The sequence below is a fragment of the Micromonospora sp. NPDC049903 genome (genome assembly GCF_044460945.1).
Taxonomy (GTDB): domain Bacteria; phylum Actinomycetota; class Actinomycetes; order Mycobacteriales; family Micromonosporaceae; genus Micromonospora.
Map to the genome: position 1 here is coordinate 1 of NZ_JBITKL010000014.1, position 114,398 is coordinate 114,398.

The following is a 114,398-nucleotide window of genomic DNA, read 5'->3' on the forward strand; positions in this document are numbered from 1 at the left end:
TCTTCGATTGTCCTCACAAACCATCGATGATCAACGCGGTGGCCGTCTTCATGCCCACGCCACGCCCAACGCCGAAGCCAAGTGACGTTGGAGTACTAGAAGAGCGTCGAACGAGAACTCCGGGCGGGAGGACCGCTAGTGACTCGTTCGGAACGCAAAACTGATCACCGTCACCCGAGTGGGTCTTCCCTGGTCAAGGCCGTGGCGGTTGACGAAGACCACACCGCGTGCGTGTGGGCACCGAGCGGATCGTGAATGATGCCGGCCTTGCGCTGGACGATGTCCCGACTGCGCCGACACCAATCTCGACAATTGGTGGGAGCTACTCGACCGCCGGGAAGGGCGCTATCGCACCGAGGTGGATACTTGACGCACGGCCCGGCCGAACAGAGCGAGCCTGTTCGACCGGACCAGACGAGCGTCATTTACGGATAGTTGGTGAAAGACCACGTCTGGTTGATTGCGTTGGCGCAGGTGTAGACGGCTGCCCTCGCGCCGGCGGCGGTGCTGGCACCGTCGACTCCAAGACACATCGAGGTATTCTTGCGGTTTTTCAAGTAGAAGAACGTGCTATCAATTGAAGTTACGAGCCAGTCTTGGTCGAAGCTGGAGGAGGGGTTGACGATGACTGCGGACGTGTTGGAGGCGGTACTAGCACCCGCGGTTCCTAGATTCCGCACTACGCCGTAATTCTGAAGGGTAACGAAGCCGGCGTCGTTCACGGGGAACCAGCCCTGGAGCGCGTTGGCGCTACCGTTCTGCTGACGGACGACGGCGTTGTTGGCGAGACTGTCGGCCTGCAGGAACTTGGAGGAATTTCTGTTCCTCACCGCATACGGAGTTGCGGCGAGTGACTTCGACTGGGACAGGACCACCGAGATCGGTATCGGAGCCCTGTCGTCGGCCTCAGCATGCGCGACGGCCGGGCTAACGGCAACCGCCAACGCCGCAGTCATCGTCGCCGAGATCACTGCCCTCATTGCCCTGTTACGCACAGCCACTCCTCCCCGTAGTCACTCGGTCGCCCCGAGTGATCGCTTGGCAGCGAGCTTGTCAGACGACCCGCCTTCATGCAATAGGTGTCAGTAGATGCCTTGAAGATGATCACGGGCTCGCTGGCAGAGTTGCCGATGCAGACGGAAGCGGCGGTGTAGCAAGAGCAGCTCGCCTGCCCAGCCAGCATGCTCGCTGCTGCAGGCCGGCACTGCCGCCGCCATTTCCGGTAGAGAAGCTCAACTAGGCCGACACCCCTGCATGTGCACTGAGCATGCGCCCACAAGGGGGTATCGCCAGCGGGAACGCTGTCCCGCTGGCGATGGCGGCACGTCCGAGTCGTTCCGCCACCGTGATAGCGTGCTTCAATGAGTTCAACACCCAAGGGTGCTGCGGCTGGGCATGTTGTTCGCGTTGCCGATTACTACGACGACAACACCCGACGCTTTCTGCGGGTTGCCGAGAGCCCGGGCAGCGACGCTATTCACCGCGGGGTATGGATGCCCGATGTCGCGGGTGTGGCGGAGGCGGCGGATACCGTCAACCGCCTAATTATCGAGCGCCTGCGCGGACACGTGCCTGCTGAAAACGCAAGATTGCTCGACCTTGGGTGCGGCGTCGGTGCGACCATGGTTCGCCTCGCCCAGCAGATCGACGGGCTGGTATCTGGCGTAACGATCAGCCGAGTGCAATCCGAGATTGCCGCGAAACGGTTCGCTCGCGAAGGACTCACCGATCGCTGCCAAGTGATCTGCGCCGACTTTGCCGAGCTACCCGCAGAGCCGCACTATGACGCAATGGTCGCCGTCGAGGCGGTCGTGCACTCACCCTCTCTGGAGAACTTAATCCCGTCTCTCGTGGACCGGCTGCGCCCTGGAGGTCGCATTATCCTGTGCGATGACTGGATGACCGACAAAGATCGCGGGCTTGCCGCTCGGGATCGTTGTCTGGATCAGTTCCGCGCCGGTTGGCGTATAGGCAGCTTGCACACCGTGGCCGAACTGGCTGCCATGTCCAAGAGCGCTGGCATGCGCATCGTGGAGGACTTGGATCTCACCTCTTACTTGCGCCTCGGCCGTCCCCGTGACCGCGCGATCAATGTGATTGTAGGTGCCACGTCCGTGGTGCCACGGGTTCAAAACCGTCTTGTCGAGATTCCGTTCTGGGCGAACATGATTGGCGGATCAGCCTTGCAATACGGGTTGTCGCGACGCTGGCTGGAGTATCGCCTGATCGTACTCGAAAAGGCATGAACAGTTCTCGGTAGTGCCTGATTTGTTAGTGGGTACTCGAGAAGGGCTATGACGTCGGTTGGTGGTAGTAAGTGCGGCGTTGTTGGGCGGGCAGCTGGTTGGCCTCGGGCCAGGCGTGGGGTCATGATGTTGATTACGGCCCAGCGGATCATGGCTCCGGAGGTGGCGGGGTCGCGTTCGTAGTCACGGGCTAGGCGGCGGTGAGCGGTGAGCCAGACGAAGGTCCGTTCGACCGGCCATCTTTTGGGAAGGAAGACGAAGCCCTTCTGGCCGACGGGTTTGACTTCGCCGAACGCCAGGAGCACATCCTCGAAACCACCGGCTGGACCGTTACGCACATCTTGCCCGGCGACGGCGATTTCGAGACCACCGCCCCGTTCGCTTACCCCGTCGGGCTCACCGCCCACGGCCATCCCGATCTGATCACTGCGCCTCTACCACCCGAGGTCGCGCACACCCTGCTCAACGACCTGGCTCAGCGTGTCTACTACAAGGCCGAACGTTTCACCCACGGCCAACGGATCAGTGACCTCATCGTCGGCTACGACGCGATCATCATCGACGGGCCACCTACCGACGACCTGCATCCCGGGACGGCAATCGCCCGCTATGGGCACGACCAGATCCGCCTTCAGCAACTGGTGTGGCCCGACAAGAAGGGCCGGTTTCCCTGGAACAGCGGGTATGACTTCGAGCCGCGAGCGCAGCCGCTGATCGCACACCTGTAACGCCCAGACCTGACCGCCGCGGTCGCCGACCCCGCCTGTTCGCACCGGCGGGTGACGCTCGCCCTCAATTAGGGGCAACCCCACCATCACCGGGCGCGGCGGAGCGAGAGTGCCGGCTCCCGGGTACCTCGCCGGGAGTCGGCCAAGGGGGCCGCTGCTCGCGCTGCCCAACCGCGCCCGGAACGCCGCACGTCGTCCACCGCGTCACCGACGTTCTCGCTTGCTCGCTGTCCCCGGCCGACGAGAATGATTCGGGGGCAGGTGCCGGTAGACCGAACGCAGTGACCTGCCGATTCGTGCGGCGAGCAGCTCAAGATCGATGTTCGGCTCTTTGCGTAGCCAGTAGGCCACCGCCTCAGAGGTGCCCGTCGGCACTGTCTCGTCGCCGTCGCTGTCGTCCCCGACGTCATCGCAGGTGCCGTCGGTCCGGTCGTTCCTGGTGGTCAGGTCCGTATCGTCAGGGCTATCGCGAGGTGATGTGGCGGGGCCTGCAGGTGTGCTGTCCGCTGTGCGATCGGTGCGGGACGCCAGGTCTTATACGGCGTCCGACGGGCAGTACCCGTCGTCTCTAGCGTACGAGGAGCGATGGCCTGCTGTGATAGCGGGCCATTTGGCTCGGATACCTGGGGCGCCGGACGGGTGACTTCTCGTCGCAGCCAGCGACGACGACGGCGGACCTCGTGGTGCGCCGTCAGCAGCCGCTCTGGTGCGAGGTCTGTGGAGATGAGTGTCGTCAGACCGTGGTAGTCGGCGGTGGCCGTGAGTTGCTGCGCGATCTCGTCGAGGTCGTAGACGTGCACAGCGATGTCGGCGGTGCTCGGGTCTACGGCCGTGCGGATCTTGCGATGGAGCACGGTGGCGATCGCGTGCTGGCGGCGTTCTCGCGAGATCGCGACGCGGGCTGCTTCCAGGGATTCGTATAGGTCGAGGCCGTCGGCTTTGGCGATCGAGCGGGCGCGGATGGTGATGGCGGGGTGGCGGAGCCAGTGGCCGATCAGCTCGTAGGCGGGTGGGGTGGGTGGGAGGTCTCCGGTGGCGCGGAGGCGGTCGCGGCGTTGGTTGCCTGCGTGCATGAGCCAGACGAGGTAGCCGAGGGCGGACATGGCGGCGTAGAAGCCACCGAGGAGATGGTCGGGGTGGACGATCCAGTTGAAGGTGACGGCTGCAGCGGCGATGACGGCGGACAGGATCCGGGATGCCAGGGCGCGTTCGCCGAGGCGACGTCGGACGTCGGCGTTGGCCATGACAACCACGCCGCCGAGTTCGAGGGCGGCGACGGCGGGAATCGCGACGAGGATCGGGATGTCGAGGGTGTGGACGCTGCCGGTGACCTGTCCGACGAGGGCGACGAGGAGTACCAGGACGTAGAAGGCCTGCCGCATGCGGGCGGTGCGGCGTACGGCGGTGGCCAGATCGGCGTCGAGCGCGTCGCGGGACATCGCGCCGGTGCTGTGACGTCTCGACGACGCGGGCCGACCGCCGAACTTCGGTGCGGTGCCACCGCCCACTGAGGCCGCCGTCGTCGCGGTCGTGTCCCCGCTACTGCCGGAGGGGGCGGTGTAGGCGCTGGCGCCGTTGCCTGCGGCGGTCTGGTTGGAGGTGCCGTGGGTGGCGTCGGATGCCGTCTCGGAGTGCCGCGTCATGAATGCCGCCCGGCGTCGCGTGGTCGAGCGTGTCCGGGGCCGGTTGCTGGGTCGGTGGTGAGCTGGTCGGCGAGGTCGAGGGTGTCCTTGCTGGGGGTGGCGTCGATGTCGTCGAGCCGGTGGATGAGGGTCTCGCGCAGGGCACGGACCTCGTCGAGGTGCCCCAGCGCGGCGTGGGCGCGCATCGCCTGTTGGTAGACGGGTTCGGCGTAGGGGGCGTGGCGGATCGCGGCCTGCAGCACGGTGACGGCTTCCGCCGGATCGCCGGTGGCGGCGGCGAGGGCGAGGTGGGCGTCGAGGGCTTGGCGGCGGATCTCCTCGCGGTGGACCTCGATCCATTCGTAGTCGAATCCGTCGGCGAGAGCACCGCCGTAGGCGTCGACCGCGGTGCGCAGCGCGGCGAGCCGGGTGTCGGGGGCGGTGGCGCGGTGCGCGACGCGCAGGGCGTCGCGCATGCGCCACAGGTCGACATCCATCAGGTCGCGGGCGAGGGCGTAGCGGCGGGCGGGATGAATGAGGTAGCTACCGGGTCCGCCGGTGCGGGTCAGGGTCTTGCGCAGGGCCGACACGTAGGTGTGCAGGCGATGCGGTGCCTTCGATCGTGGGGCGTCGGGCAGCAGGTCGTCGAGGATGGCGTCCTGGGTGGCGTCGCCGTCGTGGACCACGAGGTAGACGAGCAGTTCGAGGGCCTTGGCGCGCAGGGGGATCGTGGTGTCCATCTCGACGATGCGGGCGGTGCCGAGCGTGCGCACCGCCACGAGGCCGCCGGACTGCGTCGTGTCGGGTTGATAGCTGTGTCCCGACGGCGCTACTGCCTGCCGGCCGCTGGGGAACTCGGCACCTTCTGGTGCCGAGTAGGCGCTGCCCGCTGCGACGGTGCAGGCGTGGCCGTCGTCGGGCACAGCTTCTGCGGTGCCGTCGGCGCGCGGGCCGGGTGGCGGTTTCGGAGCGGCGGGGAGGTCGACCGACCGGGTCGACGGGGGTTGTCCCGTGTGCGTCTCGGCGAGGGTGGTGACCAGGTCGACCGTCTCGGTGGGGGTGAGCACGGTGAGCCGGCCGAGATCCGCGGGGCCGGTGGCGTGACGGCTGGTGCCGTCGGCGGTGGTGGTGCCGTCGGTGTCGACGACGAGGGTGTCGCCCTCGGGCCAACGGCCGAGCAGGACGCCGTGGATGTCGAGGCGGTTCCCTTGGGCCAGGAGCGCGGCGACGCGGGCACGTTCGTGGCGGGCCGCCGCGTCGGCGATGAGCAGCACCGGCGGCACCGGTTCCTCGTGGCCGGCGTCGGGGAGGTCGGCGACGGTGTCGACCTCGTGCTGGTAGAGCAGCCGGGTGCGGTGCAGCGCCTGCGTCTCGCAGAGGTCCAAAGCGGCGGCGAGTCCGTCGGTGACGGTCAAACGGGGACTCTCCGGCAGCACCGAGGTCTCCAGGAGGGCGGCGGCGGTCGTCGCACAGATGACCACCGTGCCGCGCCCATGGACGGCGGTGGTGGCGAGGGCGGCGGTCAGGAACCCTCGAACGGCCGCTGGTGCCCCGGGGCCGGTCAGGCCGAGGCCAGCCGGTGGCCATGCCGCCGCCACCGCGTTGTCCCGCCCGGGCACCACCGGCCCCCGCCCGCCAGCGAGATCCTCCTCGCGGATCGACTCACCGACTGTGCCGGCTGACGCTGGACGGTCGACGCCCCCCGAGGAGATGGACCGGTCGTCCGTCAGATCGGCGCTGGGGGAGTCGGTGCCGAGGATGTCGACGTCGTCTGCGGTATGCCGCCGACGTAGGCCACGTCGAATGTGGGTGACGACGGCGGGCAGCGGCGCGAGGTCGCCATCGCCTCGCCGCTGCTGGCCGGGCAGCTGTGGCCGGTAGCGGCGGCGCCGCAGGGCCCAGACCAGGGCGGCGGCTGCCGTGATCGCGGCGGCGAGGCCAAGGTCCACCCAGCTCCCGTTCCCCACCGTGATGCCCTCGCCCGTCGGGCCTGAACGGCTGCCAGGCGACGACGGGCTGATGGCGGGCGGTTCCGAGACGGACGGGGCTGGCGGGGACGGGGCCGTGGAGCCGGAGTCCACGGCGCCGTCGCCTGGTGTGTCGGCTGGTGGGCTTGGCACGGCGGTGGGTTCGCCCGGCTCGGACGGACCCGGGGCGGGCGAGTCAACGTCGGATTTGGAAGGTTGGGGAGTGGTTGGGGGGACCGCGTCTTGCGGTAGGGCCAGGGTCCAGCCGGGGTGGATCAGGTGCGGGTTGGTGAACGTACCGCCGACGATGGCGAAGTGCCTGCCGCGGTTGAGCGCCCAGATCTCAGGCCAACGGTCGGCGTCACCCAGCCGCTGCTCGGCGATCGCCGACAGCGTGTCCCCGCGCCGCACCACACAGATGTCGCCCTGCTCGGACGCCCCGCTCCAGCGGGTGGCAGCAGGCCACGCCGTCCGCGAGGCATCGGCTGCGCGGAAGCCATCGGTGGTGGCGCCGGTGAGGCTGGCCGTTCCGTCCGACGCGAGGTCGCCGTCAGTCGAGGCTCGATCGGACTGCGCCGCAGTGGCCGTGACCGCCCGCGTCGCGACCGACACCGCTCTGCCTTTGTCTTGCTGCGCCTCGGTGGTGCCCTCAGTCGGCGCTGCGTCGGGGTACGTGTCGGTGACTGGGGCGGCGTGTGCGGCGACGGGCAGGGCAGCAGACGTGACGGCGCTGGCACCCAGCACCGCCGCGGCAAGCCCCTGCACCGGACCGGGCAGACGCACCGCGAACCGCCACCGCACCCGAGCCGCGAGATGCCGACGCGCCCGGTGCGTGACGAAGGCGCTGAGCAATGCCCACAGCACCCACGCGGCGGCCTGCAAAACCATCGTGAGGAACCCGGAGGTCAGCGGCTGGTGCAGCCACGCCTGCACCTGCCCGACAGGCGGCACCGAGACAACCGGTCCAGCTACAAGATGCAGTACCACCAACGGCGCTGCCGCGACCACGACCGCCGTCACAACCGCCACCGAGAACCGTGCTCTCACCCCGCCACCTCCTTCCCGGACGCCTCATTGGCGGCCGTAGTGGTGATGGCACAGACCGTAGGAGCGAGACGGGATCGTGAGCGAAGTTCCGCTGCTGACAGCACCTCACACCACCTGACACGACCTCACACCAGCAGGTCAGCGTCGGAACGCCGCATTGGGCGGCCGAGTCGTGTGGTAGTTCGGCTGAGAGGATAGTGAAGTGATCGCGGCCAGGCGGACGGGCGCCGCTACTGAGTCAGAAGCACGCCCACGGGCATAGTTCGCCGCCCGAGAGCCAACGTGTGTCGCTGGCCATGGGCTTACCGCCTCCGCGCGCCGATGCTCACGCTCAGCCTCCGTCACGCAGTCGGCCGACGCGCGGAATGCGGCGGAAGCGCGCACATGATCTCGTGGAGAGTGGCCTGCGAAGTCCGGGTACGCAGACCTCCCATCGGCGGGCACTATGTAGTCGTGGCTCCTGACCAACTCGTAGGCTGCTTCGTTGTGGAGGTTGGCTTCCGCCAGGCGTGGCCATATCTCGGCTTCTGTGACAATCGATCGACGCCGCCGCAAGAGAGCCGCCTCTACCTGGACACCGATTGGTGTATCGAGGCCGGTTCCCGTGTTCGGGGCACCGCTGACGACGAGGCCACCTGGCTCACCGCTGCGCTCACCCTCAACGGCGCCACGATCGCAGAGGCCCATGTCGCGGACGACGGCACACTACTCATAGCGACGACTGACCGACGGTCACTCGTCGCGTCGGGACAGCCGGAGGTAGCGCCGATCGGCGAACCGTGGTGGCTCTCCGGCTCGTCCTCCAGGTAGCTGTGCCATCGCACTGCTTTCGGCACGTCTGCGCGTCGAATCATCTAACGCAGCGCCCCATCTGCGGCAGAAGCGTGCACTCACCTTGGATAGCCGCAGCGGCGTGTGGGGCGGCGGCCGGATTCGCCGATGATCTTCTGCAATGATGGCGACGTGATCATCTCTGGTTACCTGGACGGGTATGAGCCGCCATTCCTGCGGTCACCGTTGATCGATGGTTCTCAGGTGATGGCAGATGTTCTGTTCTGGCCGGCTTTCCTCTACACCGTGGGCGGATCCGCGTCGGCGCCGAACGCGTTCGGCGTCGACCTAGCTGACCTGGACGAATTCATCGACACTCTCGTCGACCCGCACAGGTGGCCGGTGTTCTCTCTGGCGCTTGCTGGACGCGGCCGCCTGCACGTCATCATGCGGAACTTCCCCGGCGAGGGCGGCGTCGACTACGTTTTGGATCCAGGTAACGGCGGCGACTCAATCCCGCTCGCGGCCATGGAAGGGCACTTTCGAGGGCCCGCGCTTGCTTGGCCAGAGCTTGTTGCCGCTGCGCACCACCCAGACCAGGTTAACACCGGGGCTGAGCGGCTGCTCTTACTGCTGCCAGTCTGCGCAGACAGCAACCGCCCGAGCACAGCCATTGACATGGTGACGGCGGCCCTGACCTCACTCGGCGCCGGCTCCCATGCGCGTCAGGTGGGAGCCGAGTTGCTCAACAGCCGCCGATACTGGACTCCAGCGTGTCAGTGGGCTACCGCCGACGGCGTACTGGTCTGTCTCGGATCGCACGCATACCGCAGCCTCGGGAGCGAGCTTTCACCAAGCGACCTGCGCCTCATCACGGAAGCATTCACTGCGCTAGGTCCCGGACGTCCGTAGCCGCGACTTTGCACTGTTCTCGGCCACGAGCGGACACCGACCTGGCGCACGGTCTGCGGCTAGATCCGGATACCTGCGAGGTACGATGCTTCAAGACGGACGGCGGTGGATTGCTACGTGTGGGTGACTCATGCTGGCGGAGCGTCAGGCAGCGCGAACCAGCGGCCTTCAACCACCTCGCGTAGGTAACCCTCTCGAACAAGTTGGGTGCAGGCCCCGACGAGGTCCTCAATGCTGTAGCCGTAGTCGGCGGCTTCGTTGAGGAACCAGCGAACTCGCCAGGCATCGAATGCTTCAACCTCGCGCCCGAGCAGCGGATCGGTGACCAGATCGACGTCGACCTCCCTGCCATCGGAACTGATCATCCGGCACCCCGCGCCGTGGACGGTGTACCCGATGCCGCTACGGGTAAAGCCCTCCTGGGGCAACTCCCGGCGCGACCGGACCGCTGCCAGAAGATCCGCGATGTCTGCGACGGGGGACAAGTCGGCGAGTAGCCGACCACGTATCTCGTGCAGGGAAGCGGCGAAGCGCAAAACAGCGTCAACCGACGAAGCATCCCGGGCCATACGCCCCAGTATGAGTGTCCTGCCCACAGGTGTGATCACTGCCGCGGCAGGGGCGTCGGACATCCGCTCATCGGCAGATCCGGACGCTACATGGGGCAGTGCTGTCATTACGTGAAGTGATCATTGGGTCTTCTGCAACCGATGTCGGGTGGCCCGGCAGGTCAGGCCGGAAACACCCTTAGATCCACAGGCCCGTCGACCGGCCTGGGCTCGGCCGTCGTCGAGTCTGTCGCCGTGTTGGATCGACGTCTACTTATCGGGTATGCGCTACGTGGGCGAAGCTGCGCTGGGCCAGGTCAGGCGTGTTTGTCCGGCGTGGTGCTGAGTGGAAGGTCGGGTGTGAGGTCGGCGGTGGTGAGTCGGCGCATGTAGCGGTCGGACAGATCGGCGGCAGCCGCATGCTCGCCCAGGTGGCTGAGGATGTCCACGGCTCGTTGGTGTAGGTCGGCGTTGTATGGGTCGACACGGATGCCGGCCTGTAGATGGGCGAGCGCCGTGCGGGGGTCGGGTGCGGTATCGGCGAGAGCGGCGTAGGCGTCGAGCACTCTGCGTCGGGCGGCCTCTCGGTGGGGTTCGAGCCAGGGCCATGTGTGTCCGGTGGCGAGGTCGCCGGTGTAGGCGGTGATGACCGCCTGCCAGGCCGTGGTGGTGCCGGTGAGGGCGGCCGACGCGTGGTCGGCGGTGGTGTGCAGGTGCCACAGGTCGACGTCGACGTGGTGGGGGTGGAGGCGGTAGCGGTCGCCGGTGCGGTCGAGAACTGTCACGCCGGTGGCGGTGCGGGCGGTGGTGCGGAGTTCGCTGAGGGTGGTGTAGAGGCGTCCGGTGAGCCGGTGTGCGGGTAGGCCGGGCCAGAGCGCTTCGGCCATGAGGTGGCTGTCGGCTCCGTCGGCGTGCACGGCGAGGAAGACCAGTGCCTGCCACGCCGCGGACCGTCGCAGGACCACTCGGGAGCCGTCGATGAGCAGCTCCGGTTCGCCCAGCACGCGTAACCGCATACCCGGCGGCGGGTTGCCGCGTCGTGGGCGGGCCTGGCGGGGTATTCGCGTTGCCGGTGTGGTGGAGGTGTCTGGGGTTGGTGGGTTGAGGTGGCCGGTGACGGTGAGCAGATCCGCTGCGGCCACCTCGTCGAGCACACACATCCGGTGTGCCGCCGTGGCGTCGGAGGTGCGGCCGTCGGCGTCGATGTGCCATGCCGGCGCGTCCGGCCACGACCCGAGCACGACAGGCGTGGCCGCGCCGGTGACGAGCGTGTCGGTAGGGGGAGCATCGAGGATCAGCACCGCCGGCAGCCGCCCACCCGATCCCCGCGCTCCTGTCGCCGGCTTCGACGGGGCCAGCAGGGTGGTGGAGTGCGCGACGGTGTCGACGATCGTCAGTCCCGACCCGGGCCGTAGCCGCTCGGCCGCGGGCCCGAGCAACATTTCGCCCGCGCGGCGGGTGATCACCACCTGCGCGTCCGGTTGTCGCATCGCGGTGAGGAGGACGCTGACCAGCAGGCCCCGCGCGGCGTCGAATGCGCCTGGTCCGACCAACCCCACTCCCGTAGGCGGCAACCCCACCGGCAGCACCGCCGCCGGTACGGATACAGGGCGGTCGGCGGTGGCGGCGGTGATGGCCGCCACGGTGGCCGGCAGAGGCGTCAGATCCGCCCCGTCGTTGTCGGCGGGGCGTGAGTGGGGGCGGTAGCCGCGGCGGCGGCGTAGCCACATCAGCCCGACCGCGACCGTCACCTGGTCGGCGACCTCGCGGGGCAGCCACCCACCGGCCACAGCGACACCGCCATCAAGCCCGGCCCGCTCACCCTCCACCGGCGTGGGAAGACCTGTGCTTCCCGTCGGTGGCACCGCGTCGACGCCGACAGCTGGTGTGGCGGGGGTGGGGATGGTGAGCGCGGCGGCGCCGGCGATCCCGGTCGCGGTGGCCTGCCACGGAGTGGGTAACGGCAGGCGACGCAGCCACCGCACGCCCGCCCACATCCGCACCGCGACGCGGACGGTGATGATGTAGGCGACGAACGCCCACAGCAGCCACGCCAGCACGACCGCCATCAGCATCAGGTTCTGGCCGGTCAGCGGGTCACGGATCCACTGCCACACCACCAGCCGCACCCCACCGCCCGGCGACGGCCACCCCACCACCATGACGAGCAGCAGCGGCGGACCGGCCAGCACCACCACGAGCACGACGAGCGACACGACCTGCCGCGGCCAACGCATCGTCACCCACCTCCTACCGGACCGCGTCCCAGCACGGCGACGGTGGCGGGGACACCCTCGTCACCGGGCGACCGCCACCGGAGCGGGGTGGATGATGCGGGTCCACAGACGACCCAGCCACCACACCCCGACCGCGACCGCGTAGATGACCGCCAAGATCCCCGTCGTGCCCGGACCCGCCAGCGCCGCGATCAGGATCGCCACCGGCGCGCCGAGGACCAGCCGCAGGACCAGCCGCGACACCAACGCCGTGACCACCCCGACCCCGATGAGCAGACCACCGAACCGGCCGCCGAAGTCGATCCACACCAACATGTGCGGCCACCGCTCCGCCGTCACCGACCACTGCAGCACCAGCATCCCCATCGTCGCCGTCACCACCGACGACACCGGGAACGCCAGGAACTGAGACCACCCACCCACCGGCGTACGCCACTGACGTACGGCGATCAGCGCGAGTACCGCCGCCACCACCACGATCGGCACGATCGGCACCACCGACCAGCGCAGGAACGGACCCAGCTCCATGCCGATGTACTGGCTGCCCACCACCGCGTACATACACGCCACGGCGACACCGAGCCAGGAGGCGGTGAGGATGCCGGTGGCGACCTGCGCCCCCGGCGACAACGGCAACCCGGTGTCGGTACGCGACGCCAACGCCGCACCCAGAACCGTGCCCACACCGAGACAGGCGAGCATCGCGAAGACGGACGCCATCGCCAGCTCGCCCCAGTTCAACGTCGCCCACTTCCCCATCGCCGCGCTGTTCCACACCGGGGTGAACAACATGTGCGACACCAACGCCAACGACGCGAACCCCGACACCGCCACCGCCGCCGCCCGCCCCACCGACGGCAACGGCTCCACCACCACCTCCGGGCCCTGGCCCGGACTACGCGCGCCGGCGTCTGCCGCCCCCTGCGCGGCCGCGAGGGGAGGATCCCGCACCAACAGCGGCGTGAGACCTGTGTCGGTGGCCAGCACCTCCGCCACCAGTCGCATCTGCGCCGTCCCACCCGCACACCACAACCCCGCCACCGTCGCCGGGCCGACCTCCGCCGCGTCCACCGCATCACGGACCAAACCGGCCGCCCGTTCCAGGACCGGACGTGCCGCCTGCGTCAACACCAGGTCGTTGACCACCACCGCCGGACCGGACGGCACCGCAACCGTCACCGCCGCATGCGCGAACAGGGCATGCTTCGCCGTCCGGACACTCGCCGTCAACGCCACCTCCTCACCGGTCCCCGCAGCGACCGGGACGGGGGAGAGGGCGGCGGTCATCGCCGCGTCGATGGCGTCACCACCGGCATCCGGGTCGGCGAGGGTGGAGAGGATCTCGAAGCCGACCGCAGTACGGCGGACCACGCTCACCTCGGCGCCGCCGCCCAGGTCACACACCACGATGACCGAACCCACCGGCAGAGGCACACCTCCGGCGAGCAGGTGCGAGGCCACCGCCACCGGCGCCTCCACCAACCGGGGCTGCGGCAACCCTGCCCGATGCGCGACGTGACGCAGCCAGGTACGACGCCGCGGCCCCCACCCCGCCGGCACCACCAACCGCACATCCTCCACCGCAGCGCCGGCGAGCCGTCGTGCCTCGTCAGCGGCACGCCGCAGCGTGACCGCCACCAGATCCGCCAGCGCTATCTCCCTACCGGCCACGCTGACTTGCTCATCCGCAGGGCGACGGGGGACAGGAACGAACCTCTGCGGCTGCGCCACCGCCGCCCGCCACGCTTGCTGCCCCGTCACAACCGACCCGTCATCGGCGACCAGCACCGCACTCGGTAGTCCTGGCTCGCCGTCGAACACCAGCGGCGACCACGACCCGTCCGGCCACGCCACCACACCCGTCGTGCTGGCGCTCCCACAATCGATCGCCAGCCGTACCTGCCCCGATCGCATACGCCATAGTCAAACATGAATGACGTCATCACGTGAGGGCGCAACTACGTACAGCGGCAGCCATCGGGTCAGGAAGTGAGCCGGGCACACCTACGCCTGTCACGGCACAACGGGGGCGACGGCAGACTGATTGATCTGCGTACCTCGGGCAGATCCCGGCACTTCTCCTGCAACGTAAGCGGAGCAGAAGCCAGAGATGTCCCCGAATCCTCCCGGACGACGAGCGGCCGCACGGTCCATCCGGACGCGCCGTCCGGCGACCAGTGCCATATGCCCACGCCTTCCAGTCTTTGGCCGTCGATACCTGGCAGATATCGACGGCCGAGGCGATCGACCCGGCGGAGGCCGGCGACGACGCCACGACTCAATCAATGCGGGACGGCGAGCGTCACTCAACCAAGGCCGTGTCGCCGGTGTCGTCGCCGACAGCCCGATCCATCACGACCAGAGGCAGAACGATCATCCGCGCGCTCGTACCTACCGCGACCCAGTAAGACGCGGCCTGAGCCGTCGACCTGGCCGAACGCCGCGAGTCACGCCACTCGAAGGCGGGTGTCTGAGGCACTGTCCGGCCCCAGCCGAGAATCGCCCGGAACGTGATGCGAAGGCACCACGCCGTGCGCCTGCCATCTCACAAGGGGCCGTCGGCGGGGGATCACCCACGCGTGGGCGGGGAACAACCTGGTCGGCCTGACCACTCACGCTCTCCCGGCGGTCTGCCGATGGCGTAGCTGTACAGCGTGGCCCGCCGGGGTTTGCTGGCCATGCCCGCTTTCGCGGGTACCTCTAACGAGCATCCAACGCTGTTAGTTACGGCAACTTCTGTCGAGAGTTCTCGACCCAAAGGGTTGGTCCGGTGGAGCTGCCCGGGCAGAGGGTGGTGGGCCGGTTTGCCGGGCAGGTTGGTCAGCGGCTGAGCCTCGGAACCCGAACCCCCATGGCGAACCTCACGGTTCGGGTTTACCGGCCGGACAACTCGCTGCTCACCAGCGCCAACATCGACACCCGGTTCGGTCTGGACTTGCCGGCGCTGACGGTCTCCGGTGAGCACCGTATCGAGATCACCACGTTCAACCGGGAGACCGGTGATCTCACGCTCTTTCTGTCGACCGAAACCGACGCAGGCGACTTCACCGTGGACGGCGCGAACAAGACGATTACCATCGCGCGGCCGGCGCAGAATGCACGGCTGACGTTCACCGCCAACGCCGGTGACCGAATCGACATGAACATCGTCGCGCTCGGACTCGAGGGCGGCGGCGCCTTCTACTACACCCTCGTCGGCCCGGACGGGCGGGTGCTGGCCAACCACTGGTGGCCGGTCCGGTTCCGGGAACAGTTGCCCACGCTGACCGCCACGGGCGTGCACACGCTGGTCCTCGACCCGGGCACGGGCGCCACCGGCACCATCGAGCTGGGCCTGAAGAACCGCACGACGCCGTTGGTGCCCAGGACTGCTGACAGGAAGGCGCTCACCGAGCCGCGACCGGTCACCCCGGTATGCGACACGGAGCCGGCGACCGCACTCGTTCCGTCGGCGCCAGCGCCCGGGCAGGCGGACGCGGCGCCGAAGCCAAAGCCTGCGGCCAGCGCCTGTCAGGTCGCCACCGGCTGGAAGCCGGACGCCCGACACCTCGACGGCGGCGATTGGGTCATCGGGGAGTGGACTCCGCCGCACCGTGATCGCGCATTGCAGTTCCCGGTCGGGATGACCGGCGTGGTCGGCAAGGTGCTCGACACCCGGGGTCAGCCGCTGGCAAAGGTCACCGTCAGCGCGGCCGGCAAGCGCGCCGTCACCGACGCTAAGGGACGCTTCGCCCTGGCCGACGTGCCCGGAGGCCATCTGTCGCTGCGCGTGGACGGCCGCACCGCGGAGGGCGAGTACGGCGTGTTCGACATCGGTGTTGAGGTCGAGCGCGGCCAGGTGCTCGTCCTGCCGCACACGATCTACCTGCCGGAGATCGACCCTGCCGACACGGTCCAGGTGCCCAGCCCAACCACGACGGAGGTCGTGCTCACCACGAAGGCGATCCCCGGCTTGGAGGTGCGCATCCCGGCCGGCACGGTGATCCGCGACGCGGACGGCAACGTTGTCCGGGAGTTGAGTCTCACCCCCGTGCCCATCGACCGGCCACCATTCCCGCTTCCGCCGACGAAGGTACCGGTCTACTTCAGCGTCCAACCCGGCGGCGGGGTGCTGTTCCCCGAGGGTGCCACGATCGTCTACCCGAACTACACCAAGGAAGCTCCGGGCACCCGGACCCAGTTCTGGAACTACGACCCGGACGGCCGCGGCTGGCACATCTACGGACACGGCACGGTCTCCCGAGACGGCAAGCGGATTGTGCCCGACAAGGACGTCAGGTTTTACCGTCTGACCGGTGCGATGACTGCTGTGCCGGGGATGAATCCCCCGCCGCGCGCCCCGGTGGCCAACGGCGTGCGGGTCGCGGATCCGGTGGACCCGGCCACAGGCCTGCTCGTCGACGAAAGCGTCGACCTGGTCATCGACGACATCCTGCCAATCGAGATCAAACGGACGTACCAGCAGGGCGACCAGGACGCCCGAGTCTTCGGCATGGGAATGAACTTCAACTACGGTATCTTCCCGTGGTCACCCGGTAGCATCGGCAACTTCGACTTTCAGACGTTCGACCTGATCCAGCCGGACGGCTCGAAGATTCACTACACGAGGACAACGCCGGGCACCGACTACGCCGGTGCTGTCTTCCGGGCCGCACCGACTTCCACAAAGTACGACGGGTCTACCGTGGCCTGGAACGGCGACGGCTGGGACGTCACGCTCCGGGACGGCACCGTGATCGTCCTCGGCGACGAGGCACCCGTCCAGGCGATCCGCGACAAGTATGGCAACACCACCACCATCACCCGGGCCACGGCCGGTCCGGGTACCGACGGCAAAGTCCGGCAGAACGGCGCCATCACCCAAATCACCTCCCCGAGCGGCCGCTGGGTGCGGTTCAGCTACGACTCTGCCAACCCGCCGCGCATCAGCGCCATCGAGGACAACATCGGGCGCCGGGTCAGCTACACGTACCACGGAACCGGCCACCTGAAGACGGTGACGAATCCAGACGGCGGGGTCACCGAGTACACCTGGGATACGGCTGGCCGAATGAAGACCGCCCGCGACCCACGCGGCACCGAGTTCATGGTCAACGAGTACGACGACCAGGGCCGGGTCGAGTCGCAGCGGGCCGCAGATGGCGGACTGACCGAGTTCGAGTACACCACCGCTGGCGGCGCCATCACCGAAACGCGGATGACCGACCCCTGCGGCCACGTGCGTCGGTTCACGTTCAACGCCCACGGTGCGGTCCTCACGGACACCCGCGCCTTCGGCACCGGCAGGGCGCAAACTGTCCGGACCGAGTACGACGACAGTGGCGTGCGTCCCGTAGCCACGGTGGACGCCCTCGACCGCCGCACCACCTACGACTACGACGACGCGGGTCAGGTCCAGGAGATCACGTACCTCGCCGGCACGCCGCAGGCCCGCTCCGAGGTGTTTGAACGAAACGGCCCGCACGGTGAGCTGACCAACTTTACTGACACGTTCGGCAACAGCACGAGCGTGGAGCTGGACGGGCGCGGCGCCACCAGGAGCGTCACCGACGCGACCAACCGCCGTACCACGTACGAGGTCAACGCAGCCGGACTGATCACCAAGGAAATCGATCCGGGGCAGCGCGAGACGACGTACGAGTACGCCGACGCGGACCCGGTGACCATCACCGATCCAGATGGGCGGAGCCTGCGGGCCGGCTTCGACGCGATTGGCCGACCGGTGTACGAGGTCGACGGCCGCGGTGCCGCCACCGAAACCGCCTGGGCGCACCACGGCAAGGCGCGTTCGGTCACCGACCCGCTCGGACACACGACTGTTTTCGAATACAACGCGAACGGCATGCTCCACATCGTGACCGACCCGCGGGGCGGCGAGACGGTCTACGACTACAACGAGATGGATCTGCTCGAGAAGATCACCGACCCACTCGGCAGGGCCGAGACCTTTGGGTACGACCGAAACGGCAACCTGACCCGGCACACCAGCCGGCGGCAAATCGTCACCGAGCACGACTATGACGAGCTGAACCGCCCCGGGCAGACTCGCGTCGGCGGGACCACGGTCGACTACACCTTCGACCTGGCCGACCGGCTACGCGGCACCACCGACTCACAGGCCGGCACGACCACGCTCGAGTACGACGACTTCGACCGGGTACGTAGCGAGATAACGCCGCAAGGCACCGTCAACTACAGCTACGGCACGACCGTGCGAGACCGCACCATGACGCTGCCAGACGGCGCCACCCGGCATGTTTACGACGCCAACGGCGCCCTCAGCGAGATCCATCGCAACGGTACGCAGGTCACCGCCATCACCCGGGACGCCGTGGGCCGGCCGGAGCGGGTAGGGGCGCCCGGCGAGGGCGTGCACCAGGTCTACAACTACAACCACGCGGGCCAAGTGAAGTCGATTACCTACCAGGCCGGAACGACCGTGCTGGGCGAGCTGGTGTACGACTACGACGCTGCCGGCCTGCCGATCCGGACCTCCGGTAGCTACTCTCGTCCAGTCCTACCCGCGCCGTTCGGGCCCGCGACCTATGACGCGGCCAACCGGATCGACACCTTGGACGACGTCGATGTCACCTACGACGCCGACGGCAACCTCACCTCCGATGGCGAGACCACGTACACGTGGAGCCCGCGTGGCGAACTATCCTCACTGAGCCGCCCGGGGTTGTCCGCCACCTTCGGATACGCCACTGACGGCCGCCGCACCGCCCGCACCATCGGCGCAGCTACCACGAACTATCTGTACGACGGGGCCAACCCGGTGCAGGAAAAGGTGGCTGGGGCGGTCACGGCGACGATGACCGGTGCCGGGTTCGACGGCTGGCACCTGCGCGAGTCGGGCGGTACGACCAAGCGGTTCCTCACCGACGGCGTGGGTAGTAGCGTGGCGTTGGTCGACGACGCCGGGGCGGGGGCGCAGTACGCGTACGACCCCTTCGGCACCACCAGTGTTACCGGTGACGACGGTGGCAACCCCTACCGCTACACCGGCCGCGAAGACGACGGCACCGGGCTCTACTACTACCGGTCCCGCTACTACAGCCCGGTTCTGCGGCGTTTCATCAGCGAAGATCCGATCGGCATCACATCGGGCGAGTCCAACCCGTACACGTACGCCCTGAACCGGCCGACCGCGCTGAACGACCCACTGGGCACCAAGCCGGCGCGTCCCGGCGGCGGGCGAAGCTGTTCGACACCGAACAGCTTCACCCCGGAGACGTTGGTGTAGATGGCCGACGGTTCGCGCAAGCGGATCGCCGACGTGCGGTTGGGTGACAGGGTGTTGGCCGGCGATCCCGAGACCGGCCAAACGGCGGCCCGCACGGTCACCGGTGTGATCACCGGGGACGGCGTCAAGCGCCTGGTGGACATCGCCGTGGACACCGACGGCGACGGCGCCGCCGACGGCACGCTCACCGCGACCGACGGCCACCCATTTTGGATGCCCGAACCGGGTGAGTGGCGTGAGGCGAAGGACCTGCGGACGGGCGACCTGCTCCAAACCGGGGCCGGCACCCACGTCCAGATCACCGCGATCCAGCACCGCACCGACGTGCAGCGGGTCCACAACCTCACCGTCGACGACCTGCACACGTACCACGTGGTGGTCGGTGGCGAGCCGGTCCTCGTCCATAACACCAACGCGCCGCGCATCTTCGCGGTGGGATGCAACGGAGACACCGAGGTCCTGCCGGTGCATGAGATCAACCGAAATCGGTACCCGGATGTGGCCGACAACTTCGAAAACGCTATCCGCAACGGGCACAGCCCGATCGTCACCCGACAGACCGGCCGGTCGAACGTCCGGGCGAACCGCAACGCTGCCCAGGCCGGCGAGCCGCGGCCGGACTCGCTTGGCCGCAACCTGTCCTGGGAGGAGTACCCGTTCGCGTCGACCCGCGAGGGGGGAGCCGGAGCGCAGCTGCGTCTCATCGACCGGACACAGAACACCTCGCACGGCCGAGATTCGCTGTGGCCGTTCCTTCGAGACAACGGCGTTGCCAATGGTGATCGTTACTATGTGCGCGTCAATTGACGAACGGGAGCGCACATGCTGATCGACCGTATCGACGAACTGGTGACGATCGTCCGTGAGCTAGGTCGTCCAGTCGCCTCGTTGCTCGTGCCGGGTATTTCCCGCCGGGAGGTGGAGCGCGCGTACGGTGCGCCCGTGCCCGAGGACGTGGCCACCTGGTTCGGCTGGTGTAACGGAGTTCGCTCCGAGCCCGGGCAGATCCAGGACACCGTGAACCTGGTGCCCGGCTACCGGCCGCTGTCGGCGGCTGAGGCCGCTGCCCTTCGGCCAGCGTATGAGGACGATCCGGTGCTTGGTACGCGGTGGATGCCGCTGCTCGGCGGACCGAGTGGTGACCTCTACGCGGCGGTGTGGTCCGGGAACGAGCGGCCCGGCATCGCCGGCGTGCTGATTGGTGAACCGACCGAGATTGAGTTTGCGGATACCGAACGGCTGGTGGACTTTTTCGTCCGCTGCTATCGGCAGGGCGCGTTCACCGTCGGAAGCGACGGACTGCTGACGATGGACACCGACCGGTACGACGCGATATACGCCGACATCGCCGGCGGCTGAGCCGGCCACACACGGGGGAGGAATGGGTATGGCAAAGGATTCTTCGTGGCGCTGGTGCGGGCGGGTCGCGGCGGCCATGCTGGTCGTCGCGCCGCTGGCGGCAGGTGGATCCGGCGCGGCCGCGGCACCGCCCGACGGCCACATCGTCGTTCCGCACGGCGCCGAGGTGGTCGAAGGGCAGTACATCGTAGCGCTGCGACCGGAGGCTGGCCGGTCGCCCGCCTCGCTGGCCGGCGCGGTGGCGCGCCGGTATGGCGGCACCGTGGTGCGGACGTACGAGGCGGCGCTGGACGGATTCGTGGTGAGAACCACCGAGGAGAGGGCGCGCCGGCTGGCCGCCGACCCGTCGGTGGCGCTGGTCGAGGCCGACACGCTGGTCTACCCGGCGGAGACCCGACCGTACCCGATCTGGAGCCTCGACCGAATCGACCAGCGCACATCGGTGCTGAACGACGAGTACATCTACCCAGACTCGGCCGGTGCCGGCGTGCACGCGTACGTCTTGGATACCGGGATCCGTACCGATCACCGTGAGTTCGGCGGTCGCGCCAGCGTGGGCTTCGACGCCATCCAGGATGGCTGGGACGGAGAGGACTGCAGCGTGAACGGGCACGGCACGCACGTGGCCGGCACCGTCGGCGGAGCGACGTACGGGCTGGCGAGCAACGTGTCGCTGGTGTCGGTTCGCGTGCTGAGCTGCGCCGGACCCGGCACGCAAAGCCAGGTCATCGCGGGCGTCGACTGGGTCACCGCCAACGCCCAGCACCCGGCGGTGGCGAACATGAGCCTCGGCGGTGGCTTCTCCACCCTGCAGAACCAGGCCGTCTCCGCCTCGGTCGCCAGCGGTGTCACGTACGTCATCGCCGCCGGCAACAAGGACGCGAACGCGTGCAACTACAGCCCCGCCTCCGAGCCGTCCGCAATCACGGTCGGTGCCAGCAACTCCTCGGACGAGCGGGCGCGCGGATGGGGCGGCACCGACCCGGGTTCCAACCACGGCACCTGCCTGGACCTGTTTGCCCCCGGCGAGAACATCCGCTCAGCCAGCCACGCCACCGCCAGCGCCTCCAGTTCCCAGCGCGGCACCTCAATGGCTGCGCCGCACGTCGCCGGCGCCGTGGCGCTACTGCTGGCGGAGGAGCCGACGCTGACCCCGACCCAGGTGGCACAGCGAGTCATTGCCGCATCGACCGTGAACACGCTGCGACTGGCGAACACCGACACCTCACCGAACCGGCTGCTGTACGTCGGACCGGAACTGTTCGGCCGGACCGGCGATGCCTGACGGCGACGGTCGGGAGCCGCACCGGCCGCACATCCCGCACCGTGGCATGCGCCGTCGGGCAGTCCTAACCGGCCTGGTCGCCGCAGGCACCGCCGCCAGCGCGGCGGCTGGCTGCCGCCGGCCTGACTCGTCGAACAACGCCGACCGGGCCACGCCGCCCGGCACCGGACGACCAGCCATCGACCGCGCCGCCCCGGTCGTCCACCCGGCCGGTGTCGTCTCACCGCCGCTGCCCGCCTGCACCATGACCGCATACGACGTGACCGCCACGAATCGTGTCGGACTCGCAGCGGCCCTGCGTGCGCTGGGCCAGCCCGTGCGCGACGCCATCGTTTCCGTCGCGGTCGGCGGCTCACTCTTTGACGACCGGTTCGGGCTGAGCCCGCCACGACTACTGACGGCCATGCCGGAGTTCCCCAGCGACGTGCTCGATCTCGACTGGTGCCACGGTGACCTGCTCGTGCAGATCACCGCCACCGACCCGACTATCGCCAAACGGGCGTCGCGCCGGTCGCTACCAGGCCTGCGGCCTCGCTGGCGGCTGGATGGCTTTCACCCGCGTAACCGGGGGCCCGGGGTGCGAAACCTGTTCGGCTTTCGGGAGGGGGCCGGCAACCCGGAGGCGTCAGACGCTCAACTGATGGACGACCTCATCTGGGTGAAGCCGGGCGACGGCGAGCCGGCCTGGTGCGTAGGCGGTACTTACCAGGTGGTGCGGCTGATCCGCCTGGCCATGTCGAGCTGGGACGTGGAGTCCACAACTGAGCAGGAAAAGGTCTTCGGTCGACGCAAGGACACGGGGGCACCGCTGGGGCAGGACACTGAGACCGCCGACCCGGACTATGCTGCCGACCCCGACGGCCGCACCATCGCACTGAACGCGCATATCCGCCGGGCGAACCCGCGCACCCCGGACGCGTTGGCGCACCAGATCCTGCGCCGTGGCTGGTCGTACCGGCGCCGTGACGACGCGGCGGGGGAACACCTAGGGCAGATCTTTGTCTGCTACCAGCGGGACGTGGAGAAGGGATTCGCCACCATCCAGCAGCGGCTGGCCGGCGAGGCGCTGGAGCGGTACCTGCTGCCGTACGGCGGCGGCTACTACTTCATCCCACCTGTCGGTGGCGAGTACCCCGGACAGGCCATGTTCACGATGTGACGCCGCACGAAAGGTCGAGTGAGCTCCTTGCATAACGCGCCGGGCCAAAGAGGTCCTAACGAAATGACGTTGGGCGCCTCCTCGGGACGTGAGGGTCGTTCTGTCTGAACGTAAGGAGGGGTGAGCAGCCGCCGTGGATCGTCTCAGACGAACTCTGGGCCGAGATCGCACCGGCTGCTGCCGCCCCGACCGCCCCGGCGTCCTCGGTCCCCGGGCCGCAAGCCCCCTCGACGATTGCAAGGTGCTGTGCGGGATCCTGTTCGTCCCCTACACCGCGATTCCCTGGGGAGTAGCTGCCCCAAGAGCTCGGGTTCGGCTCAGGAATGACCTGCTGCGCCGGTTGCGAGACTGGAATGACGCCGGTGTCTGGCAAGACTCCACGAGGTGCTGCTCGGCAGACTCCGCGCCGCCGGGCAGCTGGACATGTCCCGGGCGGTGATCGACGGCTCCCACGTCCGGGCGCTCAAGGGCGGCCCAAGACCCGAATGGCTGCCTTTCAGGGTCGCGTGGGCGGTCCAACCGCCGTCCGGTGCGGGGCCGGCGCTGACCGTGCCGCGTGGCGGCGCGCGTTCGGCCATGCCGGCGAGGCCGAACTTCGTCGACCGCGCGACACTCGACGCGATGTTGTTCGTCGGCCTCTCCGACGGAGTGGTCGCGCACGCCGTGGAGGACGTTAGGGCGCTGGTTCGAGCCACGCCCGGGTCGTTCCTTGAGACCCGGGCAGAACCGTCGTTACCGGGAAAGGTGACACATACAGGATTGTCGGTCCGAACCGCTTTGGGGAGTATGGCTACACGGACCCGAAAGTCAAATATGCGAAGATCACCGTTTTTCCTGGCTGCTGATTCGGCGTGTTACCAGTGGAGGGTGGGCATAGTCGTCCGTGAAATACTCTGTCCGTTTCGGGGAACATGACGCATTCGTATTCGCCTGCGATTTGGAAGGGTTTTTCGTCGGGTGCTACAGCGACGACGACTTTGGTGCGTTGCTTGAGGCCGAGAACTCTCAAGTCACTTTTAGACTCGTGCGGCCGATCTTGGATGCGCCGATCGAGGCGCTTAGGGGTGATATCGAGGTCCTTGTCTTGGACGCCGAAGGTCAGCCCATGGGCCGGTACGCGCTATGGGGTGCCAAACTAGTCGTCGGAGATGTGCCGGAATATCTAGTCGTCACGGCGCAAACGGGTCTGCCTCCGCATGTAGGGGCCCGCCAGTTGTGGGACAGGTTCCGCGTTTCCCGTCCGCGGCATGGTGAATGGCGCACGCTTCGGGTCGGAGACCGTGAGGCATGGCTGGAAGTGGCCGGACTTAGGTATACCGAGTCTGCTTCTGAAAGGGATTACATGGTTCCCCCACGTGGGATCGTGATGGGAGGTGATGAAGTCAAGGACGTCGCCAGCTTCTTCTGTGCGATTGGCGAGGCTTTCCGTGGCCCAGGAGGATATATCGGGCAGAGTTTTACTGAATTGGGCGAGTCTCTTGAGAATTATCTACAAGTTGCCGCAGTTCGGCTGATTTGGCGTGACATTTCTGTGGCACGGTCTTCGTTGTCTGCAGTAATGAATATTGCTGGCGGGTCAATTTCCAAATTCGATCTGATCCTTAGGGTCCTGTCGCAGAATAATGTCGACGTCGTTCCTGGATAGCGTCCATTCGGTCAACCTGATTTGCGACTTCTGGAAGTGTCGGCGTCGCTTCGTTGTGCGCTGTCGCGCGAGGCCGTCTGCTCCGGTTGATGTCATGGTTGATGTCAGCCGATCATGAAGATTCCCCATCATCGATGATTGGCGCGACGCTGGACATGCCCTAGCGGTCAGGCTTCGCAGGCGTGCGCGCGGGGCCGTAGGCCTGCAGCGCGTGCGCGCGGCCCGGCTTCGGCCGGGCCGTTCTTGATCCTGTATAGCTTTTCTTAGCCAATCGGCCGCTGCGTCGGTGCCAGGGTGGGTGGTCCCGCTGTGGCTACTTGGTCGGCTTGCGGGCGTGTCGCGGCTTTGCTGGCTCGGGTGCTGTTGCTGCGGCGTTGGCTGAGTCGATGCCGGGGTTGGCCTTGTACGTGGCGATGTCGTCGGCGAGGTCTTGGTGTGCCGTGTTGAGGTCGGCGAGTTCCTGCGCGGCGACGTTCATGCCGTGGACGTCTTTGGCCATCATGGCGTCGACGACGCGGCCAGGCTCAGCAGGTCGAGACGTCGCTTCGTGTCTTGCGGTAGCGCAGCCTGCGGGCGCGTGAGGAGCGCCGGTTCGGGTAGGCGGAACACTGGCGTGAACGAGGTGCGGTCCTTGCCGGCAAGTTACGAGACGTCCTTTACTGGCGACAAGCGAGGCTATGCCGCGTTGATCCTCGCCCAGGTTCAGTCACGCCGCCAACGCCGAGACAGCCCATACGCCGCAGCCCAGGACCCGTAGCGCTCCGGGACGTCCCGCCACGGGGCACCAACCTTCGACGCACGCCCTAGGCAGAGGGTCGCTGGTCTAGCGATGGCGGTGGGCCCGGCGACGGTCGGGTCCGCGGCAATCGTGGCTGCTCGGTGGTTCCTCGGCCGACGGGGAACTGACACGGACGTAGCGCTACGAAACCGGACCCACCAGGAAGCGCGACGCGCGTTCATCCACCGACAACTGCGGGCTGGCTGCGTGCGCAGGGTGTGGACCTGGGAAGAGCCATTTGGACTTGAACGGACCGAAAGGCTTGCGGTCGGACGAATTTTGGGCAGAGTGCTAATCGTAGAAGTGTGCGCTACAGGTGTCGGACTACGGATCAGAAGGTTAGGGGTTCGAGTCCCTTCGGGCGCACAAGATCGACAAGGCCTTGACCTGCCATAACGGCGGTCAGGGCCTTGTCTGTTTCTGTCCATGAGGGACGGTTGGCTGCTCGGTGGCTGCTCGTGCGACGAGCATCCCCTGCGTGCCGGACTGTCCGGGGACGTCCGGTCGGGTCCGTGCGAGCTTGACGATGCCGAACTTGCACCCTTCCTCAATCAATCCACGAAAGTTGATCGAATGCGTGGAGGGCGGGGTTCCGCATCTTGCCGTCGACTTGGACCGGTGCGCTTTGCCTTGTGGTGCGAGGTGGTGGGCCTGGGGGGGGCCGCCGCCACCAATGACGACGATCTCGTCGAGCCCTGGGGGCATCCGGATCCGCCGATAAGCGTACGTCGTGCGGTTGGTGATGCTCTCCGTGCCAAGGTCACGCTCGATCCGGGATCGAGTGGCATCCCAGCGCTTCCGTAACCACTCGATCCCGGATCGAGCACGACCTTGAGGCTGGCGAGCGAGTGAGCCGGCGGGACGTTGATCCGAGGCACGGACATGCCGTTGTCCGCGTGCCACGGACGGTGACTGCTCTCGAGCCAACCAACGTCCGGACGTGGCCGAGATGAGGGGGCGTTCGTTGGTGAGTCACCGTAGTGCTGCTGCGAGGTCGGCGGCGTTGTCGAACGCGGGTGCGACCCTTTCGGACTCGTCTTTCGTGAGCGTGACGGACTGGGCGCGGGCCAGCATCTCGGTCGCGGTCTTCGGATCGTGCAGCACCATCGCGAGTTCGGCGCGGTAGACCAGGACCTCCACCTGCTCGACCGGGTCGTCGTCCGCCTGCTGGCGGGCCAACGCGCTGTCGAGGATCCGAACGGCCTGTCCGACACTTCCCCGGGAATCGGCCTGCACGACAGCGTTCGCTAGGGCCTTGGCCAGCCGCCCGGCAGGCGTGGCGGCCGGCATGGGCGCGGTGGCGTCCCGGAAGACGCGGATCCAGTTGCCGCCCGGGTCGATGACGCTGAATCCGCCGATCCCGTCGGCGTTCTTTCGCGCCCTGGGCCGGGTCATCCGCGGTGTTCCGGCCACCAGTACCTTGCCGTAGGCGGCGCGCATGCCGGCGGCGAATGCCCGGTGTAGGCCCTCGATGTCCGCAGTGAGTACGAGACAGGAACCATAGGACTGCTCCGGGTCGAATCCGGCGATCTCGAAGAACTGTAGATGCAGGTCCTCCCGCTGCACCCCCACGCACGCGTTGGGCTTGCGCTGCTTGTACGTGGTGCGGAAGCCGAGAACTCCGTAGAAGGTTTCGATGTCGTCAATGGATGCGCACGGCAGCAGGGGAACGGTCCGTTCGTTGGTCATGCCTCCTTCCTAGGCGTCGGGGGGTGTCCGTCGCCCATGGAAATGGCCGATCGGCGCCTTCGGCCATCCGATCGACTGATGGCTCAGAACGCAACGCTGCCGAGCCGAACTCTCAGCGGCTGGCCAGTGGACCCCGGTGTACGCGATCGCCGTCGAGGCCACCGGCGTGCGGGTCCTGGACGAGGAGTGGGCCGAACCACGGCCAGGTAGATGCATCTCCGGCACGATGCCGCACTACGATGCCCCGCATGCGGAAGGAGACCGGAGTGATCGCGGCGGTGGCGTCGTACGTCGACATCGTCGATCCGAACCTGCCCGACCTGCGGATCGTGACCTCGTCCCGGCCGGGCCGCCCCGCCTCGGTCGAGGCCGGCTGACCTCATGAGCCCCGGTGGCACCGATGCGAGCCTGCTGGAGCTGGTGGTGGGCTTCCTCGTCGCGGTCTCGGTCATCGCGGTGATCACGACGATCCTGCGTCGCCGCAGTGGCCGCCAGGACCTGCTGGGCACCCAGGTACGCGAGATGCAGGCGCGGGCCGCCGCCGCTGCCTCCCCGAATGCGGACACCCGCCTGCGGGACGCGGCCACCGAGATCGCCGAGGCCCGCATTCACGACGCCGCCTCTCGCGCCCCTTCTGACGCCCCTTCTGGCGCGCTGACCTCTGATACGCCTGCTGCGAATGTGGCGTCAGACGCCGCACCCGGAGCGGGTTTTCCGGACGCCACGGCGGTGAACCGGTCAGCCCCGGACACCACTGCTCCACCGCCCGGGTGGCCGTCGGCACCCGCCGGGAACAGCGACGCGATGGCCGACGCGTTCACCTGGCTCCGGATCGCGGCACTCGTGGAAGCCGGGCAGCGCGAGCAGGCCATCGAGCTGCTCAGCAGCACGATGGCCATCTCGGCAGACGAGGCGGAGATGCTCGTCGACGGCCTGAACGACGTGGGCGGCGAGCAGCGCCCCGACTGACCCGCGTGTAGTCCGGTCGGCGATGCGCCAGCGCTAGAAGCAGACCCGGGACGGCCGAGTGCGCCGCCCTCACGCGAGAATCAACGGCCTCACCTCGCCGCAGAGCGATTCGTTCCACCCCAACGCCCCGGGATACCAGGCGATGGCGACCCGGGTGGCCCAGGTACTCCCCCCACTCTGACCACCTCGACATGCCGCAACCGGGCGCCCTGGCCCTGCCACGGGCGCCCCACATCGGCTCGCCCACCACCAAGGGCAAAGGAGTGCGGTACGCGACGAGGTCCGGCGATCGAAGACCCGATTCCCGCCGGAGTGGTCAGACCAGCAGACTCTCCCGCATCCGCGCGCCCAGGTTGATCCCGCCGACCACTCGGGGACCGCTCGGATCGTGTACGTCGAGCGTGTTGTTGCGGCGCATCACCTCACGGACCGAGGGCGGCAGCCGGGGCGGGTCGTCCATGGCCGCGAGGACCTGCCCGGCGGTCGAGATCAGTCGATCGGCCAGCGTTGCGGCATCGGTGTCCACCCGTACCTGGCCGTGCTCCATGCCGACGGTGGTGAGGTCGAGCACCTCGAACACGCGGGTGAGGAGCGGGTTCGGGTCGGTCACCTTGTCGAGCCGAGGTGCGTGGCTGCCGACCACCGCGACGGCGGCGGTCACCTGCGCGTACGGGTGGAGGCCGCACGGCAGCCCGACGAGGGGCCACCGCAGCGCCGGTCCGGCCTCCTTCCACAGCGGCCGGTAGTTGCGGCGGTGCACCAGGAGCCGCCGACCCGTCCGTCGGTACACGTCGTGGGCCTGGGCCTGCAGGTGCGTGTGGGCCTCGTCAGCGGCCTCGCTGACGATCCGGGCCGCCACCACCAGGCCGTCGTCGTCATTCAGCATCCGGGTGATCGCTTCGACCTGTTCCGGGAACCGGGCCTGCGAGCCCGCACCGTACCGGTGCCGCACGTCCCGCAGCAGTGCCTGCTGCCGCTCTGGATCGAGCTGGACTCGCCTGCTACCCAGCAACTGCCGGAGCCAACGCATCTCGCCTCGTTTCAGCCGCTGCGGACCGCGGCAATGCTAGTGCGTCGGATGCCCCTCGTATCGTCTGGGGTGCTGGGGACTCGCCGACCTTGACGGCGATGTGCGCATATCCGGGGTTCTGTGGGGATCGGACTCGAACGCTCCGGTGCGGTGGCGGGACCGCCACCGCACCGGAGCGATTTTCGAGTCTGGTTGCCGAGTTCGAGAGGCCGACCCGGCGCGGGCCGCGTGTCAGGTGAGGTGTCGTGCGAGCGATTCGCCTTCGACGTCGAAGGTCGGCACGACCTTCTGCATCCAGCGGGGCATCCACCAGATCCGCCGGCCGAGGATGAGCATGACGGCGGGAACGATCAGCATGCGGACCAGGAAGGCGTCGACCAGGACACCGATGGCCAGCGCGAAACCGATGGTCTTGAGGATGATGTCGTCGGTGAGGGTGAAGCCCGCGAAGACGCCGACCATGATGAGCGCTGCGGCGGCCACCACGCGGGCGCTGTGGGTGAAGCCGTCGATGACCGCCTGGCGCGCCGGGGTGCCGTGGACGTACGCCTCCCGCATGCGGGTGACCAGGAAGACCTCGTAGTCCATGGCCAGGCCGAACAGGATGCCGGTGAGCAGGATCGGCAGCAGGAACAGCACCGGCCCCTCGGTGTCGAGACCGACGAGTTCGTTGAGCCAGCCCCACTGGAAGACCGCGACGGTCGCTCCGAGGGAGACGCCCACGGAGAACAGGAAGCCGAGCGCCGCCTTGACCGGTACCCAGATCGAGCGGAACACGGCGATGAGCAGGATGAGTGCCAGCCCCACCACGACGGCGAGATAGAGCGGGAACACCTCGGTCAGTTCGTTGGAGATGTCGACGCCGACGGCGGTGACGCCGGTGACCAGGGCGCGGGCTCCGGTCTGGTCGGGCAGGTCGGAGAGCGTGGCCCGGATGTCGGCGACGAGGTCCTTGGTCGACTCGTTCGCGGGGCCGGACTGGGGGATCACCGTGAGGGTCGCGTACTGCGTCGTGCCGAGCTGCTCTGCGAAGGCCTGCTGTGCCTCCGGGGTGTCACTGGTGACGGGCGGGATCACGGCGGTGATGTTGGAGTCGTCCTCGGCGGCCAGTGCCAGCAACCGCTCGGTGGCGGTCCCGACTGCGGCGGCCGGGTCGGTGGCCTGCGCGGTGTCGATGACGACGAGCAGCGGCCCGTTGGCGCCCGCGCCGAAGTTGTCGGCGATCAGGTCGTAGGCGACCCGTACGTCGCTGCCTGCGGGCTTGGTGCCGTCGTCCGGGAGTGCGAGTTGGAGGGAGGCGACCGGGATGGAGGCGACGACGGCAGCCGCGATGCCGGCGACGAGCGCGGGCCAGCGGAGGCGGGCGAGACCTTCGATCCAACGGCGACCGAGGGTACGTGACGTGCCGGAACTCCGGCCGGTGTCGGTCTCCTCGGCGGCGGCGGCGATCTGCTTCTTCACCACGCGGGCGCCGGCGAAACCGAGCAGTGCGGGGAGCAGGGTCAGTGCGATGAGGACGGCGAGCGCGACGGTGAACGCGGCACCCAGCCCCATCTCGGTGAGGAATCCGATGCCGCAGAGGGCCAGGCCGACGAGGGCGATGATGACGGTGAGGCCGGCGAAGACCACTGCGGAGCCTGCGGTGCCGACGGCCCGGCCGATCGCTTCCTCCAGCGGGCGTCCCTGGCGGACCTCGGCCTGGTAGCGGGAGAGGATGAACAGCGCGTAGTCGATGCCGACCGCCAGCCCGAGCATGGTGCCGAGGGCGGGGGTGGTGGTGCTGAGCTCGACGAAGCCGGTGAGGGCGGCGATGGAGGCGGCACCGATTCCGACGCCCACCAGCGCGGTCAGCAGCGGCATCCCGGCCGCGACGAGTGACCCGAGGGTGAGGGCCAGCACGACGAAGGCGATGGCGATGCCGATCAGTTCGGCGATGGCGCCACCGATCTCCACACCGAGTACGTCTCCGCCCACGGTGGCGGTCAGTCCGGCCCGCTCGGCGACGTCGCGGGCGGCCTCCAGCGCCTCCCGGTCCGAGGTGGTCAGGTCGACCGCGCCGCGGGAGTAGCTGACCGAGGCGAAGCCGGTCCGCCCGTCCTCGGAGACGGCCCCTGCCTCGAACGGGTCGACGATCGACCGGACGTTCTCGCTCCTGAGCGCGGCGAGCGAGTCGGACACGGCCTGTTGGTTGGCCGGGTCTGCCAGCGTCTCGCCGTCCGGGGCCTGGAACACCACCCGCGCCGTCGCGCCGTTCGGCACGGCCTCGGGGTCCCGCTCCCTGATCAGGTCGAACGCCTGCGTCGACTCGATGCCGGACAACTCGAAGCCGTCATTCGTCTTGCCGGACAGGGTCGTCGCACCGAGCGCGACGGTGAGGAGCAGCAGCGCCCAGATTCCCGCCACGGTCCAGCGGCGTCGGAACGACCAGCGTCCGAGCCTGAACAAGTGCCATGCCATGCCGTCTCCTCCTGCGTCTCGGTGAACAGGTCCCGCGTGGCCACCTCGCACGGCTCCCGCCGACGAAGTGCGACCTCACGGCCTGTCGTGCCGCAGACGCTAGCACGAAAATATCCGACTGGATATTTTCGTGGTCGTGGTCATAGGATCGGGCAGGCGGCACACCATGCCGACCGCCGATCGCTCTGGAGGTGGGCCATGACCGACCCGGAAAAGCGGGGCAGCTCGAAGCGGGGGCCGTACGCCAAGGGGCTCGCGCGGCGGCAGCAGATCATCGACGAGGTGCTGGCGGTCTACGACCGGCTGGGATACGAGGGCACCTCGCTGCGCGCCATCGGCGAGGCGATCGGCGTGACGCATCCGGTGCTCAAGCACCACTTCGGCACCCGCGAGCAGCTCTTCATCGAGGTGCTGCGGGAACACGACCGTCGTTTCCTCGAAACCGCGTACGACGGAGACGACAGCTTCGTCGAGCTGATCCATCAGTCGACCGAGCACAGCATGCGCGTACCCGGGCTGATGTCGTTGCTGAACAGCATGGTGGCCCACGCCCTGGAGGCCGGCAACGAGCGCTCGCGCGCCCACTTCTCCGAGCGGTACGCCGACCTGCGCGAGAAGATCGCAGGACTTCTCGCCGAAGGTCAGGAGGCCGGGGTCGTACGCACGGACATCGCCCTGGACCAGGCGGCCTCACTCCTCCTGGCGGCGGCCGACGGCCTGGGCACCCAGTGGCTGCTCGACGGGAGCGCCGACATCAAGAGCGGCCTGCTGCTGCTGCAACGCCTCCTCGCGCCGCCGGACCAGCAGGTGGCACAGACCGATGGCTAGGCGACAGCAGGACTAATCGGTGGCCTCCCCACCCGGTTCCGGCCTATGTTTCAGCGAGACCGTCTTCCTGTGCCCCCTCCGAGAGGACATCACCCCGCGTGACCCCGCCCGCTCTGTAGACCTGACCCGTTCCGCGCATCGGTCGCCGACCTCGTCGTCGGCTCTCTTTCCGTGCCTTTCGTCAGGTCTTCAGAGGGATCATGTCTACGCGTCCTCTCATCGTGCCGTCCGCCATCGGTCTACCTATCCGGCTTTCGCCGCCGCCTCCCGATGGTCACTGTCAGTCCGACAACGCCTCCGCCCTCGTCATTCATGGCCTTCCCGAGCCGCTGATCGTGCGGTGGCGCCGGGGAGCGCGGCAGAGGTTCATTTGTCCGGTGCGAAGCCGTCGCCGCGGGCCCGAGCCGGGGCGGGAGATGCAGTGGCCTCGCCCCGGGCTGCATCACGCCTCGGTCCGCGCGTGGTCGCGGGTTGCCGAACGTAGCCGATGGTCGGGACCGGTGCGGTTCCGGCGCCGGAGGTGAACGCGTCCACCGGTCGATCCGGCCGTGGCGTTCGCCGGGGCTGCGACCGTATCGGGCGCTGGTCTGCGCCGCATCGTCGGTCCTGACTTCGGGAACAAGCGTCCCTATCGGAGCCTGATCGCGCTCCGGTAGGGACGGCGCACCCGTCTGTGGCTACGTCTTGTGATCGCTCTTTACACCGAACGTCTCCGATGCCTACTGTTCGTGCATCGACTGGCTTGATTACGGGGGTGTCAGGTGGCTGGTGACCGGACGGGTGCGTCTCGGCGTTGGTGGACAGTGGGGTTGACGCTGGCACTGGTGTCGTCGCCGCTGGCAGCGCCCACCTCAGCCGGGGCGGCAGCGTCCACCTCGACCGAGGCGCCACCGCCACCGGCGGCGGTGACCTCCAACGACTACCTCAGCGACGGTGCGCCGCGCGGCGGCGTCGGACTGCCCGGCACGTTCGAGGTGATCCCGCCGACGACCCGCGCACACGAGGTGAAGGAGTACGCCTACAGCCTCGAATCCGGTGTGGTGAGCGCAGCGGAGACCGTCGCGGCGCGGCCGACGGACCACGGCGCATCGATCACGGTGGCACCACGGCATGACGGCACCAACGTGCTCCACGTCTGGTCGAAGAGTCACGCGGGTCGGATCTCCACCCAGGTGACGTACATGTTCTTCGTCCGAGCCGACTCCGGTCCCGCCGCCCGCTGGACGTTCGAGGAGACGGGCGCCGCCGCGACCGATGTCTCCGGCCACGGCAACGCCCTGACACTCGGTGAGCCTGCGGTCCGGGTCGCCGGCCGGTCCGGGGTGGGCACCGCGCTGTCGCTGCCGGGCACGACTGCGGCGACCAGGACCGCAGCGATCCACACGCCGCATCCCTTCACCGGCGTGTCCACCCCGATCCGGACCGACGCGAGTTTCACCGTCACCGCCTGGGCCAGGATCAGCTCGACGTCGGGTGGCGACGTGCAGACCGTGGTCAGCGCCAGCGGCTCACGGACGTCCGCGTACCACCTCGGCTATGCCGGCGGTGACCAGCGCTGGCGCTTCTCCATGGCCGCCACCGACACCGACGACGCCGCCCTGCACAGCGTGCTGTCCGACGCGGCACCGACGGTGGACAGGTGGACGCATCTTGCCGGCGTCTACGACGCGAGCACCAAGACGATGACCCTGTACGTCAACGGTGTCGCCCAGGCCGCGACCACGACCCTGGTCGGTGGGTTCGACGCCACCGCGGAGGTGGCGGTCGGCAAACGCAGGTGGAACGGTGGCGACGACGGCTTCTTCACCGGTCTGGTCGACGACGTACGGGTGTACACCTCCGTCGAGACCTCGACGGAGCTGGCGAAGCTGGCCGTGCCGCTGCCGCCGACGGTCACGTTCCCGCATGGCAGCGAGGTCACCGGGGGTGGACAGATCACCGTACGGTTCGACGCACGTGGTGACACGAACGTCATCGCCTTCCGGTACAGCATGGGCGACGCCGGCCTCGGTAGCACGGTGAATGCCGCCACGCCGGGCGGCACGGCCACCGTCACCCTCGACGTCGGCGACACCAGGGGTTCCCGCCCGGTCTACGCGGCGGCGGTCGCCGACGGAAACCGGGTGAGCGACAAGAACGACGGTGAGTTCACCGTGAGGCCGGCGACGAGCCTGTCCGGGAACGTATGGAACGAATACTTCCTACCTTTGGCGGGGGCGGTGGTCCAGTTGCAGCCCGGCGGATACCAGACCACCTCCGCCGCCGACGGCAGTTACGCCCTGACCGGCGTGCCGCCGGGGACGTACACCGTCACCGCCACCTCTGGCGGTGAGTGCGGTCTGTCGTACAGCGCCCTGCTCGAAATCGATGGTCAGGGCTTGACGTTCGACTTCTTCCTGGGCGATTTCGGCGACGACCCGGGCGACGCCTGTTCCGAGTAGCGCAGCGCATCCTCAGATCTGGTTCTCGCCACCGTCGACGTACAGGTTGGCGCCGAGCATGAAGCTGCTGTCGGCGGAGGCGAGGAAGGCCACTGCGGCAGCGATCTCCTCGGTGCGTCCCATGCGTCCGATGGCGATCCGGGCCGCCTCGTTGGCCTTGAAGGCCGTCGCGTTCTCCTCGCCGACGAGTTCGGTGATGCCGGAGGTGTCGATCGGGCCGGGTGAGATGGCGTTCACCCGGATGCCGCGTGCCTTGAGTTCGTTCGCCCAGATGCGGGTGAAGGTCCGCAGGGCCGCCTTGGAGGCCGCGTACGCGCCGAAGCCCGCAGTGCCGCGATCGGCGGCGGTGGAGGCGTTGATGATCACCGAGGCGCCGTGGTTCAGCACCGGGAGCGCCTTCTGCACGGTGAAGAGGGTGCCCTTGACGTTGACCCCGAAGATCTGGTCGAGGTCCCGCTCGGTGATCGTCTCGATGGTCGCGAACGAGGCCGTGGCCGCGTTGGCGAAGAGGACGTCCAGCCCGCGACCGTGGGCCGCGACCCTGTCGTAGAGCCGGTCCAGGTCCGCCGGGACGGTGATGTCGCCGGGTACGGCCGTCACGCCCGCGCCGATGGTCTGCACCGCCTCGTCCAACTCGGCCTCACGTCGGCCGGTGATGAACACGTGCGCACCCTCGGCCACCAGTCGGGCAGCGGTGGCCCGGCCGATCCCCCGGGTGCCGCCTCCCGTGACGACGGCGGTCTTGCCTTCCAGCCTACGCATTTCTGACCTCCCCAAGTTTCCGCACCGATCGGTACGGAACTAGACCGTAGCACTTCTGAACCGATCGGTGCACAAGGGGTAGGATGGTCGTGTGGAGAAGGTGCAACTGGGTCGGCCGCGCGGGTTCGACGCCGAGGCGGCACTTCAGAAGGCCATGACGGTCTTCTGGAAGCAGGGCTACGAAGGAGCCAGCCTGGCCGACCTGACCGAGGCGATGGGCATCTCCCGCACCAGCATGTACGCGGCCTTCGGCAACAAGGAGCAGCTCTTTCACCTGGCCCTGCAACGCTACGAGGAAGGTCCCGGCGCCTACGTCGTCCAGGCGCTGGGAGCACCCACCGCCCGCGAGGTGGCGACCGCTTTCCTCACCGGTTCGGTTCAGGCCAACACCCGGCCCGGGTGCCCCGCCGGCTGCCTGGGCGTACAGGGCGCACTGGTCGTCGGCGAGACCGGTCAGGTCGCGCGCGACACCCTGGCCGCCTGGCGCGCCCGAGGTCAGCAGCACCTCCGCGACCGGTTCCAGCTGGCCGTCGAGAAGGGGGATCTGCCCGCCGACGCCGACCCGGACCTGATCGCCCGATTCGTCATGACGATCGCGAACGGAATGGCCGTGCAGGCGGCGGGCGGCGCGACACGCGAGGACCTCCAACGCGTGGCCGACGCCGCCCTGCGGCACTGGCCGCCGACCTGAGAGGTGGGTAGATCTGTTGTCGTTGGAGCGACAACAGATCTACCCACCTTCGGCGCATCCGGCCCTGCGGGTGGGAGTGATGAGTTGTCGCGCCCGCGCCCGTCATACCTACGTCAGGACACGACGAGGCATGAGGATGGCGTGATGGAGGAGCGGGGCATGAGCGGTCTGGGCGAGGTCGACGAGTCGGCGTTCTCGGGGCTGGCGGAACGGCACCGGCGTGAGCTGCACGTGCACTGCTACCGGATGCTCGGATCGTTCGAGGACGCCGAGGACACCGTGCAGGAGACGTTCCTGCGAGCCTGGCGGAGGCGGGAGACCTTCGAGGGGCGGTCGACGTTCCGGGCCTGGCTGTACCGGATCGCCACCCACGCCTGCCTGGACCTGCTCGCCAAGCGCCGCCCGGAGCCGGCGACCGGCGGCGAGGTGCTCTGGTTGCAGCCCTACCCGGATCGGCTGCTCGACGAGTTGACCGCCGGAGGCGCGGACGAGCCGGAGGCGGTCGCCGTCGCGCGGGAGACGATCGAGCTGGCGTACCTGGTCGCGGTCCAGCATCTCGCGCCGCGCCCACGGGCGGTGTTGATCCTGCGGGACGTGCTCGGCTGGCCGGCGAAGGACGTCGCGGAGCTCCTGGGGGACTCCGTCAACTCGGTGAACAGCGCGTTGCAGCGGGCCCGCGCCGGCATGCGCGAGCACCTGCCCGCCGAGCGCCAGGACTGGACCGGCGGCGAGGAGGACGCCGGCACGCGCGAACTGGTACGCCGTTACACCGACGCCAGCGTGGCCACCGACATCGGTGGACTCACTGCGCTGCTGCGCGAGGACGTCCGCTGCTCGATGCCGCCCACCCCGGGCCTGTTCGTCGGTCGCGACACGGTGGTCAAGGACTGGGTCGACAACGGCTTCGAGAACATGACGAACCTGCGCGGCGTCCCCACCTCGGTGAACCGGCAGCCGGCGATCGCGTTCTACCACCGGAGGGAGGGAGGAGCCGCGTACCTGCCGCTGACCATCGACGTCCTGCGGATCAGCGGCGGAGCGATCACCGAGATCATCACGTTCCACGCCGACCAGTTCCCCCGGATCGGTGTGCCGACGTCGCTGCCGGCGGACGACACCGAGCAGTCCCGGTCCTGATCCGGCGCGCAACGAGAGGAGCAACGACCGGCGGAAACGTCGCGACCATCGCCGCCCTCCTCGGGCTGCACCTGGTCCCTGCGGCGGTGATGATCCCCGTCCTCACACGAGAACTCCGGCGTCGTGAGAGCCGGCCGTAAGGGCGGGTAGCGCGTTCTTCCTGGGAGTACTGGGACCAGGCTGTCGCCGGACCGGATACCTACCGTGGTCGACATGGCGAATTCGAGACTCGGGGTCCTGTTCAGCGCGACCTGCGGCGTCCTGTTGCTCGTGGGTTGCTCCGCCGAGGCGGGCAGTGGCGGTGCCGCTTCCGACGGCGCGACGCCGCACTCGGCGACTGCCGCACCGACCGCGACGCCATCCGCTGTGACGCCACCGGCGGGGGCGGGTGACGTGTCGCCGCACCCGTACGTCGGGATGTGGGTGACGGCCGACGGCCACATCCGGCAGATGCTGCTGCCGGACGGCCGGTACGACGAGGCCCGGGGCGAGCGGGAGAGCGCCTACACGGGTTCCTACCAGGTCGTCGGGACCCGGATCGAGTACGTCGACGACACCGGTTTCAGCGCGGACGGCACCTTCGACGGAGACGTCCTGCACCACGCGGGATACGTCTTCTATCGCGAGGGCAGTGACGCGCACCGGCAAGCGAGGACGGACGGATAAGGACCAGGTTGGGTTCGTGGGTCAGCGGAGCCAACGACTGACGGCCAGGGTGCCCAGCAGCCGCAGTGCCTCGGCGCTGCGGCTGTGCGGCTCCGCCCGGTACACGATCAACTGCTGGCCGGGCGCGTCCCGTACGTCGAACGCGTGGTACGACAGCGTCAGCTCGCCCACCGCGCTGTGCCGGAACGTCTTCGCCTCGTGCGTCTTGCCCTGTACGTCGTGCCGCCCCCACAATCTGCGGAACTCCGGGCTCGCGGCACCCATCTGCTCGACCAGTTCCCGCGCCCGCCGGTCGTGCGGGTCGTGGCCGAGGGCCAGACGCAGGTTCGCCACGCACGCCTCGGCGGTACGACGCCAGTCGGCGAAGAACGTCGTCCCGGCAGGGTCGAGGAAGGCCATCCGGACGAGGTTGTCCGCCTCGGCGAAGTCCGCGTAGAACGCGTCGGCCAGCGCGTTGCCGGCCAGCAGGTCGAGTCGCCGGTCGATGACCACGGCCGGCGTGTCCGGCCAGGCGTCGAGCAGTTCCCGCAGGCTCTGCCCGACCTGCGGTCGGGCGGGTGTCGGCGTACTGCCGGGTGAGAGCCCGGCCAGCCGGAAGAGATGGTCGTGGGCGTCCGGCCCGAGGTCGAGCGCCCGGGCCACGGCGGCCAGCACCGACGAGGACGGGTTGCGCTCCCGGCCCTGTTCGAGCCGGGTGTAGTAGTCGACGCTCACCCCGGCCAGCACCGCGACCTCTTCGCGGCGCAGCCCGGCGACGCGTCGGGTGCCACTGGAGACGAGGCCGACGTCGCCCGGGGTCAACCGGGCGCGTCGGGCGGTGAGGAACGCCCCGAGCGCGGTCGTCGGCATGCCACCAACGGTATCCGCGCCGGCTCCGGCCAGGCAGGGTGCGGCACACCCTGGTTCGGTCCGGCCTGGCTGCCGACTCCGCCGCCGGTGACGGTGGAACCACGGAACCCCACCCCAGGAGGTACGCCATGAGCAGCCCCATGCTCGACGAGGCGGTACTGGCGGAGATCGCCGGGAACACCGGTGACCAGCACCGTCCACTGATGTTCGTCAACGCCGCCATCCACACGCTCGACCCGGTGATCGGTGACTTCGCCACGGCTGACCTGTTGGTCGGTACGAACGAGATCGTCGCGGTCGGCACCGGCCTGCACACCGCTGCCGAGGACGACGGCGCGATCGTCATCGACTGCACCGGCCTCGCCATCGTGCCCGCCGTCGTGGACGGTGTCGCCGTCGCCGGCCTGCGTGTTCGTCCGGCCGACCGGGTCGGCGCGCTCACCCCCGGAAACCCGGCCACCTTCGCCCTGATCGCCGGCCCGACCTCCGGCAGGTCCGTGCTGGAGATGATCGTCTGGCGTCCGGAGCAGGCCGCCGCGATCGTCGTCGACGGCGAGATCGCACTGGTCAACGGCCGTCGCCTCACGCCCGCCCCGATCGAGCCCGAGCCGGGACCACGATCGGTCGAGAGCCCCTACCTGGGCATGTGGATCGACGAGACCGGCTTCCTGCACCAGGAACTCACCGCCGACGGCCGGTACGACGAGACGCGGGGCGGCCGACCGCACGCGTACCAGGGCGCGTTCTGGATCGACGGCGACCGGATCGTCTACCGCGACGACCTCGGCTTCTGGGCGTACGGCCGGTTCGTCGACGGGGTCCTGCACCACGCCGGGTACGTCCTGCGCCGCCGGTGATCGCAGACAACGAAGGGAGAGTTCGATGATGTTGTTCAGCGGAGGCACGGTCGTCACCATGGACCCGGCCATCGGCGACCTGGAACGGGGTGACGTGCTGGTCCGCGAGGACCGGATCGTCGCGGTCGGCCCGGACCTGCGGTCTCATCCGGAGGCGGCGGGCGCAACCGTGATCGACACGACCGGCCGGATCGTCAGTCCCGGATTCGTCGACACCCATCGGCACGCCTGGCAGGCGCAGATGCGCCGCAGCATCCCGGACGTGACCGACCTGGGGGCGTACGTGATGTCGACGCTGGCCGGGATCGCGCCCGCCTACACACCCCACGACATGTACGTCGGCACCCGGCTCGCCGCGCTCACCGCCCTCGACGCCGGCATCACCACGATGCTCGACTTCTCGCACAACTCCCGTACGGCGGCGCACTCGGACGCGGCGATCCAGGCACTGGTCGACACCGGTATCCGGGGCGTACACGCGTCCATGGGTCCGCACTTCGGCGAGTGGGATCGCCAGTGGCCCGGTGACCTGGCCCGGTTGTGCGCGGCGTACCAGGGGGCGAACGCTGGTCTGGTGACGCTGCGCCTGGCGGCGTTGGCCACCGACGAGATCGCCGGCCCGGCCCTGGCCTACGGGCCGGAGTTGGCGGCGGTCGCGCGCGATCTCGACCTCGGGGTCAGCGTGGACGCGGTGTTCGGCGTGCCGTCGTCGGCGGCGATCCTGCGCTGGGCCGCCGCCGGGCTGCTCGGCCCGGACCTGACCCTGATCCACGCCACCGGGCTCACCGCGCAGGCGTGGCGCGCGATGGGCGACGCCGGGGTCACCGTGTCGCTGGCGCCGACCTCGGAGGCGCAGATCGGCCTGGAGACGGCGGTACCCGCGATCGACGAGGCGCTGGCCGTCGGTATCCGGCCCGGACTCAGCATCGACGTGGAGGTGGCGCTGGCCAGCGACATGTTCACCCAGATGCGTACCCTGCACGCGATCCAGCGGATGCGCGCGGTGAACGCCGCGTACGGCACGGACACCACGCCGGACCGGATCACCACCCGCGACGTGCTGGACTTCGCCACGACGCAGGGCGCCCGGACCAACGGACTCGGTGACGTCACCGGTTCGCTGACCCCCGGCAAGCAGGCGGACCTGCTGGTCGTCGCCGCCGACGACATCAACACGATGCCGCTCAACGACGCGGTCGGCACGCTGGTGCTCGGTGCCGACGCCCGCAACATCGAGACCGTCGTGGTCGCGGGCCAGGTGCGCAAGCGGAACGGTCAGCTCGTCGGTGTGGACCTGGACGACCTGCGCCGACAGGTGACCCGGTCCCGCGACACGATCCGCAAGTCCGTGGCCAACGCCTGACCCCGCGTCTCACCCGCCCCTGCCCGCACGCCGCGCCCGCACGCCCTGCCCGCACGCCGCGCCCGCACGCCGAGACGCATTCGGCGATCATGGAGTTGTGGTAACCGCGAAAAGGGCGAATCAGGCCGAAACTCTAGCCACAACTCCATGATCGACGAGGCGAGATGCCACCCGCACGCCGGAAGCGGCAGCGTGCGGGTGGCTGCTTCGTGGGGGTGACGTTGGGCGGGCTGCCTTGTGCGGGGTGGCCCGGCTGGGCCTGCGCGGGGATGCCGAGTCGCTGAGTCAGGACCTGTCGGCGACGTAGGTGCCGCAGCTGCCCTGATCTGCCGTGACTCGCGGACAACTCCGAGATTCTGCAACAAACCTGCACATCTCTACTCTTGCGCCGCGAGTAAGCGCTTTCCTAGCCTGAGATTACATCGATGTTTCGCTCTATGGCCAGTTCGAGAGCTTACGAAACTCAGTCACCTGCGGTGTCGGGCTGTGCAGGACGTGTCTCGCGCCGCGCTCACTCCCGAGGAGTCCAACAGTGAGAACCACAGTGCGACACAGGCTTCTGGCCGGCGGTACCGCCGTGGTCGCGGCGGCCGTGGTGGCCGCGGCGCTGCCGTTGACCCACGCGTCGGGTGCGGCGGACGGCCTCGTCGCCGCCTCGGTCGTCGCCAACGCGACCAACCTCAGTATCGGGGCGGGCTCCGACGGCTCCAGCAAGGGCAGCGGCACCAGCTACGGCAACGTGATCGACGGCAACGTGAGCACATACTGGTCGCCGTCCGGCTCGACCGGCCGCATCTCGGTCAAGTGGGGTTCCGCCACCACGGTCGGTTCGGTCACCATCCGCGAGGCGTCCGGCGCGGTCGGGGTCATCGGCGGCTGGCGACTCGTCAACAACGACACGGGCGCGACCCTGGCCAGCGGGACCGGGGCCGGGACGATCACCTTCGCCGCCACCTCGCTGCGCAAAATCAACTTCGAGATCACCAGCGCGAGCGGTACGCCGAGGGTCGCCGAGTTCGAGACGTACGCCTCCGGCACGACGACTCCGCCGACCACGTCGCCGCCGACGACCGGGCCGACCACCCCGCCGCCGACCACGCCTCCGCCGACCACCCCGCCGCCCTCGTCGAACACCCTGTACGTGGCGCCGACCGGCACCGACAGCGCACCCGGCACGCTGGCGAGCCCGACGACGCTCACCTCCGCGATCACCCGGATCACCGCGGGCGGGACGATCTTCCTGCGCGGCGGCACCTACCGCTACTCGCAGACGATCACCATCGGCCAGGGCAACAACGGCACGTCGAGCGCGCGCAAGAACATCTTCGCGTACGCGGGGGAGACCCCGATCCTGAACTTCTCGGCGCAGAGCGAGGATCCGGCCAACCGCGGGCTCGAGATGGGCGGCTCGTGGTGGCACGTTCGGGGCATCGTCGTCGAGCGGGCCGGGGACAACGGCATCCTGCTCGCCGGCAACAACAACATCGTCGAGCGGGTGGTGACCCGCCACAACCGGGACTCCGGGCTCCAGCTCTCGCGGCTGATCGCCAACGCGCCCCGGGACCAGTGGCCCTCCAACAACCTCGTGGTGAGCACGGTGTCGCACGACAATGTGGACTCCGACGGTGAGGACGCCGACGGGTTCGCCCCGAAGCTGACCGTCGGCTCCGGCAACGTCTTCCGCTACACGGTCGCCCACAACAACATCGACGACGGGTACGACCTCTACACCAAGAGCGACACGGGCGCGATCGGCGCGGTGACCATCGAGTCCTCCCTCGCCTTCGGCAACGGCACCCTGAGCAACGGCGGTCAGGCCGGCAACGGTGACCGCAACGGCTTCAAGCTCGGTGGTGAGGACATCGCGGTGAACCACACCATCCGGGGCAACATCGCGTACGACAACGGCAAGCACGGGTTCACCTACAACCGGAACCCCGGCACGATGACGGTGTCGAACAACGCCAACATCGGCAACACCGAGCGCAACTTCAACTTCGACGGCGGCTCCTCGGTGTTCCGCAACAACACGTCGTGCAACAGCGGCTCGAACGACCGGATCATCGGCAACTCCGACAGCTCGAACCAGTTCTGGTCCGGCACCAACGGGTCCCGGTGCTCGTCGTACTCGGGGGCGCTGGGTTGGTCCTTCGCCTCCGACGGCCGGCTGGTCGTGACCTTCGGCGGCCGGGTGGTCACCCCGTAACGAACACGGACGACGTCGGCGTCACCGGTGACGCCGACGTCGTTCACCGGGGGTTCATCCGAGAATCAAAGCCCGTTCATAGGTACGCCTGTTGGTATTCGTGGGCATCTGACGCCTACGGATCGGCCAACATCCCATGCTCACCTGGCGCAACCGGGCACCCGCCCGCCCCGCAACGCGTACACCGTCGGCACCGATCGTCGGGCCCGGCCCGGCTGCGGACCGCGACGATCAGGCCGGGCACGCCCTCCGCGCACCGAGCCGATTGCACGCGTTCAATCGGTACGAGGTCAAATACGTGGTGCCGGTCGGTGACGTGCCGGCGCTGCGTGCCGAACTGGACGCGCGAATGGGCCGCGACAGTCATGGCGACCGGACCGGGTACGGCGTGTGGAGCGTCTACTACGACACCGATCGACTGCGCTTCTACTGGGAGAAGATCGAAGGTCTCCGGTTCCGTCGCAAACTGCGGGTGCGCCATTACGGCGACCGTTTCACGATCACCGACGACAGCATCGTGCACGTCGAGATCAAGCAACGGGTCAACCGGGTCACCCAGAAGCGTCGCGTCGCCCTGCCGTACCGCCTGGCCCGTGATTTCTGCGACCGCCGGGAGATGGTCGCGCACCATCCCGACCAGCGGGCCTTCCTCGAAGAGGTGCTGGAACTGGTCTGCGGACTGGACCTGCGTCCGGTCGCGATGACCGGATACCAGCGGGAGGCGTTCGTCGGACGGGATTCCGACGTCGGCCTGCGAGTCACCATCGACCATCGGGTACGCGGCCGGGACCGCGACTTCCACCTGGGCGCCGAGGCGGAGAACCGCCTCATCGTGCCGGCCACGCTCGCCGTGGTGGAGATCAAGGCCAACGAGCGGGTGCCGTACTGGCTCACCGACCTGGCCGCCCGGGCGAACCTGTCGATCGTCCGGATGTCGAAGTACTGCCAGAGCGTCGAGGCGTTCGGCCGCGCCCCTCGTTCCGTCTTCCACGTGACAGACGACGCCGCCGTCTCCCATCCCTCCGCCTAGAGAGCGCTGATTCTCATGCCGTTCGAATTCCAGGACCTCTCCGGTACGTTCAGCGTCGGCGACATCGCCCTCGCCCTGTCGCTGTCCTTCCTGCTCAGCGCGATGATCGGCTGGGTCTATCGATTCACCCACCGGAACATCTCGTACAGCCAGTCGTACGTGCAGACGCTCGTCATCCTCGGCATGCTCATCTCGCTGATCATGCTCGTCGTCGGGTCCAACATCGCCCGCGCGTTCGCTCTGGTCGGCGCACTGTCCGTGGTGCGGTTCCGGAACGCCATCAAGGAGACGCGGGACGTCGGCTTCATCTTCCTGGTGATGGGCATCGGCATGGCCTGCGGCACCCGGTTCTACGTCCTGGCCGTGGTCGCCGCCGTCGTGATCAGCCTGATCATCGTGCTGATGTACCGCTTCAACTGGTTCGCCGCGAACGTGCAGCGACAGGTGGTGAAGGTGCAGGTCCCGCCGGTGGCGAACTACACCGAGTCCATCCAGGACGTGCTGGTCCGCCACACCAGCGAGTTCGAGCTGGTGAGCATGGAGACGATTCGTGGCGGCGCGTTGACCGAGATCATGTACACGGTGCGGCTCAAGAAGGGCACCGAGCCCGGCGAGCTGATCGCCGCGCTGGCCGAACGCACCGGCGGGCAGCGGGTCACGGTGCTGACCGGCTACGACCAGACGGACCTGTGATGAGGCTCAAGTACCGGATCCCGGTCCGGGTCCGGCACTACTGGAAGTTCCTGGCCGGCTGCGTCGCCTTCCTGCTCGTCCTCACGGTGACGCTCAGCACCGTGCGCATCCGCCCGTACGTCACCAGCAGTGCGGTCGGCGGTGACGTGGTCACCCAGGACATCGCCGGCACCGTCGACCTGTTCGACGAGACCGTGGCACACAGCATCACGCTCGTCTTCCGCGACGCCGAATATCAGCGGATGTTGGACACCTTCTATGCCGAGGGCGAGAAGGACTACATCGAGGCGGACCTGGTCGTCGACGGCACCAGCGTGCCGAGCGTCGGTATCCGCCTTAAGGGGAACTCCACGCTGCGCAGCCTGAGCCGCAACGGCGAGACCCCGCAGGGCGGACCGGGCGGCGCGGCACCTGACGGTGCTGGTCCCATGCTGCCCGGCGCCGATCGCGACGGTGCTGGTCCTCTGCCGGACGGCGTCGATCGCGGCGGTGATGGTCCCGGGCCGAACGGCGGCGGGATGTCGCGGATCTCGCTCCAGGCCGAGGAACCGGAGAACCTGCCCTGGCTGATCCGCTTCGACGAGTACGTCGACGGCCGCCGCTATCAGGGGCACCGGGAACTCTCCCTCCGAGTCGCCGGTATGGGCGGCGGTTCCACGGTGCTCAACGAGGCGGTGACGCTCGACCTGCTCGCTGACGCCGGTGAGGTGGCCCAGGAGTACGCGTACACCAGCTTCACCGTCAACGACCGGCCGACCACCGCCCGCCTGGTGGTGGAACATCCCGACGAGAACTTCACCGCGAAGATCGACGGCAGTGGTGTGCTCTACAAGTCGCTGGCCACCGGCAGTTTCACCGACCAGGGCGACGACCCGACCGCCTACGACGACGACTTCAAACAGATCACCATGAAGGGCAGTCAGGACCTGCAACCGGTCATCGACCTGATCAGGTGGGTCGAGAACGCCAGCGACACCGAGTTCGACGAACAGCTCGCCGACCGGGTCGACGTGGAGTCCTTCGCCCGCTACGTGGCCTGGCAGAACCTGCTGCTCAACTTCGACGACATGTCCGGGCCGGGCCGCAACTACTACCTCTGGTACGACCTGACCAGCAAGAAGTTCACCGTGGTCGGCTGGGACTACAACCTGACCTTCAGCGGTGACGCCGGTCAGGGCCCGCACGAGCAGGGGCGTCTCGGTGGTGGTTTCCGGGGCGGGGGCGCCACCCGTACGATGCCCGGCCAGCAGGACGCCGAGACCGGAGGTAGGGCACGTCCAGACTCCACCGCGCCGGGCACCGACCAGCCGGGCACCGACCAGCCCGGCATGGACCTGCCCGGCGCCGGCCAGCTGGGAGGCGTACCCGGCGCCGCCGACACGAGGCCGGAGCGTGCGGACCGTCCCGACGCCGGGGAGCCCCGTACGGGTGGGCGAGAGGGCGGTGGGCCCGGTGGTGGTGGGCCTGGTGGCGGGCCCGGTGGTGGCGGCGGCCACCTCCTCAAGGAACGCTTCCTTGCCAGCGAGACGTTCACGGAGGTGTACGAGGACGCGTACCGCGAGCTCTATCGGCAGGTCTATGCCGACGGCGCGGCCCTGGCGGCACTCGACGGCATCACCGAGGTGTTGTCGAGCGTCGACGGGCAGGACGCGCAGACTGTGACTGACGACGCGGATCGGCTGCGCACCCTGATCGGTCAACGCACCGAGAGCCTCGCCGCAGACCCGGTGATCACCCAGAGCTGAGTCGTCATGGCCCTCCGTCGATGCCCGGCGGGGCGCCCGCCGACCTGACATGTTCCTCACGTCCGCTCGGGAGGCTGGCTGCGGTCGGGCCGAGAACCGGCCGCAGCGGCCCGGGACCCTCCCGGACCGATCGGACGAAGGGCGTTGTCATGCGCAGGAACCGGACGCTGTTGATGGGTGCCGTCATGCTGATCGCGCTGTCGGCCTGCGGGGCGACGGCAGAGGAGAAGAAGGCGGACGACGGCGCCGGACAGGTGGCCTCGTTGGCCACCCCCGAGCCGGAACGGACCGGTTCGGCGCAGCCGAAGGAGGAACGTCCGCGCGAGCGGCTCGACACCACGTCGGAGGAGTACGAGGCGTTGCTCGGGCCGTACCGCAAGTGCCTGAAGCAGCAGGGCGTCCCGGACAAGCTGACGGCCGGGCACCCCGGCCGGCCGTCAGGAGAGACCAACGCCAAGGAGGCGGAGGCGTACGAGGCGGCGAACCGTATCTGTGAGCCGAAGTACTACCCGCTGCCGCCGTGGGAGAAGGACCCGGCCAACCCGGAGGCGCGGGACTTCGCGGTCGCCGTCGTGAAGTGCCTCAAGGACAAGGGCGTCAAGTACGTGGAGGTCTCCGAGGACGGCGTCTCGCTCGCCTTCGGCGGCGACCAGAACCACTCCCGCTCGATCAGCATGGGCCTGGAATTCGCACCCGAGTGCGAGCGCACGGTGGCCGCGGCGCAGAACTGACGGCGCCCGCCGAGATGTAAGCAGGGGTCCCTTCCTATACACGAGGCGTTAGGAAGGGACCCCTCCTTACACACGAGCACCGGCCGCCGCGCCCTGGGATCAGGCGGCGGCGAGGGCCTGTGTCGGGGGCAGCCGGGCCGCACGTACGCAGGGGTAGACACCGGCGAGCACGCCGATCGCCACGGCACCGCCGACTCCCAGGACCGCCGCCTGGCCGGGCAGCACCAACGGCCAGCCCTGCCAGGCGGAGTACCCGACGGTGGCGAGCAGCCCCACCGTCGTACCCACCAGACCGCCGAGTGCCGCCAGCACGGTCGACTCGGTCAGGAACTGGCTGCGGATCTGTCCACGAGTGGCCCCGAGCGCCCGTCGCAGGCCGATCTCGGCGCGGCGCTCCAGGACCGAGACGACCATTGTGTTGGCCACCCCGATGCCTCCGACCAGGAGGGAGACCGCAGCCAGCGCCAGGAAGAGCACGGAGAAGTTGCCCTCGGTGGCCCGCTTCGCGGCCAACGCGTCGGAGGGACGGCTCACCACCACCGTGCCGGGGCGCTCCGGCGAGATCGTCTCCGCCAGCACACCGCGTACCGCCTCCAGTTGCGACTCCTCGCAGCGTATGTAGATCACCGTCGGGTGGCCGTCGAACCGCAGCTCGCTGCGCGCCGCCGACCAGCCGACCAGCACCGACCGGTCGATGTCCGGGGACAGCGGGGTCTCGGCCAGGATGCCGATCACGGTGAATCGGCGGTCCGCGATCGTCACCTGGGGCGCAGGCTCTCCGGCGGGCAGGTCGGCGATGCCGAGCCGGGTGGCGGCCACCGAGCCGAGTACGACGGTGGGGAAGTCCGCCGTGGCCGGGTTCAGCCAGCTACCGGCGCGGATCCGCGCGTTGATCGTGGGCAACAGGTCCAGGCGGCTGGCCAGTACGGTGAGGCCGGAGCCGTCGGTGGGATCGAGGAGATCGTTGCGGCGTACCACGGTGCGGGTGTTGCCGACCGCGCTGGCTGCCGTGACCGGGCCGATGCGCTGCACCATCCCCACGGCTGATTCCGGCAGCTTGACCGGTGGATCGCGGTCCGGTGCCGCCATCGCCTGGAGGGAGTTCGTGCCGAGCGCGGTCAACTCGGCCAGCAGCGCGGCCTGGCCGGCGGCCGGGATACCGGTGACCACGATCATCGTGGCGATGCCGATGGCGATACCCAGCGCCGACAGCACCGCCCGCAGCGGACGGGCCCGTAGGCCGGTCATCCCGAGCGCGAGCAGATCCGGCAAGGCCAGCCGGGCCGGCCGTGGCGCCCGGTCGATCGGCCCGGTCACCGGTCCGACACCACATCGCCGACCGGGGCGCCCGAATGCACGGCACGCGCCGGGCCGCCCGACTCCACGGCACGCGCCGGGCTGACCGACAGCACCGCGCGGGCCGGGACGGGCGACGACTGCGTGTCGTCGCGGATCAGCCGTCCGTCGCGGATCTCGATCTGCCGGGGCAGAGACGCGGCGATGCCCCGGTCGTGGGTGATCAGCACGATGGTGGTGCCTTCCTCGTGGAGTCGGCGCAGCAGCCGCAGTACGGACTGCCCGGTGGCGGTGTCGAGCGCGCCGGTGGGTTCGTCGGCCAGCACCAGCGACGGCCGGTTGGCCAGCGCGCGGGCGATCGCGACGCGTTGCTTCTCGCCCCCGGACAACTGCCCCGGGCGGTGGCCGGTGCGGTGCGCCAGGCCGACCCGGGCCAGGGCGCGCAGGGCGTGCTCCCGCCGCTGCCGTCGTGGGACCCCGGCGTAGAGCAGGCCGGTGGCGACGTTGTCGACGGCGCTGAGCCCGTCGGCGAGGTGGAACTGTTGGAAGACGAAGCCGATCTCCCGGGCCCGCAGTGCCGACAGCCGCCGGTCTCCGAGTGTCGCGACGTCCTGACCGGCGATGTGGACGGTGCCCGAGGTGGGCCGGTCCAACGTGCCGATGATGTTGAGCAGGGTCGACTTGCCCGATCCGGACGGGCCGACGACCGCCACCAGTTCCCCGGCGGCGACGTCCAGGCTCACGTCGGCCAACGCGGTCACCCCGCCGGGATAGACCATGGACGCGTGGCGCACCGAGAGCACAGGCCCGGTCACGAGGGCACCACCACCTCGGTGCCCTCGGTCAGCCCGTCGCCGGTGATCTCCACCCAGCCGTCGGCGAACAGACCGGTGCGTACCGCGACCAGCCCGCCGGGTCCCTGCACCGCGTAGCCGCCCTCACGCAACGCCACCAGCGCCTCGACCGGCGCGACCAGGACATCGTCGGCGGTACGCCCGGTGAAGTGCACCTGCACCTCTCCGGAGTCGAGGTCGGCGATGGCCTGCGGCTTGTCGACGGCCACCGTCACGGTCAGCAGGGGCGGGCCGCTCGCGATGCCGCTGTCGCTGGCGACGAGATCACGGCCGACGGAGACGACCCGGGCGGGGACCTTGCGGTCGTCGGGCAGGCCGACCTGGATCCGGTCCCCGCGCTTGATGGTGGCGGCGTCGGTGAGTTCGGCACCGACCGTGATCACCTTGCGGACCGAGGTCACCGCCATCAGTGGCGTCTCCGCCTGGTCACCGGGCTGTGCGGTCACCGAGTCCACCCGGACCGCTCCGCTCGCCACCTCGACGTGTCCCACCGGGATTGTGCCGGTGGCCGGCACACCGAGGTCGGTCTGCCAGCGTTTGATCGCCGCTACCAGGGCCGGCGTGAGGACGCCCTCGCCGCTGCGTACCCGATGCGGCGCGGCACCGACCCCTGCGTCGCCGGCCCCTGCCGCACCGGCCCCTGCGGCACCGGCCCCTGCGGTGCCGGTCTCGACGGACTCGTCGTCGGCGACGCTCCGGGCCGGCGACCGGGGCGTCACCCACTCGCCGGGGGACGGCTGCCGGCCGACCGAGTAGCCGAGCGCGCGCAGGTTGTCCGCGACCACCCGGACGTCCCGGCCGACCAGGTTCGGTCCGGCGACGTCCCGGTACATCGGCAGGCTGCCGTAGAAGAGCACCACCGGCCGGTCGTCGGCCCGGAACAGTTGTCCACCCCGCTTGACGGTGGTGCCGGCGCGCGGCAACCAGGTCACCGTCGCCGCCAGGTGCCCGGCCATCGGACGCGTCGGGCCGTACCCGATGCTGCCGGGCAGCGTCCGGGTGGTCGACAGGTCGCGGCGCACGATCGGCGTGGTCGCGACGACGTCCGTGTTCGCCGACACCGGCTGAGCGTCGGCCCGATGCCGGCTCACCGCGATCCCGGAACCCACCGTCAGCACCGCCACCACGAGCACCACGGCGAGCCACCGCAGACCGCGTCGCCGTACCGCCGGATCGGGCACACGCGGTATGAACTCGGTCGGGGCGTCATGCTTCGGATCCATGCCGACGAGGGTGTCCAGCGGTCGTTAGAAACCTGTCAGGTATCGCCGCCGAAGCCCTGCCGGCGGGGATCCAGACCTATCATCGCCGCCATGTGTGCACAGGTTCTGGTCGCCGACGACGATCCTCGACAGGCCGAGGTGGTACGCCGATACCTGACCGCCGAGGGCCATGACGCCGTGGTGGTGCACGACGGCCGGGCGGCGTTGGACACCGCCCGTCGGCTCCGCCCCGACCTGCTGGTGCTGGACGTGATGATGCCGGAGCTGGACGGTCTCCAGGTGTGCAAGACCCTGCGCGGGGAGTCCGACGTGCTGGTGCTGATGCTGACCGCCCGGTCCGCCGAGGACGACATGCTGACCGGACTGGATCTCGGCGCGGACGACTACCTGACCAAGCCGTACAGCCCACGGGAGCTGATGGCCCGGGTCCGTACCCTGCTGCGGCGGGCCAGACCGGGTGCGGCGCCGCCCGCCGGGGCCGGGCTGCTGCGGGTCGGACCGATCGAGGTCGACCCGACCGCGCACCAGGTGTCCGTGGACGGTGTTCCGGTCGCCTGTACCCGGGGCGAGTTCGCCATTCTGGCGGCGATGGTGAAGCAGCCGAACCGGGTCTTCACCCGAGGTCAACTGCTGCACCACACCCGTGGTCTCGACCGCAGTTCGACCGAGCGGACCATCGACGTCCACGTGATGAACCTGCGCCGCAAGATAGAACGTGATCCGCAGCGTCCGGCCTGGTTGGTCACCGTCTTCGGGGTCGGCTACAAGCTGGCCGGCGGTCCGGCGACATCCCGGTGAGCGCCCGGCGGGTGCCGATCCGGCACAGCCTGGTGACCCGGCTGCTGGTCACCTCGGTGCTGATCGCGATCGCCGCGATCACGTCCACCGCATGGCTCGCCACCCGGACCGCGACCCGGGCGATCAGCCAGGAGCAGGGTCGCTCACTCGCCGAGAACACCGAGGTCTACAACGAGCTGATCGGGTACGCGGCCACCCACCCGGACTGGTCCGCGGTGTCGCCGCTCATCGAGCAGCGGGCCGCCGGGCTGGACCGGCGGATCACCCTGATGACCGACGACCGGACGATCGTCGCCGACACGCTCGACGGTCCCTCGCTGGACTCCGCCCGCCCGGCTGCCGTGGTCGATCCGCTGAACCTGGATCTCGGCCTCACCGGCGGCACCGACCGCATCGACCCTCGGGCGGTCGGCCCGTTCCGGGTGCCGGACGACGTCCGCGACGCGCTGCTCGCGAGGGCCAAGGAACAGTTGGCGTGCCTGCGGGGGAGTCGCCTGGACGGGGAGATCGAGCCGCTGCCCGACGGGCGTTTCACCGTCGTGCTGACCACGCCGGATCCGCGCGGGTCGGCAGGTCGATGCGAGGCGAAGCCCATGACGGCCAGCGCCGCCGAGGAGAAGGCGCTGCGGTCCCTGGGGCAGTTGGCCGGGAAGTGCCTCGACCTGGGCGAGGACGAGGGGCTGGAGATCCTGCCCGACTTCAACGCGTACCTGATCAACTACGTCGACGAGCGCAGTGCCCGTCCCGCCCCCCGGGAGACCTTCCGGGTCGACGTGGACGCGGACGAGGCGGCCCGGATCAGCGAGTGTGTGGAGAAGTCGCGGCGGAGCATGCTCCAGCCGCACGTGGCCCCGGCCGTGCTGCTGTTCATCACCGCCCCGGACAGCGGCGCCGACCAGACCACGTTCACGCTGTCCGGCGAGAACACCGTCCGCATCGTCACGGTGACCGGCGCGGTGCTGGTCGCCACCATCATCGTCACGGTGCTGGTCGGCCGTCGGCTGGTCCGTCCGTTGCGGACACTCACCGACGCCGTCGACCGGCAGCGACCGGCCCCGGTCTCCGCACCGGACGAGATCGGACGGCTGGCCCGGGCGCTCAACGACTCGATCCATCGCCGGGACCGCGCCGAGGCGCAGCGACGCGCCATGGTCAGCGACGTCGCACACGAACTGCGTACGCCGCTGACCAACATCCGCAGTTGGCTGGAGGCGGCCCAGGATGACCTCGCGCCGACCGACGCCCAACTGCTCGGCCTGCTGCACGAGGAGGCGGTGCTGCTCCAGCACATCATCGACGACCTCGCCGACCTGGCCGCCGCGGACGCGGGCACGCTGCGGATCCATCCCGAGCCGACCTACGTAGCGGACGTGGTGACGCAGGTGGTGGACAGTCATCGGGGTACGGCACAGGCGGCCGGAATCGCGCTGACCATGCAGATCGAGGACGATCCCGTGCTGCCGGCCGACGCGGTCCGGCTGCGGCAGATCGTCGGCAACCTGGTCTCGAACGCGATCCGGTACACCCCGCCCGGCGGGTCGGTCACCGTCGCCGCGCAGGGCACCGCGATCACCGTACGGGACACCGGGGTGGGCATCGCGGCCGAGCACCTGCCGAAGATCTTCGACCGGTTCTGGCGGGCGGACGGGTCGCGTACCCGGGCGACCGGCGGCAGCGGCCTCGGCCTGGCGATCACCCAGCACCTGGTCACGGCACATGGCGGCACCATCGACGTGCAGAGCACCCTGGGCGAGGGCAGCCTGTTCACCGTCCGGCTGCCGGACACCCCGACGGGGCCGCGTCAGGGATGACGCGACCCCGCCGGTGCGGGTGAGCCGAGGACGGGGGAGGTCACCGGCCCACCGTGTTCAGTGCCTCAGCGCACCCGCAGCTTCTGGTGCACCTCTGCGGTGGGCGCATAGGTCCGGTCACCGGAGTAGGCGACGTGGACCTCGTACGACCCGGCGGACAGCCCGGTGGTCGGCAGCTTCACGACGGCCTTGCCCTTGTTCAGGGTCACCACGTGCGTGGTGCCGGCGAAGGTCACGGTGATCTCGCCGGTCGGCGTCGGGGACTTCTTGTGCTGGGTCTGCGCCCGCACCTCGACGTCGAGCGTGAACGTGCGCCCGGCGGGGACCGACGCGGGCGCGGCCTTCGCCTTGACCTTGGCACGGGCGTCACCGACCGTGTCGACGCCCGTCCAGAGGTAGTCGCGGGCGAAGATCGTGAAGAGCTGGCTCGCGGTCATGCCGTCGTGCGCGCCCGGGACCTGGGTGGTGTGGGCGGTGTACCCACGGGCGCGGAAGTTGTCGGCGATGGCGTTCTGGTTGTTGAGGTTGCCCTCGAAGACACCGTTGCCGAGGAACACGAGGAGGTCGTCGTCGCCGACCGCGTTGGCGACGTTGTCGTAGTCCTGGGCGCTCAGCGACGGGTTGCCGGAGAAGTGACCGTAGTACCCGAACGTGGTCGGGTAGCCCCGGATCACGTGGGCGCCGGTCATGCCGCCGTAGGAGAACCCGCCGTACGCACGGCCGGACCGGTCGGTGGCGACGTTGTACCGGTCCTCGATGAGCGGCAGGATCGTCTGGACCAGGTTGTTGGCGGCGTTGGTCTGGTTGTACGAGGCGAACCCGAGGCTGGTGCCCGTGAAGTGGTTGCCCATGGTGACGACCACGGTGGGCTCGATCTCGCCCTTCGCCGTCATGTTGTCCAGGATGTTCGGGACGTTCGCCGGCACCATGAAGTCGGTCTCGTCACCGAAGATGCCGTGCGCCAGGTACGCCACCTTGTACGGCTTCGCGCGCTTGGCGTCGTAGCCGGGCGGCAGGTAGACACCGAGGTAGTGGCCGCTGTCGCCGAGGATGGTGGTGTACGGGACGTACCGGACGGTGCCCCGGTCCTTGGGCTTGGCCGGCAGCTCGTACTCGGCACGGCTCTTGAGTACCGGGTCGTTCTGCTTCGCCGCGTACGGCACGTACACGGCGTCGAGGACGTCGTTGTTCCGGGTCCGGAACGAGGACTCGCCCGGCGGACGCGGGTTGGTCGAGGCGGGGTCCCAGATGCGCTTGTTCTCCCAGCCCTGGGTCGGGTCCCAGACCCGGTACCAGTAGCTGATGCCGCCCGCGTGCAGCGGCAGCGAGACCGACCAGTTGCCCTTCTTGTCCCTGGTCATGTCGCGGAGGAACTCGGTGCCACCGGCGTGGTACCGACCCGGCTGCCACTCCTCCGGCTGGTACCGCGTGTTGCCGGTGTTCACGTCGAGCAGGGTCAGGTCCCCGGCGAGACGGACCTGGGTGGCGTTCGGATTGCGGTAGACGAAGGTGACCGTGTATCCGGTCGGTGAGTGCTTGTCCGCCTTGACGGTCGCACCCTCCTTGCCCGCAGGCTTGGCCGAGGCGGCGGCCGGCGCGGAGACGACGAGGCCGACTCCGAGTGACATGGTCGCGAGCAACGAGACGGTACGCCTGAGCCTGCGCTTTCCGGTCTCTGTCTTCAACTGAGCACACTCCTCTACAACCGCTTCTCGCGGTGCTGTTCGGATTTCGTGGTCGTGTTCGGACCCTGGCTCTCGGCTCCGGCTACTGCCGCAGGAGCCGCTGAAGGTGGGTGAGGTCTGCGCGACGAGGCGCAGGGTGGTCGGACGTGGAGAGCCTCCTCGTGGGCCACGTGGGCTACTGCCCGGTGGGGGGTTATGACCCGTTTCGGTACTCTGTGGACCTGGTCTGTGCTAAATCGAATTAGCATCGGTAGTGTGGCGGGGGTCGCCTTTCGATGTCAAGGGTGTTCCAGGGCTGTTACGGCTCGGGTCGCTCCTGGTCAGGACCGTGCAGAGATCGACACGCCGTCACCGCGACGGAGCCTCGGCTCGCCCGGGTGGGCGTCCGGCTCACGTCTCACGAGGAGCCCGGTGACGTGCACCGGCGCCGTCATTCGTAGATGCGGAAGTTGTCGAACTCGTAGGCGCCGATACTGGTTGCGATGACCCCCGTGGTGCCGTCCGGGAAGTCCACGGCGTCGACGGTCTTCACTTTCGTGCCGTTGATATAGAGATCGAGCTGATCGCCGTTGCCGACGACGGCGAGGCTGTTCCAGCCGTCGGCGGTGATCTTCTCGGAACGCTCGGTCAGCCGGTAGGAGAATCCGAGAGCGTCGCTGCGCGCCACGAACGAATAGGTGCCGTCTCCGGAGAGCAGGAAGGCGTAATACCGCTTCGGTTGTCCGGACCAGCGGTACATCAATCCGGCCGCGCTCGTGGATCGGCTCCGCTTCGCGATTCGTACGTCGACGGAGACCGGCCTGTCGGTCATGTCGACCGGCACCCGGTCACCGGCGTTGGTGGCGTTGAGCCAGATGTAGCGCACCTGGCTGGAGCCGGTCTGGTTGGAGAGCCGGAACAGGCCCTGGGCGGTGTCGACCTCGCTCCGCCACACGTCGTCGTTGCCGTCCTCGGTGTCGACCCAGAGCGCGTACCTCTGCCGGACCTCGTCCGGATCGCTCGCCGTCGAGGTGAACGGCTCGGTGAACAACGCCTTCTGAAACGGGTCCGACGGCTGCTCCTTGGGCACCAGCGCCGCGATGCCGGCGACGATCCCGACCAGCCCGGCGACGATGCCGATCAGCCCCGGGACCGACCTCAACGCGCGACGGAGTCGCTGCCGACGGGTGCGGGTCACCGGGGCGTCGGTCTCCGGCGGCGCGTCCGGGGAAGGCAGCGCGGTCGGGGAAGGCAGCGCGGTCGGGGAGGGCTGCGCGTCCGGGGAAGGCAGCGCGGTCGGGGAAGGCAGCGCGGTCGGGGAAGGCAGCGCGGTCGGGGAGGGCTGCGCGGTGAACTCCTCGCTGCCGGGTGGCGTGCGCTGCTCGACGATGTCGGGCGTGCCGTCCAGGTCGGCGGGATCGGTCTCGGCGCTTTCTCCCGTCGGAAGTGAAAGGTCCTCTCGGCGGGCCCCGTCGTCGTTGAGTGGGGAAGGATGCTCACTTCTCATCAGTGGCAGTCCTTTCCGGTCGGACGTGGAATTTCCACGATGTCGACGGGGAGTCGGGTCGCCGGGAACGGCGGTTCGATCGGATCGTAGCGAGGCGTGTGGGCCACTCCTGGAATTCGACGCGAATGCGACCCGAGAATGTGCCGTGCGGGCCTTTCGTAGCGCACTGTTCGTCTGACCGACGCCCCGAGGCGGTGGCGTGGTCACATCGCCATACGTTTATGTGTGGTCATGAGTGGACACCCTCACCCGCATCACTGTCACCACGACCACCGGTCCACCGACGAGGCACCGTACGGCCAGGTCGACGTCACCGCGTCCGTCGGTCGACGGGCGTTGCTGGGTGGTGCCGGCGGCATGCTGATGCTGGCCGCGTTGCCGACCCCGGCGCGCGCGGCCACCACCATGATGGCCGACGTCCCCGTTGCGGCAGCCGGGGCCGCCCGCACCTCGGCGATCACCCAGGGGACCACGTTGGTCCACGCCGACCTGCACAACCACACCGTCATGTCGGACGGGGACGGCAGCGCGCAGGCCGCGTTCGCCTCGATGCGCGAGGCGGGTCTCGACGTCGCCGCGCTGACCGACCACGCCACGCTCTTCGCCGTCGACGGGCTCAGCTCGTCGGAGTGGCGGACCACCGGGGAACTGGCCAACGCGGCCGACGACCCCGGTCGGTTCACCGCGATCCGTGGCTTCGAGTGGTCCCACCCGTTGCAGGGTCACATCAACGTCTGGAACACCTCGGACTTCGCCGACCTGCTGCGGGCCGGCAGCACCGGCAGCCTGTACCGCTGGCTCACCGGCCGACCCGGCGGTCTGGCCAGCTTCAACCACCCGGGCCGGGAACTGGGCCGCTTCGACGACTTCTCCTTCCACGCCTCGGCCCGCGACCAACTCGTCGGCCTGGAGATGTTCAACCGCACCGACGACTACCTCTTCGAGGGCTGGTCGTCGGGCCGGACGTCGCCGCTGGTGGCCTGCCTCAACGCCGGATGGCGTCCGGGCCTGACCGGGGTCACCGACGAGCACGGTACGACCTGGGGCTTCCACGAGGGCAAGGGCCGCAGCGGCCTGTGGGTCACCGAGAACACCCGCGCCGCCGTGTTCGAGGCGATGGCCGCCCGCCGCTGCTTCGCCACCCGGGTCTCCGGGCTGCGGGTCGACGCCACGGCCAACGGCGTACGCATGGGTGGCGTGGTGAACGTGACCTCCGGCGACGTGCGGTTCCTGGTGGACATCGACCGGGGCGCGGCCTGGGACGGCAAACCGCTGCGCGTCCAGGTGCTGCGTCCCGGCACCTCGACGCCGACCGTCGTCGACGTCGTCGAGACCGTCAACGGCCGACTCGCCGAGGTCACCGTGCCGCTGCGCGCCGCCGACGGTGACTGGGTGGTCCTGCGGATCTCCGACCCGGCCCTGCCCAACGGCACACCGGGTCCGGTCGGGCACCCCTGCAACGACTTCGGCGTGGCCTACACCAGCCCGTGGTGGTTGCGACCCTGATCCGCCCCGACTCCGGCGGTGCCGGCAGGTCGACCGGTGCCGACGGGTCGAGGGTGACCGCCGTCATCCGTGGTCGACCAGTTCGACGGTCACGGTGACGGTGTCACCCACGTCGAGTGCCTCGGCGGTGCGGACGGCCCGCTTGACCGGAAGGACGTAGCAACCGCGCGCGCTGTCGGGGAACACCGAGGTCGTCCACCGGCTACCGCCGATGGCCGCCCGGACTCGTACCGCACCGAAACCTCGACGCGTCCCGCCGGAGATCTCGCGGATCTCCTCGGACGCCCCGACCGGCAGGCTGACGAAGGTCCAACTCTCGTCACGGCGGGCGGCCCAGGTCCACAACTCACTGTCGAACGTCACGATCACGACGGTCAGCATCACATCCGGGACCGACAGTGCCGACGACCTGCCGGACCGGGGCCGCGTCGCGACCACCTTCGGAGAGGACGCCCTACGGCAACTGCGTGGCGCGATCATGCGCGCCACGCAGTTGCCGTCGGGAGGTGCTCAGTGGGTCAGGACGACGGTGGAGATGCTGCGCGCGCCCACGTTGACCGAGACCTGCCCGCCGTTGACGCTGGTCGGCTGGCTGGCCGCGTTGGCGCTCAGCGAGGTCAGGTAGTGCTCCGCCCGGGTGACGGACTGCGGCACCTGGATCACGGCGTTGTTGACCGCGCTGGTCGAGCGGTTGAGGATCACCAGCGTGGTCTTCCCGCCACCCTGGTACGCGGTCACCTCCAACGGCGAGGCCTTGGAACTCTTGGCCAGGGCGACGCGCTGGTAGCCGGGGCGGACGTACTTGGAGTACTGCGAGAAGGCGTATCCGCGCTTGAGCGGCGCGCCGGCCGTGGTGCCGAAGGCGGCCTCGCCGTCACCGATGAAGGAGTAGTAGCGCTTGCCGTACCACCAGACGTAGGCGGTCCAGTTCGCCTCCATCGACCGGTGGACCGTACGCATGATGTCGTCGAGCGTCTCGTTCCAGACCGTCTGGTTGCCGGGGTTGCCCCAGATGTTGGAGCCGTTGCCGTCGGCCGCGTGCAGGTTCCACTCGGTCATCCACACCGGCTTGTTGTGCTGGTCGGCCAGCGGGTACGACCGCAGTCGCCCGGACGCCTCGGTGCCGTACAGGTGCCCGCCGATGTAGCCGATGTTGTTGCGGGCGGTGGTGTCGTTGAGCGTCGGGTCGGTGTAGGTGTAGTTCAGGTTCACCGCCTCGGCGACCATCAGCTTGGTGTTCTGCACCCGCGTGCCGTGGTCGCGTACGAAGTTGCGCAGCTCGGTGCCGCTCCAGTCCATCGAGTCGTAGTCCGGGTGCCAGTCCGGCTCGTTCTGCACCGAGGTGACGTCGATCGTCACGCCCTGCCCGCGCATGTACTGGACGTAGCTGTTCAGGTGGTTGGCGTAGTCGTCGTAGTAGTCGGTCCGCAGCTTGCCGCCGTTGATCCGGCTGTTGTTCGTCTTCCACGCCGCCGGTGCCGTCCAGGGCGAGGCGAGGATCTTCACACCCGACCCGTACGACTTGGCCGTCTTCAACGAGTTCACATGCGTCGCCCACTCGCTCGACACCGGCGACAGACCGGTCCGCACGATGGACAACCCCAACTGGTTGGCACCCATCCCGACCAACGTCTGCGTCTCGGCAGTCGACCACGCGCTGCCCCAGATCGACTGCGCCGCCCCGAACCCGTCGACCGTCTGGTGGCGGGTGGCGTTGTTGACAGTGATGTCCGCCGCGCCGGTGGGCGGTGGCGTCGTCGGCGGCGGGGTGGTCGGTGGTGGGGTGGGGATGGTGCCGCCGGTGCAGCCCACGCCGTTGAGCGCGAAGATGGTGGGGGCGGGGTTGCTGCCGGTCCACGACCCGTTGAAGCCGAACGAGACCGTGCCGTTGGTGGGGACGGCGCCGTTGTAGCTGACGTTCCGGGCGGTGACGGCGGCGCCGCTCTGGCTCACCGTGGCGTTCCATGCCTGGTCGACGGTCTGCCCGGCGTTGTAGGACCAGGTCAGCGTCCACTCGGTGATCGGATCACCGTTGTTGGTGATGGTGACGTTGGCGCCGAAGCCGCCCTGCCACTGGGACGACACGGTGTAGTTCACCGTGCAACCGGCTGCCGCCGCACCGGCGGGCATCGCCACGGCGACGCCGGCCGACGCCAGGAGTACGGCACCTGCGGTCATCCGCGCCGCATTGTGTGTGAACGCTCTCATTCGTCTTTTCATCGCTGCTCCGGTCCTCCTCGGAATTGGATGCCTCGACCTGCCGTCGGTGACGACGCAGAGACGGGAGCGCTCCCACAGTGCGGCGAAGGCCGCCCAGCTGTGCCCAGGACGGGGGCGGTGATGAAAGCGCTTGCCAGATCGGCACGAATGTATGCCGTGTCAACGATGTGTGTCAATGTTGCGACGTGCCGCCTCCAAGGTGACCGTCCGCAACCCTGCTGTTACTCCGGCCGGCACCCGAGGTGTAAGGAGGGGTCCCCTACTAACGCCTGGTGTATTGAAAGGGTCCCTTCCTTACATCGGGGCGGCGCTGGGGTGCTCACTGCCGGTGACGCGGCGTGCGGAACGGGGTGCCGGTCGGGTGGGGCGGCCCACCCTGGTCACGTGCAGCAGCCGGTCCGGTGCCACGTCCAACAGCGTGCCGAGCGCCGTCCGGGTGGCCGCGACGTCGACGAGTTGGCTCAGCGGGTGCGCCGCCAACCCGGCCGCGTGCAGCGTCAACCAGCACCGCAGCAGCACCCGCCCGAACTCCACCTGCCCGGTCCGGCCCAGCCTCTCGGGCGCGACCAGGACCAGCACGTCACCGCCTCGGGCGAGCGGGTCGTCGGCGGCGGCGAGCAGCCTCGGCAACCCCAGCCGCCGTAGCGCCGGATACGCGGCCAGCGCCGCCCGCAGCCCGTTCGCGGCCGGGCGGGACAGCCCGAGGCAGCGGTCGGTGAGGCCGTCGGCGCGGTAGTCGGGATGCGCGGAGGTGAGCCGCAGCCAGCGGCGTAGCTCGGCGACGACCGCCGGGTCCGCGTACACCTGCCGGTCGGCCTCGCGCAGGAGCGCGCCGAGGCGGTCGGCGTGCGGCACGGTCCGGACGCTGCCGCCGGCCTGCCGGGCGACCGCGTCCACCGCCGCGAGCGCGTCGCTGTCCGGCCCGCCGACGAAACCGCCCCGGTGGGTACGTCGATCCCAGACCTCGGTGGTGCGGAAGGGCGTCGGGTAGCGGCTCGGTGCCGGCCGGAACCGGCCCACCCACGGGTCGTCGTGGTCGGCGACGTACTCCAGCGGCAGGTCGGCGTCGGCGGCGACGATCAGGCAGGTCTCCACGAACGCGCCCAGGGACAGGCGCAGGTCACGGCCGGTGGGATCGGCCGCCGGCAGGGTGTACGCCGGGTTCCACCCGACCCGGATCTGCCCGGGCTCGTACCGCAGCCGCCACGGCTGGGTGTTGTGCGCGCTCGGTGCCCGCCAGCAGAGCGGTTCGAGGGCGCGGAACGCGGCGACGTCCACCTACCGCTCCTTGGCGTAGAAGGTGTAGCCGTGCAACGGGCGGCCACCGAGCCGCCGGTACTGGGCCGCCGACGCCGGATTGTCCCGACCGACGTAGGTGCTGCGCAGCGCGGTGTAGCCGGCGGTGTGCAGGTTGTGGTGCAGGTGTGTGGAGAGCAACCGCTGGTAGCCGCGCCCCTGGTACTCCGGGACCACGCCCTTGACGATCAGCACCGCCTCCCGCCGGTAGCGGCGGCGGGTGCCGAACAGCCGGATCTGGTTGACCAGGTGCAGGTCGCCCCGGACCGCCACCATGAACTCGCTGATGTCCGGTACGCACAGCGTGAACGCCACCGGCTGACCGTCCCGGGTCAGATAGAGCAGCAACGACTCGTCCAGCAGGTACGCCAGCCCGTCGGTCTGCCGCCGGAGCTGCCAGGCGCAGATCGGGGTGTAGTACCCGAGCTGGGCGAAGGAGTCGTTCAACATGCCGCGGAGCAGGTCGAGTTGGTCGTCGAGACGCCGTACGTCACCCCGGTGCAGCTCGATCCGCGCCCCGTCCGGGTCGACGCGTACCGGTGGCGCCGCTTCGGCCGGGGTGGGCACCGGGCAGATCCAGGTGTCGGACTCGAACCGGCGCTGGAACCCGTACGCCTCGTACGCCGCCGCGTAGTGCGCCGGGTTCCAGGCGCTGTCGACGAAGCCGCGCTCGGCGAACCCGGAGGTGATCACGCCACCGGCCTGGTTGGGCAGCAGCGCCACCGGGCCGAAGAGCAGGTCCCGGTCGGCGTCGGCGTGCGCGGAGATCGCCTCGAACAGCGGTCGGGCGGCCGGGGCGGTGAACTCGGTCAGCCCGAAGAGTTGGCACCGGCGGCCGATCTTGGCGTCGAAGGCCGCGTCGGTGTGCAGGGTGGTCCGGCCGACCACCGTGCCGGTGGCGTCCCGCAGCACGTACATCGGGGTGCCGTCCTGCCACCACTGCCGGATCTGCTGGCGCCCAGTGGGCACATGACGCGGCTCGTCGGCATAGAGGCGGTCGGTGAGTCCGAGGAACTCCCGCAGGCCACGGCGGCAGGTGACCCGCTCGAAGCGGTACGCGTCGGAAGTCACCGGATCACCGCCGGGCCGGTCGTCTCCGCACCGAGCGGAGTGAACGTGTCGATGTGGCCCATCTCCGGCCCCTCGGCACGCCAGGTGCCGTTGGAGTACCCGTCCGGCGAGGCCGTGTAGAGCCGGATGAATCCGGCGGTCGCGTTCCGGGTGCCGTCGGTCAGCCAGGCCATCAGCTTCCGGTGGTGGCGGGTACGCGCGAAGCGCAGCATCGCGTCGCGGTCGGTGAAGAACGCGATGGTGCCGAGTGTGAGCGGGAACTGCCAGTAGACGGTGTGCCAGCAGTAGCCGGACATCCGGCGCATGTCACGGACCATCCGGAACCAGTCCGGGGCCAGCCGCAGCAGCACCAGCGGGTTGGCGTAGCGGGTCCCGCCGATGAACATGGCGCCGGCGCGGGCCTGCGCGGGCGCGCGGGAGAAGTCACGGGTACGCATGATCACCTCACCAGGTAGACGTTCTTGATCTTCTGTTCGCCGGTGAACGGGCCGCTGCCCGGCTCGTGCAGCTCCACCCGCAGGTCACCGGCGGTCGGGTCCTCCAGCAGCGACTGCGCGAAGTCCCGGGAGACCGAGGTGAGGTGCCGGCGTACGCCGCTGCGGCAGGCGGCGACGAGCGCGTCGCGCTGCGATTCGGGCAGGGGGCGGCGCAGTTCGATGTGGATCACCGGCCGGGTCTCCAGCGACGCGTCCTCGACCAACGTCAGGCAGAAGCGGTTGATCTCGGCGGCGTGCGGGTTGCCGGTGTAGAGGCCGTACTCGACGTCCTGGGGATAGAGGTTTGCTCCCAGGTAGGAGACGGTGGAGTCGCGCCGGCCGAACAGCAGCAGCACCGGCAGGGTCATCCGCTCGACGGAGACGGCGGTGCGGAACTCGGCCCGGCGGACCGGGTCGGCGTGTGCCAGCTCCACGATCCGCTGGTACGGCACCAGCACCGCCTCGTCGCCGATGTTGTAGCGCAGTCGGGGCTGGAGCACGTCACCGGTGACCGTGCACACCAGCTCCCGACGGTCGTTCGTCTCCAGGTAGGTGGAGAACGGGTTGTACTGGAACACCATCGGCAGCCGCTGCTCGTCGGCACCGAGCAGCTCGGCCCGCAGCCCACGGTCGGTCTGCAACCGCCGCCGCAGCCACACCGTGAACCGGGTCTCGGCACCGATGCCGATGGTCAGGTCCGAGGCCCCGTACGCGGAGCGGACCAGGGCGAACCGCTGCTCCAGGTAGTCGCGCAGCGCCTCGGTCATGCCCTCGCCCCCGCAACTGGCGAAGACGCGGTACTTCCCCCACTCGAAGCCGCCGGCGTCGAGCCGGTCCCGCAGGTGCTTGAGGAACGGCGGGTAGGCGGTCACCAGGTAGTCGTAGTCGGGACCGAACTCGTGCAGCGTGTCGACGATCTTCCCGAGGTCCGGGCCGGTGTTCTTCACGACCGCGATCCGGGACATCGCCGCGCCGGTCGTGGTCCCGGTGGCCCAGGCCCCCATCGAGTACGCGTTGATGACGAACGGTCGGCGCATCGGGAAGACCAGTCCGGTGTAGCCGGCGATGTCCCGGTGCACCGCGCGCAGCTCCTGGTCGCCCCGGGGCCAGTTGAAGGGCCGCCCGGACGAACCGGCCGACTCGTCGACCACCACTCCCCGGGACGGCATGCGTCCCTGCCAGCAGCGTGCGGCGGCGTCGTAGGCCGTCACGTACCCGTGCTTGTCGGTCTCCGGGAAGTCGGCCAGTCGGCGGCGGGCGCGGGCCGGGCGGGTGCGCAGGAAGGACCGGTACGCGGGTACCTGTCGAGCGGCCCGCTCGCAGACCGCCTGGGCGTTCGCCGCGGCCAGCCGGTCCAGGAGCGGGTGGTGCCGCCGGGCCAGCCACCGCCATCCGGCGGGGTGGCGACCGGCGAGCCGGGTCAGCGTGGCGACCGCGCGACCGCCGGTCGCCAGCGTCGTCTGTCGGCACCGCGCGGCCAGCGCCGGCAACGGCGACTCGGCGGTACCCAGGGCGATGTGTCGGTGCGGCAGTTCGGCCATGTCGCCAATCCTGTTCGCGCCGACGCGCCGACACCTGAGCGCGCGGGCCGGACCGGGTTGAGTACGCGTACTTAGGTGCGCGTGGGCGTCGGCACCGGCCCCGGATGGGCGCAAAAACCTAAATCGCATCCACCAGCGTCAAAGGTTGAGGGGTTGGGAGCGCTCCCGTAGCATGCCTGACACGTATGTTAACGCTCACCTAACAATGACCTTCGCGAATGCGCTGGTCGATTCCGTGCTGGGAAGGATGCTTTATGGCTAGATCCAGAATGGTCAATGCCAGTCTGGTGTCGGCCGGCGTAGCGATGCTGGCGACATCGGCGGTGGCCGTCGTCGCACCGCCGGCCGGCGCCGCAGCGGCAGGTTGTTCGGTCACGTACGCCGTGGCGTCGCAGTGGCAGGGTGGATTCGGCGCCAACGTGTCGATCACGAATCTCGGCGATCCGTTGAGCAGCTGGACGTTGACCTGGTCTTTCGGCGCCGGGCAGACGGTGACGCAGTCCTGGAACACCACGTTGACGCAGAGCGGCACGGCGGTGACCGCGAGGAACGTGAGCTACAACGGCGCGATCCCGACCAACGGCTCGGTGTCCTTCGGGTTCAACGGTTCCTGGACGAGCAGCAACCCGGCGCCGACCAACTTCGCCCTCAACGGCGTGGCCTGCAACGGCGGCACCACGCCGACGACCCCGCCGCCCACCACGCCGCCGCCGACCACCCCGCCCCCGACCACTCCGCCGCCGTCGGGTAACTGCTCGCTGCCGTCGTCGTACCGGTGGTCGTCGACGGGTGCGTTGGCGCAGCCGCGGTCGGGTTGGGTGTCGTTGAAGGACTTCACCCACGCCCCGTACAACGGTCAGCAGCTCGTCTACGCCACCACGCACGACACCGGCACCAGTTGGGGGTCGATGAACTTCGGCCTGTTCTCCAACTGGAACCAGATGGGCTCGGCCAGCCAGAACGCCATGCCGTTCTCCGCCGTCGCCCCGTCACTGTTCTACTTCGCACCCCGCAACGTCTGGGTCCTGGCCTACCAGTGGGGCGGCCCCGCGTTCTCCTACCGCACGTCCACCAACCCGACGAACGTGAACAGCTGGGGACCGGCGCAGACGTTGTTCACCGGATCCATCTCCAACTCCGGGACCGGGCCGATCGACCAGGCACTCATCGGCGACAGCCAGAACATGTACCTCTTCTTCGCCGGGGACAACGGCCGCATCTACCGGGCCAGCATGCCGATCGGGAACTTCCCCGGCAGCTTCGGCTCCAACTACACCACGATCATGACCGACACCACCAACAACCTGTTCGAAGGCGTGCAGGTCTACAAGCTCGAAGGCGAGAACCGGTACCTCATGCTCGTCGAGGCCATCGGCTCCCAGGGACGCTACTTCCGCTCCTTCACCGCCACCAGCCTGGGCGGCACCTGGACCCCGCAGGCGGCCACCGAGAGCAACCCGTTCGCGGGTAAGGCCAACAGCGGCGCCACCTGGACCAACGACATCAGCCACGGTGAGCTGCTGCGCACCAACGCCGACCAGACCATGACCGTGAACGCCTGCAACCTCCAGTTCCTGTACCAGGGCCGTTCACCCAACTCCGGCGGCGACTACGGCCTCCTGCCCTACCGCCCCGGACTGCTCACCCTGCAACGCTGAGCCACCACCACGCACCCGACGGGCCTACGACCGGCCCGTCGGGTGCACGGCTGCCGGCGCGATCAGGGTCAGGTCAGAACGTCAGCACGACGTGCGCGACGCCGAAATAGATGATCAGCCCGGTGGCGTCGACGAGCGTGGTCACCATCGGCGCGGAGACGACCGCCGGGTCGATACGGAGCCGTTTGGCCAGCACCGGCATGGTGGCGCCGACGGTGGCGGCCCAGGCGCAGATGATCACCAGCGAGACGCCGACGACCAGGGCGATCTCACCGCCGACCACGACCACGCCGACGACCAGGCCGACCGCTGCCAGCAGCGCGCCGAGCAGCAGACCGACCCGGGACTCCCGCCAGATCACCGCCGGCAGGTCCGAGCCGCGCAACTCGCCCAGCGCGAGAGCGCGTACGGCGGAGGTGGTGGCCTGTGCACCCGCGTTCCCGCCGGTGCCCACGAGCAGCGGGATGAACAGGGCCAGCGCGGTCACCTGCGACAGCGTGGCCTCGAACGCCTGGAGCACGTTGACGGTGAGCACCGAGGCGACGATGAGCAGCAGCAACCAGGGTGCCCGGGAGCGGGCCAACCGCCAGACGCTCACCGCCATGTAGTGACCGGGCCAGGGCGCGGTACCGGCCTGACGGGCCACGTCCTCGGTGTCCGCCGCCTCGATGATCTCCATCGCGTCGTCGATGGTGAGCAGGCCGACGAGTCGGTCCTCACTGTCCACTACCGGCAGGGCGATGGTGTTCGTCTCCCGCATCAGGCGGGCGGCCTCCTCGGCCGGGTCGGTGGCGCGGGCCCGGAAGACGTGGGTGTCGACCAGATCGGCCACCGGCACGTCGGCGGCGCTCAGCACCAGGTCGCGCAACTCCACCACGCCGACCAGGCGGCGGCCCGGGTCGACCACCGGCAACACGTACACGGTCTCGGCCTCGGCGCCCTTGCGCCGCACCACGTCGAGCGCCTGGGCGGCAGTCACCTGCCGGGGCAGCGCGACCGCCTCCGGCGTCATGATCTGCCCGACCGAGCCGGGCGGATAGCCGAGCAGCTCGGCGGTCATCTGTCGCTCGCGCGGCGAGAGCCCGGCCAGGACGCGCCGGGCGACCTTGGCCGGCGCCTCGGTGAGCATGCGGGCCCGGTCGTCCGGGTCCATCTCCTCGACCAACTCGTGGAACGCCTGGTCGCGCAGCCCCACCAGGATGCGCTGCTGGTCCACCGGGTCCAGTTCCTCGAAGACGGCGAGTGCCGGGTCCTTGTCGAGCAGCCGGAACGGCACCCCGGCGGCGACCGCGTCGAGTCGGGCGAGTTCGTCGGCGATCTCGTACGGCGGTCTGCTGTCCAACCACCCACGGATCATCTCGAGGTCGTTGCGGTCGACGAGCTGCTGCAACGTCCCGGTCATCCGATCACCTCCGCAGGTGGCGCTGGTCGGTGCAAAGTTCCGTAGCTACCCGGCACGCATGCCGGGTACGCCGACAATCCGCCCGGCGTGGCCCAGGCCATACCGATGGCAGCCGGGCGTGCGGCCTCGACGGTGGGTGTGTCCGCTCCGTACACCACGATCGCTGTCGGTGACGTGCCGCGACGCCCTCGGTGATCTCCACCACGGTCGCGCCCCGGCCGGTGTCGCTCACCTCGTGTGGAGCGGGCGGGGTGCCGTCATGCCGACGCGCCGCGCGCCGACGCCTGGCGGCCGGGGTCGGCCTGTCCTAACCTTGGCGGTACGAGGGGAGTACTTCCCACGAACCATACCGGTCAGTACGGCGCACCCCGGGTGTGCCTCGGGTGGTTGCCCACGAACGGTGGGTGAAGGAGACCTCGAACATGACACGGTGTTCGAGGAAGGCCCATGCCCGAATTGTCTTACTCCGCCGGTGAACTTCACTCCGTAGGCACGCCGTTGCTCTGGACGGTGACCATCGTCGGGGTGCTGGCCCTGCTGGTGCTCGACTTCGCGGTGACGCATCGCCCGCACCGGGTGTCGCTGAAGGAAGCGTTGGGCTGGTCGGCCTTCTACATCGCACTGCCGCTGACCTTCGGTGCCTGGGTCTGGTCCGAGTTCGGCTCCGAGCCGGGCGTCCACTACCTCACCGGCTATCTGGTCGAGAAGTCGCTGTCGGTGGACAACCTCTTCGTGTTCATGCTGCTGTTGGCGGCGTTCGCGGTGCCGACGGAGCTGGCCCAGCGGGTGCTGCTGTTCGGCATCGCCGGGGCGCTGGTGCTGCGAAGTATCTTCATCGCGTTGGGTGCGGCGGCGTTGCAGACGTTGGACTTCGCGTTCCTGATCTTCGCGTTGATCCTGTTGTTCACGGCCGCGAAGTTGCTGCGGGACGCGTTCACCGGGCACGAGCAGTCGGTGGACATCGGCAACATGCGTTCGGTGCGGCTGCTGCGCCGGTTCATGCCGGTGGTGCACGAGTACCACGGCACCAAGATGGTCGTGCGGGTCGACGGCCGCCGCGCTCTCACGCCGTTGGCGCTGGTGGTGGTGGCGGTCTTCGCCGCCGATGCGGTCTTCGCGGTGGACTCGGTGCCGGCGGTGTACGGCATCACCGAGGATCCCTATCTGGTCTTCGCCACGAACGCCTTCGCGCTGCTGGGTCTGCGGGCGCTCTACTTCGTGCTGCACGCCGCGCTCAGCCGCCTGGTCCACCTCAGCTACGGCCTGGCGATCATCCTGGCGTTCATCGGTGTCAAGCTCGGCCTGCACTGGGCGCACGGCATCTGGGAGGGCGTGCCGGAGATCCCGACTCTGGCGTCGTTGCTGGTCATCATCTTGGTGCTGACGGTCGTGACGATCACCAGCCTGCGCGCCACCCGCAACGTGGTGCCGGGCTCCAAGGAGGTCGTCACCGAACGCCGGTGAGCCTGCCGCCCTCGATTCGCCTACCACGACCGGAACGCATGCCCGGACGGCATGCGTTCCGATTCCCCGGGTGACCCGGTCGGGTCAGCGGACGGACTTGCGCACGTAGAGGGTGCGGGCCCAGGCGTAGCCGACGACGATCATGACGGCACACCAGGCGAGGGCCAGCCAGACGTGCCGCCCCGGGTCCGCCCCGGCGAGCAGTGCACGAGTGGTCTCGATGAAGGCCGTGAACGGCTGCCAGTCGGCGAACCACCGCACCCCCGCCGGCATCGAGTCGGTGGGGACGAAGCCGCTGCCGAGGAAGGGCAGCAGGGTGAAGACCATCGGAGTGTTGCTCGCGGTCTCCACCGTGCTCGCGCTCATCCCCATGGCGACGGCCACCCAGGAGACCGCGAAACAGACCAGGCCGAGGAACGCGGTGAGGACGAGCCAGTCCAGGAGACCGGCGGCCGGACGCAGACCCATCAGCACGGCGACGCCGAGGACCACGGCGAGGCAGAGGACGCCCTGCACGGTGTTGCCGAGCACGTGTCCGGTGAGTACGGCGGCGCGCGAGATCGCCATGGACCGGAACCGGGCGACGATGCCTTCGGTCATGTCCTGGGCGATGCCGATGGAGGCCCCGGAGGCGATGCCGGCGACCCCGATGAGCAGGATGCCGGGTACGACGTAGGCGAGGTAGGTCCGGGTCGCGCCGCCGGTCCCGCCAGCCGGTAGGCCGGCGCCGAGGGTGTTGCCGAGGACGTAGACGAACAACAGCAGCAGGACGACCGGGATGCCGATGACGAACCCGGTGAGCCCGGGATAGCGGATCATGTGCAGCAGGTTGCGGTGGAGCATGGTCACCGCGTCGGCGACGGTGGTCCTGGTGCTCATCGGTGCTCCCTGTTCGAGGCGGCCGGAGTCGTGGTGAGTGCGAAGAACACGTCGTCGAGGCTGGGGGCGCGCACGCTGACGTTCGCGGAGTGGACGTCGTCGATGTCGGCCAGAGCCCGGCGGAGACCGTCGGCAGTGCCGTCGGTAGGGATCTCGTGGACGACCTTGCCGTCCGGGCCGTGCACCACGAGGACCTCGGTGCCGACGCGGGACTTGAGCTCGGCCGGAGAGCCCTCGCCGACCATCCGGCCGCCGTGCAGGACGGCGACCCGATCGGCGACCCGGTCGGCCTCTTCGAGGTACTGGGTGGTGAGCAGGATGGTCACCCCGTCGGCGAGCAGTTCACGGACGATCTCCCACATGGTCTGTCGGCTGCGCGGGTCGAGCCCGGTCGTCGGCTCGTCGAGGAAGATCACCTTCGGGCTGCCGACCAGGGTCATCGCCAGGTCCAGCCGTCGCTTCATGCCTCCGGAGTAGGTGTGCAGAGGCTTCCGGGCGGCCTCGACGAGATCGAACCGGGCCAGCAGTTCGTCCACGCGACGGCGGCCGGCGCGAGCGCCCAGATGCCGCAGCCTCGCCATCAGCCGCAGGTTCTCCTCCCCGGTCAGCAGCCCGTCCACGGCAGCGAACTGGCCGGTCAGCCCGATCGCCGCGCGTACGCCGTCGGGGTCGCGTGCCAGGTCGTGTCCGGCGACGGTGACCGTCCCGGCGTCCGGGGCGACGAGGGTCGAGAGGACGTGCACGGTGGTGGTCTTGCCGGCGCCGTTCGGACCCAGCAGGGCGAACACGGTGCCGGCCGCGACGGTGAGGTCGATGCCGTCCAGGACGGTCCGGTCGCCGTAGGTCTTACGAAGCCCGACGGCGGTGATGGCGCTGCTGCTCATGCGGTGGCCTCCCGTTCCGGTAAGTCGGTGGCGCGGCGGATGACGACGTCGGCATAGTCGGCACGCAGGCGCAGCTCCACGTGCCGTCCGGTGTTCGCGGCGTCGGCGTCAGGGGTGAGTTCGTTGCGTACGCGGCCGTGCGCGGAGAAGGCGTCGATCCAGGCGGCCAGCCCGGCCGGTACGCCGACCTCCACGTCCGCGTGTCCGTTCTCGATCCGGATGCTTCCGCCGCTCACCTCGCGGATCCGGACCGGGCCGTGGGCGCTGCGCGCGGTCACGTCGCCGAGGGCACGGCCGATGGTCAGCGCACCGGAGGTGGCCACGGTGACCGATCCGCCGGTGGTGCCGAGCTCGATCGGGCCGTGCGAGCCGCGCAGCCGGACCTCGCCCCCGACTCGCCGGACGTTCACCAGTCCGTGGCCGACCGTGCCGTCGAGTCGGCCGGTGACCTGGGCGACGTCGATGGTGCCGTGCGGGGATTCGAGCACGAGGTCGTCGACGGTGTCGGCGTTGACGTTGCCGTACTTCGCGACGACGCGGGAGTCGCCGAACCTGCCGCGCAGGTTCACCGATCCGTAGGCGTTCTCGATCGCCACCCGTGATCCGGTGGGCAGCTCGCACCGGACGTCCACCGAGTCGCTCTGGCCGAAGAGGTTGAGCCGGCGCGGCACGGTGATCCGGAGCCGGCCACCGTCGAACGAGACCGTGGCGTCCCGGGCCAGCGAGACGTCGCCGGACCGGCCGGGCCGGCTGGGTACGACCTCGACGGTGACGTCGTCGCGGTCCGAGGCGATCAGTTCGACCAGACCGACGCCGAGTTTGGCGTCCAGGTCGATCGGGCCGGTGGTGTCGTAGGTGGGCATGGTGCTACCTCCACAGGGCGCGCCGGATCGGTCCCGCCGGCGGCGGGACGACAGGAAGAGTGGGTGCGGCGGGGCTTAGCGGGCCCAACCGGTAAAGCGTGAGCCGCCTCGCGTGTCGCGTTTCGCGGCACGGCGGGTCTTCGGTTCGAGCGCGGTGCCGATCGCCCGGACGAGCCAGGAGTTGACCGAGAGCCCTTCCTCGGCCGCGGCCTGCTCGACGCGGGCCTTCAGCCGGTCGGGCAGTCGGAGCGTGGTGCGGGACGTGACGGTGTCGTCGAGCGGCTCCGGCGTGGGAGCGGGCGGATCCTCCGGGGCCGGAGTGTGCTCCTCCGCCGAGCCGGGCGGAGGAGTCACGACCAGGTGCGGATCGCGGCCCCGGAACACCACGTCGACCGAGCCCGGTGCGATCTCCCTGGTGATCTCGCTCGCCGCGTCGCTGAGCACTTCGAGCACCATCAACCGGGTCGCGGCGTCGAGCGTGAGACTGAGCCGTTCGGCAACGGCTCGTGTCTCGGGATCGCCGGTCTCCGCCGTTGCCGCGAGCTGTGCGCGCAGCTCCGTGACGTATCGCTCCAGGTTCATGACACCACCATAGTGCCAGAGTGGTGTCAAGCCAAGCCTAATTGACACCACATGACACCACGCGACACCACTGGTGGGGCATGTGGGTCCGAAGGGGTGCCCGAAAACGGTCAAAAGCTTCTTTATTGCCTCTATGCTCCGCCCCGAGAGGGGTGGAGATGACACGGACAGAGGAACGAGCCGGGACGATCCTGACGGGCCGGTTCCGCGATGACGTCGAAGGACTGCGTGGTCTCGCGCTCGTGCTGGTGCTGGTCGGGCATGCCGGCGTGGCAGCGCTGCCGGGATTCTTCGTCGCCGTCGACGTCTTCTTCGTGATCTCCGGCTTCCTGATCACCGGTCTGCTCGTCGACGAGATGCGCCGGACCGGCCGAATCTCCATCACCGCGTTCTACGTCCGGCGCGCCAAGCGACTGTTGCCCGCCGCCAGCGTCGTCGTCGTGGCGAGCATGCTGCTCACGTACCTCTTCCTGCCGCCGATCCGGTGGTCCGAGACCGCCCGGGACGCCCTGGCCAGCGCGGTCTACGCGATGAACTGGCGGCTGGTCGAGCAGTCGACCGACTACCTGCGGTCGGAGGAGGCGCCGAGCATCCTCCAGCACTTCTGGTCGCTCGCCGTCGAGGAGCAGTTCTATCTGGTCTGGCCGCTGCTCCTGCTGACCGCCGTGGCGCTCGGTCGCCGACGGGCGCAGTCGGTCGAGGCGCGATCGCCGGTGGACGTCCGTGGTCGGCACCGCCGACGGTTCTTCGTCGACCGGGCGTCCGCGCCGGTGCTCGTCGCGATCGCCCTGGTCGGCGTACCGTCGCTGGCCTGGTCGGTGCACCTGAGCCAGAGCGAGCCCGCGCGGGCGTACCTCGTCACCACCACCCGGATGTGGGAACTGGCGCTGGGCGGTGCGCTGGCGATCCTGAGCGGCCATCTCTCCCGGCTGCCCCGACCGGCCGCGGTCACGCTCGGCTGGGCAGGCATGGCCATGATCGCCATCGGCGCGGTGCTGATCGGGCCGGATGCGGCCTATCCGGGACACCTCGCGCTGCTGCCCACCCTCGGCGCGGTGGCGATCATCGCGGCCGGTCCCGGGGCCGGACGGTACGGGCCCGCGCTGCTGCTGGAGAGGCGGTCGATGCGTGCGGTAGGGGTCGTCTCGTACTCCTGGTATCTCTGGCACTGGCCGTTGCTGGTCGTCGCCGAGGCGCGCTGGGGCCCGTTGGGGACCACTGCCGGCCTGGCGATGATCCTCTGCTCTGCGGTCCCGGCGGTGCTGACCCACTACCTGGTGGAGAACCCGTTCCGGTACGCGCAGTTCTCCCCGGCCCGCACCCTGCGGATGGGACTGGTCGCCACCAGCCTGACCGTCCTGGCCGGTGTCGGCCTGAGCCTCGCGGTGCGGCCATCGGCCGCACCGGGCCCCACGCAGCTCGCCGGTGCCGGTCCGGCGTCGCCCGGCGGCGATCCGGCGCTGGTGGACCGCTTCGCCCGGATCACGCCCGACCCGCTCCACGCCCGCGACGACCTGCCCGACGTCTATCGGGACGACTGCATCACGCAGGCGCAGGAGTCGAGTCTGCGCACGTGCGTCTACGGCGACCGTGACTCGCCGGTGGAGGTCGCGCTGGCCGGCGACTCGCACGCGGCGCACTGGGTGCCGGCGTTGCAGCAGGTCGCGACGGAACGTGGCTGGCGGCTGGTCACCTACATCAAGACCGCCTGTTCGCTCATGACCGCCCCGACGGTCGTCGGCGGGCGGGTCGACGAGAGCTGTACGGAATGGAACCGCGAACTGCGGACGGCGCTCACCGGCGAGCGACGACCCCGGCTGCTGATCGCCTCCAGCGTGACCCAGATCCCGCTGGTGGGTGGCGCCACTCCGGCACCCGGGCCCTCGACGGCCGACGCGCAGACAGAGGCGCTCGCCCGGACCTGGTCCGAGTTGACCGGGGCGGGGGTGCCGCTGGTGGTCATCCGAGCCACTCCGGCGTTCCGGGTGGACATGGCCGAGTGCGTCTCCGCCAACCGGGAACGGCTCAGCGCCTGCGCCCAGCCGCGCCAGCCCGCGCTCGTCTGGGGCGTACCGCAGGAGCGGGCGGCGGCCACCGTGGCGCAGGTGCATCTGGCCGACCTCAACGACGCGATCTGTCCGGGCGAGCGCTGTGCCGCGGTGATCGACGGGGTGCTCGTCTATCGGGACGCGCACCATCTGACCGCCACGTACGCGCGCCGTCTCGCGCCCCGACTTGACGACTTCCTGCTCCGGCACACCGCGCGGCACCTGTCGTGAGACGGCACAGCGGATTCAGCCTTCCGGGTTACTTGGGGCGTTTCGCACTACTTGTCCGTATCGGCGGTGTGATGCTGGCCCGCGTACGAGAAGTCGAACGTCGCGGGCGGTCCTGAACCTGGTCGGCACCCGGCCGGGTGCAACAGGACGACCCTCCGATCTCGCCGTCTCCTCGTGATCCGAGGAGACGACACGAGCCGGCCGATTCCGGACAGCATCCGGGTACGCGCCGCAGAGGTCGCCACGCCGCGTTCGGGCTCCGCCCAAGAGGTGACCCGCGCCTGCGCCGGTTCATCGGCCGGGTCGGTGCACTGTGGACGGTGGTCGACGGTCTGCTCGGACATCTGCCCAGCGGCGGTCGTGGTGCGAGTCGGCCACGGCCGCCGCTGGCGGCCGTTGTGAGGTCCGCCGCCGCCTGGCCATCCCGTGCAGAGTGGACAAATCGCTAAAACCATGATGAAAGCCGTAAAGATGTCGATACTGCATGTGTCACATGCGGCGGTCGGCACGACGACTCGACCTCCGTTCGGATCTGATCCGCAAAGGAGTCGTCACGTGCAGGCGTGGTTCAACGAAGGGCGCTCGCCGACGCTGCAAGACAGATACTCGGCCCGGCACAACGCGTTCGGCGCGCTGCGCCTGGCGATGGCGTGCGGCGTGATCATCGCCCATGCCGGGCCGATCGGATTCGGGGTGGGCAATCTCGGGACGGGCCTCTTCGCGGGCCAGAGCGACATCGGCACGATCTCCCTCTACGGCTTCTTCCTGATCTCCGGGTTCCTCGTCACCGACAGCGCGCTGCGCTCGTCCCTGTCGCAGTACATCCGCGCCCGCCTGCTGCGGGTGTTTCCCGGCCTGTGGGTCTGCCTGCTGGTCACGGCCTTCGTCATCGCGCCGCTGGTGGCCCTCTACGAGAACGGCAACCTCGACGGCTTCTGGGGACACCCGGAGGGCCCGTTCGACTACGTCACCACGAACATTCTCGCCTCGATGGAGCAGTTTCCGATCTCCGGCCTGCTGGCCGACACCCCGTATGGGCGGCTCGGCGGAGGTCCGAGCGCGTTCGACGGCTCGCTCTGGACCCTCCGGTACGACCTGGCCTTCTACGGCGTGGTGGCCCTGCTGATGATGACCGCGGTGCTGCGCCGGTCGCCGCGTGCCGTCCTGCTGTTGACGGTCGTCTGCTACGCGCTGGTCCTGTGGGACTTCCTCAACGGACCGACCATCACCTCACGGCCGCCGCAGCACGGCGCGATCGGGCCGTTCCCGCTGCTCGGTGCCTTCGCCGCCGACTGGACGCTGATGCTCGGCTTCCTCTTCCTGCTCGGTACGGCCGCACGTCTGTACGCGCACCGCATCCCGGTCACCGGCGTGTGGGCGCTGGTGGCCGGTGTCGTGCTGACCGGCTCGATGCTCAAGGGGGGCTTCTTCGCGGTCGGCCTGCCGGCCTTCGCCTACCTGGTGCTGTACGCCGCAGTGGCGCTGCCGAAGCGACTGTCCAGGATCAGCCGACGGCACGACTACACCTACGGCCTCTACATCTACGGCTTCCCGGTGCAGCAGGTCCTCGCCCTGGTGGGTGGCGCCGAGTTCGGGATGTTCGGCTACATCGTGCTGAGCCTGCTCGGCACCCTGGTGTTCGCCGTACCCTCCTGGCACCTGGTGGAACGTCCCGCCCTGCGACTCAAGACCGAGAGCGTCCGGGCCCGCAGGCGCGCCGACCACGAGGCGGAGACCCGGCAGAGGCTGCCCGTCTCCTGAGCCTCGACCGGAGCCGGGTGGCGACGGCGGCAACGGGAAACGGTGGTCCTCGGACCACCGTTTCCCGTGTGCGGGTGGATCTATCGGTGCGCGGCGAGTCGACGGCCCTCCAGGACGGTGGCGAGCACGTACGCACCACCACCGGCGACGGCGAGGACCCAGAACGGGCCCGGTGTGCCGAGGAAGAGCGCCGCCGTGCCCACCAACGCGAGCCAGCTCCCGAGCAGATAGTGCAGCAGGTTACGGCGGGCGGCCCCCTCTGCCAGGTAGATCAGCCCGACCACGAACGCCGAGCCGGTGGGCCAGAGGACGGTCTGCAACTCGGGCCGGTCGAAGGCACTGGTCAGACCGGTGATGGCGAGGAACAGCGCGGTGAAACCGACGACCCAGGCGGAACCGAGCAGCCTGCCGGTGAGGGCCTCGGGACCGGCGACGCCTCGCTGGGCCCGGGTGGCGGCCACGGTGGCGGCGATCGAGCCGCCCACCAGGCCGGTGGCGAGCAGGGCCATCGGTAACCAGCCGGGTAGTTCCACCAGCGGGTCGCTGCCGGACGACACGGCGGCGGCACCGTGCCCGAGCAGGTAGGCGAGGGCGAAGCCGGCGTACGCGAGGCGGTTGTCGACCTGGCCGGGGACGCTGCGGCTGTCGAGGACGACGGTGGGTGCGATGGTGAGACTGGACATGGTGAACCTCCGGTGCGGTGTCGTCGTCAGGCAGCGGCGAGGGGGGCAGCGGCGCTCTTGCTCGGTGCGTCGCGCAGCAACGCGATCGCCTCGCGCAGCCCCTCGTCGATCGGCTGGGGGCGCAGGCCGAACGCGGCGGTGGCGGCCGAGGAGTCGAGCACGAACGGCCGCGTGAACTGGTACGCCGTGGTCCGGAACTCGCGCAGCATCGGGGCGAACAGGCCGGCGGCCCGGAAGACCGGCGCGGGAACGCTGGTGAGCTTCGGCGCGGGCACTCCGGCCAGCTCGGTGAAGCGGGTGGCGAGCTGCCGGATCGTCATCGGCGCCGCACTCGGCACATGCCAGGGACGGTTCCAGGCCCGCTCGTCGGTGGCGGCGGTGACCAGCATGGCCGCCACGTCGTTGATCGAGGTCCAGGTGTGCGGTACGTCGAGCGGGGCGGGGACGACGGCGCGCCGTCCGGCGAGCAGCGGCTGACCGAGGAAGAGGGTGAGGATCGACTGTGCCTGGAGGTAGTCGCTGGCGCGTACCTCGGTGACCGCGCGGAGGCGACCGGAACGCTGGGCGGCGAGGGCGTCGCGCCACATGTCGGCGCGCATCCGCAGCTTGGGGTGCGTGGCGGCGAGCGGGGTCTGCTCGGTCATCGGCCCGCTGACCTCGCCGTACCCGTAGAGGCAGCCGGCGATCACCAGTGGCGCGCCGGACCGCTCGGCGGCGGTGAGCAGCGCGTCGGCCATCGGCGGCCAGTCGGTGAGCCAGCGGTGGTAGGCCGGGTTCAGGCAGTTGTAGACGGCTGCCGTTCCCTGTGCGAGCTCGCTGAGCCGGTCGGCGTCGGTGGCGTCGGCGACGATCCGCTCGACGCGGGCGTGGATCGGGCCCCGCCCGGACCGGCTGACGATCCGGACCTGCTCACCACGCGTGGCGAGCAGTCGCGCGGTGGTCGAGCCGACCATGCCGGCGCCGACGATCAGGTGAACGGCCATCGAAGTCTCCCCTCGGTCGAGAGCAGTGCTCTCTGTTGAGACCAATGCTCATGCATGAGGGCACCCTTCGTCAAGAGCGGTGCTCTCGAATGTGTGCGACACTCTCCGGTATGCCTGCCGCCGCCATCCGGGCCAGGGCCCGAGCCGAGATGATCAACGAGATCAAGACGATCGCCCGCCGCCACCTCGCCGCGGAGGGGGCGAACCTGTCGCTACGGGCCGTCGCCCGGGACATGGGAATGGTCTCCTCGGCGATCTACCGCTACTTCCCGAGCCGGGACGAGCTGCTCACCGCGCTGATCCTGGACGGCTACCAGGCCCTCGGTGACGCGGCCGAGGCGGCCGACGCCGAGGTCACCGCCCGCAGCGACCTGCGCGGCCGGTGGCTCGCCGTGTCTCACGCGGTACGCCGCTGGGCGCTGGCCCACCCGGCCGAGTACGCCCTGCTGTTCGGTAGTCCGGTCCCCGGGTACGCCGCACCGCAGGAGACCACCGTGGCGGCGTCCCGGACCCCGGCCACCCTGATCCGGATCCTGCTCGACGGCTTCACCACCGGAGTCCTGGCCGATCCCGGCCCGGACGAGCTGCCCGGCCCGGTGCACGCCGATCTCGTCGTCGTGCGGGATCACCTCTTCGCCGGACTGCCCGAGACCCTGCTGGCACGGGGCTCCGTCGGCTGGATCCACTGCTTCGGTGCCGTCAGCTTCGAACTCTTCGGCCAGCTCGACGGCCTGATCACCGCACGGGACGAGTACTTCGACCACCAGATGCGCCGGATGGCCGACCTGATCGGCCTGCCCTGACGCGACTGTGGACGGGACGGTACGGGCGGCGGATGTCATCTAGCATCAGCTTTCCCGCCGTTGTCGTACTGCGGGATCGGCTTCCACTCACGGGAGTTCCTGGATTGTTCTCATCTCGCATCGGGGCCGCCTCCGGCCCCGGATCGTCCTCGCGTGCCCGCGTCATGGCCCGGGCCGCCGTCGCGTCGGCACTGGTCCCGGCGCTGCTGCTCGGTGCCGGCGCGCCTGCGGTCGCGGCGACCAACACGCTGACCATTACCACGCTGGACCGCAACGGCAAGAAGGTCACCGTCACCACGACCGTGGTCAACCTCGCCACCAACGAGCGCCGTTCGGTCAAGTCCAACAAGGCCAAGAAGCTGCCGAAGGGCACCTACGCGGTGCTCGCGGCGATCAGCACCGGGGACACCTCGACCCTCGGCGCCCGCACGGTCAAGGTCTCCGGTGCCAGCAAGACCACCGTGGACGCTCGCAAGGGCAAGCGGGTCTCGCTCGGCCTCAGCCCGGCGATCGACACGACCGGGCGGGAGATCCTGACCAACGGGCAGATCTGCACCCGCTCCGCGTCCGCGACCTACTCGGTCGACGGGTGGGACCCCGGCGGTGGGCTGTACGTCGTCCCGAACTCCTCGAAACGGCTGGCCTTCGCCGCGATGCGGTCCTGGGTCGACCACAGCGGAGTGTCCCCCCACTACGCGGTCATGTACACCACGACCAGTGTCCCGAGCACTCCGACCCGGACCTTCAGGCAGTCCTCGCTCGCCACGGTGGACGTGGAGACCCGACGCGGCCCGTCGGCGGCGAACTACAGCAGCCTGGGGGTGCAGCCGATCGACCGTTCCTGCGGCAGCGACATGTACGCCGGCCTGGTCAGCACCGATCAGCCGTACCGGACGAAGATCCGCCTCTCGGCCGGCAAGTGGGACGTCGGGGTACACGCCTACACCGAAGCCAAGGACGGAACGGCACCGGTCGTCGGGCACTACTTCGCCCCCCGTACGGTCAGCGCGGGCAAGTCGTACACGCTGCGGTTCTTCCGGTCCGCCTGGGGGCCGTCGACCTGGCTGCCGCAGCTCACCAACGGCTGGCTGTCGTACTCGCTGAACGACATGTTCGCCGACCCCGGCTTCCCCCGCCGCAGCGTCGAGGGCGGCGACAAGGCGACCGCGACCCTGAAGTTCGGTGGCAAGACGGTCAAGACCAAGAAGGACAGGGGCTGGGAGCCGTACTTCACCAGCCTTGAGTACAAGGTCAAGAAGAGTGGTTGGTACACGCTCACCAACGACGCGAGCCGCTACTACCCGGAGATCACCTTCCCGGCCGGGATGCTGTCGCCGAAGACCAGCGTCACGTACCGGTTCAAGGCGAAGCCGAACAGCTCGGTGACCGCGCCCGTCTACGCGCTGACCATGCTGCCCACCGGCCTCGACCTGCACAACCGGGCCAAGGCCGGCGGCAGCACGAACGTCCAGTTGAAGCTGAGCCGCCCCAAGGCCGGTCCGGACGCCAAGCTGGGCAAGAACCCGAAGGTGAAGACGGTCACCGCCAGGGCGTCCTTCGACGGCGGCAAGACCTGGCGTTCGGTACCGGTCAAGAAGATCAACGGCGTGTGGACCGCCCAGGTGGGCAACCCGACGTCCGGCGCGGTCTCGTTGCGGGCGCGGGTCACCGACACCATCGGCGGCTACACCGACGTGACGATCATCCGGGCGTACGCGATCGGCTGATCCGGCCACCGTCACGACGACGGGCCCCCTTCCCGCCCGGGGAAGGGGGCCCGCTCGGTGACCGGATGCGCCCGGTCACCTGTGGTGCTGCCTACCAGTACTTCGGCAGCTCGTAGAAGTCGTCGCCGTTCAGGTTGTCGACCGACCGGTCCGCCATCCGCTCGGCGATGCCGAAGATGCCGGCCTCGACAGCCTTGGTCAGCTGACCCTTCTGCTTCTGGCCCCAGGCGTGGGACTGGCCGCGTACCTCGAACAGGACGCTCGCGCTGCCGTTGAGGGCGAACGCCGACCGGGCCTGCCCGGCGTAGTCACGGTCGAAGCTGTAGCCGTCCGCGACCTGGTAGTGGACGTACTGGCTGACCCCACCGAAGAACGGCGAGCCGGTGCCGGAGCCGTTGCCCGCGTGCTGCATCATGCCGAGCGCGGCGGCCAGCGTGTGCCGGCGGGAGGCGTCCTGGTCGAGCAGCGGCCAGTCGGCGTACCTCGGGTTGCCGGCGGCCTCCGAGCCGAGCGGCGGGAAGTCCAGCGCCACCGTGACGTACTGGTCGGTCCCGATGTTCTCGTTGCACGGGCCCATGTGGTGCAGGTCCACGTAGGCGTGGACCTTGCCGAACTCGTCGCGCAGGTTGACGTAGAGGTCACGCAGTGCCCGGGACTCGTTGGTCAGGTACATGCCGGGCAGCGTCTCGTTGGACGGCCGCGTCGCGGGCGAGGGCTCGGCGGTCAGGTCCGCGCTGAAGTCCCGGTTGACGTCGAAGCCCTGCGCGCCGTTGCTGTAGTAGTACGGCGCGTTGGTGCCGGCCAACTGCGGGAACTTCTCGACCACCTCGTTCCACGGGAAGTCGTTCTGCCGACGGTTCAGCTCCGCACCGTCGGGGTTGAACTTCGGAACGGCGACGATGGTCAGGTTGTCCCGGATCGCCTTGGCCTGCGGGCTCCCGCTGGACCCGAGGGTCTTGAGCATCTGCAGCAGCGCCTCGGTGCCGGTCTTCTCGTTGCCGTGGATCTCGCTCGTGATCAGCAGTACGCGGTCACCGGTGCCGACGCGGGCGGTGTAGATGTCCCGGCCCCGGTGGGACTGGCCGATGACGTCCACGGCGACCCGGCCGTTGCTGGTCGCCTCGATCTGGGCGAGCTGCTTGCCGAGCTGTGCGTAGTCGGTCCACCCGGAGGCGGATCGGTTGCCGGGCAGATTGCCGCAGTTCGCGTTCACGTTCTCTGCTGACGAGGACGGCGCGAACAGGGTTACGGCACACATTGTTGCGACAGTTGTCGACACCAAAAGGCGACGGTGCATCAGACCTCCTACATCTGTATGAATTCGGCTGCTCGGTGCGTCGATCCGGGCGTTTTCCGGGCGGCTCCCACCTCGTTTTCGCTGTCCTCTGCGGCCACGTATCGCCTGCTGGCAGGCTTTCGGTGGCGTGAATCCGTCGACCGGATGAGGCAAAACTAAAGGCGTTGGTTAATGTGCATCGGTGTCGACCAGCGTGTTTGAGGAAACTTTGAGGTTCGCGGTGGTCGATCGAGCTGCGGCGGCCGTCGCCGGCACTATTCAAAATCGGTCCACCACGCAATGGTGGCGCTGAGTTCTCGGCTGCCCGGTGTTAACGTCCAGGGGTGGATTCGACACGTGCCGGGTCCGGCTCGCCGGTCGCCGGGCTGGTGCTCGCGGCCGGCGCGGGCCGCCGGTACGGGCGACCCAAGGCGCTCGTGGAGGTGCGCGGCCGGCTGCTCGTGGAACGTGCGGTGGCCACCCTGGCGGCCGGTGGCTGCGATTCGGTGGCCGTGGTGCTCGGTGCCGACGCGGAGTCGGTCGCCGCCCGCGCCGATCTGGCCGGAGCGACGGTGGTCGTCAATCCGGAGTGGGCCGGCGGGATGGGGTCGTCCCTGCGTGCCGGTCTCGCCGCGCTGACGCCGACCCCGGCGGTGGCCGTGCTGGTGCTCCTGGTCGACATGCCGGGCATCACCCCCGAGGCGGTACGCCGACTCGTCGGTCTCGCCGCGCCGCAGGTGCTCGCGATGGCGGGCTACCACACCGGTCGCGGTCACCCGGTCCTGCTCGGTCGGGCGCACTGGGCGGGCGTCGCCGCGTCGGCCGTCGGTGACGTGGGTGCCCGTCCCTACCTGCGCGAACGTGCCGAACAGATCCGGGTCGTACCGGTGGCCGACGTGGCCGACTGCGGTGACATCGACACCGAGGCCGACCGGGCCAGGTTCCTCGCCGCCGGGGAGGCGGCGAGCGCCTGACGTGTCTGTGGGTGCCGCTCTCAGCGAGCGGTGAGGATCACCGGCCCGTCCTCGGTGATCGCGATGGTGTGCTCCCAGTGCGCGGCCCGGCTGCCGTCGGCGGACCGGAGCGTCCAGCCGTCCCGGTCCACCCGGTACCTGTCGTCACCACCGGCGAGGAACATGGGTTCGAGCGCGAGGACCAGCCCCGGCCTGAGCCGCAGGCCCCGGCCGGGCTTGCCCTCGTTGGGCACGAACGGGTCCTCGTGCATGGCGCGGCCGATCCCGTGGCCGCCGTGGTTCTCCATCAGACCGAATCCCCGCGACCGGCCGACGGTGCCGATGGCGTGGGCGATGTCGCCCATCCGGGCGCCGGGCGTGGCGGCGGCGATGCCGGCGTGCAGGGCGCGTCGGGTCTCGTCCACCAGCGTCTGGTCGTCCGGGTCGGCGGCGCCGACGATGACGGTCACCGCCGAGTCGCCGTGCAGCCCGTCGATGTACGCGCCGCAGTCGATGCTCAGCACGTCCCCCTCGGCGAGCCGGTACGACGTGGGGATGCCGTGCACCACCGCGTCGTTGACCGAGGTGCAGATGACCGCCGGGTAGGGGCTGGGTGCCGACCGGGGGTGGTAGTGCAGGAACGAGGGCTTCGCGCCGGCCTCGCTGATCACTGTGGCGGCGATCTCGTCCAACTCCCGTAGGGACGTGCCGACCGTGGCCGCCGTCTGGGTCGCGGCGAGCGCCGTCGCCACCACCCGCCCGGCCTCGCGCATCACGGCGATCTCGTTCGGCGTCTTCAACTCGACCATCTCTACCTCTTCGTCGTTCGTGCCGGCGGGGCGGTGTGCACTCCGGCCCTGGTATTTTAATACCAGGATTACTATAGGCCCATGGTGCGTACCCCGATGACCGAGGACGAGCGGGCGCGTGGGCTGGCGCTGGGGCGGTTGCTCCAGCAGGCGCGCGGCGGTCGGAGTGCCGCCGCCGTCGCCCTCCAGGCCGGCATCTCGCTGGACACGCTGCGCAAGATCGAACGCGGGGCGATCGCCTCGCCCGCCTACTTCACCGTCGCCGCCCTGGCCCGGGTGCTCGGGCTCTCGCTGGACGATCTGGCGACCCGGCTCGCCGAGCCGACCCCGTCCACCGGGCGACTCGCCTCCTGACCGCTCGGCCCACGCGGTAACTCGCTGGGCCGCCCGGGGGCAGGTCGGCATGATGGTGCTGACCGGCCAGGAGGTGAGGGGTGCGGATCCCGATCGACGCCCTGGGTGACGCCCGCGCCGTGCTCCTGGTCGAGGGGGCCAGCGACCAGGCGGCGGTGCAGGCGCTCGCCCTCCGGCGCGGCCGGGACCTGGCCGCCGAGGGCGTACGGGTGCTGCCGATGGGCGGGATCACCAACATCGGGCACCACCTGGTCCTACTCGGCCCGCAGGGGCGCGGCCTACCGCTGGCCGGCCTCTACGACGTGGCCGAGGAGGGCTTCGTCCAGCGCGGACTCGACCGGGCCGGCATCGCCACCGCCGCCTCCACCGCCCGGATCGCCGAACTCGGGTTCCACGTCTGCGTACGGGATCTGGAGGACGAGTTGATCCGGGCCGTCGGCACCGACGGGGTGCAGGAGTTCCTGGACGCGGTCGGGGACCTGCGATCCTTCCGGCTGTTCCAGCGACAGCCCGCGCAGCAGGGACGGGAGTTGACCGCCCAGTTGCACCGGTTCGTCGGCACCCGGTCCGGCCGCAAGGAGGCGTACGCCCGGCTCATGGTGCAGGCGCTCGACCTGGACCGGATGCCACGCCCGCTGGACGCGGTGCTCGACTCGGTCTCCGCTCACCACCTGGGCAGCATCGAGCCGGACAACCGGCCGCCGGGCCGGTAGGCCACGCACATCACGTCCCGATCACCGGCCGCCCAGGTCTCCTCGGTCGGCAGGACCGGATAGAAGCGCAGGTCCCGGTCCTGCCCGTCGGGCCAGGTGCGGGTGAACAGGTCCCGGCAGGCACCCCAGGCGAACTCGCCCAACGCGGCCGGCGCCCAGTCCGCGTCGTCGTCGGCGTGCACGAACCCGTACGTCTGGTTGTCCGCCGTCAACGCGCACGGCCGGTAGCGGACGACCGTCCCACCGGCCTCGGGCAGATGCACCGGGTCGTCGAAGCACTCGCCACCCTCGATGTCGAGGACGCCCGGCGTCTGCGCGCTGATGAAGTGTTCGTCCTTGATCACCACGGCGGCCGGGGCGGAACTGCCGACCAGGGCCCCGAGCAGGACCGCAGTGCAGAGCAGGGCGCCGCCGGCACGCAGTCGACGGCCGGTGCGGTCGGGGTGGGGTGACGGGGCGGTGTGCTGATCGGTCATAACGCCGCCGAGCGTACGAAGAAGACCTGAACGCAGGCGGTACGTCGGTGTCGAGCGGATGGCCGGCAGGCCAACAGTTGCTGGTCAGGACGGGATCACGGACGACTGTTCACTCGCTCGAAAGGATCTTGTTGCCGTCCGGTCGGGCACGACTGCGCGAATGACGACGGCGCGTGCCGGCAGGTGATCGACCACCGGTGCCGCCGTCCGCCTCCTCATTGAAGGGTGACCAGAGTCTTGACCGACCAGAAGGCTCCCTGGCGCATCGGTGCGCGCCGGACCAAGATCGTGGCGATCGGTGCCGCAGCCCTGATCGTCGGCGGTGTGGCGATCAGCCCCGCCGCCTTCGGCGACGCCCCGCCGGCCAAGCATCCCGCCGCCGAGATCCACAAGCCCTCCCCCGTACCGGACCGCATCATCCTGACCCCGACCACCACACCGTCCACCTCGCAGCGCGTCACCTGGCGGGCCGAGGCACCGGCGGAGTGGGCCCGCGCCGAGATCCTCGAAGCGCCCCGGGCACTGGGTGACGTCGTACCGCCCACCGGCGCGGTGACCCGCCTCTCCGCGCTGTCCAGCACGGCGGTCAACACCTCGCTCGGGTACGCCTCGACCTACCACACCGTCGAGTTCACCGGCCTCACGCCGAACACCCGGTACACCTACCGGGTCGGCGACGGCAGCAACTGGAGCGAGTGGATCGACTTCACCACCGCCGCCGCCGACTTCGCGCCGTTCTCGTTCATCTACTACGGCGACGCCCAGAACTACATCGACTCGGCCGTGCCCCGGGTCTTCCGGCAGGCGTTCGCCGACCGGCCGAAGGCCAAGGCGATCGTCAACGCCGGTGACCTGATCGACCACGCCAACAGCGAGGAGCAGTGGGGCCAGTGGTACAAGGCCAGCGGCTTCATCGACGGCCAGATCAACAACATCTCGGTCCCGGGTAACCACGAGTACAGCGGCGGCCTGTCGCAGTTCTGGCGGCCGCAGTTCCCGTACCCGGACAACGGGCCGGGCAACCCGGAACTCAAGCAGACCGTCTACTCCCTCGACTACCAGGGCGTGCGCTTCATCGCCCTGGACTCCAACCACCAGAGCAACGCCACCCTGATGGCCGCGCAGACCGCCTGGCTGGAGGGGGTCCTCAAGGACAACCCGAACAAGTGGACGGTGGTGACCTTCCACCACCCCGTCTACTCGACCACCGGCAGCCGCAACAACGCCCAGGTCCGCAACCAGTGGGGCCCGCTGTTCGAGAAGTACGGCGTCGACCTGGTGCTCCAGGGCCACGACCACTCGTACGGCCGGGGCAACGTGGCCACCAACCGTCGCTCGGCCGCCGTGCACGACGGCACGGTCTATGCGGTGTCCGTCTCCGGCGGCAAGATGTACCAGCTCAACAGCGGGCAGAACTGGACCGGCAACGGTGCCGAGGTGACCAGCACCAGCCAGAACACCCAGCTCTATCAGCTCATCGACGTCGAGCAGGGCACGCTGCGCTACGAGTCGCGCTACGCCAACGGGCAGCACCACGACGGGTTCCTGATCCGCAAGAACGACCAGGGCGAGCGGACCGTCAACGAGCTGCGTACCCCGCAGAACACGGCCGGTCAGCAGGTCACGGTCGACAAGACCACGGTCGACGTGAAGGGCACGGTCGCCGTCTCCGCGTACGGCTACGACCCGGCCGAGAAGGTCGCCGTCCACCTGCGCGAGGCCGGCAGCACCGGTGACACCGGCCGGGACGAGGACCGCATCGCCACCGTGACCGCCGACGAACTGGGCCGGATCAGCTACGCGCTGACCGTGCCGGCCAGCACCAACGCGGGCAGCGCGTACGAGGTGTTCCTCACCAGCAAGAACCAGAAGATCACCAGCCCGGCCATCACGGTGACCGGCTGGAAGGTCGACGTGCAGGCCCGCGCTCACTGCGTCGGCACCACCGCGCACGTCTCGGTCACCGCCCGCAACACCGACGCCGGTCCGCTGGACGTCGAGCTGGTGACGCCGTACGGCTCGCGGAAGGTCTCCGACGTCGCTCCCGGCAAGTCCGCCAGCCAGGCGTTCACCAGCCGGGCCAGGTCCGTGCCGGCCGGTACCGCCACGGTCACGGTCACCGGAACGGTCGACGGCGACCCGGTGACGATGCGGGTCGAGGTGCCGTTCGACGCGGCGAGCTGCGACTAGTCCACCTCGGTGGCGGCGTCCTCCCCGGCGCCGCCACCGTCTCCCGCCCGGACGAAACCGTCCGGCGAAGCCATCAGTTCCGCCCCAGCGAAGATCGACGGAGTAACGGATGAACACATGGAATCGTGAGCGGCTGCTCGCGGCGGTCGCCGCCGGTGCGCTGCTGGCCGGGTCGGTGGCGCTCGCGTCACCGGCGCTGGCCGAGCCCGGCACCGGCGGCGACGTGTCGGTGACGGTCGACATCGAGGAGATCACGGAGCCGGGAGTGCTCGCGATGTCGATCGCCGGCGACTCGGTGGCGTTGACCGAGGACGGGTCGACGCTGCTGGTCCGTCAGTTCGTCGGCGGTCTGCCGACGGTGACGGTCACCGACACCCGCGCCGCCGACGAGGTGCCGTCAGGTGCCGCGTGGGCGGTGCTCGGCAGCGCCACCGACTTCACGGGTGCGGCTGGTCAGGAGCCGATCGGCGCCGGGCACCTGGGCTGGAAGCCGAGTCTGGTCGACGGCGGCGACACCGGCCTGGTCAGTGAGGGTGAAGAGGTCGTGACGGTGCTGGACGAGCCGACGCAGCCGGGCAACAACGTGGGTCTGGTCGACCAGGAGCTGCTGGTCTCGACGTTCGACTCGGGTGCGGTCGCGGGTGGGGCGTACTCGGTCGACGCCGACCTGTTCCTGCGCACCCCGGCCGATGTCGCCGCCGGTGCGTACACCTCGACGTTGACCCTGTCCCTGTTCGAATGACCGCCGTGGGCCGTGGGGGCCGCGCGGTCGGACCCCCACGGCCCGGCGCGTTCCGGAGAGAACAATGAATCACCGCAGCATCGCGGGTGCGCTGCTCGCCGGCACGGCGGCCCTGGCCGTCACCACCGGTGGCGGCGGGCCCGCCGCCGCCCATCCCTTCGGGCCGCCCACGACGGCCCAGGTCGCCGCGGACGGTTCCCGGGTCGACCTGTCCTGGCAACCCGCCGAGGACGACTGGGTCGCGCTCGGCCAGTCGCTCGGCGCGTTCGAGGACCCCTCCACCGGCCCGGTCGCCACCCAGGTGACCGGCGAGCAGAAGCTCCGCGACTCCCTCGCCGTCCAGGACTACCTACGCGAGCGGATCACGGTCAGCCAGCAGGGCCGACCCTGCCGTGGGGAACTCCAGCCGCTGGACGCCCTGCTCGCCCAGGGAGCCCGGCTGCGCTTCGAGTGTCCGGCCCCGGTCACCGCGCTCGACATCACGGTGACCGCGCTCACCGACCTCAACCAGGCGTACCGCACGGTGCTGCGCGCCGAGTCGGCGACACCGGCCGAGGCACTGTTCACCGGCGCCGTCGGCACCCACCGTGTCGACTTCACCCGCTCGGGCGGCGGCTCCGCCCCGGCCGCCGCGCTGGCCGTCGGCGTCGTCGCCGCCGGTGGGCTCGGTGCGCTGCTCGTTGCCCTGACCCGACGACGTAACCGGAGTACGGCATGAACGACCTCAACGGGCTCGACGAGCGCCTGATCGCCCTGTTCGACAACGCGGCCCTGTTCTGGGTCGCCCTGGTCGTGGCGGTCGGTGTCGGCGCCGCACACGCGGTGGCACCCGGGCACGGCAAGAGCGTCACCGCCGCGTACCTGGTCGGTACGCACGGCCGCTACCGGGACGCGCTCCGGCTCGGCGTGATCGTCGCGGTGATGCACACCTTCTCCGTCCTGGTGCTGGCGCTGGTCTGGACGGGATTGAGCGGCGTGGCCGACCTCGGCACCAGGACGATCACCGCCGTGCTCCAGGTGGTGGCCGGGATCGTGGTGATCGGTGTCGGCGCGCACCTGATCCGACGTCACCTCACCAAGCGGGGCCACCACCATCACCACCACGGCGACGACGGCCACCACCATCACCACGACGTCCCGGTCGACCCGTGGTCCCGGCGTGGGCTGATCGCGCTCGGGCTTTCCGGTGGGCTGCTGCCCTCGCCGTCGGCCTTCCTGATCCTGGTCAGCGGCCTGCTGACCGGCCGCTCCCTGGGGGCGGTGGTGATCGTGCTCGGGTTCGGCGTCGGGATGGCGCTGACGCTGACCGGCGTCGGCGTGCTCACCATCCGGGGGCAGGCGCTGCTCGCCGGGCGAGCCGGCCGAGGTGCGCTGGTGGCCGGTCTGGCGGCCTGGATGCCGGCGATCGCCGGTGCGGCGGTCTGCCTCGGGGGATGCCTCTACGTGGCCGCGGCCGTCTCGGCCCTCGCCGCCTGACCGGCCGTCTGAGCCTTCGCCGTCCGTCTCGGCTCTAGCCGCCTGACCGTCCGTCGAAACAGGACTGACGGGACGGGTGCGTGCGATTACCGTCGGCCGGGTGACTCGACACCTGCTCGTGCCCGGACGGGGAACGCCGCGCCCCGAGCACTGGATGAACTGGCTCGCCGGCCGGCACCCGGACTACCGGTGGGCGCCCGAGCCGCCCGGTCCGCCGCTGGTCCTGCGGGACCGGGTGGCGGCGCTGCACGAGGCCGTGCACGCCTCGACCGAGCCGGCCGTGCTCGTCGCGCACAGCGCCGGATGCGTCAGCATCGTCGTGTGGGCGGCCGCGCACACCGGTCCGGTCGTCGGCGCGCTGCTGGTCACCCCGCCGGTCATCGACGGGTACGAGCCGGACGAGCCGGGGGACCTGCCCTGGATCGTGCCCCGCACCCGGTTGCCGTTCCCGACCGTCCTGGTCGCCAGCCGGACCGACCCGTATACCACCTTCGCCCAGTTCACCGAGTACGCCGAGGACTGGGGCGCGGAACTGGTCGACGCGGGCGAGGTCGGACACCTCGACAGCGCGGCCGGATTCGGCCCCTGGCCCGAAGCGGAGCGGCTGATCGCCCGCCTCGGCTGAGCGGGGCTGCGCGTCCATCGCACCCGGTCGATAATGCGGTGGTGGTGAGAATGGGCTGGATGCTCGTCGGCGTACTCCTCTCGGCGGTGGTGGCCTGCGACGGCACACCGTCGCCGGACCCGTCGGGCACCCCGTCGGGGCAGGTCGCCACCACGGCGGCCCCGACGGATTCCGCCGCTCCGCCGCTGCGGCTGCCCACCGTGGCACCCGGGGGCGCCTGCCCGGTCACCGAGCCACAGCCCTGGCCCCACCCCGACCAGGCCAGCCGGGTGCTCGGCCCCGGCCCGCTCTATCCGGTCGCCGACTACTTCCGGGACGGCGTACTGGAGTTGCGCGCCATGGACCGGCAACAGGACGGCACGTACACGAAGAAGGTCCGGTGGATCGGCTCCGGCTATGCCGGGCCGGTGCTGGTGCGGGCGGCCCGGATCGACGGGCCCGGCCCGGCCGGTGCGGAGTTCGCCTACCTCGGGGAGTCGCGCGACGGTGGGCACCACGCCCTGCTGGTCCGTCCGGAGAACGACCTGCCCGCGACCACCATGGTCGGCGGGCCGGGGTGCTACGCATACCAGGTCGACGGCACCACGTTCAGCGTCACGGTGGTGTTCCGCGCCGCCCTGGAGACGACCTCCGACCCGTCGTCCTGAGCGGCACTACCGCTGCTCGGTCACGACCAGATAGGTGTGCAGGGCCTGGCGGGAGCGGGTGAGCGCGTCGATCCGCTCGTCCAGGTCGACGATACCCACCTGGATCGGATTCCACTGCGAAGGAGCAGACGATGCACGACCGCGACGAACAGTCCGGCACGCCGGTCCCCGCCGTGGCGGCGGCCTACGACCCGCACACCCTCCTGGCGGAGAGTCGGCTCGGGGTGCTGGCCACGATCAGGTCGGACGGCCGTCCCCAGCTCTCCCCGGTCATGCCCTACTACGACCGGCCGGCCGGCGTCCTGTACGTGTCGATGACCGAGGGGCGGGCCAAGACGGTGAACCTGCGCCGGGACCCGCGCGCTGCCCTGGAGGTGACCAGCGCCGACGGCCTGTCCTGGGCCACCGCCGACGGCACGGTGACGCTGACCGGGCCGGGCGGCGACCCGTACGGACCCGAGGTCGACGCCCTGGTGGACTACTACCGGCTTGCTGCCGGGGAACATCCGGACTGGGACGAGTACCGGGCGGTGATGGTCGCCGACCGAAGGGTGCTCATGACGATGACGGTGAACCACGTCTACGGCGAGGACATCGGCTAGGCGGCGGACGCCGACACGTCGTCGAGGTAGCGCACGCCGGTCGCCTCCTCGGAGACCTGCCAGAGCCGTGCGGCCAGGGCCGGGTCGTCGGCGGGGGCGACGACCGGGCGGCTGTGCACCCGGTTGCCCCACCGGAACAGTGGCGGGCCGTGGAAGACGCCGGTCTCGGCGGTCGGTGCGGTGGCGGCGTAGAGCAGCGGGACGGTGCCGCTCTCGGAGCTGCGGGCCAGCAGCAGACCGCCGATCCGGGTCACCGCCCATTCCCCGGCGTTGTCGTACCGACGGTTCATCGGGGTGCGGGCCATGCCGGGGTGGGCGAGGAGGCTGCGCACCGGGCTGCCCGCGCGGCGCAGTCGACGGTCGAGTTCGACGCCGAACAGGGCGTTGGCCTGCTTCGACCGGATGTACGGCACAGGCTCGGCGGCGGCCGATCCTCCCGTCAGGTCGTCCAGGTCGGGTCCGCCGCGCAGCAGTCGATAGAAGCCGGAGCCCACGGTGACCACCCTCGGGTCCCGATCCGGCCGGAAGAGGTCGAGCAGCAGGCCGGTCAGGGCGAAGTGGCCCAGGTGGTTGGTGGCGAACGTGCTCTCGTACCCCTGGGCGGACCGCTCGTGTCCCGGCTTGGCGATCCCGGCGTTGTTGAGCAGCAGGTCGACCTGTCGGCCCTCGGCACGCAGTTCGGCGGCGAACTCGCGGACCGAGTCGAGATCGGCCAGGTCGAGTCGGCGTACCACCAGGTCACCGGCGATGCCGGCGCGGGCCTGCTCGGCCTTGGCGGGGTCGCGTACGGCCATGACGACCGTCGCGCCCCGGGCGGCGAGCTGCCCGGCGGCGATCAGGCCGAGACCACTGCTGGCCCCGGTGACGACCGCCGTCCGGCCGCGCTGGTCGGGGATGTCGTCGAACGTCCAGGAAACGGGCATGAGGCACCTCCGGTCGATCGCAGCGGATGAACTATCCGCTGCGGCGGTGTCGACCGTAGCACACCAGCGGATAAGTAATCCGCTGGTGTGCGGATGGATTATCCTCGTGCTGTGTCCACCGACCCGCCGACGAACGCCGAGCCCCTGCGTGCGGACTCGGCCCGGGTACGTGCCCGGATGCTGCGCGCAGCCCGGGAACGGCTGGCCGCCGGTGACGTCGAGTTGCCGATGAACGCGATCGCCAAGGCGGCCGGGGTCGGCGTCGGCACCGTCTATCGGCATTTCCCCAGCCGACTGGCCCTGCTGGAGGCGTTGGCCGCCGACCGGTTCACCCAACTCGTCGACGCGGCCGAACAGGCCGCCGTCGGGCCGGACGTCGCCGCCGAGATGGCCCGGCTACTCCGGGTCGCACTCGATCACCAGCTCGGTGACCCGGCGCTCGCCGCCGTCCTGGCCGAGCCGGAGCCCGCCCGCCCGGAGACCAGGGAGCTGGGCCGGGCGCTGACCACAGCGGTGGACAAACTGCTGCACCGCGCCCGCGCCGCCGGTGCCATCCGCCCGGAGATCACCGCCGACGACCTGCGGGCGCTGTTCTGCGGCCTCCAGCACGCGGTCACGGTCAGCGGCGACACCGACCGGGACCGGTACGTCGAGATCCTGCTCCGGGGACTACGCGCCTGACTCGACCGCGCGGATCGTGGGTGTTGCGCGTCGACTGGGTGCCCTCTTCCGCCCCGATCGCCGGACCGCCACGGGTGCCGGTGCGGTCCGCAGTCCGGCTGGTTGGACGAAGATGGCCCGGCGGTCGACCGCATCTCCTCGGCCGTTGAGCTGGTAGCCCTCCAACCAGATCCACCCGTCGTACGTGGTCCAGTCCAGGACCCGGATCACGCGGAACAGAATCGGCTGTCGGAACTGCACGCTGGCCTCACGTCCCACGTGGAGCAGATCACCGGGGCAGGGTGTGGTCAGGTCAGCCATCCGAGGAACCTCCGGCGGAGGCTTTCCGTGGGCACCCAGCTCAGATCCTCGGCGGCTGACAGCATGTACGAACCCAGGTAAAGGGTCAGGCAGGTGCGTGCTGCGCCGTACTCGTCGGCCAACTCCGTTCGGCCGGTAGCGCACGGCCAGGGTGCATCGCAGCGGAGACAGACCCAGGTCGGCCGAACCGGTAGGTGCTCCGTCATCGCACACCCCAGTGCCCCCGGTTGATCGGCACCCGGTGCCGGGCTCGACACGGCAGGCTTGAACCGCAGCGGCAGACCATCCGCCACTTCCGCCACGACCACACCGGTCGATGCTGCTGCGCCAGTGTCAGAGCGGTGAGCAGCACGTACCTCTCGAAACTAACCATCAAACCCCCTCACCAACCTACGTTACTAGGTACGCTGGGTATACCTGCAATACCCCGTGTCGTTTGATGAGTCCCCCTGCGTGTTCTCTTGACGCAGGGAGGGCGACGCATGGCTGTGCCGCTGTATCAACAGATCGCCGACGACATCACGCGGCAGATCGAGTCCGGTGTGCTGAAGCCAGGGGACAAGCTGCCCAGCACCAAGAAGCTCTGCGATCAGTACGAGGTCAGCGAGACGGTCATCCGATTCACGATGATCCAGCTCAAAGCGCGCGGCCTTGTGTACGGCCAGCCAGGCCGAGGTGTGTACGTCACCCGGCGGGACTGATCATCGCCAAAGCCAGGCCCGAAACAGTGCAGCCAGAAAGGTTGACCATGATGACTCCGGACCTCACTGGTGCGGTGTGGCGCAAGTCCACCCGCAGCGACAGCAACGGCGGCGCGTGCGTAGAGGTGGCAGGCAACCTACCCGGCGTGGTCGGGGTCCGCGACAGCAAGGACCGGCAGGGCCCCCTGCTGTCCTTCACGACCGACCAGTGGATCGGCTTCGTCCAGGGCGTCAAGGACGGGACGCTCGACGCCTGAGTGTCCACCGTCGCCAGCCGTTTCGTGGGCACCGGATGGTGCGCGCGAACATCGGTCCGGAGGCGCTGCGCGAGATCAATGTGGCCTGTGACGCTGGCCTCGGGGCTGGCGCCCCGGTCACTGGTCCGGCATGTGGTTGATCGGCAAGCCCTCGCCGTAGCGATGACCCTCCCCGGTCAGAATCTGCGCCGCGTGCTCCAGCGACGCCAGCACCGTCGTTGCCAGGTCGACCCGACTGGTCACCCCCAGCCAGTACGACAGCTCCCACCAGTCCTCGCCCCACGTGGGCAGCACCGCGCAGGCATCCATCGCCAGCAGTGTGTGGAGGTCTTTCCGGTCCTTCGAGTCGGTCACCAGCTTCAATGCCTCTGCCACGGTGACGGCGGTGACACCGAAACGCTGCCGGTCGGTGATGACCTCGCCTACTGGCTCCACGACGTGGATCGATCCCGCTACGTACGCCAGCAGCGCCGAGCGGTCCAGCACGAGCGTGACCGGGGGCAGGTCGTCCTCGGGGATCACGCGGCCGACGCCGACTGGTCCCCGCCGGCCTGATCCTGCTCCGAGTGCTGGCGGACCCGCTCGCGGACCGCCGCGAATCGCTCCGCAGGCCACTCGGCCTGCACCGCGTACCGGCGTGCGCGGGCGGCGGCCATGCCCTCCGAGGTCAGCGCCACCCCACGGCGAACCTGCTCGTCACGGAACTGCTCCCACGCCCTCTGGGCGCGCACGGCCCCAGTCACGTAGGCGCTCGCCTTGCCCGGGCCCTGCTGCTCCAACGTCTCAGCCACATCTTGAGGGACGGAGATCGACAGCTTCTTCACCGTGGTCATACCGTCAGCGTACTTCGGTAGCACCTTCCTCGTGTCAGCAACACGGGGGCACGTTCATAGCCCCTGCCCTGCGTACAGGGCGTCAAGGACGAGACGCTCGATGCCTGAGCGTCCACCGTCAGCGGGCGTTTCGTGGGCAACCGAGGTGGAACACCGCCGTGCTTTCATTGGCCCATGGCGAACCCGGTGATTCTCTCCGTCGACGACGACCCGGCGGTGTCGCGGGCCGTCGCCCGGGACCTTCGGCGTCGGTACGGCGACCGGTACCGGGTGGTGCGCGCCAACGCCGGCCCGGAGGCGCTGGAGGCGCTACGGGAGATCAAACTGCGCGGTGAGCAGGTGGCCCTGCTGCTGGCCGACTACCGGATGCCGGAGATGACCGGGATCGAGTTCCTGGAAGCGGCGATGGACCTGTTCCCGGCAGCCCGCCGGGTACTGCTGACCGCGTACGCGGACACCGGCGCGGCGATCGACGCGATCAACCTGGTCGACCTCGACCACTACCTGCTCAAGCCGTGGCACCCGCCGGAGGAGAAGCTCTATCCGGTGGTCGACTCGCTGCTGGACGCCTGGTCGGCCAGCCCGATCGCGGCGGCGACCGAGATCCGGGTGGTCGGGCACCGGTGGTCCGCCGAGTCCTTCGCGATCCGTGACTTCCTCGCCCGCAACCTGGTGCCGTACCGCTGGCTGCTGGTCGACGACCCGGAGGGGGCGCGGCTGCTCGCGGCGGCGGGGGTGGCCGAGGCCGACGTACCGCTGGTGGTCACCGGCGACGGCAAGACGCTGGTGGCCCCGGCGGAGGCGGAGCTGGCCGGGCTGATCGGCCTGAACGTCACCCCGACGGCGGACTTCTACGACCTGATCGTGGTCGGCGGCGGTCCGGCCGGGCTGGGTGCGGCGGTGTACGGCGCGTCCGAGGGGCTGCGGACGGTGCTGGTGGAGCGGCTGGCCACCGGTGGGCAGGCCGGACAGAGCAGTCGGATCGAGAACTACCTCGGCTTCCCCGACGGCGTCTCCGGCGCGCAGCTCACCGATCGGGCCCGCCGGCAGGCGCTGAAGTTCGGCGCGGAGCTGCTCAGCACCCGCGAGGTGGTCGGCCTGGACGAGGCCGGTTCGGCCCGGGTGCTGCGGTTCAGCGACGGCCAGAGCCTGGCCGCGCACTCGGTGGTGCTGGCCACCGGCGTGTCGTACCGGATGCTGGCGGCACCCGGCCTGGACGACTTCACCGGCCGAGGGGTCTTCTACGGCTCGGCCGCCAGCGAGGCGCCGAGCTGCGTCGGCGCGGACGTCTACATCGTCGGCGGGGCCAACTCGGCTGGCCAGGCGGCGGTCTACTTCTCCCGGTACGCGCAGCGGGTGCACCTGCTGATCCGGGGTGCCGACCTGACCGCCTCGATGTCGCAGTACCTGATCGAGCAACTCGGCCGCATCGAGCAGGTGATCGTGCACCCGCACACCGAGGTGGCCGCCGCCGCCGGTGACGAACACCTGCAACGACTGACGCTGCGCGACACCCGCACCGGCGAGCAGCGGGACGTGGACACCTCCTGGCTGTTCGTGTTCATCGGCGCGGAACCGCGTACCGGCTGGCTGGACGGCACGGTGGTCCGCGACCAGCGCGGTTTCGTGGTGACCGGGCCGGACCTGGTCGCCGCCGGGCGTCGGCCGCCCGGCTGGTCGCTGCCGCGCGACCCGTACCACCTGGAGGCGAGCCTGCCGGGCGTCTTCGCCGCCGGTGACGTCCGCGCCGCGTCGGTGAAGCGGGTGGCCTCGGCGGTCGGCGAGGGCGCGATGGCGGTATCCCTGGTGCACCGTTACCTGGAGGCGCAATGACCACCGACGGACCGACAGCCGGAGCGGAGCCGCAGCGGTTGACCGAGGACGAGCTGCGGACGCTGTTCCTGTTCGAGTCGCTGGACGCCGAGCAGTTGGCGTTCCTGGCCAGTCAGGGGCGGGTCGAGCGGCGGACCGGCGGTGAGCTGGTCTATGGGGAGAGCGACCCGGCGGAGTGCTTCTTCGTCCTGCTCGACGGCACGGTACGCCTCTGCCGCACCGTGCACGGCGACGAGGTGGAGATCAGCCGTACCTCGCAGCGCGGCGCGTACGGCGGTGCCACCCAGGCGTACGTGGGCGAGGCCCGGCTCTATCGCAACAGCATGTGGGCGCTGACCGACTCGGAGTTCTTCGTGCTCCCGGCGGAGAAGTTCGCGCACGCGGTGCGGTCCTGGTTCCCGATGGCGATGCACCTGCTGGAGGGCATGTTCATCGGCATGCGGGACACCCAGACGCTGGTCGGTGAGCGGGAGCGGCTGCTGGCCCTCGGTTCGCTGTCGGCGGGGCTGACCCACGAGCTGAACAATCCGGCGAGCGCGGCGGTGCGCGCCACATCGAGCCTGCGCGAGCGGATCGCCGCGATGCGCCACAAACTGGCGTTGATCGCCGACGGTCGGATCGACGGCCGACGGCTGCACGCCCTCGTCGGCCTCCAGGAGGAGGCGGTCGAACGGGTGGCGAAGGCCGCGCCGCTGTCCGCCCTGGCCGCCAGCGACGCCGAGGACGCGCTGACCGACTGGTTCGACGACCAGGGCTTCACCTCCGGCTGGCAGTTGGCGGAGACGCTGGTCAGCGCCGGGCTGGACGTCGACTGGCTGGAGCGGGTCCAGGCGGCGGTGGGGCCGGAGGACGTCGAGGCGGCGGTGCGCTGGCTGACCTACGCGGTGGAGACCGAGCTGCTGATGGCGGAGATCGCCGACGCCGCCATCCGGATCTCCACGCTGGTCGGGGCCGCCAAGCAGTACTCCCAGCTCGACCGCGCGCCGTACCAGGTGGTGGACGTGCACGAACTGCTCGACGCCACGCTGGTGATGTTCAAGGCGAAGGTCCCGGCCGGGGTACGGGTGGTCCGGGAGTACGACCGGAGCCTGCCGGCCATCCCGGCGTACGCGGCCGAACTGAACCAGGTGTGGAGCAACCTGATCGACAACGCCCTCGGTGCGATGCGGGACAGCGGCACCCTGACCGTCCGCACCGGCCTGGTCAACGACCAGTTGGCCGTCGACATCGTGGACACCGGACCGGGTATCGCGGCGGAGATCCGACCGCGCATCTTCGAGCCGTTCTTCACCACCAAGCCGGTCGGCGAGGGCACCGGGCTGGGGCTGGACATCTCGTACCGGATCGTGGTCAACAAGCACCACGGCGACATCCGGGTGACGAGCACGCCGGGGAACACGCAGTTCCGGGTGTTGCTGCCGACCGACCTGGAGTCGCCGCCGACCGGCTGACCCGGCATCCCGCCGAGGCGGACGCCGGGTGGCCGGTCAGCCGACGGTGGCCTTGCGGCCCTCGGCCCGGCCCTCCTCGCGGGCGCTGGCGAGCATCTGCGCGAGTCGCCGCCGACGGCGCTGGCGGACGATCCGCACGGCGACGACGAGCGCGACGACGACCAGCAGGAGCACGAGCTGCGCCCAGGGGACGCTCCACGTGGTGACGGTGGCCGAGGCGGGGCGGATCACCGCGTCGGTGGCGTCGCCGCCCTGCACGGCGGGGGTGAGGTCGACGGTGGTCCGCATCCGGCCCAGCCCCCACACCCCGTCGACGCGGGCCTCGAACGTCTTCTGGCCGCCCGGCAGGATCTCGTCGACCTCGGTCGGGGTCTCCCGCCCGGTCAGGCCGAACAGTTCGCGGACGGTCACGTCGCCGCCGCCGGTCACCGCGACGTTGCCGTTGTTGGTGGCGGTGTAGCTGACCTGGACCGTGCCGCCGGAGAAGGGGTTCCACGAGGGCGTGTAGGTGGCGGTGAGCCCGTCGACCGCGAGGCCGGCGGTGATCGTGCCGCTGGCGCGCATCATCACCCGGAAGCCGACCCGGCTCTCCACGGCGACCGTGCCGCCGGTGCTGGTGACGGTCGCCGCGATACCCGCCGGGTGGTCGCCCGGGGTGGCGTTCTCCGGCACGGTGATGGTGAACGGCACCACCTTCGTCTGCTTGGCGCCGACGGTGACCTGCTCCTGCACCTCGATCCAGGTGCCGCCGTCCACCGACGTCTCGTTCGAGGGCAGCATGTTGAAGCGGCCCTTGTCGGTGAGGTAGCCGTCGGCCGCCTTGAGGGAGAAGACCACGGAGGAGTCGCTGAAGTTGCGGACCGCGAGGTGCTCGGTCATGACCTGACCGGGGTCGAGGGTGTGCTCGATCCACCGCCGCCCGTCCGGGCCGTTGCGGTCGGCCGGCTGCACCGCCCAGGTGACGGTCGGGGTGGTCGGCTCCGCCATCGCACCGGCCGGCGCGATCGGCGTGGCGACGAGCACCACGGCCAGCACGGCGAGCAGCCGCGACAGCGCTCGCGGCGGGGTTCGGAACATGGCGGGATCCTTCGGCGGTAGGGGTGCGGCCGGGGGGGGGGCCGCGGCGGGGCCCCCCCCCCCGCCCCCCCGCGCCCCCCGGGGGGGGGGGGGGGGGGGGCCCCGGGGGGGGCCGGGGGGGGGGGGGGGGGGGGGGGGGCCCCCCCCCGCGGCCCCCCCCCGACCAGGGCACTACTCGAACAGGGAGAGGGTCAGCGTCGAGGTGTACGACCCGGCGGCCACGTCGGCCGGGGTACGCAGGAACAGGCCGGCGTTGACGGAGTACGCGTCACCGGCGACCGCGCCCGAGTCGAACGTGGAGATCAGCAGCTCCTGGTCGGTGAGACCGACGTTGTTGCCCGGCTGGGTCGGCTCGTCCAGCACGGTGACGACCTCTTCACCCTCGCTGACCAGGCCGCTGTCGCCGCCGTCGATCAGGCGCGGCTTCCAGCCGAGGTGTCCGGCGCTGATCGGGTCCTGGCCGCTGCTGCCGACGAAGTTGGTCGCGCTGCCCAGCACCGCCCAGGCGGAGCCCTCGGGCACCTCGTCGGCGGTCCGGGTGTCGGTGACGGTGACCGTCGGCAGGGTGCCGGTGAACTGACGGACCAGCAGGGTCGAGCCGTCCTCGGACAGCGCCACCGAGTTGCCGGCGACGGAGAGGGCGAGCACGCCCGGTTCCTTGACCTCTTCGATGTCGACGGTGACGCGGACGTCGGTGCTGTCGACCGGCTCGGCGAGGGCCGGCGACGCCAGCGCCACCGACCCGGCCAGCAGCGCACCGGCGGCAGCGGCCGCGATCAGGCGCTTGTGGTTCCTTGTGTGCATTCGATGCTCCGTTTGGTGCTTATGTCTTTCGAACGGGGGATGGTGCGGTGGCGGCACCCGTGGGCACCGCCACCGCGAGACGAACTAACCGCAGGTGAGAGCGGGGAACGGCGCCTCGACCTGGGTGGTGACGGGCTGGCCGTTGACGGTACCGGTGACCTTGACCGTCGACGTACCGGCCGCCACCGTCTTGGCCCGGGTGTTGAACGACTGGAAGGCGGTCTTGCCCGGAGCCACGTCGGTGACCTTGCGCGAGCCGTACGGGGTGACCAGCTCGATGGTGAGCGCGACGTCGTCGGCGTTCTGGGCGCTGACCGAGACGTACGCGTTGGTGCCGACGCACTGGGTGCGGGCCTGCACCGTCACGTCCCACTCCGGGTCGCCCTGCCCGACGGTCGAGCGCGGCGTGGTGTCCGCGGTGACCGGCGAGTTGGCGGCGAGGTAGTTCGTCAGCATGGTGAGGTCGTTGTCGCCGGTGGTGACCCGGTCGGTGCCCCCACCGAGGGTGGTGAAGTTGTCCCCACCGGAGGCGAGGAACGAGTTCACCGTGACCCGGTAGGTGCCGGCCGGGTCGATCGGCGCGCCGTCGAGCTGCATCGAGGTGATCCGCGAGCCCTGCGCGGCGGTCGGGTCGTAGGTGTAGCTGAAGCCCTTCGACACGCCCAGCCAGAGCACCGGACGGGACGCGCCCGCCGGCTGCCACTGCTGCTCCAGCACCTGCTTGATCTCGGCACCGGTGTAGGACTTGGTGACCACGTCGTTGGAGAACGGCTGGACCGAGAAGGCATCGGCGTAGCTCACCGTGCCGTCGGTCCGGTACAGCAGGTCGGCCCGCAGACCACCCGGGTTCATGAACGCGATCTGCGCCCCGCCCCGGCCGGCGTCGGCGGTGCCGGCGAGCTGCACGTCGGCGATGAAGTTGCCCAGCGCCGACTCCTTGCCCCGGTCCTCGTTGCCGTCGGTGTAGGCCCGCCGGACGTCGGCGGTGATCTCACCGAGCTTGCGCTGACCCAACTCCTGGGCCTTCACCTTGGCGGCGGCCACGATGTCGGCCACCGCCGGGTCCTGCGGCGCACCGACCACGTCGACGAGCGAGGCGTCGGCGGCGGTGACCGACTTCGACTGCGGGTCGAAGGTCAGCGTGACCTTGCCCAGTCGCTTGCCGTAGTCCTCGGCCTGGACCACCGGACGCAGCTTGTCGGTGCCCGGGACCGGGACCTCGAAGGCGTACGGCTGGTGGGTGTGGCCGCTGAAGATGGCGTCGATGGTGGCGTCGACCCGGGTGAACTTGCCGAAGACCGGGTCGTTCGCCAGGGCCTCGGGGGAGTCGATGTTCTCCGTGGCGGCACCCTCGTGCGTGAGCAGCACCACCACGTCGGCCTCACCGTTGTCCGGGTTGCCGTCCTTGAGCTGGGCGGCGACCAGGTTGGCCTCGGCGGCCGGGTCGCGGAAGGTCAGGCCGGCGATGCCGTCCGGGCTGACCAGCGACGCGGTCTGCTCGGTGACCACGCCGATGAAGCCGACCTTGACCCCGCCGATGGTGCTGACCGAGTACGCCGGCAGTGCCCGGGAGTCGCCCCGGTACACGTTGGCGCCCAGGATCGGGAAGTCGGCCCGCTCCATCACCCGGTCGGTCAGGTCGGTCATGCCCTGGTCGAACTCGTGGTTGCCCACCGCCGAGGCGGTCAGCCCGGCCTGGTTGAGGAAGTCGATCGTCGGGTTGTCGTCGTCGATCGCCGAGATGAAGGTCGACGCGCCGATGTTGTCACCGGCGGAGACGAACGCGGTGTTCGGGTTCTGCGCCCGCAGCTGGTTGACCAGACCGGCGAGCTGGGCGGCACCGCCGACCGGCTGACCGTTCACGGTGGCCGGGGACTCCAGCCGACCGTGGAAGTCGTTGATGGTCAGCAGTTGCAGGTCCACCGGGCTGGCCCCGGTGTTGAGCCCGACGATCAGCGGGTTGTGGTCGCTGGCCCGGTACGGGTCCGGCGCGAAGAACGAGGCCAGGCCGTCGTACTGGAAGGCGTACGACTCGACCGCGTTGGTCTGCCAGACGTCCACACCGGTCACCCGGTCCGCCAGCGACGGCGAGGCCAGGGCGTGATCCAGCGAGCCGGACTCGCCACCGAAGACGTAGCTCGTCTTGCCGGTGTCGTTGAGGTTGGCGTACTGCTTGTCGTAGAGGACCTGCATCGGGTCCTCGTGGGTGTAGGCGTTGAAGTCGCCCAGCAGCAGCACGCTGTCGGTGCCGCTGTCGGCCTTCACCCGGTCGACGAAGGTGGCCAGTGCCGTGGCCTGCCGGACCCGGTCACCGTTCCAGCCGCCCTGACCGTCCCCGGAGTCGGCGTTGTCACCGCTGCCGGCGCCGCTCTTGGACTTGAAGTGGTTGACGACCACGGTGAAGTCGAGCGGACCGGCGGTGAAGGTCTGCGCCAGCGGCTCGCGGGCGTTGAACCAGACCGACTCGTCGTTCACCGAACGCGACGGACCCTTCGGCTGGGTCTTGGCCGGCTTGAAGATGATCGCGGTGGTGATGACGTCCTGCTGGGCGGCGCCCGGCAGCTCCGTCGGGGTGCGGACGTAGTCCCAGGTGCCCGCGCCGTCCTCGGTGTTCAGGGCGGCGACCAGCCGCTTGAGCGCCTGCTGCGGGTCGTTGGTGTTGAACCGGACCGAGTTCTCGATCTCCTGCAACGCGACCACGTCGGCGTCCAGCGCGCTGATCGCCGAGACGATCTTCGCCTCCTGCTTGACCAGTGCCGCCTCGTTCGCGGCACCGCGTGCGTCTCCGCCGAAGTGGACGAAGTAGTTCAGCACGTTGAAGCTGGCCACCCGCAGGTCACCGCCGACGTTGACCGGAGCGGCGGTACGCGGGTTGGTGGACTTGAAGGTGGTCCGGGCGGCCGGCGGGGTGTCGGCGTCGACCGGACGGGTCGGCTGCAGACGCCACTCGTTGAAGGCGTACGACAGCACCGACGGACCGAACGCCTCGACCGAGTCACCGACCCGCAGCGGGGCGGCCGGGGAGACGTACGGCGGGAGCAGCCCGGCGTTGGCCAGGTTGGTGGTCTTGCCGTCGTCGACCAGCAGTCGGCGCGCCTTGTTGTCGGCGGCGAGCTGGCGGGCCGCCTCCGAGCCGGGGCGGGCCTTGTCGGTGGGGGTGGCGGCGGGCTTGTCACCGGCGGTGAGGACGACCTCGCCGAACCGGTTGGTGTTGTAGACCTCGGAGACGGCGTACGAGCCGACCGGGGCGACCAGCATCGACTCGACCGACTCGCGGGCGTCGTCGCTCAGCGGCAGCTCGACCGGGACCGGGGCGGGCAGCGGTGCGCCCTGCTCGCAGACCTGGACGTCGCTCTTGGCGCCGATGGTGAGCTGGGTGAGGCCGTTGAACTCGCTCGCGGTGCCGCTGACCCGGACCCGGTCGCCGATCGCGACCGACGGGTGGTTGGCGGTGTTCGTGGTCAGGTAGACGAAGACCGCGTCCGAGGCGGTCCCGGCGGCGACGGTGCGCTCCCCGCCGCTGCCCGCCGTCTGCACGTACACGCCGTTGTAGCCACCGGTGCGGTGGTCGGCGGTGACGATGCCCTCGACGGTGACCCGGGTGCCGGCCAGCGGAGTCGCGTTGCCGGTGCCCTGGACCTCGGCGATGGTGCGGTCGACCGTGATGGTGCAGCCCAGCGGCGGATCCGGGTCCGGGTCGGGGTCCGGGCCGGAGTCGCTGTTGCGTACCCCGAAGCTGTTCGGGGCCGGGGGCCGCCAGGTGCCGTCGATCTTCTGGAGGGAGTGGCCGACCGGCGTCGAACCGGTCTCCTCCACGCCGATGTCGACGCCGGTCCGGCCGTTCGCCGGGCCGCCGACCGCGGTGAAGGTGCCCTCGTAGGTGAGGAACTCGGCCACCCCGCCGTCGGGCTTGACCAGCGCGACGCCGTCGGGCGCGCCGTTCTGGATGCCGTCGGCCGGGTACGACGCGACGACGACACCCGCCGCCGGGACGGACCCACTGAGCGTCCTGGTGTTGTACGGCGCACCGTTGGCGCCGTTGTAGAGGACGATCTGCCAACCGCTCAGGTCGAAGCCGACCGGCGCCTCGATCTCGATCGCCTCGCCGACGTCCGCGCCGACGTTGTCGTAGTGGATCTCACTGATGAACGGCGTCGTGGGCACCGGGTCGGCGAACGCGGCGGTGCCACTGGAGAGGGTGAGCGCGGCGGCGGTGACCAGTACGCCCGGGATTGTGAGTAGTCGTGTACTTCTTCTTCGCTGCATGTGCGCGGCCTCCGAGGGATTAGACCTCGGGAGGATAAGCGGCGTCGGTGTCCGTACGGGAGCCACCAGATGTACTAAAGCAGGGGAAAGTCGGTGGCATGGACCACCGTCCTGGCCTGCCGGATCGCCGGTTCCGCGCTATCGCGAGCGCGGTCGTGCCCGGCGTCGACGCGCCGACGGGGTGATGATGAGGTCATGACCACGACGTGGGACGTCATCGGTGCACCGTCGAGCGCGGGGGCGCACACCCCCGGAGTGGAGCAGGCACCGGCCGCGCTGCGCGACGCGGGCCTGGTCCGGTTGCTGCGACGTACCGCCGAGGTCGACGACCTCGGTGACGTGCCGCCATCGCGCTGGCGACCGGACCCGGCACGTCGCACCGGCCAGAACGCGACCGAGGTGGCGCGGGTCGCGACGGACGTGGCGCAGCAGGTCGAGACCTCGGTACGCCGGTCCCGACTCCCGCTGGTACTCGGCGGTGACTGCACGGTGACGCTGGGGCTGGTGGCCGGTCACGCCCGGGCGGGACGACCGGTGGCGCTGGTCTACGTGGACGGCGGACCGGACCTGTACACGCCGTTGACCAGGGCGAACGGGAATCTGGACGCGATGGGGCTGGCGCACCTGCTCGGGCTGCCCGGCATCCGGCCCGAGGTCGCCGCCGTCGGCGGCACCGTGCCGCTGCTGACTCCCGACCGGGTGGTCGTGTACGGCGACTCGCTGCCCTCCGGCGACCACGAGTACGACCTGGTGGCCGAGCTGGGCATCACATACGTGCCGGCGGACGAGGTGCACGCCGATCCGGTCGCGGCGGCACGGCGAGCGTGCACCGCCGCCGAGGCCGCCGCCGAGGCGTTCGTGGTGCACTTCGACGTCGACGTGCTCGACTTCGTCGAGACCCCGCTGGCCGACGTGCCCGAACCGACCGGGCTCACGCTGGCCGAGGCGTCGACCACCCTCGCCACGCTGGTGCGCAGCCCGCGCTTCGCCGGGCTGACGGTCACCGAGATCAACCCCGACCACCTGCCGGAGGACGAGGTGTTGACCCGGTTCGTCGAGGTGTTGGCCGATGCGCTGGGCACCGTTCGGGCGAGTGGTCAGGCGGCCGGGGAGAGCTGAGCGCGCGGGGTGGCGCACTCCCGGGCGAAGATGCGCAGCAGGACGGGCAGGTGGAAACGCTGCCCGGTGCCGTCCGAGTCGACCGGCACCAGCAGGTTGTGCGCGACGAGGTCCTCCACCACCCGGTTGGCCTGCGGTCCGGGCAGGTGCAGGATGTCGCCGGCACTGGACTGCGTGATCAGCAGGTCGCTGATGGCCAGTGCGTTGAGCGCGGCCCGCGCCTGGGGGGTGAGCGCCTGGTAGCTGCCGGAAAGGCTGTGCCGGACCGAGATGTCGCCGACGGCGAGTTCCTCCAGCCGGTTCTCCTCCTGTTCCAACTGCTCGGCGAAGCTGGGCAGGGCGATGCCGGGCTGGGCGGCGATCCGGCTGCCCACGATCCGCAGCGCCAACGGCAACTGGTCGCAGGCCGCCGCGATCCGGCCGAACACCTCCGGCTGCTCGCGTACCCGCTGCTCACCGGCGATGGTCGCCAGCAGCCGTACCGCGTCGCCCCGGCTCAGCGACCCGAGATTCAGTCGCCACCCCACGTCGAGGTCGAGCAGGCGGTGCCGACTGGTGATCAGCACCAGACTGCGGCCGGCGCCCGGGAGCAGGGGCCGGACCTGCTGGGCGCAGTCGACGTCGTCGATGATCAGGAGTAGGCGCCGATCGGCGAGCGTGCACCGCAGCACTGCGGCGCGCTCGCGGACGTCCTCGGGTACGTCGGTCAGGGCGACGCCGAGTTCGACGAGCAGTTCCCGCATCAGGTCGGCGGTGCTCCGGGGCGTACCGGCGGCATGGTCGAAGCTGACGAAGAGTTGCCCGTCGGGGAAGAGGTCGGCCAACTCGTAGCCACTGGCCACGGCGAAGCTGGACTTGCCGACGCCCGGCGCACCGGTGACCAGCACGACGCCCGCGTGCTCGTCGGTGCCGACGGTGTCCGCGATGGCGCGCAACTGACGGGCCGCAGCGGCCCGGCCGACCAGCCGGGGCGGCTTCATCGGCAGGGCCCGTCGACCGGCCGGCGGATCGGGGACGGCCGACGGTGGTGGTGTCCCGCCCCCGACCAGCGCCGGCCAGCCGCCGGGCGGCCGGACCTCGGTCGAGTCGGCGTCGAGCGCGACCTGTAGGGCACCCTGGAGGGGCGGCCCCGGATCGACCCCCAGTTCGTCGACGATCACCCGTCGCGCCTCCTGATAGGCGGCGAGCGCCTCGGCGACGCGGCCTTCGAGCGTGAGCGCGACGACGAGCTGGGCCTGTCGGGGCTCGTCGAGCGGCTCCTCGGCCACCATCTGCCGCAACTGCGGGATGACCGCTGCGGGCTGCCCGAGTCGGAGCCGTACGTCGATGAGTTCGGTCACCGCCGCCCGGCGTTGTTCCTGGAGTGCCACGGTGTACGCGGCGACGTCGGTGCCGAGGTCCGGCAGATCCTCCAGCGGTCGCCCGTGCCACTGGTCGAGGGCTCTGCCGAGCAGGTCGACGGCGCTGTCCAGGCGGTCCTCCCGGGCCGCCCGGTGTCCCTGGTCGACGAATCGCTGAAAGCGCAGCAGGTCGAGTTCGTCCTCCTCGACCTGCAGGTGGTAGCCGGTGCCGTCGCGGACCAGCCGGTCGGCCGAGTCCCCGACCCGGTGCAGGAGCTGCCGCAGCCGGTGCACGTACGTGCGGACGTTGTGCAGCGCCGATGCGGGCGGGGACGTCGGCCAGATACCGTCGATGAGGCGACCGGTGGCTACCGTCCGGCCGGGGTTCATCAGCAGGATGGAGAGCAGGGAGCGGGGTTTCGCTCCGTTGATCGGAAGCGGACCAGCCTCGGTAGCCAATGTCAATGGTCCGAGCACATTGAATTGCATAAATTCTCTCTCCCCCTGCAGGATATCGCCGATGAGCGATTTCTCTATTTCGCAATCCCCGCCGGGAGGGAGTAGTAACACGGCCACCAGATGATGAAAACAGTCACCGATCGGGCTGTGCCTCGCCGCTAACGGGCACCGCCGCGCTGGCCTGGTACGCGGCGTCGAGCACCGCCGCCGCGTCCGCCGTCCCCGCCCCGGTGGAGCGCCCGGTGCGCACCAGGTCCACGAAGTCCTCCGCCTGGCGGGCCAGCGCGGCATACATGGTGGCGTCACCGTCGGCTGGGTCGAGGAAGGCCAGGCGTACGTGGTCACGGGTGCCGAAGACCTCCACGCTCGCCATGTCGCCGCCCCGGTGATGCCGTCCCAACGAGACGAGCGCGGTGGCACCGCCGGAGAGGCCCAGCAGCGCCTGGGCGCTGTCCACGTCGCTCCCGCGTACCGCCGGGTCGGTGACCGGCCCGGCGGCCTGCCCGCAGACCCGGACCACCCGCTGCCCGGTCAACCACTGGATCTGGTCGAACTCGTGCACCCCCATGTCGACGAAGATGCCGCCGCTGCCGGTGCGGAAGGCCGCCCCCGGCGGTTCACCGTCCCACTGCAACGCCGCGACGAAGAGGATCTCGCCCAGCTCACCTGCGGCGATCCGGTCCCGCAACTCGCGCAGCGCGGGCACGAAACGGCGCCAGTAGGCCACCTGGAACGGGATACCGGCAGCGGTCGCCACCCGGCCCGCCTCCCGCGCGTCGTCGGCGGTCAGTCCGGCCGGTTTCTCGCACAGCACCGGCAGTCCGGCCTTGGCGGCGGTGGCGATCAGCGCGCCGTGCCGGCCGGTCGGTGCCGTCACCAGCAGACCGTCGGGCGTGGTCTCGGCGAGCAGATCCTCGACCGAGGGGTACGCCGGCAGCCCGGCGTCGCCGACCGCCGCCCGGGCCGCCGGCACCGGATCGACCACCGCGGTGACCGCCACCGTCGGGTTGCCGGTCAGCGCGCGCAGGTGGTGCCGACCCATCCGGCCGGCACCCACCAACGCGAGCCGGAACTCAGGACTGCTGGTCATCTCGCCACTCCTCCTCGTCGGGACGGTCGTCTCCGGTCGGGCCGAGCCACTCCGCGAGCGCCGCCACCACCGCCGGTGCACCGGTGGCGAAGACGCGGCGACCGGCCCGGCGCCAGCGCCGACTCGTGCCCCCGGTCGCCTCGATCAGGGCGGTGCCGGCGGCGATGTCCCACGGCGCGGGGTCGAAACTGACGAAGGCGTCCAGCTCGCCGGTGGCCACGGCGGCCAGGTCGCAGACGGTCGAGCCCGAGTTGCGCAGGTCGGCGATGTGGGGCGCGACCAGACTCAGCAACCGGTACGCCTGACGGCGCGGACCGGGCGTGTTGGGCACCGCGAACGCGACGAGCGCGTGCCCCGGTGCCGCCGTCCGGTCCACCGTCACCGGAGCGTCCTGGTGGTCGCGCACCTCGTCGCCGCCGAGTATCAGGCAGGCACCGGTGGCCGGCTGGAGGATCGTCGCGGCGACCACCCGGCCGTCGGCGTCCGTACCGCGCCCGTCGGCCCCGCCGATGCCGCCCCGGTCCGCCGCGACGGCGATGCTCACGGCGTAGCGGCTCAGGCCGTGACTGAAGTTCAGCGTGCCGTCGAGCGGGTCGACGATCCAGCGCAGACCCGAGCAGCCCGTGGTCAATCCGGACTCTTCGGCCAGCACCGCGTCCTGCGGCCGGGAGCGGGCGATCAGGCCCAGGATGGCCCGCTCGCTGGCGTGGTCCGCGGTGGTGACCGGGTTCTGGGCCGCGCCACCCTTGTAGGAGAGTCGCACCCCCCGCTCGCACACCTCGCGGATCGCGTCCGCACCCGCCCGCGCCGCACGGACGCTGAGATTCCGCAGATCGGTAGGAGCCGCCCCGACACTCATGCCGTCCCTCCGCTGCGCTGCGGGCCGGCATTTGTGCTGGGCCTGATGATTCGCTCGCTGCGCTCGCTCATGCCGTCACCTGCTCGGCGTCGGCTACGCGGGCGTAGTGGCCGTCCACGAAGAGCAGCGGCGGCTTCGGGCGCAGCAGGCCCGAGGACCGGACGACGCCCATCAGCACCATGTGGTCACCGGCCGGGTCGGTGCGGACCGCCTCGCAGCCGAAGTACGCGACCCCGTCGGTGAGCAGCGGGCAGCCGGTGGTCCGTTCCGGGTCGTGCGGGATGTCCGCGAAGCCCTCGGTCCCCGCCGGTCGGCCGTGCGAGGCGAACCAGGCCGCCTCGGCCCGCTGGTCGTCGGCGAGGACCGTGATCGCGAACCGGCCGGTCCGGCGCACCGCGTGCAGCAGCCGGCAATCGTGCTTGAGGCAGATCAACAGCATCCGGGGGTCCAGCGACACGGTGGTGAACGAGTTGACGGTCATGCCGACCGGCCCGTCCGAACCTCGTGCGGTGGCCACCGCCACACCCGTGGCGAAGCGGCCGGCGACCGACCGGAAACCCCGGTCGGTGTCGACCCGACGCGACACGTCGGTCATCACAACGCTCCTCTCGTCTCGCCGGCACCCGTGTCGACCAGGGCGGCTATCCGGCGTCGGTCGGTCTTGCCGTTGGCGTTCGTGGGCAGCGCGGGCACGTGGTGGACGCGGCTCGGCACCATGTATCCGGGCAGCCGGTCGGCGCAGCTCTGGCGCAGCTCCTCGCCGATCCCCTCGGTGCCGGTGTAGACCGCTTCGAGGCAGGTGCGCTCGCCCGCGCCGAGCGCCAGCACCACCGCGTCCTGCACCCCCGGGTGGCCGCGCAGGACCATCTCGATCTCGCCCAGCTCGATCCGGTAGCCGTGCATCTTCACCTGGTCGTCCAGGCGTCCGTGGTGGACCAGTACGCCGTCCTCGCGGCGGACCCGGTCACCGGTGCGGTAGTACCGCTGCCCGTGGTGCGTGACGAAACGGTCGGTGTCGTCGGCCGGGTCGACGTACCCGGTGAAACACTGCGGTCCCCGTACGCAGAGCTCGCCGTCGTCGTCGACGATCTCGCCCGTCTCGGAGCGCAGGATCGCGTCCAGGTGCGGGTACACCTCGCCGATCGGGACGGTCCCGTTCGAGGTGACCGGCCAGTCGGCGACGTCGGCCGGCAGCCGGTGACCGGTGCAGGTCACGGTCAGTTCGGTGGGGCCGTACAGGTTCTCCAGCACGCTGTTCGGGGCCGCCTCGGCCCAGGCCCGCGCCTGGTCCAGGGTCAGCGGTTCACCGGCGAACAGGCTGTACCGCAGGCCCGGCATGGCACCCGGCGACAGCATCCGCATCCGGCGGGCCAGCGACACGACCGACGGCACCGAGAACCAGCCGGTGATGCCCCGGTCGTTGACGAAGCGCACCGGGGTCAGCACCTCGTCGGGCTGCGGCACGACGAGCGTCGCACCGCTGCCCCAGGCGACGAACATGTCGAAGACCGACGGGTCGAAGGTCAGGTCGAAGTTCTGCGACAGCCGGTCACCCGGGCCGACCGGATAGCGGTCGAGGCAGTACGCGAGGTAGGCGTCGACGTTGCGGTGCCGGATCGGCACACCCTTCGGCCGCCCGGTCGAGCCCGAGGTGAACAGCGTGTAGGCCACGTCGTCGGGGGCGACCTCGGTCGGCGGCACGGGCGTGCCGGTGCGGGAGTCGTCGAGGCGTACCGGCACGGCACCGGTCCGGGCCGACAGGTCGGCGGCGACGGCGGCACCCGTCTCGTCCACCACCACGACCTCGACCCCGCCGCCCCGGCACACCTGCACGTTGCGGGAGATCGGGAAGGTGGGGTTGAGCGGCACCACGACCGCCCCGACGCGCAACGCGGCCAGATAGCCGACGTACGCGGGCAGGCTGCGGGCGGCCAGCAGACCGACGGCGGCGGGCGGGCGGCCGGTCGGGTGGCAGAGCTGCCCGGCCAGGTGCGCGACGAGTTCGTCCATCCGCCGGTACGTCACCGCCTCCGCGCCCACCTCCAGCGCGATCTCCTCCGGCGACCGCGCGACGCTGCGTTGGAACCACTGGTACAGACTCACGGCGTTGCTCCCTTCCTGTCGTCGATCGGTTCCCAGGCGCAGCTCCACGGCGTACCGCCGGTCGGCGGCAGGGTCCGCCAGCGCAGGTGCCGCCACCACCCGTGCTCCTGGTCGGGGCCGACCGGGATCCGCCACGGCCGGATTCCCAGCCCGCGCCCGGTGGCCTTGGCGCAGGACTCCTGCACGGTCCAGATCCGGGCCACCGCCGCGTCGCGGGTGGACCGGTCGTGTCGCAGCAGCGCGACGGCGCCCTGCGGACAGCAGCGCCGCACCAGGGCGTCACCCACCGGGTACGGCTCCTGCACGTCCACGCCGACCGCGCCGCCCCGGGTGTGCACCGCCGCCGCGACCACGCCACCGGAGTGCGCCAGGCTGACTTCGAGGTCGGGACGGTCCGGCAGGTACGGCTGGCCGCCCGCGCGGCTGCCCACCGCAAGGTGCCCGGTCCCGGTCGGCGCCACCGCGCCGACCAGCGTGGTCAGCAGTCGCCGCGCCCCGACCCGTTCGGCCACCCGCCACCGGGGCAGCCCCCGGCCGACGTCACCGGCCGGCTGCTCCGGCGTCTCCAGGGCACCGATCGGCGCGTAGGCGGCGAAGACCCCGTCGGGCAGCGCGACCGCCACCGCGCCCGGCATCCCGGGAAGCCGGTGGCCGCTGCTCATGGCCCGCTCCTGAGCAGGTCGTCCGCGTGGTCGGCGAGTCCGGCCAGCATCGTCCCGGTGGCACCGCCGGCGATGCCGAACATGGCCGCCTCGGTACGCAGCGCCGCCTCGCCGCCGTCGCGGAACGCGTCCGCGCCACGCAGGTGCACCGCCTCGGCCGCGATCGTCTCGACCGTCTCGGCGGCGGCCACCTTGAGCACCATGCCGGTGACGGTCGAGGGTGGACCGGGCGGGCCGTCCAGCAGGGGCGCGCACAGCGCGTCCAGTTGGCAGAGGGCGACCAGGCAGCGGGCGTACTGCTCGCGGACCGCCGGGTGGTCCCAGAGCGTGCCGTCGGCGGCCGGTCGGGCCCGCAGCCACTCCCCGAGCCCGGTCAACAGTCGGCGGCAGATCGCCCGGGACCAGAGGGCGCTGGCCAGCCGCTCGACCCCGACCTGCCGGGCGAATCCGGCCAGCGCCCGACCGGGCCGCCCTACCAGCGCGTTCGGTTCCAGGGCCACGCCGTCGAACCGGAGATGTCCCACTCCGGACCCGGCGAAGGCGCGCCCCGTGGGCTCGACCGTCACCCCCGGCGTCGATATCGGCACCAGCAGCCAGCAGAAGCTGGTGAAGTGTCGGGGCTCGCGGTGCCGGGCGAGCACCAGCGCGGCGTGGCAGGTGGTCGCGTTGGTGATCCACTCCTTGCCGCCGTCCAGGGTCACGGCGTCGTCGCCGAGCTTGGCCCGGGTGGTGGCGTCGAGCAGGTCCGAGCCGGAAGCACCGGCGTCGGTGACGGCCAGCGCCACCACGGTCTCACCGCGCACCATGCCGGCCACCGTCTCGGCGACCGGTCCGGCGGTTGCCGCCTCGGAGAGCAGCGGCAGCACGGTGGCCACCTGGACGCAGACCGAGAGGGTCACGCCGAGCGGACAGCGGGCGTCCAGCTCGGTCAACAGTGTTGCCAGCCGGCGCGGGTCAGGTTGGTTGCCGCCGTCGGGACAGAGGGCGGCGACGACACCGCCGACGCCCAGTGCCCGCCACAGGGCCCGTGCGTCGGCGGTGTCCACCCCCGCCAGCGCCGTACCCAGCGCGGCGGTGAAGTCGGCGGTCGGCTCAGGCAAGACGCACCCCCGGGTCGCGCAGCGCCAGCGCCCCGTTGGCCAGTCGCAGGCGGTCGTTGCCGTAGTTCAGCGACGCCGACCGCAGGTCGCGGAAGGCGCGCTCCACCGCCAGCGGTGAGCCGGTGAGGTAGCCGTGCCGCAGCCCGACCAGTTCGACCAGCTCGTGCACGGCGGCGAAGGACTCCTCGGCGGCCCGGATCTTGAGCGTGTTGAGCAGCGACTGCACCGGCGCGGCGGACATGTCGGGTGCCGAGTCGACGACCGACACGGTGTGCCGCAGCAGGGCGTTCGTGGCGTCGAGCCGAGTCCGAATCCCGGCCAGGCGCAGCAGCACCAGCTCCGACGAGGGGGCGAACTGCCGCCGTCCCGCCTCGCTGCGCGCGTGCCGCAACACCCGCGAGTACGCCCCGGCCGCCGTCCCGAGCCAGGCAGCGGCCCAGCCGACGTGGGCCAGCGGCGCGAACACCCGGGTCGCGATGGCCCGGAACCCGCCGTGCTCGCCGACCACCTGCCACTGCGGCACCGCGCCGCGCAGCCGCATCGGCACGCTGTGCGTGGCCCGCATGCCCAACGGCTGCCAGCCGCCGGTCACCTCGATCTCCAACTGGTCGCGGGCGGCATAGACCAGGTCGACCTGCGTGGCCGACTCGGCCTGCGGTGCCAGCGTGGTGATCAGGAACGCGTCGGCGTACGGGCCGCCGGTGACGATCGGGGCCTGCCGGTCGACGCGCAGCATCTCCCCGTCCTGCTCC

At 70.0% G+C, this 114,398-nt stretch carries 97 protein-coding genes and 3 pseudogenes (1 of these 100 running past the window's edge); 50 read left to right on the forward strand and 50 right to left on the reverse strand.

From position 1 onward, the window contains the following. Window positions 1–425: 425 nt before the first annotated feature. Window positions 426–995, reverse strand: coding sequence for an RICIN domain-containing protein (locus ACIBO1_RS20675; RefSeq protein ID WP_396748851.1), 570 nt, complete (start codon window positions 993–995; stop codon window positions 426–428). A 366-nt stretch (window positions 996–1,361) separates the two neighbouring features. Between ACIBO1_RS20675 and ACIBO1_RS20680 the strand changes: the two genes are divergently transcribed. Further along, window positions 1,362–2,246, forward strand: coding sequence for an SAM-dependent methyltransferase (locus ACIBO1_RS20680; RefSeq protein ID WP_396748853.1), 885 nt, complete (start codon window positions 1,362–1,364; stop codon window positions 2,244–2,246). Window positions 2,247–2,320: 74 nt separating this feature from the next. On the opposite strand, the pseudogene ACIBO1_RS20685 reads toward ACIBO1_RS20680, so the two are convergent. After that, window positions 2,321–2,527, reverse strand: a pseudogene (locus ACIBO1_RS20685) (IS5/IS1182 family transposase); the annotation flags it as partial. Between ACIBO1_RS20685 and ACIBO1_RS20690 the strand changes: the two are divergent. Then, window positions 2,447–2,974: a DUF4262 domain-containing protein gene (locus tag ACIBO1_RS20690; protein ID WP_396748855.1), complete on the forward strand. Its 528-nt coding sequence runs from the start codon at window positions 2,447–2,449 to the stop codon at window positions 2,972–2,974. The pseudogene ACIBO1_RS20685 and the gene ACIBO1_RS20690 sit on opposite strands and share 81 nt — an antisense overlap. A 443-nt stretch (window positions 2,975–3,417) precedes the next feature. Here the strand turns inward: ACIBO1_RS20690 and ACIBO1_RS20695 are convergent, their stop codons facing one another. Together ACIBO1_RS20695 and ACIBO1_RS20700 are read right to left on the reverse strand one after the other, a co-directional pair. Then, the gene (locus tag ACIBO1_RS20695) at window positions 3,418–4,413 is read right to left on the reverse strand and encodes a hypothetical protein (RefSeq protein ID WP_396748858.1); all 996 of its coding nucleotides are present in this window, start codon (window positions 4,411–4,413) and stop codon (window positions 3,418–3,420) included. A 200-nt stretch (window positions 4,414–4,613) separates the two neighbouring features. Continuing rightward, window positions 4,614–6,545: a BTAD domain-containing putative transcriptional regulator gene (locus tag ACIBO1_RS20700; RefSeq protein WP_396748861.1), complete on the reverse strand. Its 1,932-nt coding sequence runs from the start codon at window positions 6,543–6,545 to the stop codon at window positions 4,614–4,616. A 1,518-nt stretch (window positions 6,546–8,063) separates the two neighbouring features. On the opposite strand from ACIBO1_RS20700, the gene ACIBO1_RS20705 reads away from it, so the two are divergent. Both ACIBO1_RS20705 and ACIBO1_RS20710 read left to right on the forward strand, forming a co-directional pair. Next, window positions 8,064–8,420 (forward strand): hypothetical protein, encoded by a 357-nt coding sequence (locus ACIBO1_RS20705; protein WP_396748865.1) that lies wholly within the window; start codon window positions 8,064–8,066, stop codon window positions 8,418–8,420. A gap of 129 nt (window positions 8,421–8,549) precedes the next feature. After that, a complete protein-coding gene (locus tag ACIBO1_RS20710) occupies window positions 8,550–9,293 on the forward strand; it encodes a hypothetical protein (protein ID WP_396748868.1) in 744 nt (247 codons plus the stop codon). Between the two features lie 128 nt (window positions 9,294–9,421). Here the strand turns inward: ACIBO1_RS20710 and ACIBO1_RS20715 are convergent, their stop codons facing one another. The 3 genes from ACIBO1_RS20715 to ACIBO1_RS20725 form a co-directional block, all read right to left on the reverse strand. Further along, window positions 9,422–9,862, reverse strand: a complete 441-nt coding sequence (locus tag ACIBO1_RS20715) for a DUF6896 domain-containing protein (RefSeq protein WP_176093556.1) — start codon at window positions 9,860–9,862, stop codon at window positions 9,422–9,424. Between the two features lie 296 nt (window positions 9,863–10,158). Next, window positions 10,159–12,078 (reverse strand): hypothetical protein, encoded by a 1,920-nt coding sequence (locus tag ACIBO1_RS20720; RefSeq protein WP_396748871.1) that lies wholly within the window; start codon window positions 12,076–12,078, stop codon window positions 10,159–10,161. A 60-nt stretch (window positions 12,079–12,138) separates the two neighbouring features. Next, window positions 12,139–13,749: an Hsp70 family protein gene (locus ACIBO1_RS20725; protein WP_396748873.1), complete on the reverse strand. Its 1,611-nt coding sequence runs from the start codon at window positions 13,747–13,749 to the stop codon at window positions 12,139–12,141. A gap of 1,099 nt (window positions 13,750–14,848) precedes the next feature. On the opposite strand from ACIBO1_RS20725, the gene ACIBO1_RS20730 reads away from it, so the two are divergent. The 7 genes and pseudogenes from ACIBO1_RS20730 to ACIBO1_RS20760 all read left to right on the forward strand — a co-directional run bounded on the left by ACIBO1_RS20730 (window position 14,849) and on the right by ACIBO1_RS20760 (window position 24,772). Continuing rightward, window positions 14,849–19,324 (forward strand): RHS repeat-associated core domain-containing protein, encoded by a 4,476-nt coding sequence (locus ACIBO1_RS20730; protein WP_396748875.1) that lies wholly within the window; start codon window positions 14,849–14,851, stop codon window positions 19,322–19,324. Further along, window positions 19,325–20,131 carry a polymorphic toxin-type HINT domain-containing protein gene (locus tag ACIBO1_RS20735; protein WP_396748877.1) on the forward strand — a complete coding sequence of 269 codons (807 nt, stop codon included), beginning with the start codon at window positions 19,325–19,327 and terminating at the stop codon, window positions 20,129–20,131. Between the two features lie 15 nt (window positions 20,132–20,146). Next, entirely contained in the window at window positions 20,147–20,683 is a 537-nt protein-coding gene (locus ACIBO1_RS20740; RefSeq protein WP_396748879.1) for a hypothetical protein, read from the forward strand. Between the two features lie 28 nt (window positions 20,684–20,711). Continuing rightward, complete coding sequence (locus ACIBO1_RS20745) at window positions 20,712–21,968, forward strand: S8 family serine peptidase (RefSeq protein ID WP_396748882.1); 1,257 nt, start codon at window positions 20,712–20,714, stop codon at window positions 21,966–21,968. 244 nt (window positions 21,969–22,212) lie between these two features. Continuing rightward, a complete protein-coding gene (locus ACIBO1_RS20750; RefSeq protein WP_396748885.1) occupies window positions 22,213–23,127 on the forward strand; it encodes a Dyp-type peroxidase in 915 nt (304 codons plus the stop codon). A 137-nt stretch (window positions 23,128–23,264) separates the two neighbouring features. Then, window positions 23,265–23,610 (forward strand): annotated as a pseudogene (locus ACIBO1_RS20755) (transposase); the annotation flags it as partial. 400 nt (window positions 23,611–24,010) lie between these two features. Further along, the gene (locus ACIBO1_RS20760) at window positions 24,011–24,772 is read left to right on the forward strand and encodes a hypothetical protein (RefSeq protein ID WP_396748887.1); all 762 of its coding nucleotides are present in this window, start codon (window positions 24,011–24,013) and stop codon (window positions 24,770–24,772) included. Between the two features lie 313 nt (window positions 24,773–25,085). On the opposite strand, the gene ACIBO1_RS20765 is transcribed toward ACIBO1_RS20760, so the two are convergent. The 3 genes and pseudogenes from ACIBO1_RS20765 to ACIBO1_RS20775 form a co-directional block, all read right to left on the reverse strand. Then, window positions 25,086–25,274, reverse strand: a complete 189-nt coding sequence (locus ACIBO1_RS20765) for a hypothetical protein (protein ID WP_396748889.1) — start codon at window positions 25,272–25,274, stop codon at window positions 25,086–25,088. A 203-nt stretch (window positions 25,275–25,477) separates the two neighbouring features. Next, window positions 25,478–25,564 (reverse strand): annotated as a pseudogene (locus ACIBO1_RS20770) (IS5/IS1182 family transposase); the annotation flags it as partial. 958 nt (window positions 25,565–26,522) lie between these two features. After that, window positions 26,523–27,239 (reverse strand): VOC family protein, encoded by a 717-nt coding sequence (locus ACIBO1_RS20775; protein ID WP_396748891.1) that lies wholly within the window; start codon window positions 27,237–27,239, stop codon window positions 26,523–26,525. Window positions 27,240–27,487: 248 nt separating this feature from the next. On the opposite strand from ACIBO1_RS20775, the gene ACIBO1_RS20780 reads away from it, so the two are divergent. Together ACIBO1_RS20780 and ACIBO1_RS20785 are read left to right on the forward strand one after the other, a co-directional pair. Beyond that, window positions 27,488–27,616, forward strand: coding sequence for a hypothetical protein (locus ACIBO1_RS20780; protein WP_396748893.1), 129 nt, complete (start codon window positions 27,488–27,490; stop codon window positions 27,614–27,616). Between the two features lie 4 nt (window positions 27,617–27,620). Continuing rightward, a complete protein-coding gene (locus ACIBO1_RS20785; RefSeq protein ID WP_396748896.1) occupies window positions 27,621–28,208 on the forward strand; it encodes a hypothetical protein in 588 nt (195 codons plus the stop codon). A gap of 316 nt (window positions 28,209–28,524) precedes the next feature. Here ACIBO1_RS20785 and ACIBO1_RS20790 read toward each other — a convergent pair whose 3' ends face one another. Next, on the reverse strand, window positions 28,525–29,238 hold the full coding sequence (locus tag ACIBO1_RS20790; RefSeq protein WP_396748898.1) for a hypothetical protein: 714 nt from the start codon (window positions 29,236–29,238) through the stop codon (window positions 28,525–28,527). A gap of 231 nt (window positions 29,239–29,469) precedes the next feature. Beyond that, on the reverse strand, window positions 29,470–31,695 hold the full coding sequence (locus ACIBO1_RS20795; RefSeq protein ID WP_396748900.1) for an MMPL family transporter: 2,226 nt from the start codon (window positions 31,693–31,695) through the stop codon (window positions 29,470–29,472). 198 nt (window positions 31,696–31,893) lie between these two features. On the opposite strand from ACIBO1_RS20795, the gene ACIBO1_RS20800 reads away from it, so the two are divergent. Continuing rightward, window positions 31,894–32,523 (forward strand): TetR/AcrR family transcriptional regulator, encoded by a 630-nt coding sequence (locus ACIBO1_RS20800; protein ID WP_396748902.1) that lies wholly within the window; start codon window positions 31,894–31,896, stop codon window positions 32,521–32,523. An 809-nt stretch (window positions 32,524–33,332) separates the two neighbouring features. Next, window positions 33,333–34,964, forward strand: coding sequence for a LamG-like jellyroll fold domain-containing protein (locus tag ACIBO1_RS20805; RefSeq protein WP_396748905.1), 1,632 nt, complete (start codon window positions 33,333–33,335; stop codon window positions 34,962–34,964). Between the two features lie 12 nt (window positions 34,965–34,976). Here the strand turns inward: ACIBO1_RS20805 and ACIBO1_RS20810 are convergent, their stop codons facing one another. Next, complete coding sequence (locus ACIBO1_RS20810; RefSeq protein WP_176093549.1) at window positions 34,977–35,726, reverse strand: SDR family NAD(P)-dependent oxidoreductase; 750 nt, start codon at window positions 35,724–35,726, stop codon at window positions 34,977–34,979. Between the two features lie 91 nt (window positions 35,727–35,817). On the opposite strand from ACIBO1_RS20810, the gene ACIBO1_RS20815 reads away from it, so the two are divergent. The 3 genes from ACIBO1_RS20815 to ACIBO1_RS20825 all read left to right on the forward strand — a co-directional run bounded on the left by ACIBO1_RS20815 (window position 35,818) and on the right by ACIBO1_RS20825 (window position 38,220). Beyond that, the gene (locus ACIBO1_RS20815) at window positions 35,818–36,417 is read left to right on the forward strand and encodes a TetR/AcrR family transcriptional regulator (RefSeq protein ID WP_254876807.1); all 600 of its coding nucleotides are present in this window, start codon (window positions 35,818–35,820) and stop codon (window positions 36,415–36,417) included. A 159-nt stretch (window positions 36,418–36,576) separates the two neighbouring features. After that, complete coding sequence (locus tag ACIBO1_RS20820; protein ID WP_396748908.1) at window positions 36,577–37,554, forward strand: RNA polymerase subunit sigma-70; 978 nt, start codon at window positions 36,577–36,579, stop codon at window positions 37,552–37,554. A gap of 213 nt (window positions 37,555–37,767) precedes the next feature. Beyond that, window positions 37,768–38,220: an Atu4866 domain-containing protein gene (locus ACIBO1_RS20825; RefSeq protein ID WP_396748911.1), complete on the forward strand. Its 453-nt coding sequence runs from the start codon at window positions 37,768–37,770 to the stop codon at window positions 38,218–38,220. 21 nt (window positions 38,221–38,241) lie between these two features. On the opposite strand, the gene ACIBO1_RS20830 is transcribed toward ACIBO1_RS20825, so the two are convergent. Then, the gene (locus tag ACIBO1_RS20830; RefSeq protein WP_396748914.1) at window positions 38,242–39,069 is read right to left on the reverse strand and encodes a helix-turn-helix domain-containing protein; all 828 of its coding nucleotides are present in this window, start codon (window positions 39,067–39,069) and stop codon (window positions 38,242–38,244) included. 128 nt (window positions 39,070–39,197) lie between these two features. Between ACIBO1_RS20830 and ACIBO1_RS20835 the strand changes: the two genes are divergently transcribed. From ACIBO1_RS20835 to ACIBO1_RS20865, 7 genes are all read left to right on the forward strand, one after another. Beyond that, the gene (locus ACIBO1_RS20835) at window positions 39,198–39,926 is read left to right on the forward strand and encodes an Atu4866 domain-containing protein (protein ID WP_396748916.1); all 729 of its coding nucleotides are present in this window, start codon (window positions 39,198–39,200) and stop codon (window positions 39,924–39,926) included. A 25-nt stretch (window positions 39,927–39,951) separates the two neighbouring features. Continuing rightward, window positions 39,952–41,289, forward strand: a complete 1,338-nt coding sequence (locus tag ACIBO1_RS20840) for an amidohydrolase family protein (protein WP_396748918.1) — start codon at window positions 39,952–39,954, stop codon at window positions 41,287–41,289. A gap of 532 nt (window positions 41,290–41,821) precedes the next feature. After that, on the forward strand, window positions 41,822–43,495 hold the full coding sequence (locus tag ACIBO1_RS20845) for a cellulose-binding protein (RefSeq protein ID WP_396748921.1): 1,674 nt from the start codon (window positions 41,822–41,824) through the stop codon (window positions 43,493–43,495). A 265-nt stretch (window positions 43,496–43,760) separates the two neighbouring features. Further along, a complete protein-coding gene (locus ACIBO1_RS20850) occupies window positions 43,761–44,525 on the forward strand; it encodes a polyphosphate polymerase domain-containing protein (protein ID WP_396748923.1) in 765 nt (254 codons plus the stop codon). 15 nt (window positions 44,526–44,540) lie between these two features. Beyond that, complete coding sequence (locus ACIBO1_RS20855; protein ID WP_396748925.1) at window positions 44,541–45,218, forward strand: DUF4956 domain-containing protein; 678 nt, start codon at window positions 44,541–44,543, stop codon at window positions 45,216–45,218. Further along, complete coding sequence (locus ACIBO1_RS20860; protein ID WP_396748928.1) at window positions 45,218–46,963, forward strand: CotH kinase family protein; 1,746 nt, start codon at window positions 45,218–45,220, stop codon at window positions 46,961–46,963. Before ACIBO1_RS20855 ends, ACIBO1_RS20860 begins: the two co-directional genes overlap by 1 nt. 149 nt (window positions 46,964–47,112) lie before the next feature. Further along, window positions 47,113–47,694: a hypothetical protein gene (locus tag ACIBO1_RS20865; protein ID WP_396748930.1), complete on the forward strand. Its 582-nt coding sequence runs from the start codon at window positions 47,113–47,115 to the stop codon at window positions 47,692–47,694. A 99-nt stretch (window positions 47,695–47,793) separates the two neighbouring features. Here the strand turns inward: ACIBO1_RS20865 and ACIBO1_RS20870 are convergent, their stop codons facing one another. From ACIBO1_RS20870 to ACIBO1_RS20880, 3 genes are all read right to left on the reverse strand, one after another. Next, window positions 47,794–48,942 (reverse strand): ABC transporter permease, encoded by a 1,149-nt coding sequence (locus ACIBO1_RS20870; protein WP_396749129.1) that lies wholly within the window; start codon window positions 48,940–48,942, stop codon window positions 47,794–47,796. Window positions 48,943–49,007: 65 nt separating this feature from the next. Further along, a complete protein-coding gene (locus ACIBO1_RS20875; RefSeq protein WP_396749131.1) occupies window positions 49,008–49,769 on the reverse strand; it encodes an ABC transporter ATP-binding protein in 762 nt (253 codons plus the stop codon). Window positions 49,770–49,801: 32 nt separating this feature from the next. Further along, the gene (locus ACIBO1_RS20880; protein WP_396748932.1) at window positions 49,802–51,067 is read right to left on the reverse strand and encodes an efflux RND transporter periplasmic adaptor subunit; all 1,266 of its coding nucleotides are present in this window, start codon (window positions 51,065–51,067) and stop codon (window positions 49,802–49,804) included. A gap of 90 nt (window positions 51,068–51,157) precedes the next feature. Between ACIBO1_RS20880 and ACIBO1_RS20885 the strand changes: the two genes are divergently transcribed. Together ACIBO1_RS20885 and ACIBO1_RS20890 are read left to right on the forward strand one after the other, a co-directional pair. Beyond that, entirely contained in the window at window positions 51,158–51,865 is a 708-nt protein-coding gene (locus ACIBO1_RS20885) for a response regulator (protein WP_396748934.1), read from the forward strand. After that, window positions 51,862–53,676, forward strand: a complete 1,815-nt coding sequence (locus ACIBO1_RS20890) for a sensor histidine kinase (protein ID WP_396748936.1) — start codon at window positions 51,862–51,864, stop codon at window positions 53,674–53,676. The genes ACIBO1_RS20885 and ACIBO1_RS20890 overlap by 4 nt, the downstream gene beginning before the upstream one ends. Before the next feature lie 65 nt (window positions 53,677–53,741). Here the strand turns inward: ACIBO1_RS20890 and ACIBO1_RS20895 are convergent, their stop codons facing one another. After that, the gene (locus tag ACIBO1_RS20895) at window positions 53,742–55,361 is read right to left on the reverse strand and encodes an Ig-like domain repeat protein (protein WP_396748939.1); all 1,620 of its coding nucleotides are present in this window, start codon (window positions 55,359–55,361) and stop codon (window positions 53,742–53,744) included. A 430-nt stretch (window positions 55,362–55,791) separates the two neighbouring features. After that, on the reverse strand, window positions 55,792–56,847 hold the full coding sequence (locus tag ACIBO1_RS20900; RefSeq protein WP_396748941.1) for a LamG-like jellyroll fold domain-containing protein: 1,056 nt from the start codon (window positions 56,845–56,847) through the stop codon (window positions 55,792–55,794). 231 nt (window positions 56,848–57,078) lie between these two features. Between ACIBO1_RS20900 and ACIBO1_RS20905 the strand changes: the two genes are divergently transcribed. After that, window positions 57,079–58,353 carry a CehA/McbA family metallohydrolase gene (locus ACIBO1_RS20905; RefSeq protein WP_396748943.1) on the forward strand — a complete coding sequence of 425 codons (1,275 nt, stop codon included), beginning with the start codon at window positions 57,079–57,081 and terminating at the stop codon, window positions 58,351–58,353. 63 nt (window positions 58,354–58,416) lie between these two features. Here the strand turns inward: ACIBO1_RS20905 and ACIBO1_RS20910 are convergent, their stop codons facing one another. From ACIBO1_RS20910 to ACIBO1_RS20935, 6 genes are all read right to left on the reverse strand, one after another. Further along, a complete protein-coding gene (locus tag ACIBO1_RS20910) occupies window positions 58,417–58,722 on the reverse strand; it encodes a DUF1905 domain-containing protein (protein ID WP_396748945.1) in 306 nt (101 codons plus the stop codon). A 141-nt stretch (window positions 58,723–58,863) separates the two neighbouring features. Then, window positions 58,864–60,531, reverse strand: coding sequence for a cellulose binding domain-containing protein (locus ACIBO1_RS20915; protein ID WP_396748947.1), 1,668 nt, complete (start codon window positions 60,529–60,531; stop codon window positions 58,864–58,866). A 336-nt stretch (window positions 60,532–60,867) separates the two neighbouring features. Next, a complete protein-coding gene (locus tag ACIBO1_RS20920) occupies window positions 60,868–61,851 on the reverse strand; it encodes a nitroreductase (RefSeq protein ID WP_396748949.1) in 984 nt (327 codons plus the stop codon). Beyond that, window positions 61,852–62,940, reverse strand: a complete 1,089-nt coding sequence (locus ACIBO1_RS20925; protein ID WP_396748951.1) for a hypothetical protein — start codon at window positions 62,938–62,940, stop codon at window positions 61,852–61,854. Continuing rightward, entirely contained in the window at window positions 62,937–63,377 is a 441-nt protein-coding gene (locus tag ACIBO1_RS20930; RefSeq protein ID WP_350699051.1) for a DUF4188 domain-containing protein, read from the reverse strand. Before ACIBO1_RS20930 ends, ACIBO1_RS20925 begins: the two co-directional genes overlap by 4 nt. A 2-nt stretch (window positions 63,378–63,379) precedes the next feature. Further along, a complete protein-coding gene (locus tag ACIBO1_RS20935) occupies window positions 63,380–64,957 on the reverse strand; it encodes a phenylacetate--CoA ligase family protein (RefSeq protein ID WP_396748954.1) in 1,578 nt (525 codons plus the stop codon). Window positions 64,958–65,211: 254 nt separating this feature from the next. Here ACIBO1_RS20935 and ACIBO1_RS20940 point away from each other — a divergent pair, with 254 nt between their 5' ends. Beyond that, window positions 65,212–66,615, forward strand: a complete 1,404-nt coding sequence (locus ACIBO1_RS20940; RefSeq protein ID WP_396748956.1) for a non-reducing end alpha-L-arabinofuranosidase family hydrolase — start codon at window positions 65,212–65,214, stop codon at window positions 66,613–66,615. 73 nt (window positions 66,616–66,688) lie between these two features. Here ACIBO1_RS20940 and mgtE read toward each other — a convergent pair whose 3' ends face one another. Then, window positions 66,689–68,017: a magnesium transporter gene (mgtE, locus tag ACIBO1_RS20945; protein WP_396748958.1), complete on the reverse strand. Its 1,329-nt coding sequence runs from the start codon at window positions 68,015–68,017 to the stop codon at window positions 66,689–66,691. A 447-nt stretch (window positions 68,018–68,464) separates the two neighbouring features. On the opposite strand from mgtE, the gene ACIBO1_RS20950 reads away from it, so the two are divergent. Next, a complete protein-coding gene (locus ACIBO1_RS20950; RefSeq protein WP_396748960.1) occupies window positions 68,465–69,481 on the forward strand; it encodes a TerC/Alx family metal homeostasis membrane protein in 1,017 nt (338 codons plus the stop codon). A gap of 84 nt (window positions 69,482–69,565) precedes the next feature. Here ACIBO1_RS20950 and ACIBO1_RS20955 read toward each other — a convergent pair whose 3' ends face one another. The 4 genes from ACIBO1_RS20955 to ACIBO1_RS20970 all read right to left on the reverse strand — a co-directional run bounded on the left by ACIBO1_RS20955 (window position 69,566) and on the right by ACIBO1_RS20970 (window position 72,689). Beyond that, window positions 69,566–70,360, reverse strand: coding sequence for an ABC transporter permease (locus tag ACIBO1_RS20955; RefSeq protein WP_396748962.1), 795 nt, complete (start codon window positions 70,358–70,360; stop codon window positions 69,566–69,568). After that, entirely contained in the window at window positions 70,357–71,244 is an 888-nt protein-coding gene (locus ACIBO1_RS20960) for an ABC transporter ATP-binding protein (protein ID WP_396748964.1), read from the reverse strand. Before ACIBO1_RS20960 ends, ACIBO1_RS20955 begins: the two co-directional genes overlap by 4 nt. Next, window positions 71,241–72,107 carry a DUF4097 family beta strand repeat-containing protein gene (locus ACIBO1_RS20965; protein WP_396748967.1) on the reverse strand — a complete coding sequence of 289 codons (867 nt, stop codon included), beginning with the start codon at window positions 72,105–72,107 and terminating at the stop codon, window positions 71,241–71,243. The genes ACIBO1_RS20960 and ACIBO1_RS20965 overlap by 4 nt, the downstream gene beginning before the upstream one ends. A 75-nt stretch (window positions 72,108–72,182) precedes the next feature. After that, window positions 72,183–72,689 (reverse strand): toxin-antitoxin system HicB family antitoxin, encoded by a 507-nt coding sequence (locus tag ACIBO1_RS20970; RefSeq protein ID WP_396748969.1) that lies wholly within the window; start codon window positions 72,687–72,689, stop codon window positions 72,183–72,185. Between the two features lie 158 nt (window positions 72,690–72,847). On the opposite strand from ACIBO1_RS20970, the gene ACIBO1_RS20975 reads away from it, so the two are divergent. Together ACIBO1_RS20975 and ACIBO1_RS20980 are read left to right on the forward strand one after the other, a co-directional pair. Continuing rightward, window positions 72,848–74,968, forward strand: a complete 2,121-nt coding sequence (locus ACIBO1_RS20975; RefSeq protein ID WP_396748971.1) for an acyltransferase family protein — start codon at window positions 72,848–72,850, stop codon at window positions 74,966–74,968. A gap of 555 nt (window positions 74,969–75,523) precedes the next feature. After that, on the forward strand, window positions 75,524–76,729 hold the full coding sequence (locus tag ACIBO1_RS20980) for an acyltransferase family protein (RefSeq protein WP_396748974.1): 1,206 nt from the start codon (window positions 75,524–75,526) through the stop codon (window positions 76,727–76,729). An 80-nt stretch (window positions 76,730–76,809) separates the two neighbouring features. Here ACIBO1_RS20980 and ACIBO1_RS20985 read toward each other — a convergent pair whose 3' ends face one another. Continuing rightward, a complete protein-coding gene (locus ACIBO1_RS20985) occupies window positions 76,810–77,412 on the reverse strand; it encodes an ABC transporter permease (RefSeq protein WP_396748977.1) in 603 nt (200 codons plus the stop codon). Between the two features lie 26 nt (window positions 77,413–77,438). Further along, window positions 77,439–78,395 carry an NAD-dependent epimerase/dehydratase family protein gene (locus tag ACIBO1_RS20990; protein WP_396748979.1) on the reverse strand — a complete coding sequence of 319 codons (957 nt, stop codon included), beginning with the start codon at window positions 78,393–78,395 and terminating at the stop codon, window positions 77,439–77,441. Window positions 78,396–78,505: 110 nt separating this feature from the next. Between ACIBO1_RS20990 and ACIBO1_RS20995 the strand changes: the two genes are divergently transcribed. Together ACIBO1_RS20995 and ACIBO1_RS21000 are read left to right on the forward strand one after the other, a co-directional pair. After that, window positions 78,506–79,198, forward strand: a complete 693-nt coding sequence (locus tag ACIBO1_RS20995) for a TetR/AcrR family transcriptional regulator (protein WP_396748982.1) — start codon at window positions 78,506–78,508, stop codon at window positions 79,196–79,198. Window positions 79,199–79,362: 164 nt separating this feature from the next. Beyond that, window positions 79,363–80,925, forward strand: coding sequence for a hypothetical protein (locus ACIBO1_RS21000; RefSeq protein WP_396748984.1), 1,563 nt, complete (start codon window positions 79,363–79,365; stop codon window positions 80,923–80,925). A gap of 91 nt (window positions 80,926–81,016) precedes the next feature. Here ACIBO1_RS21000 and ACIBO1_RS21005 read toward each other — a convergent pair whose 3' ends face one another. Beyond that, window positions 81,017–82,138 (reverse strand): M14 family zinc carboxypeptidase, encoded by a 1,122-nt coding sequence (locus ACIBO1_RS21005; protein WP_396748986.1) that lies wholly within the window; start codon window positions 82,136–82,138, stop codon window positions 81,017–81,019. A 407-nt stretch (window positions 82,139–82,545) separates the two neighbouring features. Between ACIBO1_RS21005 and ACIBO1_RS21010 the strand changes: the two genes are divergently transcribed. Beyond that, the gene (locus tag ACIBO1_RS21010; protein WP_396748988.1) at window positions 82,546–83,175 is read left to right on the forward strand and encodes an NTP transferase domain-containing protein; all 630 of its coding nucleotides are present in this window, start codon (window positions 82,546–82,548) and stop codon (window positions 83,173–83,175) included. Between the two features lie 20 nt (window positions 83,176–83,195). On the opposite strand, the gene map is transcribed toward ACIBO1_RS21010, so the two are convergent. Continuing rightward, window positions 83,196–83,963 (reverse strand): type I methionyl aminopeptidase, encoded by a 768-nt coding sequence (map, locus tag ACIBO1_RS21015; RefSeq protein WP_396748990.1) that lies wholly within the window; start codon window positions 83,961–83,963, stop codon window positions 83,196–83,198. 81 nt (window positions 83,964–84,044) lie between these two features. Between map and ACIBO1_RS21020 the strand changes: the two genes are divergently transcribed. Together ACIBO1_RS21020 and ACIBO1_RS21025 are read left to right on the forward strand one after the other, a co-directional pair. Next, window positions 84,045–84,317: a helix-turn-helix transcriptional regulator gene (locus tag ACIBO1_RS21020; RefSeq protein WP_350699075.1), complete on the forward strand. Its 273-nt coding sequence runs from the start codon at window positions 84,045–84,047 to the stop codon at window positions 84,315–84,317. An 80-nt stretch (window positions 84,318–84,397) separates the two neighbouring features. Then, window positions 84,398–85,030, forward strand: a complete 633-nt coding sequence (locus ACIBO1_RS21025) for a TOPRIM nucleotidyl transferase/hydrolase domain-containing protein (RefSeq protein ID WP_396748992.1) — start codon at window positions 84,398–84,400, stop codon at window positions 85,028–85,030. Here ACIBO1_RS21025 and ACIBO1_RS21030 read toward each other — a convergent pair. Next, window positions 84,982–85,506: a hypothetical protein gene (locus tag ACIBO1_RS21030; protein ID WP_396748994.1), complete on the reverse strand. Its 525-nt coding sequence runs from the start codon at window positions 85,504–85,506 to the stop codon at window positions 84,982–84,984. The two genes, ACIBO1_RS21025 and ACIBO1_RS21030, sit on opposite strands and share 49 nt — an antisense overlap. A gap of 225 nt (window positions 85,507–85,731) precedes the next feature. Between ACIBO1_RS21030 and ACIBO1_RS21035 the strand changes: the two genes are divergently transcribed. The 7 genes from ACIBO1_RS21035 to ACIBO1_RS21065 all read left to right on the forward strand — a co-directional run bounded on the left by ACIBO1_RS21035 (window position 85,732) and on the right by ACIBO1_RS21065 (window position 91,788). Then, window positions 85,732–87,696: a fibronectin type III domain-containing protein gene (locus ACIBO1_RS21035; RefSeq protein ID WP_396748997.1), complete on the forward strand. Its 1,965-nt coding sequence runs from the start codon at window positions 85,732–85,734 to the stop codon at window positions 87,694–87,696. 109 nt (window positions 87,697–87,805) lie between these two features. After that, a complete protein-coding gene (locus ACIBO1_RS21040; protein WP_396748999.1) occupies window positions 87,806–88,438 on the forward strand; it encodes a hypothetical protein in 633 nt (210 codons plus the stop codon). A 64-nt stretch (window positions 88,439–88,502) separates the two neighbouring features. Next, complete coding sequence (locus ACIBO1_RS21045) at window positions 88,503–89,156, forward strand: hypothetical protein (RefSeq protein ID WP_396749001.1); 654 nt, start codon at window positions 88,503–88,505, stop codon at window positions 89,154–89,156. Beyond that, window positions 89,153–89,914, forward strand: coding sequence for a sulfite exporter TauE/SafE family protein (locus tag ACIBO1_RS21050; RefSeq protein WP_396749004.1), 762 nt, complete (start codon window positions 89,153–89,155; stop codon window positions 89,912–89,914). Before ACIBO1_RS21045 ends, ACIBO1_RS21050 begins: the two co-directional genes overlap by 4 nt. 100 nt (window positions 89,915–90,014) lie before the next feature. Next, complete coding sequence (locus tag ACIBO1_RS21055; RefSeq protein ID WP_396749007.1) at window positions 90,015–90,539, forward strand: RBBP9/YdeN family alpha/beta hydrolase; 525 nt, start codon at window positions 90,015–90,017, stop codon at window positions 90,537–90,539. A gap of 41 nt (window positions 90,540–90,580) precedes the next feature. Continuing rightward, on the forward strand, window positions 90,581–91,186 hold the full coding sequence (locus ACIBO1_RS21060; RefSeq protein ID WP_396749009.1) for a hypothetical protein: 606 nt from the start codon (window positions 90,581–90,583) through the stop codon (window positions 91,184–91,186). 131 nt (window positions 91,187–91,317) lie between these two features. Beyond that, window positions 91,318–91,788 carry a PPOX class F420-dependent oxidoreductase gene (locus tag ACIBO1_RS21065; RefSeq protein WP_396749012.1) on the forward strand — a complete coding sequence of 157 codons (471 nt, stop codon included), beginning with the start codon at window positions 91,318–91,320 and terminating at the stop codon, window positions 91,786–91,788. Here ACIBO1_RS21065 and ACIBO1_RS21070 read toward each other — a convergent pair. Beyond that, window positions 91,785–92,711 (reverse strand): SDR family NAD(P)-dependent oxidoreductase, encoded by a 927-nt coding sequence (locus ACIBO1_RS21070; protein ID WP_396749015.1) that lies wholly within the window; start codon window positions 92,709–92,711, stop codon window positions 91,785–91,787. The genes ACIBO1_RS21065 and ACIBO1_RS21070 overlap by 4 nt on opposite strands. A gap of 111 nt (window positions 92,712–92,822) precedes the next feature. On the opposite strand from ACIBO1_RS21070, the gene ACIBO1_RS21075 reads away from it, so the two are divergent. Further along, window positions 92,823–93,392, forward strand: coding sequence for a TetR/AcrR family transcriptional regulator (locus ACIBO1_RS21075; protein ID WP_396749017.1), 570 nt, complete (start codon window positions 92,823–92,825; stop codon window positions 93,390–93,392). Here the strand turns inward: ACIBO1_RS21075 and ACIBO1_RS21080 are convergent. After that, window positions 93,381–93,692: a hypothetical protein gene (locus ACIBO1_RS21080; RefSeq protein WP_396749019.1), complete on the reverse strand. Its 312-nt coding sequence runs from the start codon at window positions 93,690–93,692 to the stop codon at window positions 93,381–93,383. The genes ACIBO1_RS21075 and ACIBO1_RS21080 overlap by 12 nt on opposite strands. A 482-nt stretch (window positions 93,693–94,174) precedes the next feature. Here ACIBO1_RS21080 and ACIBO1_RS21085 point away from each other — a divergent pair, with 482 nt between their 5' ends. Next, complete coding sequence (locus tag ACIBO1_RS21085) at window positions 94,175–94,393, forward strand: winged helix-turn-helix domain-containing protein (protein WP_350699101.1); 219 nt, start codon at window positions 94,175–94,177, stop codon at window positions 94,391–94,393. A 47-nt stretch (window positions 94,394–94,440) separates the two neighbouring features. Further along, window positions 94,441–94,650, forward strand: a complete 210-nt coding sequence (locus ACIBO1_RS21090; protein WP_396749021.1) for a DUF397 domain-containing protein — start codon at window positions 94,441–94,443, stop codon at window positions 94,648–94,650. Window positions 94,651–94,767: 117 nt separating this feature from the next. On the opposite strand, the gene ACIBO1_RS21095 is transcribed toward ACIBO1_RS21090, so the two are convergent. Then, window positions 94,768–95,169, reverse strand: a complete 402-nt coding sequence (locus tag ACIBO1_RS21095; RefSeq protein WP_396749133.1) for a hypothetical protein — start codon at window positions 95,167–95,169, stop codon at window positions 94,768–94,770. After that, complete coding sequence (locus tag ACIBO1_RS21100) at window positions 95,169–95,483, reverse strand: hypothetical protein (RefSeq protein WP_396749023.1); 315 nt, start codon at window positions 95,481–95,483, stop codon at window positions 95,169–95,171. Before ACIBO1_RS21100 ends, ACIBO1_RS21095 begins: the two co-directional genes overlap by 1 nt. A gap of 174 nt (window positions 95,484–95,657) precedes the next feature. Here ACIBO1_RS21100 and ACIBO1_RS21105 point away from each other — a divergent pair, with 174 nt between their 5' ends. Both ACIBO1_RS21105 and ACIBO1_RS21110 read left to right on the forward strand, forming a co-directional pair. After that, a complete protein-coding gene (locus ACIBO1_RS21105; RefSeq protein ID WP_396749025.1) occupies window positions 95,658–97,316 on the forward strand; it encodes an FAD-dependent oxidoreductase in 1,659 nt (552 codons plus the stop codon). After that, complete coding sequence (locus ACIBO1_RS21110) at window positions 97,313–98,767, forward strand: ATP-binding protein (protein WP_396749027.1); 1,455 nt, start codon at window positions 97,313–97,315, stop codon at window positions 98,765–98,767. Before ACIBO1_RS21105 ends, ACIBO1_RS21110 begins: the two co-directional genes overlap by 4 nt. Before the next feature lie 36 nt (window positions 98,768–98,803). Here ACIBO1_RS21110 and ACIBO1_RS21115 read toward each other — a convergent pair whose 3' ends face one another. From ACIBO1_RS21115 to ACIBO1_RS21125, 3 genes are all read right to left on the reverse strand, one after another. Further along, window positions 98,804–99,844 (reverse strand): WxL protein peptidoglycan domain-containing protein, encoded by a 1,041-nt coding sequence (locus ACIBO1_RS21115; RefSeq protein ID WP_396749029.1) that lies wholly within the window; start codon window positions 99,842–99,844, stop codon window positions 98,804–98,806. Window positions 99,845–100,015: 171 nt separating this feature from the next. Then, the gene (locus tag ACIBO1_RS21120; protein WP_396749031.1) at window positions 100,016–100,648 is read right to left on the reverse strand and encodes a hypothetical protein; all 633 of its coding nucleotides are present in this window, start codon (window positions 100,646–100,648) and stop codon (window positions 100,016–100,018) included. A gap of 84 nt (window positions 100,649–100,732) precedes the next feature. After that, window positions 100,733–104,914, reverse strand: coding sequence for an ExeM/NucH family extracellular endonuclease (locus ACIBO1_RS21125; RefSeq protein WP_396749034.1), 4,182 nt, complete (start codon window positions 104,912–104,914; stop codon window positions 100,733–100,735). Window positions 104,915–105,109: 195 nt separating this feature from the next. On the opposite strand from ACIBO1_RS21125, the gene ACIBO1_RS21130 reads away from it, so the two are divergent. Then, window positions 105,110–106,033 (forward strand): arginase family protein, encoded by a 924-nt coding sequence (locus tag ACIBO1_RS21130; RefSeq protein WP_396749036.1) that lies wholly within the window; start codon window positions 105,110–105,112, stop codon window positions 106,031–106,033. Here ACIBO1_RS21130 and ACIBO1_RS21135 read toward each other — a convergent pair. From ACIBO1_RS21135 to ACIBO1_RS21170, 8 genes are all read right to left on the reverse strand, one after another. Continuing rightward, window positions 106,012–107,832, reverse strand: coding sequence for a BTAD domain-containing putative transcriptional regulator (locus ACIBO1_RS21135; RefSeq protein ID WP_396749038.1), 1,821 nt, complete (start codon window positions 107,830–107,832; stop codon window positions 106,012–106,014). The two genes, ACIBO1_RS21130 and ACIBO1_RS21135, sit on opposite strands and share 22 nt — an antisense overlap. Window positions 107,833–107,965: 133 nt before the next feature. Next, on the reverse strand, window positions 107,966–108,922 hold the full coding sequence (locus ACIBO1_RS21140) for a Gfo/Idh/MocA family protein (protein WP_396749040.1): 957 nt from the start codon (window positions 108,920–108,922) through the stop codon (window positions 107,966–107,968). Next, window positions 108,906–109,781, reverse strand: coding sequence for an inositol monophosphatase family protein (locus ACIBO1_RS21145; protein WP_396749042.1), 876 nt, complete (start codon window positions 109,779–109,781; stop codon window positions 108,906–108,908). Before ACIBO1_RS21145 ends, ACIBO1_RS21140 begins: the two co-directional genes overlap by 17 nt. 67 nt (window positions 109,782–109,848) lie before the next feature. After that, window positions 109,849–110,376 (reverse strand): flavin reductase family protein, encoded by a 528-nt coding sequence (locus ACIBO1_RS21150; protein WP_396749044.1) that lies wholly within the window; start codon window positions 110,374–110,376, stop codon window positions 109,849–109,851. Further along, window positions 110,376–111,884: an amino acid adenylation domain-containing protein gene (locus tag ACIBO1_RS21155; protein WP_396749046.1), complete on the reverse strand. Its 1,509-nt coding sequence runs from the start codon at window positions 111,882–111,884 to the stop codon at window positions 110,376–110,378. Before ACIBO1_RS21155 ends, ACIBO1_RS21150 begins: the two co-directional genes overlap by 1 nt. After that, window positions 111,881–112,546 carry a 4'-phosphopantetheinyl transferase family protein gene (locus ACIBO1_RS21160; RefSeq protein WP_396749048.1) on the reverse strand — a complete coding sequence of 222 codons (666 nt, stop codon included), beginning with the start codon at window positions 112,544–112,546 and terminating at the stop codon, window positions 111,881–111,883. The genes ACIBO1_RS21155 and ACIBO1_RS21160 overlap by 4 nt, the downstream gene beginning before the upstream one ends. Then, window positions 112,543–113,646 carry an acyl-CoA dehydrogenase family protein gene (locus ACIBO1_RS21165; RefSeq protein ID WP_396749050.1) on the reverse strand — a complete coding sequence of 368 codons (1,104 nt, stop codon included), beginning with the start codon at window positions 113,644–113,646 and terminating at the stop codon, window positions 112,543–112,545. The genes ACIBO1_RS21160 and ACIBO1_RS21165 overlap by 4 nt, the downstream gene beginning before the upstream one ends. Next, window positions 113,639–114,398, reverse strand: the 3' portion of a protein-coding gene (locus tag ACIBO1_RS21170) for an acyl-CoA dehydrogenase family protein (protein WP_396749053.1). It continues 392 nt past the right edge of the window; 760 of the gene's 1,152 nt are visible here — the last part of the coding sequence; the start codon falls outside the window, past its right edge — the gene reads right to left on this strand; its stop codon occupies window positions 113,639–113,641. Before ACIBO1_RS21170 ends, ACIBO1_RS21165 begins: the two co-directional genes overlap by 8 nt.

Bases quoted from the DNA above. Each gene is read 5' to 3' on its own strand.
- ACIBO1_RS21045 (WP_396749001.1), top strand. From the start codon at position 88,503: ATGAATCACCGCAGCATCGCGGGTGCGCTGCTCGCCGGCACGGCGGCC.
- ACIBO1_RS21150 (WP_396749044.1), bottom strand. From the start codon at position 110,376: ATGACCGACGTGTCGCGTCGGGTCGACACCGACCGGGGTTTCCGGTCG.
- ACIBO1_RS21030 (WP_396748994.1), bottom strand. From the start codon at position 85,506: ATGACCGATCAGCACACCGCCCCGTCACCCCACCCCGACCGCACCGGC.
- ACIBO1_RS20915 (WP_396748947.1), bottom strand. From the start codon at position 60,531: ATGACCGCAGGTGCCGTACTCCTGGCGTCGGCCGGCGTCGCCGTGGCG.
- ACIBO1_RS21040 (WP_396748999.1), top strand. From the start codon at position 87,806: ATGAACACATGGAATCGTGAGCGGCTGCTCGCGGCGGTCGCCGCCGGT.
- ACIBO1_RS20795 (WP_396748900.1), bottom strand. From the start codon at position 31,695: ATGGCATGGCACTTGTTCAGGCTCGGACGCTGGTCGTTCCGACGCCGC.
- ACIBO1_RS20750 (WP_396748885.1), top strand. From the start codon at position 22,213: ATGACCGCATACGACGTGACCGCCACGAATCGTGTCGGACTCGCAGCG.
- ACIBO1_RS20940 (WP_396748956.1), top strand. From the start codon at position 65,212: ATGGCTAGATCCAGAATGGTCAATGCCAGTCTGGTGTCGGCCGGCGTA.
- ACIBO1_RS20710 (WP_396748868.1), top strand. From the start codon at position 8,550: ATGATCTTCTGCAATGATGGCGACGTGATCATCTCTGGTTACCTGGAC.
- ACIBO1_RS20990 (WP_396748979.1), bottom strand. From the start codon at position 78,395: ATGGCCGTTCACCTGATCGTCGGCGCCGGCATGGTCGGCTCGACCACC.
- mgtE (WP_396748958.1), bottom strand. From the start codon at position 68,017: ATGACCGGGACGTTGCAGCAGCTCGTCGACCGCAACGACCTCGAGATG.
- ACIBO1_RS20965 (WP_396748967.1), bottom strand. From the start codon at position 72,107: ATGCCCACCTACGACACCACCGGCCCGATCGACCTGGACGCCAAACTC.
- ACIBO1_RS20885 (WP_396748934.1), top strand. From the start codon at position 51,158: ATGTGTGCACAGGTTCTGGTCGCCGACGACGATCCTCGACAGGCCGAG.
- ACIBO1_RS20865 (WP_396748930.1), top strand. From the start codon at position 47,113: ATGCGCAGGAACCGGACGCTGTTGATGGGTGCCGTCATGCTGATCGCG.
- ACIBO1_RS21090 (WP_396749021.1), top strand. From the start codon at position 94,441: ATGATGACTCCGGACCTCACTGGTGCGGTGTGGCGCAAGTCCACCCGC.
- ACIBO1_RS20720 (WP_396748871.1), bottom strand. From the start codon at position 12,078: ATGCGTTGGCCGCGGCAGGTCGTGTCGCTCGTCGTGCTCGTGGTGGTG.
- ACIBO1_RS21065 (WP_396749012.1), top strand. From the start codon at position 91,318: ATGCACGACCGCGACGAACAGTCCGGCACGCCGGTCCCCGCCGTGGCG.
- ACIBO1_RS21115 (WP_396749029.1), bottom strand. From the start codon at position 99,844: ATGTTCCGAACCCCGCCGCGAGCGCTGTCGCGGCTGCTCGCCGTGCTG.
- ACIBO1_RS21100 (WP_396749023.1), bottom strand. From the start codon at position 95,483: ATGACCACGGTGAAGAAGCTGTCGATCTCCGTCCCTCAAGATGTGGCT.
- ACIBO1_RS21125 (WP_396749034.1), bottom strand. From the start codon at position 104,914: ATGCAGCGAAGAAGAAGTACACGACTACTCACAATCCCGGGCGTACTG.
- ACIBO1_RS20840 (WP_396748918.1), top strand. From the start codon at position 39,952: ATGATGTTGTTCAGCGGAGGCACGGTCGTCACCATGGACCCGGCCATC.
- ACIBO1_RS20960 (WP_396748964.1), bottom strand. From the start codon at position 71,244: ATGAGCAGCAGCGCCATCACCGCCGTCGGGCTTCGTAAGACCTACGGC.
- ACIBO1_RS20810 (WP_176093549.1), bottom strand. From the start codon at position 35,726: ATGCGTAGGCTGGAAGGCAAGACCGCCGTCGTCACGGGAGGCGGCACC.
- ACIBO1_RS20875 (WP_396749131.1), bottom strand. From the start codon at position 49,769: ATGGTCTATCCCGGCGGGGTGACCGCGTTGGCCGACGTGAGCCTGGAC.
- ACIBO1_RS21000 (WP_396748984.1), top strand. From the start codon at position 79,363: ATGGCCCGGGCCGCCGTCGCGTCGGCACTGGTCCCGGCGCTGCTGCTC.
- ACIBO1_RS20935 (WP_396748954.1), bottom strand. From the start codon at position 64,957: ATGGCCGAACTGCCGCACCGACACATCGCCCTGGGTACCGCCGAGTCG.
- ACIBO1_RS20740 (WP_396748879.1), top strand. From the start codon at position 20,147: ATGCTGATCGACCGTATCGACGAACTGGTGACGATCGTCCGTGAGCTA.
- ACIBO1_RS20950 (WP_396748960.1), top strand. From the start codon at position 68,465: ATGCCCGAATTGTCTTACTCCGCCGGTGAACTTCACTCCGTAGGCACG.
- ACIBO1_RS21020 (WP_350699075.1), top strand. From the start codon at position 84,045: ATGGTGCGTACCCCGATGACCGAGGACGAGCGGGCGCGTGGGCTGGCG.
- ACIBO1_RS20715 (WP_176093556.1), bottom strand. From the start codon at position 9,862: ATGGCCCGGGATGCTTCGTCGGTTGACGCTGTTTTGCGCTTCGCCGCT.
- ACIBO1_RS20995 (WP_396748982.1), top strand. From the start codon at position 78,506: ATGCCTGCCGCCGCCATCCGGGCCAGGGCCCGAGCCGAGATGATCAAC.
- ACIBO1_RS20735 (WP_396748877.1), top strand. From the start codon at position 19,325: ATGGCCGACGGTTCGCGCAAGCGGATCGCCGACGTGCGGTTGGGTGAC.
- ACIBO1_RS21070 (WP_396749015.1), bottom strand. From the start codon at position 92,711: ATGCCCGTTTCCTGGACGTTCGACGACATCCCCGACCAGCGCGGCCGG.
- ACIBO1_RS20975 (WP_396748971.1), top strand. From the start codon at position 72,848: ATGACACGGACAGAGGAACGAGCCGGGACGATCCTGACGGGCCGGTTC.
- ACIBO1_RS21145 (WP_396749042.1), bottom strand. From the start codon at position 109,781: ATGAGTGTCGGGGCGGCTCCTACCGATCTGCGGAATCTCAGCGTCCGT.
- ACIBO1_RS20695 (WP_396748858.1), bottom strand. From the start codon at position 4,413: ATGTCCCGCGACGCGCTCGACGCCGATCTGGCCACCGCCGTACGCCGC.
- ACIBO1_RS20905 (WP_396748943.1), top strand. From the start codon at position 57,079: ATGAGTGGACACCCTCACCCGCATCACTGTCACCACGACCACCGGTCC.
- ACIBO1_RS20820 (WP_396748908.1), top strand. From the start codon at position 36,577: ATGAGCGGTCTGGGCGAGGTCGACGAGTCGGCGTTCTCGGGGCTGGCG.
- ACIBO1_RS21085 (WP_350699101.1), top strand. From the start codon at position 94,175: ATGGCTGTGCCGCTGTATCAACAGATCGCCGACGACATCACGCGGCAG.
- ACIBO1_RS20745 (WP_396748882.1), top strand. From the start codon at position 20,712: ATGGCAAAGGATTCTTCGTGGCGCTGGTGCGGGCGGGTCGCGGCGGCC.
- ACIBO1_RS21130 (WP_396749036.1), top strand. From the start codon at position 105,110: ATGACCACGACGTGGGACGTCATCGGTGCACCGTCGAGCGCGGGGGCG.
- ACIBO1_RS21120 (WP_396749031.1), bottom strand. From the start codon at position 100,648: ATGCACACAAGGAACCACAAGCGCCTGATCGCGGCCGCTGCCGCCGGT.
- ACIBO1_RS21050 (WP_396749004.1), top strand. From the start codon at position 89,153: ATGAACGACCTCAACGGGCTCGACGAGCGCCTGATCGCCCTGTTCGAC.
- ACIBO1_RS20830 (WP_396748914.1), bottom strand. From the start codon at position 39,069: ATGCCGACGACCGCGCTCGGGGCGTTCCTCACCGCCCGACGCGCCCGG.
- ACIBO1_RS20985 (WP_396748977.1), bottom strand. From the start codon at position 77,412: ATGTCCAGTCTCACCATCGCACCCACCGTCGTCCTCGACAGCCGCAGC.
- ACIBO1_RS21110 (WP_396749027.1), top strand. From the start codon at position 97,313: ATGACCACCGACGGACCGACAGCCGGAGCGGAGCCGCAGCGGTTGACC.
- ACIBO1_RS20930 (WP_350699051.1), bottom strand. From the start codon at position 63,377: ATGCGTACCCGTGACTTCTCCCGCGCGCCCGCGCAGGCCCGCGCCGGC.
- ACIBO1_RS20800 (WP_396748902.1), top strand. From the start codon at position 31,894: ATGACCGACCCGGAAAAGCGGGGCAGCTCGAAGCGGGGGCCGTACGCC.
- ACIBO1_RS20900 (WP_396748941.1), bottom strand. From the start codon at position 56,847: ATGAGAAGTGAGCATCCTTCCCCACTCAACGACGACGGGGCCCGCCGA.
- ACIBO1_RS21160 (WP_396749048.1), bottom strand. From the start codon at position 112,546: ATGAGCAGCGGCCACCGGCTTCCCGGGATGCCGGGCGCGGTGGCGGTC.
- ACIBO1_RS20955 (WP_396748962.1), bottom strand. From the start codon at position 70,360: ATGAGCACCAGGACCACCGTCGCCGACGCGGTGACCATGCTCCACCGC.
- ACIBO1_RS20835 (WP_396748916.1), top strand. From the start codon at position 39,198: ATGAGCAGCCCCATGCTCGACGAGGCGGTACTGGCGGAGATCGCCGGG.
- ACIBO1_RS20780 (WP_396748893.1), top strand. From the start codon at position 27,488: ATGCGGAAGGAGACCGGAGTGATCGCGGCGGTGGCGTCGTACGTCGAC.
- ACIBO1_RS20790 (WP_396748898.1), bottom strand. From the start codon at position 29,238: ATGCGTTGGCTCCGGCAGTTGCTGGGTAGCAGGCGAGTCCAGCTCGAT.
- ACIBO1_RS20860 (WP_396748928.1), top strand. From the start codon at position 45,218: ATGAGGCTCAAGTACCGGATCCCGGTCCGGGTCCGGCACTACTGGAAG.
- ACIBO1_RS20855 (WP_396748925.1), top strand. From the start codon at position 44,541: ATGCCGTTCGAATTCCAGGACCTCTCCGGTACGTTCAGCGTCGGCGAC.
- map (WP_396748990.1), bottom strand. From the start codon at position 83,963: ATGGTCGAGTTGAAGACGCCGAACGAGATCGCCGTGATGCGCGAGGCC.
- ACIBO1_RS20825 (WP_396748911.1), top strand. From the start codon at position 37,768: ATGGCGAATTCGAGACTCGGGGTCCTGTTCAGCGCGACCTGCGGCGTC.
- ACIBO1_RS20785 (WP_396748896.1), top strand. From the start codon at position 27,621: ATGAGCCCCGGTGGCACCGATGCGAGCCTGCTGGAGCTGGTGGTGGGC.
- ACIBO1_RS20870 (WP_396749129.1), bottom strand. From the start codon at position 48,942: ATGACCGGCCTACGGGCCCGTCCGCTGCGGGCGGTGCTGTCGGCGCTG.
- ACIBO1_RS21080 (WP_396749019.1), bottom strand. From the start codon at position 93,692: ATGGCTGACCTGACCACACCCTGCCCCGGTGATCTGCTCCACGTGGGA.
- ACIBO1_RS20970 (WP_396748969.1), bottom strand. From the start codon at position 72,689: ATGAACCTGGAGCGATACGTCACGGAGCTGCGCGCACAGCTCGCGGCA.
- ACIBO1_RS20775 (WP_396748891.1), bottom strand. From the start codon at position 27,239: ATGACCAACGAACGGACCGTTCCCCTGCTGCCGTGCGCATCCATTGAC.
- ACIBO1_RS20765 (WP_396748889.1), bottom strand. From the start codon at position 25,274: ATGATGGCCAAAGACGTCCACGGCATGAACGTCGCCGCGCAGGAACTC.
- ACIBO1_RS20880 (WP_396748932.1), bottom strand. From the start codon at position 51,067: ATGGATCCGAAGCATGACGCCCCGACCGAGTTCATACCGCGTGTGCCC.
- ACIBO1_RS21140 (WP_396749040.1), bottom strand. From the start codon at position 108,922: ATGACCAGCAGTCCTGAGTTCCGGCTCGCGTTGGTGGGTGCCGGCCGG.
- ACIBO1_RS20680 (WP_396748853.1), top strand. From the start codon at position 1,362: ATGAGTTCAACACCCAAGGGTGCTGCGGCTGGGCATGTTGTTCGCGTT.
- ACIBO1_RS21105 (WP_396749025.1), top strand. From the start codon at position 95,658: ATGGCGAACCCGGTGATTCTCTCCGTCGACGACGACCCGGCGGTGTCG.